The organism is Streptomyces sp. NPDC012474, from assembly GCF_042955185.1.
Classification (GTDB): Bacteria; Actinomycetota; Actinomycetes; order Streptomycetales; family Streptomycetaceae; genus Streptomyces; species Streptomyces cahuitamycinicus.
Genome location: NZ_JBIBEP010000001.1, coordinates 20410 through 135752, shown reverse-complemented (window position 1 = coordinate 135752; position 115343 = coordinate 20410). Strand labels below are relative to the sequence as shown.

At 72.1% G+C, this 115343-nt stretch carries 87 protein-coding genes and 1 other RNA gene (1 of these 88 running past the window's edge); 34 read left to right on the top strand and 54 right to left on the bottom strand.

The genetic code is table 11. From position 1 onward, the window contains the following. Nucleotides 1–1204 carry the 3' portion of a nicotinate phosphoribosyltransferase gene (locus ACFY9S_RS00525; protein WP_391120837.1) on the top strand. It extends 143 nt beyond the left edge of the window, so only the last 1204 of its 1347 coding nucleotides appear in the window; the start codon falls outside the window, past its left edge; it ends in the stop codon at nucleotides 1202–1204. Nucleotides 1205–1317: 113 nt separating this feature from the next. Then, the gene (locus ACFY9S_RS00520; RefSeq protein WP_391120834.1) at nucleotides 1318–1908 is read left to right on the top strand and encodes an isochorismatase family protein; all 591 of its coding nucleotides are present in this window, start codon (nucleotides 1318–1320) and stop codon (nucleotides 1906–1908) included. An 18-nt stretch (nucleotides 1909–1926) separates the two neighbouring features. Here the strand turns inward: ACFY9S_RS00520 and ACFY9S_RS00515 are convergent, their stop codons facing one another. Together ACFY9S_RS00515 and ACFY9S_RS00510 are read right to left on the bottom strand one after the other, a co-directional pair. Further along, complete coding sequence (locus ACFY9S_RS00515) at nucleotides 1927–2271, bottom strand: hypothetical protein (RefSeq protein WP_391120831.1); 345 nt, start codon at nucleotides 2269–2271, stop codon at nucleotides 1927–1929. A gap of 122 nt (nucleotides 2272–2393) precedes the next feature. Beyond that, a complete protein-coding gene (locus ACFY9S_RS00510; RefSeq protein ID WP_391120828.1) occupies nucleotides 2394–4742 on the bottom strand; it encodes an immune inhibitor A domain-containing protein in 2349 nt (782 codons plus the stop codon). Nucleotides 4743–5164: 422 nt separating this feature from the next. On the opposite strand from ACFY9S_RS00510, the gene ACFY9S_RS00505 reads away from it, so the two are divergent. Beyond that, nucleotides 5165–5437, top strand: a complete 273-nt coding sequence (locus ACFY9S_RS00505) for a hypothetical protein (protein WP_180989570.1) — start codon at nucleotides 5165–5167, stop codon at nucleotides 5435–5437. A 34-nt stretch (nucleotides 5438–5471) separates the two neighbouring features. Here the strand turns inward: ACFY9S_RS00505 and ACFY9S_RS00500 are convergent, their stop codons facing one another. Both ACFY9S_RS00500 and ACFY9S_RS00495 read right to left on the bottom strand, forming a co-directional pair. After that, a complete protein-coding gene (locus ACFY9S_RS00500) occupies nucleotides 5472–6176 on the bottom strand; it encodes an RDD family protein (protein WP_391120825.1) in 705 nt (234 codons plus the stop codon). A gap of 60 nt (nucleotides 6177–6236) precedes the next feature. Continuing rightward, nucleotides 6237–8093: an RDD family protein gene (locus ACFY9S_RS00495; RefSeq protein ID WP_391120822.1), complete on the bottom strand. Its 1857-nt coding sequence runs from the start codon at nucleotides 8091–8093 to the stop codon at nucleotides 6237–6239. Nucleotides 8094–8334: 241 nt separating this feature from the next. Here ACFY9S_RS00495 and ACFY9S_RS00490 point away from each other — a divergent pair, with 241 nt between their 5' ends. Continuing rightward, the gene (locus tag ACFY9S_RS00490) at nucleotides 8335–8745 is read left to right on the top strand and encodes an SsgA family sporulation/cell division regulator (RefSeq protein ID WP_391120819.1); all 411 of its coding nucleotides are present in this window, start codon (nucleotides 8335–8337) and stop codon (nucleotides 8743–8745) included. An 11-nt stretch (nucleotides 8746–8756) separates the two neighbouring features. Here the strand turns inward: ACFY9S_RS00490 and ACFY9S_RS00485 are convergent, their stop codons facing one another. Together ACFY9S_RS00485 and hppD are read right to left on the bottom strand one after the other, a co-directional pair. After that, nucleotides 8757–10178: an FAD-linked oxidase C-terminal domain-containing protein gene (locus tag ACFY9S_RS00485; protein ID WP_391120816.1), complete on the bottom strand. Its 1422-nt coding sequence runs from the start codon at nucleotides 10176–10178 to the stop codon at nucleotides 8757–8759. Nucleotides 10179–10347: 169 nt separating this feature from the next. Continuing rightward, a complete protein-coding gene (gene hppD / locus ACFY9S_RS00480; RefSeq protein ID WP_102911185.1) occupies nucleotides 10348–11493 on the bottom strand; it encodes a 4-hydroxyphenylpyruvate dioxygenase in 1146 nt (381 codons plus the stop codon). Between the two features lie 123 nt (nucleotides 11494–11616). Between hppD and ACFY9S_RS00475 the strand changes: the two genes are divergently transcribed. Genes ACFY9S_RS00475 through ACFY9S_RS00450 form a run of 6 tightly spaced genes read left to right on the top strand, consistent with a single transcriptional unit; the run spans nucleotide 11617 to nucleotide 16397 of the window. Next, nucleotides 11617–12087, top strand: coding sequence for an Lrp/AsnC family transcriptional regulator (locus tag ACFY9S_RS00475; protein WP_053669862.1), 471 nt, complete (start codon nucleotides 11617–11619; stop codon nucleotides 12085–12087). 18 nt (nucleotides 12088–12105) lie between these two features. Next, entirely contained in the window at nucleotides 12106–12753 is a 648-nt protein-coding gene (locus ACFY9S_RS00470) for an ABC transporter permease (protein WP_102911187.1), read from the top strand. Continuing rightward, the gene (locus tag ACFY9S_RS00465) at nucleotides 12746–14005 is read left to right on the top strand and encodes a betaine/proline/choline family ABC transporter ATP-binding protein (RefSeq protein ID WP_391120811.1); all 1260 of its coding nucleotides are present in this window, start codon (nucleotides 12746–12748) and stop codon (nucleotides 14003–14005) included. The genes ACFY9S_RS00470 and ACFY9S_RS00465 overlap by 8 nt, the downstream gene beginning before the upstream one ends. Next, on the top strand, nucleotides 14002–14808 hold the full coding sequence (locus tag ACFY9S_RS00460) for an ABC transporter permease subunit (protein WP_391120808.1): 807 nt from the start codon (nucleotides 14002–14004) through the stop codon (nucleotides 14806–14808). The genes ACFY9S_RS00465 and ACFY9S_RS00460 overlap by 4 nt, the downstream gene beginning before the upstream one ends. Next, the gene (locus tag ACFY9S_RS00455; protein WP_391120805.1) at nucleotides 14805–15770 is read left to right on the top strand and encodes a glycine betaine ABC transporter substrate-binding protein; all 966 of its coding nucleotides are present in this window, start codon (nucleotides 14805–14807) and stop codon (nucleotides 15768–15770) included. Before ACFY9S_RS00460 ends, ACFY9S_RS00455 begins: the two co-directional genes overlap by 4 nt. A 51-nt stretch (nucleotides 15771–15821) precedes the next feature. Further along, nucleotides 15822–16397 (top strand): helix-turn-helix domain-containing protein, encoded by a 576-nt coding sequence (locus tag ACFY9S_RS00450; protein WP_391120802.1) that lies wholly within the window; start codon nucleotides 15822–15824, stop codon nucleotides 16395–16397. A gap of 180 nt (nucleotides 16398–16577) precedes the next feature. Here ACFY9S_RS00450 and ACFY9S_RS00445 read toward each other — a convergent pair whose 3' ends face one another. The 4 genes from ACFY9S_RS00445 to ACFY9S_RS00430 form a co-directional block, all read right to left on the bottom strand. Beyond that, complete coding sequence (locus ACFY9S_RS00445; protein ID WP_391120799.1) at nucleotides 16578–17369, bottom strand: S16 family serine protease; 792 nt, start codon at nucleotides 17367–17369, stop codon at nucleotides 16578–16580. Nucleotides 17370–17446: 77 nt separating this feature from the next. Then, on the bottom strand, nucleotides 17447–18088 hold the full coding sequence (locus tag ACFY9S_RS00440) for a helix-turn-helix domain-containing protein (protein WP_391120796.1): 642 nt from the start codon (nucleotides 18086–18088) through the stop codon (nucleotides 17447–17449). Nucleotides 18089–18445: 357 nt separating this feature from the next. Next, a complete protein-coding gene (locus tag ACFY9S_RS00435) occupies nucleotides 18446–20245 on the bottom strand; it encodes a DEAD/DEAH box helicase family protein (RefSeq protein WP_391120793.1) in 1800 nt (599 codons plus the stop codon). 224 nt (nucleotides 20246–20469) lie between these two features. After that, nucleotides 20470–22083 carry an MFS transporter gene (locus ACFY9S_RS00430; RefSeq protein ID WP_391120790.1) on the bottom strand — a complete coding sequence of 538 codons (1614 nt, stop codon included), beginning with the start codon at nucleotides 22081–22083 and terminating at the stop codon, nucleotides 20470–20472. 258 nt (nucleotides 22084–22341) lie between these two features. Between ACFY9S_RS00430 and ACFY9S_RS00425 the strand changes: the two genes are divergently transcribed. Further along, entirely contained in the window at nucleotides 22342–23562 is a 1221-nt protein-coding gene (locus ACFY9S_RS00425; protein ID WP_391120787.1) for an LPXTG cell wall anchor domain-containing protein, read from the top strand. A gap of 186 nt (nucleotides 23563–23748) precedes the next feature. Here the strand turns inward: ACFY9S_RS00425 and ACFY9S_RS00420 are convergent, their stop codons facing one another. The 10 genes from ACFY9S_RS00420 to ACFY9S_RS00375 all read right to left on the bottom strand — a co-directional run bounded on the left by ACFY9S_RS00420 (nucleotide 23749) and on the right by ACFY9S_RS00375 (nucleotide 37152). Next, a complete protein-coding gene (locus tag ACFY9S_RS00420; protein WP_391120785.1) occupies nucleotides 23749–24915 on the bottom strand; it encodes an SUKH-4 family immunity protein in 1167 nt (388 codons plus the stop codon). A gap of 318 nt (nucleotides 24916–25233) precedes the next feature. After that, nucleotides 25234–27552 carry a molybdopterin cofactor-binding domain-containing protein gene (locus tag ACFY9S_RS00415; protein WP_391120782.1) on the bottom strand — a complete coding sequence of 773 codons (2319 nt, stop codon included), beginning with the start codon at nucleotides 27550–27552 and terminating at the stop codon, nucleotides 25234–25236. Beyond that, nucleotides 27549–29867 (bottom strand): 2Fe-2S iron-sulfur cluster-binding protein, encoded by a 2319-nt coding sequence (locus ACFY9S_RS00410; protein WP_391120779.1) that lies wholly within the window; start codon nucleotides 29865–29867, stop codon nucleotides 27549–27551. The genes ACFY9S_RS00415 and ACFY9S_RS00410 overlap by 4 nt, the downstream gene beginning before the upstream one ends. After that, on the bottom strand, nucleotides 29864–30757 hold the full coding sequence (locus tag ACFY9S_RS00405) for an FAD binding domain-containing protein (protein WP_391120776.1): 894 nt from the start codon (nucleotides 30755–30757) through the stop codon (nucleotides 29864–29866). Before ACFY9S_RS00405 ends, ACFY9S_RS00410 begins: the two co-directional genes overlap by 4 nt. A 369-nt stretch (nucleotides 30758–31126) precedes the next feature. Continuing rightward, nucleotides 31127–32749, bottom strand: coding sequence for a family 20 glycosylhydrolase (locus ACFY9S_RS00400; RefSeq protein WP_391120773.1), 1623 nt, complete (start codon nucleotides 32747–32749; stop codon nucleotides 31127–31129). Nucleotide 32750: 1 nt separating this feature from the next. Continuing rightward, on the bottom strand, nucleotides 32751–33596 hold the full coding sequence (locus ACFY9S_RS00395) for an ABC transporter permease subunit (RefSeq protein WP_391120770.1): 846 nt from the start codon (nucleotides 33594–33596) through the stop codon (nucleotides 32751–32753). Further along, nucleotides 33593–34468: an ABC transporter permease subunit gene (locus tag ACFY9S_RS00390; protein ID WP_391122867.1), complete on the bottom strand. Its 876-nt coding sequence runs from the start codon at nucleotides 34466–34468 to the stop codon at nucleotides 33593–33595. The genes ACFY9S_RS00395 and ACFY9S_RS00390 overlap by 4 nt, the downstream gene beginning before the upstream one ends. A gap of 296 nt (nucleotides 34469–34764) precedes the next feature. Further along, the gene (locus ACFY9S_RS00385; protein WP_391120767.1) at nucleotides 34765–36063 is read right to left on the bottom strand and encodes an extracellular solute-binding protein; all 1299 of its coding nucleotides are present in this window, start codon (nucleotides 36061–36063) and stop codon (nucleotides 34765–34767) included. Between the two features lie 211 nt (nucleotides 36064–36274). After that, nucleotides 36275–36550, bottom strand: coding sequence for a DUF3039 domain-containing protein (locus ACFY9S_RS00380; RefSeq protein ID WP_033308193.1), 276 nt, complete (start codon nucleotides 36548–36550; stop codon nucleotides 36275–36277). A gap of 29 nt (nucleotides 36551–36579) precedes the next feature. Beyond that, nucleotides 36580–37152, bottom strand: a complete 573-nt coding sequence (locus ACFY9S_RS00375) for a YqgE/AlgH family protein (protein ID WP_391122864.1) — start codon at nucleotides 37150–37152, stop codon at nucleotides 36580–36582. A 253-nt stretch (nucleotides 37153–37405) separates the two neighbouring features. Between ACFY9S_RS00375 and murA the strand changes: the two genes are divergently transcribed. Continuing rightward, on the top strand, nucleotides 37406–38746 hold the full coding sequence (gene murA / locus ACFY9S_RS00370; protein WP_102911658.1) for a UDP-N-acetylglucosamine 1-carboxyvinyltransferase: 1341 nt from the start codon (nucleotides 37406–37408) through the stop codon (nucleotides 38744–38746). Nucleotides 38747–39045: 299 nt separating this feature from the next. Here the strand turns inward: murA and ACFY9S_RS00365 are convergent, their stop codons facing one another. The 9 genes from ACFY9S_RS00365 to ACFY9S_RS00325 form a co-directional block, all read right to left on the bottom strand. Next, nucleotides 39046–39327 carry an HU family DNA-binding protein gene (locus tag ACFY9S_RS00365; RefSeq protein WP_003990598.1) on the bottom strand — a complete coding sequence of 94 codons (282 nt, stop codon included), beginning with the start codon at nucleotides 39325–39327 and terminating at the stop codon, nucleotides 39046–39048. A gap of 330 nt (nucleotides 39328–39657) precedes the next feature. Continuing rightward, a complete protein-coding gene (locus ACFY9S_RS00360; protein WP_102911659.1) occupies nucleotides 39658–41091 on the bottom strand; it encodes an NAD-dependent malic enzyme in 1434 nt (477 codons plus the stop codon). A 330-nt stretch (nucleotides 41092–41421) separates the two neighbouring features. Beyond that, nucleotides 41422–43719, bottom strand: coding sequence for a UvrD-helicase domain-containing protein (locus tag ACFY9S_RS00355; RefSeq protein WP_391120762.1), 2298 nt, complete (start codon nucleotides 43717–43719; stop codon nucleotides 41422–41424). Between the two features lie 137 nt (nucleotides 43720–43856). Beyond that, entirely contained in the window at nucleotides 43857–44684 is an 828-nt protein-coding gene (locus tag ACFY9S_RS00350) for a zf-HC2 domain-containing protein (RefSeq protein ID WP_391120759.1), read from the bottom strand. Beyond that, entirely contained in the window at nucleotides 44684–45205 is a 522-nt protein-coding gene (locus tag ACFY9S_RS00345) for a sigma-70 family RNA polymerase sigma factor (protein ID WP_010039908.1), read from the bottom strand. The genes ACFY9S_RS00350 and ACFY9S_RS00345 overlap by 1 nt, the downstream gene beginning before the upstream one ends. Nucleotides 45206–45557: 352 nt before the next feature. Beyond that, complete coding sequence (locus ACFY9S_RS00340) at nucleotides 45558–46151, bottom strand: ABATE domain-containing protein (RefSeq protein WP_391120756.1); 594 nt, start codon at nucleotides 46149–46151, stop codon at nucleotides 45558–45560. 322 nt (nucleotides 46152–46473) lie between these two features. Continuing rightward, complete coding sequence (locus ACFY9S_RS00335) at nucleotides 46474–47625, bottom strand: uroporphyrinogen-III synthase (protein ID WP_391120754.1); 1152 nt, start codon at nucleotides 47623–47625, stop codon at nucleotides 46474–46476. A gap of 117 nt (nucleotides 47626–47742) precedes the next feature. Then, nucleotides 47743–49128: a NarK family nitrate/nitrite MFS transporter gene (locus ACFY9S_RS00330; RefSeq protein WP_391120751.1), complete on the bottom strand. Its 1386-nt coding sequence runs from the start codon at nucleotides 49126–49128 to the stop codon at nucleotides 47743–47745. Nucleotides 49129–49287: 159 nt separating this feature from the next. After that, entirely contained in the window at nucleotides 49288–50196 is a 909-nt protein-coding gene (locus tag ACFY9S_RS00325; RefSeq protein ID WP_391120748.1) for a hypothetical protein, read from the bottom strand. 124 nt (nucleotides 50197–50320) lie between these two features. Here ACFY9S_RS00325 and ACFY9S_RS00320 point away from each other — a divergent pair, with 124 nt between their 5' ends. Then, nucleotides 50321–50854 carry a hypothetical protein gene (locus ACFY9S_RS00320; protein ID WP_391120745.1) on the top strand — a complete coding sequence of 178 codons (534 nt, stop codon included), beginning with the start codon at nucleotides 50321–50323 and terminating at the stop codon, nucleotides 50852–50854. Here ACFY9S_RS00320 and ACFY9S_RS00315 read toward each other — a convergent pair. The 10 genes from ACFY9S_RS00315 to ACFY9S_RS00270 form a co-directional block, all read right to left on the bottom strand. Next, entirely contained in the window at nucleotides 50837–51427 is a 591-nt protein-coding gene (locus tag ACFY9S_RS00315; RefSeq protein WP_391120741.1) for a hypothetical protein, read from the bottom strand. The genes ACFY9S_RS00320 and ACFY9S_RS00315 overlap by 18 nt on opposite strands. 8 nt (nucleotides 51428–51435) lie before the next feature. Further along, entirely contained in the window at nucleotides 51436–52827 is a 1392-nt protein-coding gene (locus tag ACFY9S_RS00310) for a WXG100 family type VII secretion target (RefSeq protein WP_391120738.1), read from the bottom strand. Then, the gene (locus ACFY9S_RS00305; RefSeq protein ID WP_391120735.1) at nucleotides 52824–53129 is read right to left on the bottom strand and encodes a hypothetical protein; all 306 of its coding nucleotides are present in this window, start codon (nucleotides 53127–53129) and stop codon (nucleotides 52824–52826) included. Before ACFY9S_RS00305 ends, ACFY9S_RS00310 begins: the two co-directional genes overlap by 4 nt. Then, nucleotides 53126–53755 (bottom strand): hypothetical protein, encoded by a 630-nt coding sequence (locus ACFY9S_RS00300; protein WP_391120732.1) that lies wholly within the window; start codon nucleotides 53753–53755, stop codon nucleotides 53126–53128. The genes ACFY9S_RS00305 and ACFY9S_RS00300 overlap by 4 nt, the downstream gene beginning before the upstream one ends. 79 nt (nucleotides 53756–53834) lie before the next feature. Further along, nucleotides 53835–55040, bottom strand: a complete 1206-nt coding sequence (locus ACFY9S_RS00295) for an acyltransferase family protein (RefSeq protein WP_391120729.1) — start codon at nucleotides 55038–55040, stop codon at nucleotides 53835–53837. Then, nucleotides 55037–57226 (bottom strand): glycosyltransferase, encoded by a 2190-nt coding sequence (locus ACFY9S_RS00290; protein WP_391120726.1) that lies wholly within the window; start codon nucleotides 57224–57226, stop codon nucleotides 55037–55039. Before ACFY9S_RS00290 ends, ACFY9S_RS00295 begins: the two co-directional genes overlap by 4 nt. Before the next feature lie 270 nt (nucleotides 57227–57496). Further along, nucleotides 57497–58492 carry a hypothetical protein gene (locus ACFY9S_RS00285; RefSeq protein WP_391120723.1) on the bottom strand — a complete coding sequence of 332 codons (996 nt, stop codon included), beginning with the start codon at nucleotides 58490–58492 and terminating at the stop codon, nucleotides 57497–57499. Between the two features lie 166 nt (nucleotides 58493–58658). Further along, entirely contained in the window at nucleotides 58659–59624 is a 966-nt protein-coding gene (locus ACFY9S_RS00280; protein ID WP_391120720.1) for a LysR family transcriptional regulator, read from the bottom strand. A gap of 173 nt (nucleotides 59625–59797) precedes the next feature. Then, complete coding sequence (locus ACFY9S_RS00275) at nucleotides 59798–60637, bottom strand: hypothetical protein (protein WP_391120717.1); 840 nt, start codon at nucleotides 60635–60637, stop codon at nucleotides 59798–59800. 12 nt (nucleotides 60638–60649) lie between these two features. Next, nucleotides 60650–60895, bottom strand: a complete 246-nt coding sequence (locus tag ACFY9S_RS00270; protein ID WP_062927163.1) for a hypothetical protein — start codon at nucleotides 60893–60895, stop codon at nucleotides 60650–60652. A gap of 249 nt (nucleotides 60896–61144) precedes the next feature. Here ACFY9S_RS00270 and ACFY9S_RS00265 point away from each other — a divergent pair, with 249 nt between their 5' ends. From ACFY9S_RS00265 to ACFY9S_RS00255, 3 genes are all read left to right on the top strand, one after another. Then, on the top strand, nucleotides 61145–62353 hold the full coding sequence (locus ACFY9S_RS00265) for an MFS transporter (protein ID WP_391120714.1): 1209 nt from the start codon (nucleotides 61145–61147) through the stop codon (nucleotides 62351–62353). Between the two features lie 76 nt (nucleotides 62354–62429). Continuing rightward, a complete protein-coding gene (gene yicI / locus ACFY9S_RS00260) occupies nucleotides 62430–64679 on the top strand; it encodes an alpha-xylosidase (RefSeq protein WP_391120711.1) in 2250 nt (749 codons plus the stop codon). Further along, complete coding sequence (locus tag ACFY9S_RS00255; protein ID WP_391120708.1) at nucleotides 64679–65680, top strand: substrate-binding domain-containing protein; 1002 nt, start codon at nucleotides 64679–64681, stop codon at nucleotides 65678–65680. The genes yicI and ACFY9S_RS00255 overlap by 1 nt, the downstream gene beginning before the upstream one ends. Nucleotides 65681–65728: 48 nt before the next feature. Here the strand turns inward: ACFY9S_RS00255 and ssrA are convergent. The 5 genes from ssrA to ftsE form a co-directional block, all read right to left on the bottom strand. Further along, nucleotides 65729–66117: a transfer-messenger RNA gene (gene ssrA / locus ACFY9S_RS00250) on the bottom strand. Nucleotides 66118–66215: 98 nt separating this feature from the next. Continuing rightward, nucleotides 66216–66698: an SsrA-binding protein SmpB gene (gene smpB, locus ACFY9S_RS00245; protein ID WP_391120705.1), complete on the bottom strand. Its 483-nt coding sequence runs from the start codon at nucleotides 66696–66698 to the stop codon at nucleotides 66216–66218. 46 nt (nucleotides 66699–66744) lie between these two features. Beyond that, on the bottom strand, nucleotides 66745–67914 hold the full coding sequence (locus tag ACFY9S_RS00240) for a S41 family peptidase (RefSeq protein WP_391120702.1): 1170 nt from the start codon (nucleotides 67912–67914) through the stop codon (nucleotides 66745–66747). A gap of 68 nt (nucleotides 67915–67982) precedes the next feature. Next, entirely contained in the window at nucleotides 67983–68900 is a 918-nt protein-coding gene (gene ftsX / locus ACFY9S_RS00235) for a permease-like cell division protein FtsX (protein WP_391120699.1), read from the bottom strand. 40 nt (nucleotides 68901–68940) lie between these two features. Beyond that, nucleotides 68941–69630, bottom strand: a complete 690-nt coding sequence (gene ftsE, locus ACFY9S_RS00230) for a cell division ATP-binding protein FtsE (protein ID WP_102910196.1) — start codon at nucleotides 69628–69630, stop codon at nucleotides 68941–68943. A 255-nt stretch (nucleotides 69631–69885) separates the two neighbouring features. On the opposite strand from ftsE, the gene ACFY9S_RS00225 reads away from it, so the two are divergent. Next, nucleotides 69886–70077: a hypothetical protein gene (locus ACFY9S_RS00225; RefSeq protein WP_102910197.1), complete on the top strand. Its 192-nt coding sequence runs from the start codon at nucleotides 69886–69888 to the stop codon at nucleotides 70075–70077. A gap of 95 nt (nucleotides 70078–70172) precedes the next feature. On the opposite strand, the gene ACFY9S_RS00220 is transcribed toward ACFY9S_RS00225, so the two are convergent. The 4 genes from ACFY9S_RS00220 to ACFY9S_RS00205 form a co-directional block, all read right to left on the bottom strand. Further along, the gene (locus tag ACFY9S_RS00220) at nucleotides 70173–70808 is read right to left on the bottom strand and encodes an LPXTG cell wall anchor domain-containing protein (protein WP_391120694.1); all 636 of its coding nucleotides are present in this window, start codon (nucleotides 70806–70808) and stop codon (nucleotides 70173–70175) included. Nucleotides 70809–71099: 291 nt separating this feature from the next. Further along, nucleotides 71100–72203: a peptide chain release factor 2 gene (gene prfB / locus ACFY9S_RS00215; RefSeq protein WP_102910199.1), complete on the bottom strand. Its 1104-nt coding sequence runs from the start codon at nucleotides 72201–72203 to the stop codon at nucleotides 71100–71102. Nucleotides 72204–72261: 58 nt separating this feature from the next. Further along, complete coding sequence (locus tag ACFY9S_RS00210; protein WP_391120691.1) at nucleotides 72262–73509, bottom strand: protein kinase; 1248 nt, start codon at nucleotides 73507–73509, stop codon at nucleotides 72262–72264. Nucleotides 73510–73631: 122 nt separating this feature from the next. Continuing rightward, entirely contained in the window at nucleotides 73632–75356 is a 1725-nt protein-coding gene (locus ACFY9S_RS00205) for a protein kinase (protein WP_391120688.1), read from the bottom strand. A gap of 362 nt (nucleotides 75357–75718) precedes the next feature. On the opposite strand from ACFY9S_RS00205, the gene ACFY9S_RS00200 reads away from it, so the two are divergent. The 9 genes from ACFY9S_RS00200 to ACFY9S_RS00160 all read left to right on the top strand — a co-directional run bounded on the left by ACFY9S_RS00200 (nucleotide 75719) and on the right by ACFY9S_RS00160 (nucleotide 94341). Then, nucleotides 75719–79942, top strand: a complete 4224-nt coding sequence (locus tag ACFY9S_RS00200) for an FHA domain-containing protein (RefSeq protein WP_391120685.1) — start codon at nucleotides 75719–75721, stop codon at nucleotides 79940–79942. 175 nt (nucleotides 79943–80117) lie between these two features. Then, nucleotides 80118–81530, top strand: a complete 1413-nt coding sequence (locus ACFY9S_RS00195) for an extracellular solute-binding protein (RefSeq protein ID WP_391120682.1) — start codon at nucleotides 80118–80120, stop codon at nucleotides 81528–81530. A gap of 4 nt (nucleotides 81531–81534) precedes the next feature. Continuing rightward, entirely contained in the window at nucleotides 81535–82881 is a 1347-nt protein-coding gene (locus tag ACFY9S_RS00190) for an ABC transporter permease subunit (protein WP_391120679.1), read from the top strand. 115 nt (nucleotides 82882–82996) lie between these two features. Beyond that, nucleotides 82997–83857: a carbohydrate ABC transporter permease gene (locus ACFY9S_RS00185; RefSeq protein WP_102910669.1), complete on the top strand. Its 861-nt coding sequence runs from the start codon at nucleotides 82997–82999 to the stop codon at nucleotides 83855–83857. Between the two features lie 142 nt (nucleotides 83858–83999). Continuing rightward, the gene (locus ACFY9S_RS00180; protein WP_391120675.1) at nucleotides 84000–86261 is read left to right on the top strand and encodes a CDP-glycerol glycerophosphotransferase family protein; all 2262 of its coding nucleotides are present in this window, start codon (nucleotides 84000–84002) and stop codon (nucleotides 86259–86261) included. A 166-nt stretch (nucleotides 86262–86427) separates the two neighbouring features. After that, nucleotides 86428–88626 carry a CDP-glycerol glycerophosphotransferase family protein gene (locus tag ACFY9S_RS00175; protein ID WP_391120672.1) on the top strand — a complete coding sequence of 733 codons (2199 nt, stop codon included), beginning with the start codon at nucleotides 86428–86430 and terminating at the stop codon, nucleotides 88624–88626. Between the two features lie 8 nt (nucleotides 88627–88634). Beyond that, on the top strand, nucleotides 88635–90875 hold the full coding sequence (locus tag ACFY9S_RS00170) for a CDP-glycerol glycerophosphotransferase family protein (RefSeq protein ID WP_391120669.1): 2241 nt from the start codon (nucleotides 88635–88637) through the stop codon (nucleotides 90873–90875). Further along, on the top strand, nucleotides 90872–92710 hold the full coding sequence (locus ACFY9S_RS00165; RefSeq protein ID WP_391120666.1) for a hypothetical protein: 1839 nt from the start codon (nucleotides 90872–90874) through the stop codon (nucleotides 92708–92710). The genes ACFY9S_RS00170 and ACFY9S_RS00165 overlap by 4 nt, the downstream gene beginning before the upstream one ends. Before the next feature lie 71 nt (nucleotides 92711–92781). Then, nucleotides 92782–94341, top strand: a complete 1560-nt coding sequence (locus ACFY9S_RS00160; protein ID WP_391120663.1) for a hypothetical protein — start codon at nucleotides 92782–92784, stop codon at nucleotides 94339–94341. Nucleotides 94342–94360: 19 nt separating this feature from the next. Here ACFY9S_RS00160 and ACFY9S_RS00155 read toward each other — a convergent pair whose 3' ends face one another. Continuing rightward, nucleotides 94361–94774 (bottom strand): Ohr family peroxiredoxin, encoded by a 414-nt coding sequence (locus ACFY9S_RS00155; protein ID WP_391120660.1) that lies wholly within the window; start codon nucleotides 94772–94774, stop codon nucleotides 94361–94363. Nucleotides 94775–94896: 122 nt separating this feature from the next. Between ACFY9S_RS00155 and ACFY9S_RS00150 the strand changes: the two genes are divergently transcribed. Beyond that, nucleotides 94897–95382: a MarR family transcriptional regulator gene (locus ACFY9S_RS00150; RefSeq protein ID WP_391120657.1), complete on the top strand. Its 486-nt coding sequence runs from the start codon at nucleotides 94897–94899 to the stop codon at nucleotides 95380–95382. Nucleotides 95383–95481: 99 nt separating this feature from the next. On the opposite strand, the gene ACFY9S_RS00145 is transcribed toward ACFY9S_RS00150, so the two are convergent. Then, complete coding sequence (locus tag ACFY9S_RS00145; protein ID WP_391122861.1) at nucleotides 95482–97230, bottom strand: hypothetical protein; 1749 nt, start codon at nucleotides 97228–97230, stop codon at nucleotides 95482–95484. A 157-nt stretch (nucleotides 97231–97387) separates the two neighbouring features. Here ACFY9S_RS00145 and ACFY9S_RS00140 point away from each other — a divergent pair, with 157 nt between their 5' ends. Together ACFY9S_RS00140 and galE are read left to right on the top strand one after the other, a co-directional pair. Continuing rightward, nucleotides 97388–99238 carry a glycosyltransferase gene (locus tag ACFY9S_RS00140; protein ID WP_391120654.1) on the top strand — a complete coding sequence of 617 codons (1851 nt, stop codon included), beginning with the start codon at nucleotides 97388–97390 and terminating at the stop codon, nucleotides 99236–99238. A gap of 71 nt (nucleotides 99239–99309) precedes the next feature. Continuing rightward, nucleotides 99310–100290 (top strand): UDP-glucose 4-epimerase GalE, encoded by a 981-nt coding sequence (gene galE / locus ACFY9S_RS00135; RefSeq protein ID WP_391120652.1) that lies wholly within the window; start codon nucleotides 99310–99312, stop codon nucleotides 100288–100290. 109 nt (nucleotides 100291–100399) lie between these two features. On the opposite strand, the gene ACFY9S_RS00130 is transcribed toward galE, so the two are convergent. After that, a complete protein-coding gene (locus tag ACFY9S_RS00130) occupies nucleotides 100400–101026 on the bottom strand; it encodes a TetR/AcrR family transcriptional regulator C-terminal ligand-binding domain-containing protein (RefSeq protein WP_391120649.1) in 627 nt (208 codons plus the stop codon). 179 nt (nucleotides 101027–101205) lie between these two features. Between ACFY9S_RS00130 and ACFY9S_RS00125 the strand changes: the two genes are divergently transcribed. From ACFY9S_RS00125 to ACFY9S_RS00110, 4 genes are all read left to right on the top strand, one after another. After that, nucleotides 101206–102123, top strand: a complete 918-nt coding sequence (locus ACFY9S_RS00125; protein ID WP_391120646.1) for an ABC transporter permease — start codon at nucleotides 101206–101208, stop codon at nucleotides 102121–102123. Continuing rightward, nucleotides 102116–102955 (top strand): ATP-binding cassette domain-containing protein, encoded by an 840-nt coding sequence (locus ACFY9S_RS00120; protein ID WP_391120643.1) that lies wholly within the window; start codon nucleotides 102116–102118, stop codon nucleotides 102953–102955. The genes ACFY9S_RS00125 and ACFY9S_RS00120 overlap by 8 nt, the downstream gene beginning before the upstream one ends. Before the next feature lie 78 nt (nucleotides 102956–103033). Then, nucleotides 103034–105229 carry a CDP-glycerol glycerophosphotransferase family protein gene (locus tag ACFY9S_RS00115; RefSeq protein ID WP_391120640.1) on the top strand — a complete coding sequence of 732 codons (2196 nt, stop codon included), beginning with the start codon at nucleotides 103034–103036 and terminating at the stop codon, nucleotides 105227–105229. Further along, a complete protein-coding gene (locus ACFY9S_RS00110; RefSeq protein WP_391120637.1) occupies nucleotides 105226–106872 on the top strand; it encodes a glycosyltransferase in 1647 nt (548 codons plus the stop codon). Before ACFY9S_RS00115 ends, ACFY9S_RS00110 begins: the two co-directional genes overlap by 4 nt. Before the next feature lie 388 nt (nucleotides 106873–107260). On the opposite strand, the gene ACFY9S_RS00105 is transcribed toward ACFY9S_RS00110, so the two are convergent. From ACFY9S_RS00105 to ACFY9S_RS00095, 3 genes are all read right to left on the bottom strand, one after another. Next, nucleotides 107261–112210: an NAD-glutamate dehydrogenase domain-containing protein gene (locus ACFY9S_RS00105; RefSeq protein ID WP_391120634.1), complete on the bottom strand. Its 4950-nt coding sequence runs from the start codon at nucleotides 112208–112210 to the stop codon at nucleotides 107261–107263. A gap of 458 nt (nucleotides 112211–112668) precedes the next feature. Beyond that, on the bottom strand, nucleotides 112669–113334 hold the full coding sequence (locus ACFY9S_RS00100; protein ID WP_391120631.1) for an HAD hydrolase-like protein: 666 nt from the start codon (nucleotides 113332–113334) through the stop codon (nucleotides 112669–112671). Between the two features lie 81 nt (nucleotides 113335–113415). Further along, nucleotides 113416–113931, bottom strand: a complete 516-nt coding sequence (locus ACFY9S_RS00095; RefSeq protein WP_391120627.1) for a DUF6912 family protein — start codon at nucleotides 113929–113931, stop codon at nucleotides 113416–113418. 832 nt (nucleotides 113932–114763) lie between these two features. On the opposite strand from ACFY9S_RS00095, the gene ACFY9S_RS00090 reads away from it, so the two are divergent. Beyond that, nucleotides 114764–115114, top strand: a complete 351-nt coding sequence (locus ACFY9S_RS00090) for an Rv3235 family protein (protein WP_391120624.1) — start codon at nucleotides 114764–114766, stop codon at nucleotides 115112–115114. The last annotated feature ends 229 nt before the right edge of the window (nucleotides 115115–115343 follow it).

The following is a 115343-nucleotide window of genomic DNA, read 5'->3' as shown; positions in this document are numbered from 1 at the left end:
GCTGCCGAACGGGCGGCGCTACGGCGTCGTGGGCGGCACCGGCCGGGTGCTGGACGCGGTGGAGAACTTCCACTTCGACACGGCCGTGCTGGACTTCCTGCGGGAGCGGGAGATCGTCGACGAGCAGACCCTGGAGTGGCTCGCCGGCTACCGGTTCCGCGGCGACATCTGGGGCTACCCCGAGGGCGAGGTGTACTTCCCGGGCTCGCCGATCATGCGGGTCGAGGGCACCTTCGCCGAGTGCGTGCTGCTGGAGACCGTGATCCTGTCGATCCTCAACCACGACTCGGCGATCGCCGCGGCCGCCTCGCGCATGGCGGCGGCCGCGGGTGACCGGCCGCTGATCGAGATGGGCGCCCGGCGCACGCACGAGCTGGCGGCCGTGGCGGCCTCCCGGGCCGCGTACGTCGGCGGCTTCGCGACCACCTCCGACCTGGCGGCCGGCTTCCGGTACGGCATCCCGACCGTGGGCACGTCCGCGCACGCCTTCACCCTGCTGCACGACAGCGAACGGGACGCCTTCCGCGCCCAGGTGGACACCCTGGGCGGGGGCACCACGCTGCTGGTGGACACCTACGACGTCGCCGAGGCGGTCCGCACGGCCGTCGAGGTCGCCGGGACCGAGCTGGGCGCGGTCCGCATCGACTCCGGCGACCTGCTGCTGGTCGCGCACCGGGTGCGCCAGCAGCTGGACGAGCTGGGCGCGACCGGTACGAAGATCGTGGTGACCTCGGACCTGGACGAGTACGCGATCGCCTCGCTGGCGGCGGCCCCGGTGGACGCCTACGGCGTCGGGACGCAGCTGGTGACCGGCTCCGGCCACCCCACCTCCTCGATGGTCTACAAGCTGGTCGCGCGGGCCGAGTCCGCGGACCCGAAGGCACCGCTGGTGCCGGTGGCGAAGAAGTCCAGCGGAGGCAAGACGTCGATCGGCGGACGCAAGTGGGCCGCGCGGCGACCGGACTCCTACGGGGTCGCCGAGGCGGAGGTGATCGGCACCGGGCCGGTGCCGGCCGCACTCGCGGACCGACAGCTGCTGGTGGAGCTGGTCAAGGGCGGCGAGGTGGTGGCGCGCGAGCCGCTGGACGCGGCGCGCGAGCGGCACACGAGGGCGCGCGCGGGACTCCCGATGTCGGCCACGCAGCTCTCGCGCGGGGAGCCCGTCCTTCCCACGGAGTACCTGCACGAGACCCCGGGTAGCTAGGGGGTGTGCCGTGACGCGCCGAACCGTGCCCCCTCCCGTCCGCTCCCCTCTGTCAATAGGCTCGGTGGTTCACCGGCCGGGCTTGCCGACCTCATAGCCGAAGGACACCGACCATGCGCCGCGCCTTGATCGTCGTCGATGTGCAGAACGACTTCTGCGAGGGGGGCAGCCTCGCGGTGTCCGGTGGTGCCGATGTGGCCGCCGCCGTCACGGAGCTGATCGGGCAGGCGGCCGGGTCCGGCTACCAGCACGTCGTGGCCACCCGCGACCACCACATCGCCCCCGGCGGCCACTTCTCCGCCAACCCGGACTACGCGCGCTCCTGGCCCGCGCACTGCGTCGCCGGCACGGAGGGCGTCGGTTTCCACCCGAACTTCGCCCCCGCCGTCGCCTCCGGCTCGGTCGACGCCGTGTTCGACAAGGGGGCGTACTCGGCGGCGTACAGCGGTTTCGAGGGCGCGGACGAGAACGGCACGCCCTTGGCCGACTGGCTGCGCTCGCGCGAGGTCACCGAGGTCGACGTGGTCGGCATCGCCACGGACCACTGTGTACGCGCCACGGCCCTCGACGCCGCCCGGGAGGGCTTCCGTACGCAGGTCCTGCTGGATCTGACGGCCGGGGTGGCCCCGGAGAGCACCGAGCGGGCCCTGGAGGAGCTTCGCGAGGCGGGCGTGGAGCTGTCGGGCAAGCCGGTCGTGCATTAGCCCGTAGGGGTCCGCCGGTCAGGTCTGGGCCGTCGGGTGCCTGAGGAGAGCTCTGATCGGGCGCCACAGCTCCTGGACCAGGTCCGGGCTCGACGCGACACCGTTGTCGGGGGCCGTGCGCCATATGAGGCCGTCCGGGTGGTGCAGGACGGCCGTGATCTCGTCGGGGGTCGGCGGGGCGGCGTTGCCGCGCAGGTAGACCGACCGCAGACCGAGGTTGCGGAGCCTGGTCAGGGCCCGGGCACGGTTCACGGAGTGGACGAGCACGCGGACGGCGCCGGGGCCGTCGGCGGCGGGGCTGGGCAGGTTCAGTGCCACCACCACCGTGCCGTTCGGCAGCTTGCAGAAGCCTCCTGCGGCCATGCGCTCATCCCCCTGTGCCGGTCGGTGTCAATAAGAGAGCCACAGGACGCACCTAAACACGGATCGGCGGTGACCCGCCAGTGGGTCACCGCCGATCATGCTCTGACCTGCAAGGATGCGGATTACCTACCCGCGGCACCGACCTCCAGCTCGATCGTCGAGCCGTCCTTGGCCTCCTTGAGGATCTTGATCTTCGTGTTGGTGTCAGTGATCTTGACACCCCCGGTGGGGTTCGACTCGTCGTAGTACGTGTTCTTCCGGTCGTTGAAGACCGAGACGCCCTTCGACCCCGGGATGTACTTCGCCACGTCCGCCTTGTGCAGCGTCATGCCGTCGGTGCGGTAGAGGCTGAACGGCGAGTCGTAGGCCTGGATGCGGTTGCGCATCAGCGTGCCGTCGGCCCACTTCAGGGCGGCCGGGTGCGAGTCGACCGGCAGGACCAGACCGGTGCCCTGGTGCTGGCTGGTGTTGTTGTCGACCTGGGAGGTGTCCCACTTCCAGATCAGCAGGCCGTTCTGGTACGCGTAGTGCTCCACCCAGTCCGGGCGCGCCGTGAAGCCGAAGTTGTACGGGCCGGTCTTCAGCGTCTTGTCGTACGACACGTACTGCCGGTTCTCGGCGATGTAGTACTGCGCGTAGTCCTTGGTGAAGGACGCGCCGATGCGGGAGAAGCCGGTGGCCTTCCACGCGGCGTCCGCGCTCTCGGCGTTGTCGGAGAAGACGGGCGCGCCGTCGGCCGTCACCGTGATCGCGTCGGCCGCGAAGCCCTTCTGGGCCACGCCCCCGTCGGTCTGGTAGCGGAAGCGGAGGTCGATCTTCTTGCCGGCGTAGGCGTCGAGCGGGAAGGCGAGCTTCTTGTAGCCGTCGACCGTGCCGGTCAGGACCGGCTTGTCGCTGGCGTCACGCTGGATCGGCTGGCCGTCCACCGTGCCGTCGACAGCGGTCCAGTTGGCGCCGCCGTCGGTCGAGACCTCGGTGTAGAGGAAGTCGTAGTTGGCCTCGATGTCGTACCAGCCGTCGAGGGTCAGCTGCGCCTTCGACTTGCCGGTCAGGTCGACGGCACGCGTCAGGGAGTTCTTGAGGTTGTCACCGCTGCCGCTCCACCACTGGGTCTTGCCCTCGGCGGGGGTGACGACCTCGGTGGTGACCGCCTTCTTGGGGAGGTCGACGACCAGGGCCTGCTTGTGCTTGGTGTTGTACTCGGCGACGCCCAGCTTGTGCCAGGAGTTGACGCCGGCCTTGGCCTTGTCGAAGTTCAGCCAGCCCAGCTGCAGCTTGTCCCAGGCGGTCATGTCGCCGGGCAGGTCACCGATCTCCTTCTTGCCGGCGCCGAGCCAGGAACCGGACGACATCAGCGTCCAGAAGCCGGTGGAGTTCTCGCCGCCCGCGGTGTCGTAGTGGTCGGGCAGGCCGAGGTCGTGGCCGTACTCGTGGGCGTAGACGCCGAGTCCGCCGTTCTCCGGCTGGACGGTGTAGTCGCCGACCCAGATGCCGGTGTCGCCGATCTTCGCACCGCCGAGCTTGTTGTTCTCGGGTCCGGTGGCGCCGGCGTCGGTGCCGAAGGCGTACCAGCGGTGGGCCCAGATGGCGTCGGTGCCCTGGGCGCCGCCGCCCGCGGACTCGTCCTCGCCGGCGTGCACGATCTGGAAGTGGTCGATGTAGCCGTCGGGCTCGTTGAAGTCGCCGTCGCCGTCGAAGTCGTAGCGGTCCCACTCGTCGAACCGCGCGACGTCCGCCTTGATCTGGGCGTCGGTCCTCCCCGCTGCCTTCTGCTGGGAGACCCAGGCGTTCAGACCGTCGCTGACGACGTTCCACACGCTGGAGCAGTTGGTGTCACCGCAGGCGTTGTTGCCGTAGCGCGCCTCGTTGTAGGGGACCTTGACCCAGTCGGAGACCTCGCCGTCGACCGAGTAGCGGCCCGAGGACTGCTTCTCGTAGTAGGTCTTGACGGAGTCGACGCCCTTGCCGGAACCGAAGTACAGGTCCTGGAAGTACTGCTGGTCGTAGTCGGCCCGCCAGGCCGTGGAGTTGTCCTTCTTGCGGTCGGGCTTGGCTATCGAGTTGTGCAGCGGGCCCGGGGTGCCGCCGTAGCGGCTGTCGACCTTGTCCCCGAACTCGACCAGGATCGTGAAGATCTTGTCGGTCTTCTCGCGGCCGAGCTCGACGTACTTGGCGTCGCCCTTCTTGCTCTTGAGCTGGACGACCTTCGAACCCTCGCGGTTCTTGACCTTGCTCTTGCCCGACAGGACCTGGTTCAGGGCCTCCTGGCGCTGAGCGTCCTGCGTCTTGCTCAGCGGGCCTTCGAGGTCGTGCTCGTCGTGGTGACGTTCCGCCGGGTCGTGCCGGTCCACGGTGGTGGGCCGGGGGGCCGGGGCGTCGTCGGCCACCGCGTAGGTGGAGGCGGTGGTGGTGGCCGCCGCGAGCGCCACGCTGATGGCGGCCGCTCGGAACGTCCAGGGTCTACTGGTCACTTGAGATCCTCCCCCGCGTTCGGGCGCGCGGCAGGCAGGGTCCCGGTCGTGGAAGTCCGCGCGCGCGTGATCAACGCGTGTAGTCAAGTGACGACATTTGACTAGAGGTTTAGAAGAAAAGACAGACCTTGACTTGGACAAGTCAAGTGCACTATGCGGAGGTGGCGTTCGTTTTACGGACAACCGAACGGTTGCCCCGAGGCACTGCCCACCGGGCCCTGCGGGCGCGTGCATATGTCCACTCCGTGGACGCCATGACTCCGTGCGCCCCCCGTGCACCGCCCTTGTTGATTAGGTCACGCTTACCGCCGGTTCCGGTCGGGCACCCTGCCGGTGAGAATGTCGGATGGCCGAACGCCCGGAAACCGGCGCAATGCCAGGCCGACACCGCCGTGGACCCCCACTTCGAGGACATGATGGCCATGCCCCGTCCGACTGCCGCACAGCTCGCCTACGGTTCGTGCACCGTGATCTTCTCGACCTTCGCCATGCTGCTGCTGTCTCAGACGAGTTCGAGTGCGGGGATCGCGGTCATCGCCGTCGCGGCGCTCGCCCTCGGGCTGCTGGTCGCCACGGCGGTGCCGCTGTCCGGCAAGCGCCCTGCCGCGGCGGAACAGCCCGCGCCCCGGGAACCGGTACGGGCCTCGATCCCGGCGCCGGCCCCGGAGCCGGTACGCGAGCGGGCGGCCTCCTGACCGCCCGCTGCACCCCGGTTGATCCCTCCGCGTCTCAGTCGGTGCTGACCACGACCGTCTTGGCCGCCTTGTCGTGCAAGCCCTGCTTGTAGGGCCGGTCGAAGAAGCTCCAGCCGCCCGAGATCGCGGTCCAGACGCACGCGCAGCAGAAGGCGAACGGGATCCACAGCACCGCGGCGCGCGCCAGCGCGTTCTGCACGGAGGGCGTCGCACCGTTGTCCAGGTTGGCCACCCGCATGTGCAGCAGCTTCTTGCCGAGGGTCTGACCGGTCCTCGCGGTCAGGACGGTGTCGTAGGCGATGTAGAGGACGGCGGCGACCCCCGACTGCCAGAACGACTTGCCGACCTCGATGCGGTCACTGTCCACGTCGTACTCGTTGACGCCGAAGCCCCACGTGATCAGCCAGACGACGGCGCCCACCAGGATCATGTCGATGATGCGGGCGAGCGTGCGCTTGCCGCTGTCGGCGAGCGGGGGCATGCCGGCGAGGGGGTCGGTGGGGTAGGAACCACCGCCGTACGGATCGCCGCCGTAGGGGCCGCCTCCGAAGCCGTCACCGGGGCCTCCGGGGCCGCTCGGACCGCCCGGGCCGCCGGGACCGCCGCCTCCGTACGGCGGGGGTTCGCCGCCGTAGGGCGAGCCCGTGCCCTCGCCGGGCGGCTCGTTCGGGGGGCGCTTGCGGAACGGGTCGTCTTCCGGGGGCTGCTGACCGGAGCCGGGAGGCGGTTCACTGCTCATGGCCCGAGTCGACCGCGAACGCCCGGGCTCCGCATCCGACGGACGGCCGTCCGGGGGAGGTCAGCCCGCCACGAACGTGTGCGCGGCCTTGTCGTGCCAGCACTGGCGCCAGGGCCGGTCGAAGAGGCCCCAGGCCACACCGACGACCCCGACGACGAGGAGCCCGGGCACGCTGTAGACCAGCCAGCGGCGCAGGGCCGCGCCGAAGTCGGGCGAGCCATGGCCCTCGATGTCGCGGACTTCGAGGCCCATCAGCTTCTTGCCGAGGGTGCGGCCCCACTTGGCGGTGGGCAGCACCTCGGAGAGCACGCCGGCGAGCAGCAGCACGGCCAGGATGATGCCGAGGTAGACCGAGGTGGTGCCGTCGAGCAGCCAGACCGTGACGGTCTCGCCGGAGAGTTTGGCCGCGTCGATCTTCGCGTTGACGTGGTCGATCGCCTTGGTGCCGAGCGGGACGGCGGCCGCGGCGGTGAGCGCGGCGAGCACGACGGTGTCCAGCAGCCGGGCCACCAGCCGCTTGCCGAGCCCGGCCGGGCGAGCCTCCGCCTGGCGCCGGGCGGCCGCCTGGAACACGTCCTCGACCGGCGGCTTCCAGGGTGCGACGGGCTGCTCGTCACCGCCGCCGGCTCCGGCGAGCCGGTGCACCTGCTGTGCCCAGGAGGACTGGCCGCCGCCGTGCCCCGCGCTGAGGGCCGTACCGGAGGAGCCCGCGGCACCGGGCTGGGCGCTGCCGGGCCCGCCGGACTGCGCGGGGACGGTGGGCGCAGCCTGGGGTCCGGGCAGCGCCGTAGGGGCCGCGGAGGAGGCCTGGGCCGCCGCGCTCCCGGCACCGGACTGCGCGGCGGTGGCGCGGGCGGCGGCCGCCTTGCCCGCGCCGAAGCCGGGCCCGGCGGAACCATTCCCGGAACCGGTCGCCCCGGCGTGCGCGCCGAACGCCGGTCCCGACGGGCCCGCGCCCGAGTCCGCCGCGCCGAACGCGGGTCCCGAGAGGCCCGCGCCGGAGTCCGCGGCGCCGGTCCGGCCGCCGAAGGCGGACGCCGCCGCGCCACTGCCCGAACCGGCCGGCCCGAAGCCCGAACCGGCCGCTGCGCCTTGCCCGCCGGAACCGGAGGCCGCCGGGTCGCCACCCGGCGCGGCCGGCCCGAAGCCGGAGCCCGCGGCCCCGCCCTGCCCCGCGAAGCCGGACGCCGCCGCGCCGCCGCCCGGTCCCGCCGGTCCGAAGCCGGCGCCACCGGAGTCGGCACCGGAACCCGCCGCTCCGCGGTCCGAACCCCCCGGCCCCCCGGCCGGTTTCGCGGCGCCGTCGGCCGGACCCGTGCGCGGGGACAACGCGCGGAACGTCATCGTGCCGTCGTCGGGGGCATCGGCCGGGGCCGCTCCCCCGGGCTGCCCCGTCTGCGCCGTCGGGCGGCGGAACACGAACGTGCCGCCCCCCGCCGCCGCGTTCGCCTCCTGGTCGGACGGCGGGTTGTTCGCCGTGCCGTCGGTGCGGGCGGCCTCCTCGTCGGGCCGCCGGCCGGTGGGCGACACCCTCGGGTCGGCGCCCTGCGCGCCCTGCGGCGCGCCCCACGAGACGCGGCGGTCCTGGTCGCCGCCGAAGCCGGACTGACGCGAGCGGTCGGCGCCCCAGGCGGAGGCCGGTTCGGGACGGCTGCCGTGCTGGGCGTCGGCGGCGGACGGCCCCTCGACCGGGTCCTCGTCGAAGAAGTGCGGGCCGGTCTCCTCGACCGAGGCGGGCTGGGGCGCTCCCGCTCCGGGCGGCGGCGCGAGCGACTCGCCGTCCCTGGGTGCCGGACGGCTGGTGCCCGGCACCCAGGAGGCGCCGTTCCAGTACCGGACATATCCAGGAATGGACGGGTCCGGGTAATACCCTTCGCGGGGCCTGTCGTCACCGGGGGCCGGGGTTGGGGCGCTCATGTCCGTCGTCCCGTATCTGCTCGGGGGTCAAATGGGGGCCTCCACATCTATCAGACGTGCGCAAGCCCCACCGCCGCTCCCACCGGACCCGCCCCTTTCGAGCACCGATGTGCTACGGACCGCTCGGTCGGATCCCCCTGCGAAAAAAAACTTCCGGCAAGGCGCGTAATGCCGTGGCCCCCGCCCGCTCTCTCCTCCCGACCGGCCCTCACGGGCAGCCGTCAGGAGAAGGGAGACCGCCGTGCACACCGTGGTGGAGCGGGAACTGGAGCTGAAACTCGTCCTGTCGCCGGAGCGCAGGATCCCCGTGCCGGCCCGGCTCGGGTACCTCACGGACGACCCCTACGCCGTCCACGTCACCTTCCACATCGACACCGAGCACCCGGTGTACTGGACGTTCGCCCGGGAGCTGCTGGTGGAGGGCGTGTTCCGGCCGTGCGGGCAGGGGGACGTGCGGGTGTGGCCCACGAAGACCGAGGGGCGCGGCGTCGTTCTGATGGCGCTGAGTTCACCCGACGGGAACGCCCTGCTGGAGGCCCCCGCGGCGGCGGTGTCGGCCTGGCTGGAGCGCACGCTGCGGGCGGTCCCGCCGGGGTCGGAGGGTGAGCAGCTCGGGCTGGACGACGAGCTGGCCCAGCTGCTCGCCCGGTGACGACAGGGGCCTCAGAAGAGCTTGCCCGGGTTCAGGATGTCCAGCGGGTCGAAGGCCTGCTTGACGGCCCGCTGCATCTCCATGCCCACGGGGCCGATCTCGCGCGCGAGCCATTCCTTCTTCAGGACGCCGACGCCGTGTTCGCCGGTGATGGTGCCGCCGAGCTCCAGGCCGAGGGCCATGATCTCGTCGAAGGAGTCGCGGGCGCGCCGGGACTCGTCGGGGTCCGCCGGGTCGAAGCAGACCGTCGGATGGGTGTTGCCGTCCCCCGCATGGGCGACGACACCGATGGTGAGCTGGTACTTTCCGGCGATCCTGTCGACGCCTTCGAGCATCTCGGCGAGCCGGGAGCGCGGCACGCACACGTCGTCGATCATGGTCACGCCCTTGACCGCCTCCAGCGCGGTGAGCGACAAGCGCCGCGCCTGGAGGAGCAGTTCGGACTCGGCAGCATCGTCGGCGGGGACGACCTGGGTGGCACCGGCCGCCTCGCACAGGGCGCCGACGGCGGCGAGGTCGGCGGCCGGGGCGGTGGTGTCGAACGCGGCCAGGAGCAGCGCCTCGGTGCTCTCGGGCAGGCCCATCTGCGCCATGTCGTTGACGGCCTTGACCGTCGTACGGTCCATGAGTTCGAGGAGTGACGGGACGTGGCCGCCCTCCATGATGCGGCACACGGCGTCGCAGGCCGCGGCGGCGGAGGCGAACTCGGCGGCCAGCACCAGCTGCTCGGGCGGCTTGGGGCGCAGCCCGAGGACGGCCCGCACGACGATGCCGAGGGAGCCCTCGGAGCCGACGAACAGGCGGGTCAGGTCGTAGCCGGCGACGCCCTTGGCGGTGCGGCGGCCGGTGGACATCAGGCGGCCGTCGGCGAGGACGACGTCGAGACCGAGGACGTACTCGGCGGTCACCCCGTACTTGACGCAGCACAGGCCGCCGGAGGCGGTGCCGATGTTGCCGCCGATGGTGCACATCTCCCAGCTGGAGGGGTCCGGCGGGTAGTACAGGCCGTGCTCGCCGACGGCCCGGGACAGGGCGGCGTTGATCACGCCGGGCTCGACGACGGCGATGCGGTCGACCGGGTTGATCTCCAGGATCCGGTCCATCTTCGTCAGGGAGAGCACGATGCAGCCGTCGGAGGCGTTGGCGGCGCCGGACAGCCCGGTGCGGGCGCCCTGCGGGACGACGGGGACGCGCAGGGCGGTGGCGGTGCGCATCACGTGCTGCACCTGCTCGGTCGTGCGGGGCAGCACGACCACGGCCGGGGTGCCGGCCGGGCAGAAGCTCGCCATGTCGTTGGCGTAGGAGGCCGTGACGTCGGGGTCGGTGAGGACCGCTTCGGCGGGGAGGCCGCCGAGCAGGGAGTCGACGAGACCGCCGGTCGCTGCGGCGTCTGCGTCTTCGGAGCGGGGCGCTTCGCTACGGCTCATGATCACAGGGTCGCACCGGGGGCCACCGGTGTGAACCGTTCCCGGAGACCGAGCGGGAGTGGGTCATTTCCCGCACCCAGCTCGGAGGTGCAGGCCGGGTCGGCGGCCACGCCTGTCTGCCAGGGACTCACGTGCGGGTGCCCCGTGACACCCGCACGACCCGGGGCACCGGCGGCTAAAGGTTGCCGCGGCGGTCCTGCTCGCGCTCGATCGCCTCGAACAGGGCCTTGAAGTTGCCCTTGCCGAAGCCCATCGAGCCGTGGCGTTCGATGATCTCGAAGAAGACGGTCGGCCGGTCCTGGACCGGCTTGGTGAAGATCTGCAGCAGGTAGCCGTCCTCGTCACGGTCGGCGAGGATCTTCAGTTCGCGCAGGGTGTCGATCGGGACCCGGGTCTCGCCGACCCACTCCCCCAGCGTGTCGTAGTAGGAGTCGGGCGTGTTGAGGAACTCGACGCCGGCCGCCCGCATCGTACGGACCGTCTGCACGATGTCGCCCGTGTTGAGGGCGATGTGCTGCACGCCCGCGCCGCCGTAGAACTCCAGGTACTCGTCGATCTGGGACTTCTTCTTGGCGATGGCCGGCTCGTTGATCGGGAACTTGACCTTGAGCGTGCCGTCGGCGACGACCTTCGACATCAGCGCGCTGTACTCGGTGGCGATGTCGTCGCCCACGAACTCCTTCATGTTCGTGAAGCCCATGACCTTGTTGTAGAAGCCGACCCACTCGTTCATCCGGCCGAGCTCGACGTTGCCGACGCAGTGGTCGATCGCCTGGAAGGTGCGCTGCGCGGGCGGCTCGACCATCGGCTTCGCGGCGACGTAGCCCGGCAGGTAGGGGCCGTCGTAGCCGGAGCGCTCGACGAGGGTGTGGCGGGTCTCGCCGTAGGTGGCGATGGCCGCCAGGACGACCGTGCCGTGCTCGTCCTTGATCTCGTACGGCTCGGCGACGGAGCGGGCGCCGTGCTCCAGGGCGTAGGCGTAGGCGGCGCGGGCGTCCGGGACCTCGATGGCGAGGTCGACGACACCGTCGCCGTGCTCGGCCACGTGCCGCGCGAGGAAGCGGCCCCAGTCGGTCGTGGGCTTGATGACCGAGGTGAGGACGAAACGGGCGGAGCCGTTCTCCATCACGTAGGCCGCGGTCTCGCGGCTGCCGTTCTCCGGCCCGGAGTAGGCGACCAGCTTCATACCGAAGGCGGTGGAGTAGTAGTGCGCCGCCTGCTTGGCGTTGCCCACGGCGAAGACGACCGCGTCCATTCCCTTGACCGGGAAGGGGTCGGCCTGCCGGGCGGTGTCGGGAGTGTGGTGAGTGGTCTGCGTCATAGCCGCAGGGTCTCCCCGCCCGGCAAGGTGCGCAATAGTTTGTGTTTTCACTGGGCAATCTGTTTAGCAATACGGCCGTATCAACGGCCCTTCTGTACAGGATGACCATGCCGGGAGGCTGCTGTGGCGATCGATCATCTGGACGGCCGGATCATCCTGCTGCTCGCCCGTGAGCCGCGGATCGGGGTGCTGGAGATGTCCCGGCGGCTGGGGGTGGCCCGGGGCACCGCGCAGGCCCGGCTGGACCGGCTTCAGTCGAACGGAGTGATCCGGGGATTCGGTCCGCAGGTGGATCCGGCGGCGCTCGGCTACCCGGTCACGGCGTTCGCCACGCTGCAGATCCGGCAGGGGCAAGGGCCGGACGTACGCGCCCACTTGGCGACCGTGCCGGAGGTGCTGGAACTGCACACGACCACCGGCACCGGGGACATGCTGTGCCGGCTCGTGGCCCGCTCCAACGCCGATCTCCAGCGTGTGATCGACCGGGTCGTCGGTTTTGATGGCATCGTCCGGGCCTCCACGGCGATCGTCATGGAGAACCCCGTTCCGCTGCGGATCATCCCGCTCGTGGAGCAGGCCGCGGAGGAGACCTGAGTCGTGGGGTGAGCGCGTGTGAACTTCTGGGAATACCTGGTCAACCGGCACCAGCAGCTGCTCACGGACGCCTACCAGCACGCGAGCGCCGTCTTCCAGTGCATGGTCGTCGCGACCCTGCTCGGGGTGCTGATCGGCGTCGCCACCTACCGCAGCGAGTGGGCCGGGAACCTCGCGACCACGACCACCGCCACCATCCTGACCGTGCCGGCGCTCGCCCTGATCGGTCTGCTCATCCCCCTCGTGGGGCTCGGCGTGCCGCCCACGGTGATCGCACTGACGCTGTACGGGCTGCTGCCGGTCGTACGCAACGCGATCGTCGGGCTGCGCGGGGTCGACCCGACACTGGTGGACGCGGCCACGGGCATCGGGATGTCCCGGCCTGCCCGGCTGCTGCGGGTCGAGCTGCCGCTGGCCTGGCCGCCGATCCTGACCGGGATCAGGGTCTCCACCCAGATGCTGATGGGCATCGCCGCCATCGCCGCGTACGCCTCCGGCCCCGGTCTCGGCAACGTCATCTTCCGCGGCCTGGCCTCGCTGGGCAGCGCCAACGCGCTCAACCAGGTCCTCGCGGGCACGCTCGGCATCATCGTCCTGGCCCTGCTGTTCGACGCCGCGTACGTCCTGATCGGACGGCTGACCATTCCCAGGGGGATCCGTGCCTGAGACCGGCGACCACGGCGCGTCCATCGAGCTGGAGAGCCTGACCAAGCGCTACCCCGGCAGTGCGCAGCCGGCCGTGGACAACGTGAACATGCAGATCAACGCGGGCGAGGTCGTCGTCTTCGTCGGCCCCTCGGGGTGCGGGAAGTCGACCACGCTCAAGATGATCAACCGGCTGATCGAGCCGACCGGCGGCCGCATCCGCATCGGCGGCGAGGACGTCACCGACATGGACCCGGTCAAGCTGCGCCGCAAGGTCGGCTACGCCATCCAGTCCGCCGGGCTCTTCCCGCACATGACGGTCGCGCAGAACATCGGGATCGTCCCGAGGATGATCGGCTGGCCGAAGACGCGGATCAAGGAGCGGACCGAGGAGCTGCTCGACCTCGTGGGCCTGGACGCCGGGGAGTTCCGGGGCCGCTACCCGCGTCAGCTGTCCGGCGGGCAGCAGCAGCGCGTGGGCGTGGCCCGGGCACTGGCCGCCGATCCGCCGGTGCTGCTGATGGACGAGCCGTTCGGCGCGGTGGACCCGATCACCCGGGACCACCTCCAGGACGAGCTGATCCGCCTCCAGCACGAGCTGCACAAGACGATCGTCTTCGTCACCCACGACTTCGACGAGGCGATCAAGATCGGCGATCGGATCGCCGTGCTGCGCGAGCGGTCGCACATCGCGCAGTTCGACACCCCCGAGGCGATCCTGACCAACCCGGCCGACGACTTCGTGTCCGGGTTCGTGGGCGCCGGCGCGGCCCTGAAGCGGCTGAACCTGACCCGCGTACGAGATGTGGAGATCACCGAATATCCGACGGTCACGGTCGACGACCCGTTGCAGCAGATCTTCAACCGGCTGCGGACCAGCGGCAGCAACGAGATCCTGCTGCTCGACCGGCGCGGCCGCCCCTACAAGTGGCTGCGGCGCGGCGATCTGATGCGGGCCCGGGGCTCGCTGGCCCGCGCCGGGACCCTGGTGCACGACACGGTCACCCGGGACGCGACGCTCCGGGACGCGCTGGAGGCGGTGCTCACCGACAACGCCGGGCGGGTGGCAGTGACCGGGCGGCGCGGCGAGTACACGGGCGTCGTCGACATGGAGACGCTCATCAACTCCGTGCACGAGATGCTGGAGGCCGACCGGCTCGACGCGATGGAACACCAGCACGAACTGGAGTCGCTGCGGGCCGCGCAGACGCACGCGGAGCAGGAGGGGGCCGCGGGTCCGGCGGGCGTGAGCGGCCCCGGAGGGGAACGGTGACCGCCACGAAGGCCGAGGTGACCTCCGAGTCTCTCGATGAGGTCGAGGCGCCCCCGTCCGAGCGTCGGCCGTCCCGCCTCACCTGGCAGAAGCTGACGTTCCTGCCGGTCGCCCTGATCGCCGTGCTGCTCGCCACCTGGCTGTGGTTCCAGCAGGCCGACCTGGACGCGCTCACCCGCAACGCCCTGTCGGGCGGCCAGGTGACCAAGGCGCTGTGGCAGCACATCCAGCTGACGGTGATCTCCACGTTCTTCGTGCTGATCATCGCGATCCCGCTGGGCATCCTGCTGACCCGCGGGCCGATGCGCAGGGCCACCCCGGTGGCGATGGCGTTCGCCAACACGGGCCAGGCGACCCCGGCGATCGGCCTGCTGGCCCTCCTGGTGATCTGGCTGGGCATCGGCCGCCGGGCCGCCCTGATCGGCATCATCGTCTACGCCATCCTGCCCGTGCTCGCCAACACGATCGCGGGCCTGAAGGCGAACGACCCGACCCTGCTGGAGGCGGCCCGCGGCATCGGCATGTCCCCCATGGGGGTGCTGACCCGGGTCGAACTCCCGCTCGCGGTCCCGCTGATCCTGGCGGGCGTGCGCACGGCCCTCGTTCTGAACGTCGGTACGGCGACCCTGGCGGTCTTCGGCGGTGGCGGCGGCCTCGGTGTGCTGATCACGACCGGGATCACCAACCAGCGGATGCCGGTGCTGGTGCTCGGCTCGATCCTCACGGTGGTGCTGGCGCTGCTGGTGGACTGGCTGGCGTCGATCGCCGAACTGCTGTTGCGGCCGCGGGGGTTGCAGCCATGAGGCGGCGTACGTGCCTGTCGGCGGCGGGCCTGCTGCTCGCGGCGGCCGGCTGCGGCCTGACCAGCGGCTCTCCGCTGACCGACGACGTGGAGCCGGGGTCGATCGGCCGGGGTGAGCCGCTGAAGGGCGCGCATCTGACGGTGACGTCGAAGTCGTTCACCGAGCAGTTGATCCTGGGCGCGATCATGGGCATCGCGTTCGAGGCGGCCGGCGCGGACGTGATCGACCGCACCGGCATCCAGGGGTCCATCGGCAGCCGCGAGGCGGTCCGCAAGGGCGACGCGGACGCCGGGTACGAGTACACGGGCACGGCCTGGATCACCTACCTCGGGCACAGCAAGCCGATCACCGATCCGCAGCGGCAGTGGGAGGCGGTGAAGAAGGAGGACGCGGGGAAGGGCCTGGTCTGGCTGCCGCCGTCGAAGCTCGACAACACGTACGCGCTGGCCATGAACCAGGAGAACGCGAAGAAATACGGCACGAAGACCATGTCGGACGTGGCGAAGCTGGCGAAGTCCGATCCGGGCGCCGTGAAGCTGTGCGTGGAGGTCGAGTTCGCGAACCGGGCGGACGGGTTGCCGGGCATGCAGAAGGCCTACGGCATGAACGTCCCGGCGCGGAGCATCACGCAGATGGACACCGGGATCATCTACACGCAGACGCAGCAGGGCAACTGCACGTACGGGGAGGTGTTCACCACCGACGGGCGCATCAAGTCGATGAACCTGGCGGTGATGGACGACGACAGGAAGTTCTTCCCCAACTACAACGCCGCCCCGATGATCAACGCGAAGTCCCTGAAGGAGTGGCCGGCGATCGCTGAGGTCCTGAACCCGGTGACGGCGAGGCTGAACAACTCCGTGGCGCAGACGCTGAACGCGAAGGTGGATGTGGACGGGGAGGATCCGCACCAGGTGGCGCTGGACTGGATGGTGGAGGAGGGGTTCGTCAGGGAGGGGTGAGTTACAAAGAAGTCGTTGCAAAGGAGGCTTTGCAACGCTACCTTTGCATGCATGCCCGACGAACCGGCACCCCGCCTTCTCGACGCCCGCTCCCTGCGCGGCCTGGCCCATCCCCTGCGGATGCAGCTGCTGATCGCCCTGCGCCGCGGCGGACCCGCGACCGCCTCCCGACTGGCGGAGAAACTGGGCGAGTCGAGCGGTGCGACCAGCTACCACCTACGGCAACTGGCGGCGCACGGCTTCGTCGCCGACGACCCGGAGCGCGGCAAGGGGCGGGAGCGCTGGTGGAAGGCGGTGGACCAGGGCGTGCAACTCGACGAGACCCTGATCAAGGACCCGGACCCGGCCGTGCGGGGAGCCGTCGCCCTGTTCCGGTACGAGCTCGCCAACGTGCACACCCGGGAAGTCGCGACCTGGCTCGGCAACAGGAGTGAGTGGGGCGAGGAATGGGACGGCGCCACGGACCTCAGCGACTTCACCCTGCGGCTCACTCCCGAACTCGCCCGTGAGCTGGTCGGAAAGATGCACGAGCTCATCCAGAGCTACCGCCCCCTGCCCGAGGGCACGCCGGACGCCGAGACCGTACGCGTCCACACGCACGTCTTCCCCAGCCAGACGACGCCGTGAAAGGCCATCACCCATGCACCCGGACATCCACCTCACCCTGCACCACGCCCGCGCCGCGGACCTGCGCGATGAGGCCGACCCCCGCCCGGCGCGCCGCCATGGCCTCCGTACGCGTTTGGGCTGGACCCTCGTGGAAGTGGGATTAAGACTCGCCGCCCGGCCCGGAACGGCAACGGCCCACTAACAACTGGGCACGGACCCCTTGCCCGTCTCCAGGGCCACCAGGGAACTCACCGTGCTCTTCAGCGTGGTGACCGGAATCAGCCGGAGGCCCTTCGGCAGGTCGGCTCGCGCGTCCCCGCACTCCGCCTCGGGGACCAGGAACACCGTCGCCCCGTCCCGCTTCGCGGCCTGGGTCTTGAGGGCGACGCCCCCGACCGCACCGACGCGGCCGGTCGCGTCGATCGTGCCCGTGCCGGCGATGACCCGGCCGCCGGTCAGATCCCCGCCGGTGCCGTCGCCGTCGAGCTTGTCGACGATCCCCAGGGAGAAGAGCAGCCCCGCACTGGGCCCGCCCACGTCCGCGAGCTTCAGGCTGACCTTCACGTCCTTGTCGTCGAGGCCGAGGTACCCCAGTGCGGCCTGTGTCGCCGCGTCCTGGGAGTCCCTCATCTGCTTCTCGTTGTGCCGCTCGATCTCCTTGACGCTGTCCCCGCTCGGGTAGACGGAGTCGCGCGGCATGACCGCCTGGTCGGTGCGGAACCAGCCGTCGATGACGTCGGGGAGCGAGACCCGGGTGTCCGGGGAGGTCGCCTCGATGGTGGTCATCCGCAGCTGACCCCGGGTGTCCCGGACCGGCGCACCCGAGATGGTGATCACCTGCGCGCCCTTGTTCTCGCCCAGCACGTTCGCCGTCAGCCCCGGCTGCGCCACCGAGAACGGCAACGGCGCCAGCGCCGCCGTCGCGAGCAGGGCCACGACGGGCAGGGCGCAGACGGCGATGGCCTGGGGACGCGTGAGGCGAGAGAACACGGGATCAATCTAACGCGGGAGGGCGAGGCCGCCGGGACCAGGGCGTCCGGGGGCCCTCTCCCGCGACCCGGCGTAGGTCAGCGCAGCGCCTCCGCGACCTCCCGGGCCGCGTCGACGACCCGTGGCCCCACGCGTTCCGGCACCGCCTCGGCCAGCATCACCACACCCACGCTGCCCTCGACGCCCGTCACGCCCAGCAGCGGCGCAGCCGCGCCGCAGGCGCCCGCCTCCAGCTCGCCGTGGGTCAGCATGTAGCCGGGGTCGGTCATCGGGTGCCGGCGGGCCGCGAGGATCGCCTTGCCGGCGGCGCCGCGGCCCAAGGGGTGCCGGAATCCGGCCCGGTAGGCCACGTGGTAGTCCGTCCAGGTCGGCTCCACCACGGCCACGGCCAGCGCGTCCGCCCCGTCGACCAGGGTCAGGTGCGCCGTCGCGCCGATGTCCTCGGCCAGTGATCGCAGCGCCGGCATCGCGGCCTCCCGCACCAGCGGGTGGACCTGCCGCCCCAGACGCAGCACCCCGAGCCCGACCCGGGCGCGTCCGCCGAGGTCACGGCGTATGAGGGCGTGCTGCTCCAGGGTGGCGAGCAACCGGTACACGACGGTCCGGTTCACACCGAGCCGGAGGGACAGCTCGGTCACGGTCAGCCCGTGGTCCGTGTCGGCGAGCAGTTTGAGGACACGTAGCCCTCGGTCGAGCGTCTGGGAGGTCTCCGCGGTCACGACGCCCACTCCTTAGTGGTGAGGTCGGCGGCCCCCCGGTCGGCGGATGCGTCACCGAGTCCCGTCGGCAACGCGCTTCAGAGGCCGCCGATCGGCCGGCGGCCCGGCCTGTCCGGGCCGCGTCGCTTCACGGCTGCGCTCCGCGGCGGCGCTGCCACGGGGCGTGTGCGTAGCGGGACAGTAGCGAAGCAGGTTCGCTGAGCGGAAGGCTCCGTCCAGAATCCGGGCACGAGACGGGGCGTAGTGCTGGATTTTGCGGCGGTATGGGCGCCCCCGGGGGGCGCGGGGCTGTGCCGATGTGCGCTCCGCCGCGCGGACGCGAGCAACCACCCACACCCCGCGACGACACCACGGATGTCACTTCATCCGCGTAGCCCACTCCTGCACCTTGGTGATCCGCTGCCGCAACTGCCCCGCCGTCGCCTCCGCCGCCGGAGGCCCCCCGCACACGCGCCGCAGCTCGGTGTGGATCACCCCGTGCGGCTTGCCGCTCTGGTGGACGTAGGCGCCGACCATCGTGTTGAGCTGCCGCCGCAGCTCCATCATCTCCTTGTGGGAGACCACCGGCCGCCGCTCGGCGGGCATCTCGAGCAGGTCGGCCTCCTCGTCCGGCTTCTTGCGGCTGTGCGCGATCTGCCGGGCCTGCCGCTTCTGCAGCAGCAGCTGCACCTGGTCGGGCTCCAGCAGCCCGGGGATGCCGAGGTAGTCCTGCTCCTCCTCGCTGCCCGGGTGGGCCTGCATGCCGAACTCGGCGCCGTTGTACATGACCCGGTCGAAGACGGCCTCGGACTCCAGCGCCTCGAAGGAGAACTGCTCTTGCTCGCCGGTGTCCTCGTCCTGCTCCCGGTTCGCCTCGTCCATCTCCTTCTCGGACTCGGCGTACGGGTCCTCCTCGCCCTGCTTCTTCGGCTTGTCGAGGACGTGGTCGCGCTCGCGCTCCATCTCGTTGGCGAAGGAGAGCAGGTCGGGCACGGTCGGCAGGAACACCGAGGCGGTCTCGCCGCGTCGCCGGGACCGCACGAAACGGCCGACGGCCTGGGCGAAGAAGAGCGGGGTGGAGATGGTGGTGGCGTACACGCCCACCGCAAGCCGCGGCACGTCGACGCCCTCGGACACCATCCGCACGGCGACCATCCACCGGTCGTTGTTCGCGCTGAACTCGTCGATCCGCTCGGAGGCGCCGGAGTCGTCGGACAGCACGAGGGTCGCCTTGCTGCCGGTGATCTCCCGGATGAGCTTGGCGTACGCACGCGCCGAGTCCTGGTCGGAGGCGATGACGAGGGCGCCCGCGTCCGGGATGGCCTTCCTGACCTCGGTCAGCCGCTGGTCGGCGGCCCGCAGCACGGACGGCATCCACTCGCCGCGCGGGTCGAGCGCGGTCCGCCAGGCCTGGCTGACGGCGTCCTTGGTCATGGGCTCGCCGAGCCGGGCGGCGATCTCGTCACCGGCCTTGGTCCGCCAGCGCATGTTGCCGCTGTAGGAGAGGAAGATGACGGGCCGCACGACGTTGTCGGCGAGGGCGTTGCCGTAGCCGTAGGTGTAGTCGGCCGCCGACCGCCGGATGCCGTCGTTGCCCTCCTCGTACGTCACGAAGGGGATGGGGTTGGTGTCGGACCGGAAGGGCGTGCCGGTCAGGGCGAGCCGTCGGGTCGCGGGCTCGAAGGCCTCGAGGCAGGCCTCGCCCCAGGACTTGCTGTCACCGGCGTGGTGGATCTCGTCGAGGATGACGAGCGTCTTGCGCTGCTCCACGCGGTTGCGGTGCAGCATGGGTCGCACACCGACACCGGCGTACGTCACGGCGACGCCGTGGTACTCCCGGCCGAGCGGCCCGGCGCTGTACTCCGGATCGAGCTTGATCCCTATGCGGGCCGCGGCCTCGGCCCACTGCTTCTTCAGGTGCTCGGTCGGGGCCACCACGGTCACCTGCTGCACCACGTGGTGGTGCAGCATCCAGGAGGCCAGCGTCAGCGCGAAGGTCGTCTTGCCGGCGCCGGGGGTGGCGACCGCCAGGAAGTCCCGGGGCTGCTCCTGGATGTACTTCTCCATCGCGCCCTGCTGCCAGGCGCGCAGCTTGCTGGCGGTACCCCAGGGGGCGCGGCCGGGGAACGCCGGGGACAGGTGGTGCGAGGCAGAACTGGTGCCGGCGGTGGTAGTCACGGTCTCCGTTGGGGGTCGGGCGGCTCGTTCGAGGGAGCCTGACGGCTCGGCTACGTATGACAACCGGGCCACCCTACCGGCGCCCCGAGCCGGTCAATACGCGGACCGGGCCGGGTCACCTGTGGGTGGGACCGACGTCACAACTCCTCGGCGACGGAGACGGCGACGTCGGCGAGGGCGGTGGAAGCAGCCCGCCGCTCCGCCGGGGCCCGCGGTCCGCCGGTCTACGGCCGTCGCTCCCGCAGCCGTGTCGACACCCAGGCCCCGGCCAGTGCCACCCCTGCCATCGGCAGGAACACCGCGGTGAAGGCGGCCGGGTGGGTGCCGGAGGTGTGGGTGGCCGAGTGGGTGACGGTGCCGCCGCCCAGCGCCGCGAAGGCGGCGCCGCCGGCGGACAGCAGGACGACGTTGGAGAGGCCGTCGGAGATCTGGAGGGCGGCGGAGTTGGTGCCGGCCTCCTCGGGGGCGGAGAGCTTGAGCAGGAGGACGCTCGTGGAGGAGATCACGAGCCCCATCCCGAAGCAGCCGAACGCCCAGGCGACGGCGACGGTCCATACGGGCACGGAGTCGATCAGCACACTCGGCGCGGCGGCGACGGCGGCCGCCACCAGCAGCATCCCGACGGTGGTCAGCCGCTCCCGGTACGGCTCCACCCGCGACCGCGACTGCACCCACGAGCCCAGCGCCCACGTCCCGCCGCCCGCGGCGAGCGAGAGCCCGGCCAGCGTCGGACTGAGCCCGCGCTGCGTGACCAGCATCAGCGGCACGAACGACTCGGCGGCGATGAAGGACCCGGCGGCGACGCCCCGCAGCAGCACGACGGACGGCAGGCCGCGCGCGGCCCGGTACGTACCGCGCGGGAGCAGCCCGAGCACGGCCGGCACGAGCAGGGCCACGCCCACGGCACCGGGCAGGAGCGAGAGTGGGCGCAGGTCCTGGGCGGCGTACTGGAGCAGTCCGGCACCCAGGGAGATGGCCAGGGCGAGCCGGATGCGCCGGCGGTCGAAGGAGGCGGGCGGGTCCTCCGGCGGGGCGGGCCGGTCGGTCGTCCGCGCCGCGTTCCGTGCGACGGGCCGGTCGGTCATCCGCGCCACGTCCCGTGCGACGGGCCGGTCGGTGAGGGCGGTCCGTTCCGCGGGGACGGGCACGTTCGGACTCTCCGCCGCGGCGGACCCGGCAGCGCTGTGCCCCGCGGGTCCGGACGCCCGACGCCGTATCTGCGGCAGGGCGAGCGCGAGCGGGAAGACGACGAGCAGCGGTATCCCGACGAACACCCACCGCCACCCCAGCTGTTCGGTCACCGTGCCGGCGGCGAGCGGGCCGACGATCGACGGCAGGACCCAGCTCGCGGCGAACGCGGCCATGATGGCCGGCCGCAGCCGCTCCGGATAGGCCCTCCCGACGACGACGTACAGCGCGACGATCACCAGCCCGCCGCCGAACCCCTGCACGGCCCGGCCCAGGATGAACACCCACATCGACCCGGCGGTGCCGGACAGCAGCAGCCCGGCGCCGAAGGAGGCGATGCCCGTCGTCAACGGCCCGAGGGGGCCACGCCGGTCCGACCACTGCCCGGAGAGCACCATCCCGAACAGGCTGGTCGTGAAGTACCCGGAGAACGCGAACGCGTACAGCGACACCCCGTCCAGCTCCCGAGCAGCGACGGGCATCGCCGTCCCCACGGCGGTCGCCTCGAAGGCGATGAGCAGCACGACGGAGACGATCCCGACACTCAACGCCCGGTACGCCGCCCCCAGCACACCTTCATCCCGCTCGGCCACGAAGGGCGGATCAACGGCTTCCTCGACATCGGCACCACGCGGCTTCGGGACGGTCATGCCCGCCAGCGTAAGGTCCACACCCCGCTTTGACCCCTGTCCCAAGACGGTCCGGCCCTGAGACCTTGGTCGTACATCCCCGCTGTCTCGGACGCCCCCGGCCGGCTATCACCCCCACGTCGGCCAGATCTTCGCGGCCTGCCCGAAAACCTGTGCACAACCCCAAGCCCCTCTCGCGTGTCCAGGACATGACCGGTAGCCGACGCTCCGGTCGTCGTGCCTTCCGGGCCCGACGAGGAATCGACGAGGAGAACCACCGTGCACCTCCGCCCCCCGGCAGCCGTCCTGGCCGCCGCCGTGATCGCCGTCGCCGGTCCTGTTGTCGCCGCGCCCCTGGCGCACGCCGAGGACGGCGCGCCCGAGCTCGTCGTGTCGGCCCTGCCGTCCGCGGCTCCCAAGCCGGGTGAGGTGTACGACAAATCCGTCACTTTCACCAACCAGGGCACGGCCGCCGTGGACGGTGTCACCTTCCGGGTGCGTCTGACGCGCGGGCTGGACTTCCCCGAGCAGGTGAAGGGCTGCACCTACTCGACCGTCAAGGACCAGGTCAGGCAGGCAATCTGTGAACTCGACACGGTCGTCGAGCCGGGTGCCTCCGTCACCACGCCCGTCCGGTTCAAGGCGCTGGACAGCGCCCTGATGGAGGCCGTCGAGTACGGCACGAGCGCGAGCGGTGAGGCGCCGGGCGAGGGGTACGACGACAGTTACCGGCGGCTCACCCTGACCGCGGACAACACCGCCGATCTCGTCGCGGTCGGTGAGGACACCGAGGCGCTGGCCGGCGAGGAGCAGTCGGTCACGGCGACCCTGCGCAACGACGGCCCGGGCTGGGTGCAGAACCAGGAGAGCGACGACCTTCCGGGCCTGCTGGTGCAGATCCCGCCGGGCACCGTCGCCGTGAAGGTGCCGAAGGACTGCGCGCCGTTCGGGATCGACGGGCCGAGCGGGCCGCAGGGGACCACGGGCAAGCCCAAGTACGTGTGCTGGCCGAAGGACGGGACGCTCGACGTGGGCCAGTCCCTGGCGTACACCTTCACGCTGAAGGTCAAGGAGTCCGCGCAGGACACCAAGGGTGAGGTCAAGGCGTCGTCCGTCTACGACATCGCCCCGAAGTACGACACGAACCGGGCCAACAACACCGCCGTGATCAGCATCGACCTGCCGAGTGACTACGAGCCGGAGCCGAGCCCCTCGGACGGCGCGAACGGCGGCTCCGGCGACGGCGGGAACGGCAACGCCCCCGAGGGCCAGGCCGCCGGCGGCACGGGCGCCACGGCATCCCCCTCGGCCACGGCCTCGACCGGCACCACGACCGGTGGCTCCACGGGCACCACGACCGGCAGCACCACCGGCGGCAATCTCGCCACCACCGGCTCCGACGGCACCCCGCTCCTCGCCGGTGCCGCTGCCGCCGCCGCGGTGATCGGCGGCGGTCTGGTGTTCGCCGTACGCCGCCGCAACGCCGCCAAGTCCGCCTGACGGCAGCGCTGCCAAGCGCGCTCGGCGGCAGCGCCGTCAGGTCCGCCCGACGGCATCACCGCCGAGTCCGCCTGACCGCAGCGCCGTCAGGTCCGCCCGACGGCATCACCGCCGAGTCCGCCTGACCGCAGCGCAGCCAAGTCCGCCTGACCGCAGCGCAGCCGAGTCCGCCTGACGGTCGTGCCGTCAGAGCACCCCGCCCGTCTCGTCCTGGAACGCGTCCGTCCAGTAGTGACGGACCGTTCCGCCCGCCGTCACGCCCGTCGGGTCCACCGTCGACAGGACCTGGAGCAACGTCATGGCCAGCTGGTCGTAGGTGTCGGTGGTCAGCTCGTGGGACGACTGGGCGTCTATCGCGCGCTCGCGGTGCAGCAGCCAGAACGTGAAGGCGAGGGTCGAGACGTCCGTGTTGAGCGGGTACAGCGTCGCCTCGGTCTCGCTCCAGTTCAGGACCGCGCCCGTCGCGCCGTCGACGACCAGGCTGTTGTCCTCGACCAGGTGGCCGAGGCGGATCAGGCGGTGGGCTCCGGCGGGGAGTTCCGCCGGGGCGCCGGTGTCGGCGTAGTACTCGGCGAGCGTCGCCAGGGGGACGTCCGTGTCCAGGGAGAAGACGTGGGCGTCCTCCGGCAGGCCCACCTCGCGCAGGAAGCGGCGGGTCGGTTCGTGCGTGAGGGTCGCGGGGAAGTCGACGTCCTCGAAGCGCGCGACCTTGCCGGGGCCGAACTCCTGGTCCAGCAGGCGGTGCGGGAGGTCCAGGGAGAGGCCGGACACGCCGCCCCGGCCCGCCACCAGGGACAGGGGGCGGATCAGTGCCGCCATCTTCCAGAACGGGGCCGGTTCGCCGTCCGCGCCGTCACGGAACACCGCCAGCAGGTGCTGCGACGCCTGCGCCACCGCCTTGGGGCCGTAGCGGCCTGCGTAGGAGGCGAACTGGCCCCGCAGGCCCGCCAGTTCGTCCGTGGCCTCCGCGAAGCGGACCAGCGTCCGCAGGGAGGGGGCCAGGGGGCGGCGGTCCATCAGGTCGGGGCGGTCGTGCAGGACGTACGTCGTCGAGATCTCGCCCGTCGAGCCGTCGAGCAGGACCGACTCCGTCTCCAGGCCGCCAGGGCCCAGCAGTCCGCCTATCACCAGCTGCTCGCGCAGTTCCGCCGAGAGGCGGTCGTCCGGGTCGCCCGTCGAGTCGGCGACCGTGCGCAGGCCCTGGCGGCTCAGCTCCGCGAAGCTCAGCACGCCGCTGAGGCCGGGCAGTCCGGGGCCGGTCAGCCAGTGCCGCGTGGACGCGTGCGTCACCCACGGGTCCAGCTCGGACTCCGTCAGGGTGATCACCGCGGAACCGGCGTCGGTCGTACTCATGGGCTCCCCCGCATGTGCTTGCTCACCGTCCCCTGGCGGAGCACGGCAGACCACCCGGCCCAGCCCGGCAGCCGTTCCCCACTGCCCAGAACAGTACGCCCCACCACTGACAACGCCCCGGAACAGCGACGCGCGCCCGACGGCCACGCCGCGTCACCTCACAAGACGCTCGGAGCACCCCCGCACGTTCCCTTTCCGCCGAAATCGCTTTCATTCCCTGGCGGTCCCCTGGCGTCCCCTGGCGTCGCGTCAGTTTCGCGCGAGCGGAGCGGAGTCCGGTGCGCGGGTCCGGGCGGGGCCCCGCGGGCGGCAGCGGCCTCAGCCCCGTTCGGTGACCACCGCGGCCTGGGGGCGGATCGGGAGCCGGTTCACGGGGCGGCCCGTCGCGGCCCGTACGGCGGACGCGACGGCCGCCGGGGACGTCACCACCGGCACCGCGCTGACGGCCTTGGCCCCGAAGGGGGCGACGACGTCCCGCTCCTCCACCAGCCGGACGATACGGACGTCGGGCGCGTCGAGGGCGGTCGGGAGGGCGTAACCGGTCAGGTCGGGATGGCGGACGATGCCGCGCGGCGTGCGGAGGTTCTCCGTGAGGGCGATGCCCACGCCCTGCGTCACACCCGCCTCGATCCTGGCCGTCAGCTGGGCGGGGTTCAGGACCCGGCCCACGTCCTGGGCGACGGCCAGTTCCACGACCCGCACGGAACCGATCTCGATGTCGACGTCGACCACCGCACGGATCGCGCAGAAGGCCATGCCCACGAAGGCGTCGCCCTGCCCGGCCTCGTTCAGCGGCTCGGTCGGGTGCGGGCGGCACTGGGCGGTGGCCCACAGTTCCTTGCCGTCCAGCGCCTCGGTCACGGTCGTCGAGAGGACCCCGTCGTACGACGTGATCTTGCCGTCGGTGATCTGGAGCAGCTCCGTCGACATGCCGAACTTGTGGGCGAGCGGCTGGAGGAGCTGGGTGCGGACCATCTTGGCCGCGCGCTCCACCGCCCCGCCCGACACCCAGGTGTGCCGGCCACGGCAGCCCGCGCCCGCCGGGGGCTGGTCGGTGTCGACCGGCGCCACGTGCACCTCGTCGACGCCGAGCGTCTCCTGGACGATCTGCCGGGCCAGCGTCGTGAAGCCCTGGCCGGTCTCGACGGCCGCGCACAGGACCGTCGCGACGCCGTCGTGGACCTTCACGGTCGCCGTGGAGACCTCGTCCGCGCCCTCCGCGCCGAGCATGTGGACCATGCCCACGCCGTAGCCGACGCCCCGGCGCACCGCGCCCGGTTCGCCCGCGCCCTCGGGGCCGCCGGGCAGGAGCCACTCGTCCTCGGGCGTGTCCTTGGGCAGCGGCGGCAGCGGGAAGTCCCGTACGGCCTGGAGGAGTTCGGCGACCGGGGCCGGGCAGGTCACGGTCTGGCCGGTCGGCAGCACGTCGCCGGTGGCCAGGGCGTTGCGCAGCCGCACTTCCGCCGGGTCGAGGCCGAGCTTCTTGGCGATCTTGTCCATCTGCGCCTCGTAGGCGGCGCAGACCTGCATGGCACCCTCGCCGCGTACGTGACCGGACGGGGGGTTGTTGGTGCGTACGGCCCAGCCCTCGATGAAGGCGTTCGGGACGACGTAGGGGCCGCAGGCGAACGCGACGGCTGCGGCCAGGGCCTCGGAGGAGGTGTCGGCGTAGGCCCCCGCGTCGAGCAGGATCTGCGCCTCCACCTTGACGAGTCTGCCCTCGGCGTCGGCGTGGTGGCGGTAGCGCAGCAGGGTGGGGTGCCGGTGGACGTGGCCGAGGAAGGACTCCTCGCGCGTGGCGGTGAGTTTCACCGGGCAGCCGGTGCGCAGCGCGAGCATGCCGAGCGGCAGCTGGAAGCCCTGGTCCTCGCGGTCGGCCGTGGCGCCGGGGACTCCGGTCACGACGACCTTGACGCGCTCGGGTTCCAGGCCGAACGCGGCGGCGGCGGCGTCGCGGTCGGCGTGCGGGTCGGTGGAGGCGAGGTACAGCTCCACGCCGCCGTCCGGGCGCGGCACGGCCAGGCCCGCCTCGGCGCCGATGGGCGCGGGGTCCTGGCGGCCGATGCGGTACAGGCCCTCGACGACGATCTCGCCGGCCGCCTCCGGGTCGCCGTGATGCAGCGGGATGTGCCGGATCAGGTTGCCGTCGGGGTGCAGCGGCTCGGCCTCGAAGGCCTGCTCCGGGTCGGTCACCGGGTCGAGTACCTCGTACTCGACGATGACCGCGGCGGCGGCCATGCGCGCGGTGTCCGGGTGGTCGGCGGCGACGGCGGCGATGGGCTCGCCGTGGTGGCGCACGACCTCGGAGGCGAAGACCGGGCGGTCGGCCGTGCCGCGGCCGTGCAGCATGCTGCCGGGGACGTCCTCGTGGGTGACGACGGCGCGGACGCCGGGCATCTCGCGCGCGTGGGAGGTGTCGATCGACAGGATGCGCGCGTGCGGATGCGGAGAGCGCAGCACGGCCGCCCACAGCAGGCCCTCGGCCCACAGGTCGGCGGCGTACGGGAAGGTGCCCTCCGTCTTGGCGCGGGCGTCGGCGGGCGGCAGGGAGGCGCCGATGCCGTGCGGAAGCGGTTCGGGGGCGGGGGCGGCCTCCGCGGCCTGTGCGGCCTGGGCGGTGGCTGCTTCGTTGCTCACGCGGGGCCTCCGTCCTGGCCGTAGGGCTGCTCATGCGGTTCTGGGGAGTGCGGTCCGGGGGTGTGCGGTTCCGGGGGCGCTCCGAAGGCCGACGCGTTCACGCCACCGGCGCCCGGGCCCGCCTGGTGCGGGATGCGGGCCCCGTCGGTGTCGCCGTCGGCGGGCGCGGAGTGCGCCTCGCGTTCGGCGACGACCTCCTTGACGGCGTCCACCACGCCCCGGTAGCCGGAGCAGCGGCACAGGTTGCCGCACAGCGCCTGGCGGGTCTCCAGCTCGGTGGGCGCCGGGTTGCCCTCCAGGAGGTCGTGCACGGTCATCGCCATGCCGGGGACGCAGAAGCCGCACTGCACGGCGCCGCAGCGCGCGAGCGCCCGCTGCACGTCCGACGGCTGCCCGTCCTCGGCCAGGCCTTCCACGGTGCGGACCTCGCTGCCGGCGGCGGTCACGGCCGGGACCAGGCAGGACGCCACGAGCCGTCCGTCGACCTGGACGTTGCACGCGCCGCACTCGCCCTGCGAGCAGCCGTCCTTGGCACCCGCGAGTCCGAGCCGCTCACGCAGCACGTACAGCAGCGACTCGCCGATCCACGCGTCGCCGACGGGGCGTTCGGCGCCGTTGACGCGCAGGACGTAGGAGGCGAGGGGGTGTTCCTCATGGGGGGCGGCGGGGGGCGTGTCGTGAGGGGCGGCGGCCAAGGCGTCCGGGGCGGCGTCCGTGGTCTCGGCCGCCGGGGCCTCGTCCGGCGCGGGGTCGTCAGGGTTCTCGCCGTCGGCGGTCTCCGGGCCGGTGTCCGTGCCGGTGCCGGTGTCGGCGTCCGCGAAGGCCGGGAGGGGGCGGGCAGCGTGCCCGGAGGGCCCCTCGGCGGCCTCTGGGGCGCCGGAGGCGTCCTCGGAGGGCTCGCCGGGGTCGGAGGCCTCACCGGGGCCGGGAGCGGACTGTGAGGCTTCCTGGGCGTCCCGCGGAAGCGCGGCGGCTTCCGGGTGCACCTCTGGCCCGGGCTCCCCGTGGAACGCGCCAGGGGCCTCGGGGTACCGCTGCGCGAAGTCGTCGGGGGCGGACGCCTCCGGTCCCTGGCCGGTGAAGTCCGAGGGTTCGAAAACGTGGTCGGCCCCGTGGTCGGCCCGTTGGTCGGCGAAACGGGACGGCTCCGCCGTGCGACCTGCCGCCCCGGGCTCCTCCGGCGCGTACTCCGACGGCTGAGGCGCGTGATCCGTGCCGGACGCCTCCGGCGCATGGCCGAACTCCCCCGGCCGATGCGAGGCGCCGGTGTCCTCGTGGGCTCCAGGCGCGTAGGCGTCCCGCGGATGTCCGGGGCCGGCCTCACCCGGGCCCGCCTCCTGCGGCAGCGGCTCGGCGGCCTGCTGCTCCGGTGCGAATCCGGAGGCGGGTCCGGCGTCGCCCTGCTGCCCATGCGCGTGGTCCTGCTCGTACGCGCGGTCCGGCCCGTGACCGTGGCCGTGGTGCGGTCCGTGGTCGTGGTCCTGCTCGTGCGCGTGGTCCTGCTCGTGCGCGTGGTCCTGCTCGTGCGCGTGGTCCTGCTCGTGCGCGTGGTCCTGCTCGTGACCGGGCTCGTGGGGGTAGCCCGGGTGGGTCTCCTCCTGTCCGGCCGCGTCCTGCGCGTCCTGCCCCCACGGCCGGCCCGCGGCCTGGGTCGCCCAGGGGGCGGGCGCGCCGCCGGGCAGCGTGGCCGGCGGGGTGCCGCCCCACTGTTCGACCAGCGAGGACGTGGTGAACTCGCCCGACTCGTCAGGAAGGTCGCCCCCGGCGACGGGGATCGACCACTGGCCGGTCACGTCATGGCCGGGCGCGGCCCCGGCCGCCGCGGTCTCCTCGAAGTTCCACTGCCCGGTCGCCCCGGGGTTGTACGTGAACCGGTCGTCGCCGCCGTGCTGCGGAGCCGTCGCGTCGGAGCCGTAGGGCGTCCCGGAGTCGTACGGCGCGTCGGAGCCGCCGTACGGCTGCTCGGGCACGTCGTGGCCCTGCTGCTGGTGCCCGCCGTGCTCGTGTCCGTGCTGCGGGTGCCCGGCGTTGGGGTCGTGCCACTGCGTCCCGTCGACCGGCGCGCCCGGCACGGGCCACGCGCCCGTGGCCGCCGGGTCGGTGCCGGCCGTCGGGGCGGGGCTGACCGTTATCTGCGGCGGTACGTAGCCGTGGCCGGGCGCGGCCAGGGGGCTGTCGGCCGCCAGCAGGGCGTCGACGCCACCCTCGGGGAGTTCGACGAAGGCCGTGGCGCCGTCGTCGTACTCGCCCTGGGGCAGCGGGTCCCAGCGGCTGCCGCCCCGGGGCGTGCCCTCTCCGTGCTGGTCGTCGGTCACGACAGCGCCCTCCCCAGTGCTCGTCGGGCCAGCGCGGCGACGGTGCGCCGCAGGTGCAGTACGGCGGGCGGAAGCTGCGCGACCGAGCCGTCCTCGGCCGGCGCCGCGTCGGGGATGCAGGCCGCGGCGACGTACTCCCCGAAGGCGTTCAGCGCCTCCGGGACGAGCGCCCGGTTGTTGTCCCAGTCGATGAGGCCGGCGACCCACTGCTCGGCCTCCAGGGGCCGCAGCGCCATCGGCGCTATGGCGCCCACCGCGCAGCGCACACCCCGGCGCGCGGGGTCCAGGACCAGGGCCACGGATGCCACCGCACGCCCCGGGCCGGTCCGGCCGGTCGCCTTCAGGAAGACCTGTGGGGCGTGCAGCAGCGGCACGCGCACGTAGCCGATGAGTTCGCCGGCGCGCAGCATGTCCATCCCGGCCAGCAGGTGCGAGACCGGGATCTCCCGGCGGGCTCCGCCCGGGCCCGCGATGATCAGGGTCGCCTCCAGGGCCGCCAGCACCGGCAGTGCGTCCCCGGTGGGGGCGGCCGAGGCGATGTTGCCGCCCAGGGTGCCCGCGTTGCGGATGTGCGGCGGGCCGGCGGCGCGCGCGGCGGCGGCGAGCGCCGGGATCAGGGCCGCGAAGTCGGGGCGGCCCATGCGCGCGTGCGTGAGGCCCGCGCCGAGCAGCGCGTGACCGTCCATGTACTGCCAGCCGCGGATCTCGCTGATCCGGCCGAGCCCCACCAGCGCGGCGGGCCTGAGCTGCCCGGAGTTGACGGAGGCCATCAGATCGGTGCCGCCCGCCACGGGCACGGCGGCGGGCACGGCGGTGAGCGCCGCGACTGCCTCGTCCAGCGTCGTGGGCAGCGTGACGGCCTGCCCCGCCTGCGGTGCGTGCGTGGTCAACCCGGCTGCCCCTTCCCGCTGCCCCACCTGGTCCCACCTGTGCTGCCGTACGGTACGTGCTGACAGGGCGGACGTGGCAACTCTGGCACATCTTGGCGAGAGCCGAAGACACGGGTCCGCTAGGAGGCATTCGCCCACCTCACCGGCGAGATGGTCCGTTTTCGCACAGGTTCACCAGTGCATGCCGATTGGCACTTTCGGTGACCCTTGTGCGCTTTTTCCGTGGCCTGTTCGAGCTGTTCGGTCGGGCGGCGAGACGGGTCGCGACGGGCGCCAGGACCGCTCGCGACGAACGGCAGGACGGATCGCGACGAACGGCAGGACCGCTCGCCACGGCCGGCGGGACCGCCCGCGACAACAGGCCCGGCCCTACCGGGTGGGCGGCGGGCCGTCGATCGGGCGGCCCGGCACTCCCGGGCGCTGTTGCCAGGGCAGCGGGCCCGTGGGGGGCCGGTAGGCGACACCCAGGGCGTCCAGCCGCCGGTAGTGGGCGGCCATCCGGCGCTCGAAGCCGGCGAAGTCCCGTGCCGCAGAGGGCGGCAGGGTGCTCCAGGCGACCTCCGCGAAGGCCACGAGCCGGGGGAAGGCCTGGTAGTCCACGCGCGCGTGGTCCTCCATCACCTCGGTCCACAGGTTGGCCTGCGTGCCCAGCACGTGCCGGGCCTCCTCGGGCGTCAACTCCGGTGGAACGGGCTCGAACCGGTAGACGTCCTCCAGGGTGCGCACCCACCCGATCGGTACCGGCTCCTCGGGGCCAGGGTCCTGACGGTGGTCCAGGTACACCTGCTGCTCGGGGCACATGACGACGTCGTGCCCGGCCCGGGCGGCGGCGATCCCTCCGGCGTAGCCCCGCCAGGAGGAGACGGCGGCACCCCCGGCCGGCCCGCCTTCCAGGATCTCGTCCCAGCCGATGAGCCGGCGGCCGCGCTCGGCGAGCCAGGTGTCGAAGTGCCCGATGAACCAGGACTGGAGCCCGTCCTCGTCCGCGAGCCCCAGTTCCCTGATGCGTGCCTGGGCCGTCCCCGAGCGCCGCCACTGGTCCTTGGGGCATTCGTCGCCGCCGACGTGGACGAACTCCGAGGGGAACAGCCCGAGTACCTCCTCGAAGACGCCCTCGTAGAAGCGCAGGGTGTTGTCAGTGGGGGCGAGTACGTTCGGGTTGATTCCCCAGGTGTCCCAGACGGAGAGGGCGGTGGTGTCGATGACGTCGGTGTTGCCGAGTTCCGGGTACGCGGCGATAGCGGCCTGCGAGTGGCCCGGTACGTCGATTTCGGGGACGACGGTGATATGCCGCTCGGCGGCGTAGGCGACGATCTCCCGGATGTCGTCCTGGGTGTAGTAGCCGCCGTGCGGCTTGTCCTCCCACAACGGCGAGGCCCGGTGGCCGGTTTTGGTACGGGCGCGCCAGGATCCGGTCCCGGTCAGCCGCGGATGCCGTTTGATCTCGATGCGCCAGCCCTGGTCGTCCGTCAGATGGAAGTGGAAGACGTTGAGTTTGTGCGCCGCCATCAGATCGAGGTAACGCAGCACGCCTTCCTTGGACGTGAAGTGCCGGGCCACGTCGAGCATCAGGCCGCGCCAGCGGAACCGGGGGGCGTCCTCGATGGTGAGGTGCGGCACGGTCCAGGCGCGGTCGCGGTCCAGCGGGGCCCTGCGGTACGCCTCCGGGCCGAGGAGCTGGCGCAGCGTCTGGGCGCCCCAGAAGACACCGGCCGCGCTGCCGCCCTCGATGAGGACTCCGTTCCCGTCGCTGACGAGGCGGTACTCCTCCCGGCCGAGCCCGGGGCCGAGTCGCAGCCGGATGCCGCCCTCGGCGTCGTCGGGCTCCTGCCCCTCGCACAGCGGCAGACCGGTGGCCTGCCGGAGGGCGGCGCCCAGCCACTGGCCGACGTTCTCCGTCCCGGTGCCGGAGCAGAGCCGGGAGCGCCGCGTCAGCCGCACCTCGCCGGAACCGGCGACGGCGCTGCGGGGCGCCGGAATCAGTTCGGTCACGTCAGTCCTTCACCGCTCCGCCCAGTCCGGAGACCAGACGGCGCTGTACGAGTACGAAGAAGACCAGGACCGGGATCGTCATCACCGTGGAGGCGGCCATGACCCCGCCCCAGTCCGGGTCGTCGGGCTTGTAGAAGACGAGGAGCGCCATCGGCAGCGTCGACTGCGAGGTGTCGCTGATGATGAACGACTTGGCGAACAGGAAGTCGTTCCAGGCGGAGATGAACGAGAACACGCTGGTGGCCACGAGACCCGGCAGGACGAGCGGGAAAAGGATCTGCCAGAGGAATCGCGCCCGCGTCGCCCCGTCGATGTACGCGGCCTCCTCCAGGGCCTCCGGAACGGCTTTCACGAACCCCCGGAGCATCCAGATCGCGAAGGGCAGCGAGAACGCGACGTGGGGCAGGATCAGCGAACCCAGCGTGTTCAGCTGCCCGGCGTCCCGCATGAGGAAGAACAGGGGGATGGTGAGGGCTTCCACGGGCACCATCTGGGCCACCAGAAACATGATCAGAAGGGTGGTCCGGAGACGGAAGCGGAATCGTGTGACGGCGGTCGCGGCGAGAAACGCGATGAGCGCGGAGGCGATCACGACACAGCCGGCGACGAGAAGACTGTTGAGGAAGTAGCGGCCGAATTCCTGCTGCCCGAAGACGCGCCGGAAGGAATCCAGTGAGGGCGCGAGCGTCCACGGCCGGGGCTCGCTCGACTCGATCTCCCCGGCCGGTTTGAAGGCGCTGAGCACCATCCAGTAGAGGGGGAAGGCGACGACGACGGCGATCAACAGGGCGGAGGCCTCGGCGGCCGACCGGCCCGGGCGGCGCACACGGGCGCGGAGCGGGTTCACAGTTCCTCCCCCTGACGGCGCAGCAGCCGCAGATAGACCAGCGTCACGGCGAGCAGGATCAGCAGCATCACGACGCCGATCGCGGAGCCGAGGCCGTATTGCGAGGACGCGAAGGCCTGCTGGTAGGCGTAGACGTTCAGGACCAGGTTCTGGCCGGCGATGCCGCCGCCGTTCGTCATGACGTAGATCTGGGTGAAGACCTTGAAGTCCCAGATGACCGACTGGATGGTGACGACGACCAGGATCGGCCGGAGCATCGGGGCGAGTACGGAGCGCCAGATCCGCCACTGCGAGGCGCCGTCGAGGGAAGCGGCCTCCAGCACTTCGCCGGGCACGGCGCGGATCCCCGCGTACACGGTCACCATCACGAACGGGAAGGAGCACCAGACCACTTCGAGCAGGACGAGGAAGAAGGCGCTGAGGCGGCCGTACGTCCACGAGTGGTCGCCCAGGCCCAGCATCCGGTTCACCGGGCCGAAGTCCGGGTCGAACAGGAACAGCCAGACGGTCGAGCCGGTCACCGCCGGGGTCGCCCACGCGCCCAGCGCGGCCAGCATCAGCGCAAGCCTCGGCAGGGCCCGCACCCGGGTGAGGAGCACGGCCAGGGTGCAGCCGACCGCGAGCGTGGAGACGACACAGGCCGCCGCGAACAGCACGGTGGCGAGCAGCACCTGCCAGAACTGCGGGTCCCCGAACAGCCCGGCGTAGTTCCCGAACCCCTCGAAGGTGGCCGGCTCACCGCCGCTGACCTGTGCCTGGGTGTACTGGAAGAAGGAGATCAGCCCGAGCTGGTAGATCGGGTAGACGAGCAGCCCCCCGAGCACGACGAGCGCGGGCGCGAGGTACAGCCAGGGCGTCCAGCCGCCGGACACGAGCGGGGACGTGCCGGACGCGGCCCGGCGCGACCCCGTCCGGCCACTCCCTTTCCCCCGGGACTCCTTGGCCGGGGGCCGGCCGGGCGAGCCACCGCCCTGCCCGGCGCGGACGGCGACGGAACTCTCCCCGGGCGCTCCGGTCAGCACCGCCTCGGCTGCGCGGACGCCCCCCTCAGCGGAACCCTCCCGAGCCGCTCCCGCCGGAGCCGCTTCGGACGGGCCGCCCCGCGTCGGAGCACCCGCGGCTGCCGCACTGTCGGTGTCCGTCGTCTCCGTGTGGTCGTTCATCCGGTTCACCCCGCGGAGCCGAACGCGGCGTTCATCTTCTTCGCGGCGTCGTCGGAGGCCCGTGTGACGTCCTTCTTGCCGCTGATGACCTCCTGGAACATCGTCGGCAGGACGAGGGAGGAGTCGATCCGGGCCCACGCGGGTGACGCGGGAACGAACTTGGTTCCGGCGGAGAGGGTCTGCACGAAGGGCTTCACGAACGGCTCCTGCCGCGCGACCTGCTGGCGGACGTCCGTGAAGGTCGGCAGGAAGCCCATCGCCTCGAAGAGTTCACTCTGCGTCTGCTTCGAGGCGAGCTGCTCCATGAGCCGGACGGCGAGCGTGCGGTGCGAGGTGCTCTTCAGGACGCCGATGTTGTTGCCGCCCGCGAAGGCCGGGGCGATCGAGCCGGGCTTCACCCCGGGCAGTGGGACGACGGCGTACTTGCCCTTGACCTTCCCGGCCTCGACGGCGGTGTGGCTGAAGTCGCCGCCGATGGCCATGCCGGCCTTGCCCGCGGCGAACGCGGAGATCGTGTCGTTGCCGCCCATGCCGGCGCACTTGGCGGCCGGGCAGTTGTCGTCGCCGAACAGGGACGTGTAGGCCTTGATGCCCTTCCGGGCCTGCGGGCTGTCGATGCCGGAGGCGTACGAGCCGCCCTTGCCGCTCGCGAGTTCACCGCCGTTGGCCCACACGAACGGCATCGCGCCGTAGGTGTAGGCGCCGCCGACCACCAGTCCGTACAGCTCGGGCCTGGCGGCGCGTATCTCGCGGGCGGTGGAGGCGAGTTCGTCCATCGTCCTCGGGACGGACAGGCCGAGCTCCCTGAACACGTCCGTTCGGTAGTAGAGCGCACGGACGCCGACGTAGAGGGGGGCGCCGTAGAGCTTGCCGTCCACCGTCACCGACTGCTCGGCCGTCGGGTCGGTGTCCTTCGCCTCGCTCCAGTCGCCGAACTCCTTCGTGACGTCGAGGAGTCCGCCGTCCTTCACATAGCCGGCCGTGTCGGTGTTGCCGTACTCCATCAGGTCGGGCGCGGAGGCGGGGTCGTTGAAGGCGGCCTTGACGCGCTGGGCTCGGGTGTCGATGGGGATGTACTCGACGTCCACCTCGGTGCCGTTGTGGGCCTTCTCGAAGTCGGCGACGACCGAGTCGACGACCTTCTGCTTGGGGCCGTTGCCCACCTCCTGGAAGAGCCACACGCGCAGCGTGCCGGTCTTCTCGTCCTTGTCGGAGGAGGAGTTCGAAGAGGTCTGGGGTGCGCACCCGGTGGCCAGGAGAGCGGCGAGCGCGGTGAGCCCGGCAAAACGGACGGACAGCTTCATGGAGTGCTCCTCCGTGGGAGTGTTGCAACATGCGCAATGAAGGTTTCGCTGTGCACAACACACCGGAGGCTAGGGACTGCATGAACACGCCCACAAGAGGTCTCAACCACTCTGTGACCGGAAGACGCACCCCGTGCAACGCCCGGACAGCACAAAAGCCCCCAGGGCGCGCAAAACGCACCCTGGGGGCCTCACGCCCCGCGAGTCGGGCCTACTTGTCGCCCTTGTCGTCGTCCCCGGAGCTCATGGACTCGTAGATCTCCTTGCACATGGGACACACGGGGTACTTCTTCGGGTCGCGGCCCGGCACCCAGACCTTGCCGCACAGCGCCACGACGGGGGTGCCGTCGAGGGCGCTCGCCATGATCTTGTCCTTCTGGACGTAATGGGCGAAGCGCTCGTGGTCACCGTCACCGTGCGAGGTCTGCGGCGTCGGCTCAACGAGGGTCCCCGTACCAGTCCCGCGCTCGGGCTCGAGAGTGCTCATAGGGCCAAGGGTACTGAAGCTCACACGCATCAGTTGAGCGAAGGGTCGTCCGGGTACGTCGCGACCATCGCCAGCTCACTGCGCTGCCGGCGCAGCACCTCCCGCCAGAGCCGCTCGGGGGACGGGGACGAGACGTCGCCGGGCTCCGACTCGACGACGTACCACGCGCCGTCGACCAGCTCGTCCTCCAGCTGGCCCGGGCCCCAGCCGGCGTACCCGGCGAAGATCCGCAGGGAGCCGAGGGCGGAGGCCAGCAGCTCCGGCGGGGCCTCCAGGTCGACCAGACCGATCGCGCCGTGCACCCGGCGCCAGCCCAGCGGACTGGTCTCGCCGGACGCGCCGCCCGGAACGACCGCGACCCCGAGAGCCGAGTCCAGCGACACCGGGCCGCCCTGGAACACGACACCCGGTTCCACGGCGAGATCCCCCCAGCCCTCCAGGATGTCGCCCACGCCCACCGGCGTGGGGCGGTTCAGGACGACACCGAGGGAGCCCTCCTCGTCGTGGTCGAGGAGCAGCACCACCGCGCGGTCGAAGTTGGGGTCCGCCAGGGCGGGGGTGGCCACGAGCAACCGCCCTGTGAGCGAGGACACCTCGGTCATGGCAGACATGATCCCGCATTCTCCCTTCGCGTGGGGAGGCAATACGGCACAGGGAGGGAACGCAGCTCAGGGCGCACCGATGCGCCCCACGCGCACGAAAACCGGTCGTGACCCCACGTGCCCGGCACGGAACGGTTCGTGTTGTGACGAAGCCATGACGTGGCTGGGTCTGACTCAGGCTTACGGAAGGGGGGTGGTGGGCGATTACCCTTTCCCTCCTGGCCCCTGCCCGACTCCATGGAACGCGAGATTCATGACCGTCAACGACGATGTCCTGCTTGTCCACGGCGGAACCCCGCTGGAGGGCGAGATCCGTGTCCGCGGTGCGAAGAACCTCGTGCCGAAGGCCATGGTCGCAGCGCTGCTGGGCAGCGCTCCGAGCCGGCTGCGCAATGTTCCGGACATCCGCGACGTTAGGGTCGTACGGGGTCTGCTGCAGCTGCACGGTGTGACGGTCCGTCCGGGTGACGAGCCCGGCGAACTGGTGATGGATCCGACGCGCGTGGAGAGCGCCAACGTCGCTGACATCGATGCCCACGCCGGTTCGAGCCGTATCCCGATCCTGTTCTGCGGCCCGCTGCTGCACCGCCTCGGCCACGCGTTCATCCCCGGGCTCGGCGGCTGCGACATCGGCGGCCGTCCCATCGACTTCCACTTCGACGTGCTGCGCCAGTTCGGCGCGCGCATCGAGAAGCGGGACGACGGCCAGTACCTGGAGGCGCCGCAGCGGCTGCGCGGCACGAAGATCCGGCTGCCGTACCCGTCCGTCGGCGCGACCGAGCAGGTACTGCTGACGGCCGTCCTCGCGGAGGGCGTCACGGAGCTGTCCAACGCGGCCGTCGAGCCGGAGATCGAGGACCTCATCTGCGTGCTGCAGAAGATGGGCGCGATCATCGCGATGGACACCGACCGGACGATCCGCATCACCGGTGTCGACAAACTCGGCGGCTACAACCACCACGCCCTGTCGGACCGGCTGGAGGCCGCGTCCTGGGCGTCGGCGGCGCTGGCCACCGAGGGCAACATCTACGTCCGCGGCGCGCAGCAGCGCTCGATGATGACGTTCCTGAACACCTTCCGGAAGGTGGGCGGGGCCTTCGAGATCGACGACGAGGGCATCCGCTTCTGGCACCCCGGCGGCCTTCTGAAGTCCATCGCCCTGGAGACGGACGTCCACCCCGGCTTCCAGACCGACTGGCAGCAGCCGCTGGTCGTGGCCCTGACGCAGGCCACGGGCCTGTCCATCGTCCACGAGACGGTCTACGAGTCCCGCCTCGGCTTCACGTCCGCGCTGAACCAGATGGGCGCGCACATCCAGCTCTACCGCGAGTGCCTGGGCGGCTCGAACTGCCGCTTCGGCCAGCGCAACTTCCTCCACTCAGCGGTCGTCTCGGGCCCGACCCGGCTCCAGGGCGCGGACCTGGTCATCCCCGACCTGCGGGGCGGCTTCTCGTACCTCATCGCGGCGCTGGCGGCCCAGGGCACGTCCCGTGTCCACGGCATCGGCCTGATCAACCGCGGCTACGAGAACTTCATGGAGAAGCTCATGGAACTGGGCGCGAAGGTGGAACTGCCCGGCAAGGCGCTCGGGTAGCCCCCGGCCCCGGCCCGGAGCAACGCCCGCGCGGCTGGGGGTCCGGGGGTTACCCCCCGGGAAAGCACAGCATGGAGAAGCTCATGGAACTGGGCGCGAAGGTGGAACTGCCCGGCAAGGCGCTCGGGTAGCCCCCGGCCCCGGCCCGGAGCAACGCCGAGGGGCGGCCACCTGATTTTCAGGTGGCCGCCCCTCGGCATTTCATACGGCCCTGCGTGGCGCGCCCCAAAGGGGCGCGGGGAACTGCGCGACCAGCCACAGGCGGCCCGCAGTTGCCCACGGCGCACGCAACGGGCCGCTTACTTACCCTTGGCCGCTTCCTTGAGCTTCGAGCCCGCGGAGACCTTCACGCTGTAGCCGGCCGGGATCTGGATCGGCTCGCCGGTCTGCGGGTTGCGGGCGGTGCGAGCGGCACGGTGGGTGCGCTCGAAGGTCAGGAAGCCGGGGATGGTGACCTTCTCGTCGCCCTTGGAGACGATGTCGCCGACGACGTCGGCGAACGCGGCCAGCACGGCGTCGGCGTCCTTGCGGGTCACCTCGGCGCGGTCGGCCAGCGCGGCCACCAGCTCACTGCGGTTCATGTTGTTACTCCCGTGTTCATCTTGCCGTTGAGGCGTCAGATCGAAGCCGATGCTGCCAGGGTCCTCGATGAGTCCCCGGACCCGGGTCCGTCGTCAGACCCTCGCGCCCAGGGACGCATCCTGCCCCTACCTGCGGCGGGAAAGCCAATCCGGCACCCGCAGGAGTCGTGAGAACACCCTTGGGGAGTCACACGCAAAAAGGGCCCGAGCCTGGCGCCACGATAGCTGCGCTGCTGACAGGGTTCTTGCGACGCGCCGGGTTCCGGGCCGCCGTGGGGTTACTCACAGTCCGGTGCCGGGCCCCGCCGGGAGCCCGGTCCGGCGTCGTCCTCAGACTCCGGACGTACTGCCCGCCGTCGCGCCGCCGGCCTTGGCGGCCTCCCGGACGGCGCCCGCGACGGCGCCCGCGACCTTGTCGTTGAAGACGCTCGGGATGATGTAGTTCGGGTTCAGCTCGTCCTCGGTCACCACGTCCGCCAGGGCCTTCGCGGCGGCCAGCATCATCTCGGTGTTGACCGTACGGGACTGCGCGTCCAGCAGACCGCGGAAGACGCCCGGGAAGACCAGCACGTTGTTGATCTGGTTCGGGAAGTCCGAGCGGCCGGTGGCGACAACGGCCGCGGTCTCGCGGGCGATCGCCGGGTCGACCTCAGGGTCCGGGTTCGCGAGCGCGAACACGATCGCGCCGTCGGCCATGGCGGAGACGTCGTCGCCGTCGAGGACGTTCGGGGCGGAGACGCCGATGAAGACGTCGGCGCCGCGCACGGCCTCCTTGAGGGTGCCCGTGAGACCCTCGGGGTTGGTGTTGTCGGCGATCCAGCGCAGCGCCGAGTCCGGGGCGGCGTCCACGAGGTCCTCGCGGCCCGCGTGCACGACACCGTGGATGTCGGCGACGACGGCGTTCTTGACGCCCGCGGCGAGCAGCAGTTTGAGGATGGCCGTACCGGCGGCGCCGGCGCCGGACATGACGACCCGGATGTTCTCCATGGACTTGCCGGCGACGCGAAGTGCGTTGGTGAGCGCGGCGAGGACGACGATCGCGGTGCCGTGCTGGTCGTCGTGGAAGACGGGGATGTCGAGGGCCTCGCGCAGCCGGGCCTCGATCTCGAAGCAGCGGGGCGCGGAGATGTCCTCGAGGTTGATGCCGGCGAAGCCCGGGGCGATCGCCTTGACGATCTCGACGATCGCGTCGGTGTCCTGGGTGTCGAGGCAGATCGGCCAGGCGTCGATGCCGGCGAACCGCTTGAAGAGGGCGGCCTTGCCCTCCATCACGGGCAGGGCGGCTTTCGGGCCGATGTTGCCCAGACCCAGCACGGCCGAGCCGTCCGTCACGACCGCAACGGAGTTGCGCTTGATGGTGAGGCGGCGGGCGTCCTCGGGGTTCTCGGCGATCGCCATGCAGACGCGGGCCACGCCCGGCGTGTAGACCATGGACAGGTCGTCACGGTTGCGGATGGGGTGCTTGGACGCCATCTCGATCTTGCCGCCGAGGTGCATGAGGAAGGTCCGGTCCGAGACCTTGCCCAGGGTGACGCCCTCGATGCCGCGGAGTTCCTCGACGATCTCGTCCGCGTGCGAGGTCGACGACGCCGCGATGGTGACGTCGATGCGGAGCTTCTCGTGACCGGACGCGGTGACGTCGAGGCCGGTCACCGAGCCTCCGGAGGACTCCACGGCGGTGGTGAGCTGCGAGACGGCGGTTCCGCTCGCGGGCACCTCCAGCCGGACCGTCATCGAGTAGGAGACGCTGGGCGCCGTTGCCATGGCCGACTTCCTCTGCTTTCACCTGACGCTGAGTTGTGCCGTCCGATCGTCGCACCTACCGCTGAGTAGCAGGTAGCCGCCCTCGATTGCGAACGTTTTGTTCGCGGAATGGGCCGACAAAAGAGACCCACGTCACGTGGACGTGGGTCTCTTCTCAGTCGAGTGGCACCGGCCCGCCATGCTCGCCTCGCGGCAAGTGGTCGCTCGTAGCGACGAAGGTTGGGCCCGGGGGCTTGGATCGAGCCGGTGCCACATCCAGGCTAACAAACAGATCCCGTAAGGCCATTCCCGTACCGGGAGTTCATTTCGCCGGCAAGTGGGTAACCCCGCTCAGTCCCTGAGCAGGTCCGGGATTCCCGCCGCGTCGGGCTCGTCCCGGCCGGTCGAGACGACCGTCAGCTGCTGGGTGGCCCGGGTCAGCGCGACGTAGAGGACCCGCAGGCCGGCCGGGGACTCGTCGGCGATCTCCGCCGGGGAGACCACGACCGTCGCGTCGTACTCCAGGCCCTTCGCCTCCAGGCTGCCGAGCGCCACGACCCGGTCACCGAGCCCGGTGAGCCAGCGGCGGGCCTCCTCGCGACGCTGCATGGCGACGACCACGCCGACCGTGCCGTCGACGCGGTCCAGCAGCCGGGCCGCCTCGTCGCGGACGGTCGTGCCGAGCGTGTCCTCCACGACGGTGAAGCGGGGTTCCACACCGGTGGAGCGGACCGCCTTCGGTGACACGGAGCCGGGCATGGCGAGGGCGAGGACCTTCGAGGCCAGGTCGGCGATCTCGGCCGGGTTGCGGTAGTTCACCGTGAGTTCGAAGCGGCGGCGGGGGCGGGTGCCGAGGGCCTCGTCGCGGGCCTGGGCCGCCTCGTCCGGGTCGGACCAGGAGGACTGGGCCGGGTCCCCGACGACCGTCCAGGTGGCGTGCCGGCCGCGGCGGCCGACCATGCGCCACTGCATCGGGGTGAGGTCCTGCGCCTCGTCGACGATGACGTGGGCGTACTCGACGCGTTCCTGCGCGAGGCGTTCGGCGCGCTCGCGCTGCGACTCCTCGCGCACCGGCATCAGCTCGTCCAGGCCGGTGAGCTGGTCGAGCGGGTCGAGTTCGCGCCTCCTGCGGGGGCGGGCCGGGGCGCCGAGGACGGCCTGGAGCTCGTCCAGCAGGGCGATGTCGTGCACCGAGCGGCCCTCGCGCCTGAGCGAGCGGGCGACCTTGCGGACCTCGCCGGGGTTGAGGATCCGGCGGGCCCAGCGGCCGAGGCGCCGTTCGTCGGCCATGGCGTCCAGGACGGCCGCCGGGGTCAGCTCCGGCCACCAGGCGTCGAGGAAGGCGATGAAGGAGTCCTCGGAGGTGATGTCCTCGTCGAAGGAGGAGCGCAGCTCGGCCGCGAGCTCGGGGTCGGTGTGCCGTCCCGCCGCGCCGGACTGCTCCCACAGGGCGTCCAGGAGGAGCTTGCGGGCGCGGGGGCGCAGCAGGTTCACGGGGGCGGTGCCGCCCAGGGCGGAGCGGCGGACGCCGTCCAGCTCCCGGGCCTCCAGCTCCAGGCGGCGACCGAAGGCCACCACGCGGAGCCGGGCCGGCGGGTCGTTCAGCTCCAGGGCGCCGCGCGCGGCCTTCCGCAGCACCTTGAGCATGCGGGAGGAGCCCTTGGCGCGACCCACGGACGGGGAGTCGTAGAGCGTGGCCTCGCTGCCGTCGACCAGGGAGCCGATGGCGCGGATGGCGACCTGGCCCTCCTCACCGAGGGAGGGCAGCACGCCCTCGGTGTAGGCGACGAGCAGCGGGGTCGGCGAGACGATCAGGATGCCGCCCGCGTAGCGGCGCCGGTCCTGGTAGAGGAGGTACGCGGCGCGGTGCAGGGCGACGGCGGTCTTGCCGGTGCCCGGACCGCCCTCGACATAGGTCACGGAGGCGGCGGGGGCGCGGATGACCAGGTCCTGCTCGGCCTGGATGGAGGCGACGATGTCGCGCATGGTGTGGCTGCGGGCCTGGCCGAGCGCTGCCATCAGGGCGCCGTCGCCGATGACGGGCAGCTCGTCACCGTCGAGGTACGCCGTCAGCTCGGGGCGCATCAGGTCGTCTTCGACGCCCAGCACCCGGCGGCCCTTGGAGCGGATGACGCGGCGGCGGACGACACGGCCGGGGTCGACCGGGGTGGAGCGGTAGAAGGGGGCGGCGGCCGGGGCCCGCCAGTCGATGACCAGCGGTGTGTAGTCCTGGTCGAGGACACCGATGCGGCCGATGTGCAGGATCTCGGCGATGTCGGCGGTGTTGTCGGGGCGTACGGCCCCCTCCGCCGGCTCGATCGCGGTGTACGCCCCGTCGGGGCCCTTCTTGCCGTCCTTGCCGGTCAGCAGGTCGATCCGGCCGAAGAGGAAGTCCTCGAACTCGTTGTTCAGCCGGCTGAGGTGGATGCCCGCGCGGAAGACCTGCGCGTCCCGTTCGGCGAGTGCGCCGGGGGTGCCGACCTGCCCGCGCCGGGCCGCGTCCTGCATCAGGAACTCCGCCTCGTGGATCTTCTCCTCGAGGCGCCGGTACACCCGGTCGAGGTGTTCCTGTTCGACGTCGATCTCCCGGTCGCGAACCGAATCGCGCACCGAACCGACCGCGTCTTGTCTGTGAGCCTGAGCGGCCACCGGGCCCCCTTCTGACGTGCTGGGCAGCCGTCAACCGTACGCGAAGGGGACCCCTGGAAGCTACGGGCTGGCGGGCAGGCGCGGGACCTGTTGCCCCGATGCCTCCCGCCGGGCGGCCGGAAAGACCCGAAGGGTCCTTACGCGTCGACCTCGACCAGCCGCTTGCCGTCGAAGGTGACGACCTCGAAGTGGTCGATCTCGTTCGGTTCGAAGGCGGCGCCGCCCTGGACGTACAGGGGCTCCTTGGCCTTGTCGGACTTGGCGTCCGGCAGGCCGTAGCCCCACTCCGGGACGGACCAGGAGGAGAGGGTCTCGCGCTCGCCGTTCTTGCCGACCGCGACGAGGGCGCACTTCAGCGGGCCCTTGACGTTCTTCAGCTCCAGGACCATGCCCGTGCCCCAGTCCTTCTTCTGCAGGGCGACGGTGGCGGAGACCTTGGTGTTCGGGTCGGTGGCGGTGATCTTGTCGGAGATGCCGTCGAAGGCGGCCTTGGCGGGGCTCGCCGCGAGCGGGCGGTTCTCCGCGCCGCCGCCGTCGCCGCCGTTCGTCGCGACCGCGACGAACGGGCCGCCGATGATCAGCGCACCGGCCGCGGCCACCATGTAGAGGCTGCGGCGGCGCTTCTGGGCGCGGCGGTCGGCGACCTCGTCGACCAGCTTCTCCACCACGCGCGGCCGGGGCTTCGCGGACAGCGACTCGCCGATCGCGGGTGTACTGCCGGAGCCGGGGAGGTCGGCGAGGGCGGCGAGCATCGGCTCCATGCCGGCCAGTTCGTCGAGCTGCTGGGCGCACCATTCGCAGGTGGCGAGGTGGGCCTCGAAAGCGGTTGCTTCGGCGTCGTCGAGGATGCCGAGGGCGTAGGCGCCGACGGTCTCGTGCTCGTTCGGCACCGGAGATTCCTGCATGGGGCCAGACATACCCATGCCTCCCGTACCGAACCCTTGGTTACCCCCGTAAACACTCATCACGCCGTCACCCCCCGCTCCTCCAGTGCCAGCTTCATGGAACGCAGGGCGTAGAACACCCTGGAGCGGACGGTGCCGCTGGGTATGCCCAGGGTCTCGGCCGCCTCGTTGACGGTACGCCCCTTGAAATACGTCTCGACGAGCACCTCCCGGTGGGCGGGCGTCAGGTCGTCGAGTGCGTCCGAGAGAGTCATCAGCCACAGCGCCTTGTCGATCTCGTCCTCCGCGGGGATGACCTCCAGCGGCGACGGGTCGACCTCCTGCGGCCGGGCCTGCCGGCTGCGGTGGCCGTCGATGACGATGCGCCGGGCGACCGTCACCAGCCAGGGGCGTACCGATCCGGTCGCTCTGTTGAGCTGACCGGCGTTCTTCCAGGCACGGATGAGCGTCTCCTGGACGACGTCCTCGGCGCGCTGCCGGTCTCCGGCGACCAGGCGCAGGACATATGCGAGCAGGGGTCCGGCGTGTTCGCGATAGAGCGCACGCATCAGCTCCTCATCGGGTTCCGAGGGCTGGGACATGCGATGTCGGGCCCTCGGTGCACGTTCATTGGCCACGACGGAATCCTTGCGCACGCCCACCTCCGGTGTCCGGGGGTTCCCCCAGTCGGTCGCTCCACAAGCCGTACGGACGGGAGCCGTTGGGTGTTCAAAGAGACGTGACAGTTTTCTTCGAGATGACGTGACGAGCTGGACATGGGGTCACATTCCCACCCCGCGTTCTTTACATTTCCGCCACATCGGCAAGATCAAGCCAGGCCTTCCCTACGGTGGCGTAGGTAAACGGCATGTAATCGAAATCACTTCGACAGTGGGGTCGCAGAAGTCGCATTTAGGACAGGGGAATTGAGTGCACGGACCACTCAATTCCGTTTCACGCGCGGGCGAGTGCCGCGCGGCGACGGTGCCGGGCCACCCTTTCGCGGTTTCCGCAGACCTCACTTGAGCACCAGCGCCTCCTGCGTCCCCGGGAGGTGTCGAGGTACACAATGGGACAGTTGTCGCCTTCGCACTGGCGCAGGGCCGCGCGGGCGACGGGGTCCGTGAGCAGGTCCACGGCGTCCCTGGCGACGACGGCGAGCAGGGCGGCGCAGCCGGGCGGGCCGTCCAACCTCCGCAGGAGCTGGCCGTCTTCGCCGCGGACCGCGCGCGGGGCCGGGGGCGCGGTGCGGGCCAGGTCGTTGACGCGGGCGAGGGCGAGGTCGTACGTCGCGACGCCCGGTCTCGGCCGGCAGCGCACCAACCGGTCGATCTGGGCGCGCAGTTCACGGAAGGCGAGCAGCCAGCCGGTGTCCACGTGGGTCAGGGCGGTGTCCGCCGGGACGAGTCCGGAGCCGGTGATCCAGGCGCGCAGCACCTCCACGGAGTCGAGCCGCTCCTCCGGGTGCGTGGTGGAGAGCAGGTCCAGGCAGGTTCGCCCGGCGTCGAAGCGCAGCTCGTAGGGGGCCGTGGCCGTTCCCAGTGCCATGTGCCTGTCACCGCCTAGGGGTTCACCCCGGTCGCGAGGGCCTCGGTGAGACCCCAGTGAGAGGGCCGGTAAACCGCTCCCTCTTACAGTGCCTGCCCGCTACGACGCCGGAAACCCCTCGCACACACCTCGACGCGACGGCCGCCCGGAGGACACGCGTTCAGGCCATGACGGAGGCGGACGCCTCGCCCCGACGGGCCCGGCGCCAGGGGCTTGTGATGGATCTCCGTGACGCCGCGAAGATCCATCACAAGCCCCTTGGGCGTCCCGCTCGGGCCGGGTGGCCGGGTCCGGCGCGTTCCGGCTCAACCCCCGGACGGGCTCACGCGTCCGCGTACTTCGTTTCCGCGCTCGGGTCGAGGGCGAGGCGGTAGCCCCGCTTGACCACCGTCTGGATCAGCTTCGGGGTGCCGAGGGCCGTGCGGAGGCGGGCCATGGCCGTTTCGACCGCGTGTTCGTCGCGGCCGGAGCCGGGGAGGGCGCGCAGGAGGTCCGCGCGGGCCACGACCCAGCCGGGGCGCCGGGAGAGGGCGCGCAGGAGGGACATGCCGGCGGGCGGGACCGGTTTGAGATGGCCGTCGACCAGGACGGCGTGGCCCCGGATCTCCACGCGGTGCCCGGCGACGGGGAGGGAGCGGGCCCGCGCGGGCAGTTCCTGGCAGAGGAGCTGCACCAGGGGGCCGAGCCGGAAGCGCTCCGGCTGGATCGTGTCGATGCCACGGGACTGCAGGGGCAGGGCGGTGACCGGGCCCACGCAGGCCGGCAGGACATCGTGGCTCAGCGCCGCCAGGACCTCGTCGAGCAGTCCGCGCTCCTCCGCCCGGGAGAGGAGGGAGGCCGCTGCCGGGGCGCTGGTGAAGGTGACCGCGTCCAGCGCCCGGGCGACCGTCGCGTCCAGCAGGCGGTCGACCGGGGTGATGTCCTCCGGCGGCATCCAGCGGTAGACGGGCACGCCGACCACGTCGGCCCCGCCCTCCCGCAGCGCCTCCACGAACCCGGGCAGCGGCTCACCGTGCAGCTGGATCGCGATCCGCAGACCGTCGACGCCCTCCTCCAGCAGCCTGTCCAGCACCTCAGCCATGGACTCCGACGACGGCGACCACTCCTCCGTCAGCCCGGCGGCCCGGACCGCGCCCTTGACCTTCGGCCCGCGCGCCATGATCCGCACGCCGCCCAGCCGCGCGAGCAGTTCCTCTCCCAGCCCCCAGCCGTCGGCGGCCTCGACCCAGCCCCGGAAGCCGATCGCGGTGGTGGCCACGGCGATGTCCGGCCCCTGCTCGATGATCTCCTTCGTCGCCGCCAGCAGTTCGCTGTCGTCGGCGAGCGGCACGATCCTGAGGGCGGGGGCGTGCAGGACGGCGGCACCACGTCGCTGCAGCAGCACCCCGAGCTCGTCGGCCCGGCGCGCGGCCGTCACACCCACGGTGAAACCCGCGATGGGCCCGTGGTCCGGTCGCTGTTCTTGCTCGTCCATGGCTCTCGTCCCGCACTCGAGTCGTCGTACTGCGTGGGTACGGCGTACCTACATGCCGATCGAGCCTGTCAACGGCTCGTGACAGGCTCGGATCGGCATGATGTCGCCGGTGTTACGTCACACCCTGGCGTAGCTGAGCTGCGGCTCCGTCTCCGAGGTCGCCGTCGTGGCGGGTACCCGGGGAGCCGTACGGCGAAGGTATACGGCCCAGGTGACCGCGAAGCAGACCGCGTAGAAGGCGAGGAATGCGACGAAGGCGCCGGTGCCGGACCCGTAGGAGAGGAAGGACTGGCGGAAGGCGAGGTTGATGCCGACTCCGCCGAGCGCGCCCACCGCGCCGATGAGGCCCATGGAGGCTCCGGAGAGGCGACGACCGTGGGCAGCGGCCGCCTCACCCTTGAGCCCCTTGGCGAGGGCCTTGTTCTGGAAGATGCCCGGGATCATCTTGAACGTCGAGCCGTTGCCGATACCGGTGAGCACGAAGAGCACCACGAACGCGACGGTGAACAGCGCCAGCGACTTCTCCATGCTGGCGGAGATGAGGACGGCGGTCGCCGCGCCCATGCCGACGTAGTTCCACAGCGTGATCTTCGCACCGCCGTACTTGTCGGCCATCCAGCCGCCCAGGGGCCGGATCAGCGAGCCGAGGAGCGGACCGATGAAGGTGACGTACGCCGCCTCCAGCGGGGTGCGTCCGAACTGGTTCGTCAGGACCTGCCCGAAGGCGAAGCTGTATCCGATGAACGACCCGAAGGTGCCGATGTAGAGGAACGACATGATCCAGGTGTCCGGGTCCCGCGCGGCGTCCTTGGCGGCGCCGGTGTCGTTCTTCACGTTCTCGATGTTGTCCATGAAGAGCGCGGCGAAGACGGCGGCGACGAGGATCAGCGGGATGTAGATCCCGAGCAGCACGCGAGGGCCGCCGCCGGCACCGATGATCGCGAGCGCGGCCAGCTGGATCACCGGTACGCCGATGTTGCCGCCGCCCGCGTTCAGGCCGAGGGCCCAGCCCTTCTTCCGCAGCGGGAAGAAGGCGTTGATGTTGGTCATGGAGGAGGCGAAGTTACCGCCGCCGATGCCGGCGAGCAGGCCGACGAGCAGGAACGTGGAGAAGGAGGTGCCCGGCTCCATCACGGTGAACGCGGCGACGGTCGGGACCAGCAGGAGACCAGCGGAGATGATCGTCCAGTTCCGGCCGCCGAAGATCGCGACGGCGAAGGTGTAGGGGACGCGGACGACGGCACCGACCAGCGTGACCATCGAGGTCAGCATGAATTTGTCGGCCGGGGTCAGTCCGTACTCCGGGCCCATGAAGAGGACCAGTACGGACCACAGGGTCCAGATCGAGAAGCCGATGTGCTCCGAGAGGACGGAGAAGAAGAGGTTCCGGCGGGCGACCTTCTCCCCGGTCTCCTTCCAGAAAGTCTCGTTCTCCGGATCCCAGTGCTGGATCCAGCGTCCGCCCCTGCTCGGGGGTACGGGTGCCGTGCCAGGGCCTGTCATGACGCCTCCACTGTGCTCCGGGGCTCGGTCGTGCTTCGAGTGACTGGTCCTGAAGGTAGGGAGGACGCGTTTCCTGTCTGTGGCACCGCGGGTGTCCGCGAGGGAACTTTGCTCTCACCCCGTGCTCGGGCGGGATGAGAGGTCCCGGCAGGTTTCCGTTCAGTGCTGAGGGGGCTGCCAGTGCGGGTGCTGCTGGGGGTGGGGCTGGTGGTGAGGCCGAGCATACGGGCCCGGGGGCTGCGCTCCGTAGGGACCGGGGGCGGGCTGGCCGGGGTAGGGGCCCGGGGCGGGCTGACCGCCGTAGGGGCCCGGGGCGGGCTGGCCGGGGTACTGCGACGGTGCCGGTGCCGGCGCCTGCTGGGCATACGGGCCCGGCGCCTGCTGCGGGTACGGTCCCGGCGCCTGCTGCGGGTACGGTCCGGGCGTCTGCTGCGGGTACGGTCCGGGCGCGAACGGATTGACCTGCCCGGGCAGCTGCGCACCCGGCGGCAGATAGCGCGTCCGGCCGTTCTCGTCCGTCACCGGCAGGAAGCCGGCCGCCCGCAACCGGGCCGCGAACTTGGCGTTGCGCCCCCGCGTGACCACGAGGCCGATCCCGAAGACCGCCATGAGCAGCAGCCACACCACACCGGCCACGACGAAGTCGGAGGACTCGCCCCCGAAGCGGAAGCCGAGGAACGCACAGCCGACGGTGACGCCCAGGGCCCCGTACCCCATGCGCTTCTCGGCGTGCTTGCCGGTGAGGTCGAAGTTGATACGGGCCTTGAGGAGTTCGAAGGCGTCGGGCACGAGCGGCGGGAGGGAGGCGCCGTCGGCGGCATCGGGGTACTGCGCCCAGTTCTGCATGGCGCGGGCCCGGGCCTGCGGGCCGGGGTCGGGCAGGAGCAGCATGGTGAGCGCGCCGTTGCGGCCGTTGCTCTGGCGGACGTCGGCGTACTCGTAGCCGAACTGCTGGGCGACGAAGGCCAGCCGGGCGAGCTTCTTCACGGACGCCATCGGGCTGGTGAGTTCGACCGGTTCCCCGCTCGCCATCAGCCGCAGCATCTTCTGTGTCTGCCGCTTACTCATCCCCACCGCTCCCCCGCGTCATGTGTTCACAAGCGCAACTCACGCAGTTTTCCACACCGGAAAACCCCCGGGGAACCGGGTCCCGTTATCCTCTAGCGGACCCCACACGGGAAGGGGAGAGTCCATGTCCGCTGAGTCGGAAGCCGGGCGGCCCGAGGCGCGGCGCTCAGCCGCCGGAAACATCGCCTTCGGAGCGGGCGCCCTCCTCGTGCTGGCGACGGCGGTACTCGGCGCCTTCGCGGCCGTCGCCCTGCTGGGCCGGACCGTGGACCCGGGCCCCCTGTCGGGCGTGGTGCCCGACAACGGGAACAACGCCCTGGTGGTGGGGGGCATCGCGGTCGGCGGTCTGACCGGACTGATGCTGCCGGTGATCCTCTTCGGCATGGTGCGCGGCAACGAGAACACGCCCCGGGTCGGTCCGGGGGCCGCGGCCCGCAAGGTGCTGACCGTGCTGGTGTTCGACGTCTGGCTGCTGCTCGTGGCGTTCCTCGTCGCCCAGCTGGGATGGTTCCTCCCGGCCCGGCTCACCACGGTCGTCGCGGTCTTCGTGGTCGGGTTCGGCTGGATGCCGCTGGCGATGGTGCCCTGGGAGCGGTTCGGGCTGGGCGAGGGTTTCGGGAAGCTCCGCGGGCGGTCCGCGTCACGCCAGGCGAAGTGAGCCCGCCAGCTCATCGGCGACCTCGACCAGCTCCGCGCCGAGGCCGAGGGACGTCCACAGCAGCCTGGCCTCCAGTGCCGTGGGGTGCCGGCGCGGCAGGACGTAGTGGGCGACGCCTTCCACGACCGTTCCGCTGTCCGCCGCAGGGTCCGTCGGCTCCTGGCGGTGCACGCGCAGGGCCGGGCCCAGTGGCAGTTCGGTCTCGGTGAGGACCGGGCCGTCACCGAAGTACGGGCCCTGCGCGCGCTCCAGTTCGGCCCGGAAGGCCGCCACGGTGAGGGACTCCCGCGGGACGTCGAGCTCCCGCACCGTGTAGCCGGCGACGACGGGCCCGTCCTGGGGTGCCAGGACCGCCGCGCACAGGGCTCCCTGCCGTGCCGCCGCGCCCCGGTACCAGAGCAGGTCCGCCGCGAACGCCTCGCGCCACGGCTCGGGCACCTCGTCGCCCAGGTGCTGCCCGGCGAGGGCGCGCGCCCAGGGTTCGGGGTCCTCGCCGTACAGGTCCAGCACCAGCCAGTTGTGGTGGGCGGGCAGCGCGACCCGGCACTCCCGCCACGACCCCGTATCCGTCATGGCCGCGCTCACACTCCGGCCAGCGACGCGTCGGGCCCGGTGACGTCGATCTCCGGGTCGCCGCCGAACAGGCCGGCGAAGCTGTTGGTGTCGGAGGCCGCGCCCGTCCCGGTGCCGCCGAGGCCCACCGCGTTGTACGCCATGGCCTGCTTGAACGCGTCGGGGGTGCCGATGAAGCTCAGGTCCGCCGGGTCGATGTTCTTGATGCGGGAGAGTTCGTCGACCATGCCCGGCCCGGCGTACATGCTGGCCAGGCCGCGCGGGCCGGCGGCGGTGTAGGCGTCACGGGCCGCGGAGAGGTTGTCGCCGACCTTGAACAGGTCCCGCCAGTTGCCCCGGATGCTCGCCAGGTCGTCCGCGAAGGAGCTCGGCAGTCCGCGGAAGGCCGCCCGCAGGCCCACATCGGGCAGGGCCGCCCCCGGGCGTGCTCCGGCCCGGGCCCCGACCATCGACTCGACGAGCGCGCGACGGGCGGCGGAGTTCATGCCCGGGTTCCAGCCGCGCACGTACTGCGTGGCGGCCGTCCAGACGCGGCTGCGGCCGACGGTCGCGGCGGCCTTGGCACCCGCGGAGAAGACGCGTCCGATGCCGAAGGTGGCGAGGCCGAGCACGTCGATCGCCACATCGCCCCAGGAGCCGTCGCCGTTGATGGCGAGCAGTACGTGGCAGACCAGTGAGATCGCCGTCATCACCAGGGCGATGGTGCCGAGCACACCGGCCAGGGCCTGCCCGATGACGGGGATCCAGCCGACGAGCAGCGACAGCACCCCGCAGACGGCGGCGATGGCTCCCGTGATCTCGCTGACGATCTTCAGGGTGTCGCGCAGGTCGTCCAGCCAGCCGTCGTTGAGGCCGTCGCCCTCGGTGGTGTCGTGGATGCGCTTGGCCGCCTTGTCGCCGGCCTCCTTGTGACGGGTCTTCAGTTCGCCGAGCCGACCGCGCAGCCCGTCCAGGCCCTCCTGGAGGTCGGTGACGGCCTTGTCGAGCTTGTCCTGCCCGGCGTCGTCGGTGCCCTTGGGCGGGCTGTCGGCCTTGGACCTGGCCGTGGACAGGGTGGAGTGCTTCGTCTCGGCCTGGGTGAGGAGCTTGTCCGCCTCGCCCTGGATGGTCTCCAGGTCGGTGGAGTAGTCCTTGAGGGCGACTCCGGCATCGGCGTAGCGGTCGTGGGCCCGGCTCACCGACTTGGCCGTCTCGGTGGCCTTCTCGGCGAAGGCGCGTCCGGCCTCGGAGTCCCAGCTCTCCAGGGTGCCGATGCGGCGCAGGGCGTCGGCGGTCTTCGTGATGGTGTTCGCGGTGGCGGTGAAGCGGCGGGCGAGGGCCTTCATGTCGTGGACGTCACCGGGCACGGGGTCGCCGCTCTCCCCCAGCACCTCCCACCGGTGCTCGGCGGGGCGGGTCACTTCTTCTTCCCCTTCTTGCCCACGAGCGCGTCGTACAGCGCGGTGTCGAGCTCGGTGTAGGCCTTCCCGGCCTCCTGGGCGATCGTGCCGAGTCCCTTGATCTCCTCGATCATCTTCTTGCGGTTGTCGTCCCAGCCGTCGGAGAACTCCTGGAGCCGGTCGTGCAGCGTCTGGTGGCCGACGGTGCGGCGGTCGTAGGCGTCCATGAGCTTGTCGAGCCCTTCCAGCTCGGTCGCCACCGTCCGCAGACCGGTTCCGGCCGTGTCCAGATCCTGCGTCGAGACCCTGAGTTTCTTGCTCACGCGTCTTCCTCCCCCGTCGGCTCCTCGTCGCGGTGCTGCCAGCGCAAGGTCCCGGCCACCGCGTCGAACAGTTCCGCCATGGCGTCCGCGATCGGCTCCAGTGGTGTGCTGAACGTCAGCATCAGCACCTCGTCGCGGCCCGGGACCGGGACGAAGTACTCGACGACGGTGTCCTCGAACTCGGAGCCCAGCTTCCGGGACTGCCTCGTCCGTTCCTGCCGCCGCACCCGGGCCACGCGCCCGACGGCGGGCAGCGTCTCCAGGGTGACCTCGCCGGTGCCGGCCAGGGCGGCCACGGCGTCGAGGCCGTCGAACCTCTCGTACAGGCGGGAGATCAGCAGGGAGGCCGACAGCGGGATGCCGCCCGCCTCCAGGAACGACAGGTAGAGCACCACGCCGCCCTGCCCGACCGCCGCCTCGGCCGTGCCGAGCAGCTGTTCCTCGGCCCTGCGGCGCAGCACGGGCTGGTCGTCGACGCCCGCGAACTGCCGTTTGACGAGCGCGCTCACGGACGTCTCGCGGCGGTCGGCGGGCAGCAGCGGAATGCGGTACCAGTCCTCGGGTGTGATCAGCCCGAAGACCGGCGCGCGCGGCCCGGCCGGCTCTGTCGTCGGAGCTTGTGTCACTGTCGTTCTCTCACGTGCGGCCGAAAAGGGACCTCGCCGAGGGCCGCTCGTCGTCCGCCCCCGCCGATGCCGGGCCAGCTTAGCCGCCGTGGGCCGCGTGCCTCCGGCTCCCGTGAATCCTCACCTTGGGCTCACTTTTCGGCCACAACCGAGGCCTCTGCTTGGCCGCCAGGTCCTCCGCCCAGCCGAACGCCAGGACGCAGCAGCCGATCAGCACCCACGCCAGGACCAGCACCGGCCAGACGCTCTCCAGCAGCCCGGGCACGTTCTGCTCCAGCAGCGGGAAGCCCCACAGCCGGTCCCACAGGGTCGCGGCGATCAGGATGCAGGTGTTGTGCCACAGGTAGATGGTCACGGCCCGGGAGTTGAGCAGCGTGATCGTCCCCGCGAAGGGGCGCAGCCGGCGCGGCCACTCGGACCAGGACGGGCTGAGGTGCAGCAGCAGGAACACCGTGCCGAACGACCACAGGGCCTGGGCCAGCGGCATGCTGTCCAGGTCGTTCCCGGTGCCGAAGCCGTGGTGCAGGGCGTACCAGAGACCGGCCAGGGCGATGACGGGTCCGACGGACGGCACGATGTAGCGCGGCAGCCGCCGCAGGATGCCCTCCTGGTGGGCCATGCCGAGGATCCAGCAGGCGCCGAAGGTGGAGAGGTCCGTGAGCGCCGAGGGGATCCGCTCGCCGGGCAGCGTGACCCAGCCCTGCTCGAAGGCGACGGCCAGGGCGATCGGCGCGAGGATCGTGACGACCGGCAGGGCGCGCAGGGCCTTCAGCAGCACCGGGGACAGCAGGACGTACCAGAGGTAGGCGCGGATGTACCACAGCGGGCCCGCGAGGTCCGCGGCCCAGTTCTCGCCGATGAAGCCGTGGACGCCGGGCAGCCCCTCCGCGTACGGCGGGTCGCTGAGCGGGACGATCCAGAAGGTGAGGTGGAGCAGCCACCAGCCGGGGTGCCCGTCCGCGTCCGGGCCCCAGCCCTGGAGGACCATGCCGGTGACGCCGACGACGCCCAGCAGCCACAGCGGGGGCAGCAGCCGGCGCATCCGGCCGCGGATCACCTGCACGGCCGGGCGCTTCAGCGAGCGGGCCATGAGGCTCCCGGCGAGCGCGAACATCACGCCCATGGACGGGAACAGCAGCGGCAGCCAGGCCCAGCCCGTCAGGTGGTACAGCACGACACGGAACAGCGCGAGGGCGCGCAGCAGGTCGAAGTACCGGTCGCGGCCGGGCTTGCGGACGGCGGCCGACTCCTGCCGGGAAGTCTCGGCGACGGGAGCCGTGGTCATCCGACCGGCCTCCCGTCCATCGCCTGGGGCGCGGCCGTTCCGCCCCCGGGCAGGCCCACCGCGCCCGTGCGCCGCAGCTTCTGCCAGCGCAGCCGGCCGCCGGTGAGGGCGGTGATCCAGGACTGGAGCAGGACGACGTACATGAGCTGGCGGTAGAGGAGTTGCTGGAGCGGGAGAGAGAGCAGGTGGGTCATGCGCTCCTTGTCCAGGTGGAACGCGTAGGCCGCGCACACGCCCTGCACCGCGAGGACGCCGAGCCAGGCGCCGATGGTCTTCTCCGTGGGCCCGAACACCAGCCCGTACAGCAGGAACACGTCGATGAGCGGGGCCAGCAGCGGCGCCACGACCATGAACATCGACACCAGCGGCATGCCCACCCGGCCGAAGCGGCCCGAGGGCCCCCGTTCGAAGACGGACCGGCGGTGCTTCCAGATGGCCTGCATGGTGCCGTACGACCAGCGGTAGCGCTGGGACCACAGTTGCTGGACGGACTCCGGGGCCTCGGTCCAGGCGACGGCCTTCTCGGCGTACACCACGTGCCAGCCGTCGCGGTGCATGGCCATGGTGATGTCGGTGTCCTCGGCGAGCGTGTCGTCGCTCATGCCTCCGACGCGTTCCAGCGCGCTGCGCCGGAACGCCCCGACGGCGCCGGGGATGGTGGGCATGCAGCGCAGCACGTCGTACATGCGGCGGTCGAGGTTGAAGCCCATCACGTACTCGATGTGCTGCCACGCGCCGATGAGCGAGTCCCGGTTGCCGACCTTGGCGTTGCCCGCGACGGCGCCGACGCGCGGGTCGCCGAAGGGCTGGACGAGTTCGCGGACGGTGGTCGGTTCGAAGACGGTGTCGCCGTCCATCATCACGATCAGGTCGTACTTGGCGTTGGCGATGCCCCGGTTGAGGGCGGCGGGCTTGCCGGCGTTGAGCTGGCGGACGACCCGCACACCGGGCAGGCCCAGGTTCTCGACGATACGGGCGGTGCCGTCGCTGGAGCCGTCGTCGACGACCAGCACCTCGATGGGGTGGTCGCTGGCGACCAGGGAGCGGACCGTCTGCTCGATGCACTTGGCCTCGTTGTAGGCGGGCACGAGGACGGACACCGGTTCCGTGACGGGCTCGCCCCAGCTGAAACCGCGGCGCCGGACCCGGCGGGCGTGCGCCACGGAGAGGATCAGCATCAGCCCCAGACGCCCGAAGACCAGCACACCGACGACGGCGAGGCCGCCGACGAGGACCCCGGTCACCTTCTCGGACGCCTGCACCAGGAAGACCCACGCCTCGCCCTTCAGCGACTCAAGCCCGGCCACGCGGGTGTGCGCGCTCGGTGCGTCCAGGGCGCCGGTGAGGGTGTGGAAGCGGTAGCCCTTGGCCTGCAGCCCCGAGATGTACTCGTCGAGCGCGGCCACGGTCTGGGAGCGGTCACCGCCGGAGTCGTGCATCAGCACGATGGCGCCCTTGCCGTTCTTCGGCGTGGCGTTGCTGATGATCTTCTGGACCCCGGGCCGACGCCAGTCCTCGCTGTCGGTGTTGTTGACGATGGTGATGTAGCCCTTGCTGCCGATGTACTCGGTGACCGGCCACGTGTTGTTGTCCATGTTGTGGGCGAACGACGAGTAGGGCGGGCGGAACAGCGAGGTGCGGATACCGGCCGCCCCGGCCAGCGCCATCTGGTTCTGGGACAGCTCCCAGTCGACGCGGCTCTTGGTCTGCAGCGACAGGTCCGGGTGGTTGAAGCTGTGCAGGCCGATCTCGTGGCCCTCGTCGACCATGCGCTGGACGAGGTCCGGGTGGCGGGAGGCCATGGTGCCGGTGATGAAGAAGACGGCCCGGGCGTCGCGCTTCTTCAGGATGTCGAGGACCTTGGGCGTCCACATCGGGTCCGGGCCGTCGTCGAAGGTCAGGACCAGTTCGCCGTCCGGGAGATCCAGAGCGGCGGGCTTCCCGTTTCGGGTGTCGATGACGGGCCCGCCCTCAAGGATGTCCTTCGGGACGCGGTCGTTCGCCGCGGGCGGGCCGACGCGGTGGTCGGCGAGGATCTCGCTGTGCACGTAGCCGCGCAGCATGAGCATCGCGCCGAGCGCGACGAGCACGAACAGGGGCAGCAACAGACGCATGGGCAGGCGCCGGCGCCTGAAGCCACCACGGGCTCGTGACGCGGGCCCGGAACGGCGAGTACGGGATGCCATGGGTGGTGGTACTCCGGGTGGTGCGGGATGGGGTGGTACGGGGACGGAGGCGGGCGGACGGCGCGGTGGGGCGCACTCCGCGATGTCGTGTGGTCCCGCTTCCACCTCGGGAGCGGGGCAGGCGGCCGGAGCGGGTGATCGGGAAGTGACCCCGCTCCGCTCGGAGAGCTCGGCGTTCCCGGCCGACTGGACCGGTGCCGCAGAGAGGCGCGCCTCCGGAAGGACGGTGGAACGGCGCCCGGAGCGGTGGGCGCCGCCTTCCGAACGGTGTTAAGCGGCGGCGGGTGTCTCCGCGACCGGCTCCGGCTCGGCCGGGCCCTCGGCGACGGTGCCGCCGTCGCCACCGGTGCCCGTCGTCTCGGTGGGCGTGGCCGTGGGCTCGGTCGACGGGGTCGGGTCGGTGACCGGCGGGGCCGGCGGGTCCGCCGGCTCGGTCGGGGCCGGGGCTGTGGCCTTGCCGCCCGGTGCCGGGACGGTCCGGGTCGCGCTCGGCGAGGGCTTGGCGGACGGGCTGGAACGGCCGGTGCCCGCGGTGGCATCGGGTGTGGCGGCGCTGGGGCCGGGTGCGGGTGCCGTGACCTGGCCGGTCGCCGGCGTGCTGCCCGGCGCGGTGGCGCCGGTGCCGGTGGCGGGTGCCGACTCGGCGGGCAGCGACGGGGTGTCGACCTGCCCGGCCGGCGGGTTGTCCTCCTTGGTCGGCACGGGCAGCCACGGGGCGTTGGAGTTGCCCGACATCAGCGTGGCGACGATGACGACGGCGTAGGCCCCGCAGGCCAGGGCGACGGCCATGCCGATCCGGCGGTAGCGGCGGCTGCGGCGGCCGGACTCGTCGACGAAGACGGGCCGGTCGGCGGCGGCCTCGGCGCCCGGGCCTTCCGTGACCTGCCGCAGGAAGCCGTCTCCGAGCTGCAGGGCGTCGAGCTGGACGGTGACCTCGTGCGGATCGTGGGCCTGCCCGTCGGCGTCGGGGGTGTCCCCCGACGGTTCGGCTCCGGCTTCCTCCTGTTCCTGCCAGGGGTCGCGGACCGAGGTGCGGGGGTCCCCCGCCTTCGCCGCGAGCGAGTCGCCCTCGCCCTCGCTCTGGCGGGGAATGCCGCGCAGTATCTCCGTCCCGGCGGGCAGCCGGTGGCCGGTCGTGCGGACATCACGGTCGGGGAAGACCTGAATGGCTCTCCCGTCCCGGGCTCCGCTGTCCGACGGGAGTCCCCCGGTAGCCGTAGCGGCTTCGGGCCACTCGGGTTGGGCGTCTTCTCGCCACTGTTTCACACGCACGCACTTCCCCCCACGGGATGGTTCAGGTGCGCTTGACGACCTGAGCACCCGCCGTCGGATCGGGCCCCCACCCGTCCGAGCGCCCCCTCTTACCACACCGTGCTCAGGGGTCGAATGTAGCGCACGCGCAGGTTTTGTGTGCGCATCGTGTCGAATCGTGTCAACCGTGAGACGCCATGAGGACATCGTCTCCGGCCGGCAGCCAGGCACCCGCGGGCCTGCGCAACCAGCCCGTTTCCGCAGCCAGCCGGGTCGCCGCCCGGCGCAGCGCGTCGAACGCGGGGTGGGTCAGACCCCTGCGCCAGACCAGGGAGACGGGGGCCAGCGGAACCGGGTCGACCAGGGGCCGCACCACCATCGACGGGAGCGCCGGGAACTCCACGACGGCCAGGACCGGGTTGCGCGTTCTGGCCATGATTCGCCGGAATTCCTCCTCTCCCACGGCCAGCGGTGCGGGTGGCGCGATTTCGATGCCCCGCCCCTCGAAGAGCAGCCGTGCGAGTCCGGTCCACTCCGGTGTGCGCGGGTTGCCCGCGCCCGCGTAGACGCTCTCGCCGGCCAGCTCGGCGAGCGGCACGGCGTCCCACGCGGCCAGCCGGTGATCGTCCGGCAGCACGACCGCCATCGGCTCCAGCCGCACGGGCTGGTGGTCGAGCCCGGCCCGCAGCACCGGGTCCAGCCCGGCGAACCGTCCGAACGACGCGTCCAGCCGGCCGGCGAGCAGTTCTCCGGCGGCTCCGGTCAGGCCGCTCTCGTAGCGGGCCATCAGTTCGTGGCGGGGGGCGAGTTCACGCGCCTCGTGCAGCACCCGGCGGGGTGTGACCAGGCCCGGGGAGTTGAGGTCGACCAGCAGCGGCCGGGCCTGGCCGAAGGCGGCGAGCAACTCGTCCTGCGCCTGGAGCACCCGGCGGGCGTACGGCAGCAGCCGCTCCCCGTCGGGCGTGAGCGTCACCTGCCGGGTGGTCCGCACGAACAGTTCGGCACCCAGCTCCCGCTCCAGCCTCCGCACGTCCCGGCTGAGCGCCTGCTGGGCCACGTGCAACCGCACCGCGGCACGCGTGAAGTGCAACTCATCGGCGACAGCGACGAAGCCACGCAGCAGACGGTGATCGAGGTGCACGGACATGCGGCGAACCTACAGCGGCCGGGGGCGGGGGCCGCCGGAGGCAGGGGCGCCGGAGCAGGGGGCCGCCGGAGGCAGGGGCGCCGGAGCGGGGGGCCGCCGGAGGCAGGGGCGCCGGAGGCAGGGAAGACCGGCGGCCGGGAAGACCGTTGGCAGGGGCGCGCAGCCCCCCGGGCTCACGGGCCGCTGTCCCGCGGGGACGTCCCGGCCTCTCCCGTTCGGGCATCCGGGTCCTTCGGGCCCTCCGCGGTCTGCTGGCCCTCCGCGCCCGTCGCCGGCGGAGCCTGCCCCACCCGGTGACGGGGTGCCGACCGCATCGGCGGCCTGGTCAGGGTGATCTGGCGGACGACCTGCTGGAAGCACGCCAGGGCGGCCAGGCCGGGCAGGGCGGCCGCCGCGGTGCCGAGGATCGTCCGGGGCGCCTGGACGACGCACAGCAGCACGGCGATACAGGAGAAGACCAGGACCACGCACCAGGAGTGCACGGCACGGCGCTGGTGCAGGGCGGCCCGCAGGACGGACAGGGAGCCCACCAGCCAGGGCCCGTACACCAGCAGCGGCCACCAGGCGCGCAGACCGCGCGCCGCGGGGGACACGGCGACCAGCCGCAGGGGGTCGTAGGCGACGATGCCGCTCAGGAGGCTCACCGCGGAGGCGATGACGGCCGCGAGGGCCGCGACGAGGAAGCTGGTGGTGCGGAGCACTCCCGGGGCCTTGCGGGTCCGGACCTTGCGATGCCGCCGGGGCACCTCCCGTACGGGGGGCAGTTCCTCGGTGATGTCCTGGAGCCGCCGCATATGGGTGCCCGGGGCGGCGGCCGGTGCCGGATCCGCGGCGGGGACCGGGTCCTCGTCCCGGGGGGCCGGAATCCTCGCGGCCTGCTCCCCCAGGGCCTCCTGAAGGATGAACGCCAGCTCCTCAGCGGGGTCCCAGGTCGGGTCCGGCGGCGTGAGGGGAGTGATGAAGTCCCGGGCCGGAGCCCGATGCCGACCGGTGCCCTCTACTTTGTCGTACATGACGTAACCCGACTATTCCGCAAGGGCAAAAGCGGGCCAATCCGTGGCACTGATCCACCGTCGGGCGAGATCCTTTTCCAGTGCGCTCATGCGGTCGATGAAATCGCGCAGAACCGGCTCGGTCACCTGCAGCGCGACCGGGCAACCTCCCTTGGTGAGCGTACCGTTGACGGTCGCCGACGAGTGCGCTGGAGCGGGAATGTAGGTGTACGGGCCGAGCGTTACCGCCCAGCCGTCTTTCCTGGTCGCCTCGGTCATGTACCGACTAACCGTCGGCCCACTTCGGCGGATGCGCGGCAAACGAGTGAAGGAATTTCCCGAATGAGCATCTTTTCCATGCGTCATGAGGAGCATTAGGAATCTCCATATCTCTGTATGAAGAACAAGGAGCGAACGTTTTCCGCCATGCACTTCCGGCCTGCCCGTCACCGATTCACAACCCAGGTGCGTGACTGCGCACGGAACAGGTGTTGGACCGCTTGATCGTCCCCGGGCGACGGTGGACGCATGCCGCGACTCTCCCCGTACCGCCGCCTGTTCCGCCTGCCGGGCGCCCGCACGTTCACCGCCGGGAACCTCATCGCCCGGCTGCCGATGGGCATGTTCAGCATCAGCGCGGTCGTGATGATCGCCGGGAGCCGGGGCTCGTACGCCCTCGCCGGTGCCGTCACGGCGACGGGGCTCGCGACGACCGCCCTGGTCGCTCCGTGGATCGCCCGGCTCGTCGACCGGCACGGCCAGGCCCGGGTGGCCCTGCCGGCCACGGCGATCGCCGTCCTCGGCTCCCTCTCGCTGCTGCTGTGTGTGCGCCAGGACGCCCCCGACTGGACCCTGTTCGCCTCCTACGCCGCCACCGCCACCACCCCCAACACTGGCGGCATGTCCCGGGCCCGCTGGGCGCATCTGCTGGCCGGCGACCCGAAGGCGCTGCACACCGCCAACTCCTTCGAGCAGGCGGCGGACGAGCTGTGCTTCATGCTGGGCCCGGTGCTCGCGGCCTTCCTGTGCGGGACGTTCTTCCCCGAGGCGGGCACCCTGGTGGGCGCGGTGCTGCTGCTGACCGGCATGACCCTGTTCACGACCCGGCGTGCGACGGAGCCCCCGGTCCGGGCGCACATACCCGGCAAGGCGCCGCTGCGCGCCCCCGGCATCCCCCCGCTGCTCGCGGTCTGCCTGGCGATGGGCGCCGTCTTCGGCGCGACGGAGGTCGTCACGCTGGCGTTCGCCGACGCGCAGGAGCGTCAGTCGGCGGCCGGTGTCGTGCTCGCGCTCCAGGCCGCGGGCTCCTGCGGGGCGGGCCTGCTGTACGGCACCCTGAAGCCGGCCGGTCCGGCCGCGGCGCGCCTGCCCTGGTGCGTGGCGGCGATGGCCACGCTGCTGGCCCTGCCGCTGCTGGCCGCGACCCTCACCGGTTCCCTCCTCGCCCTGGCGGTCGCGCTGCTGGTCGCCGGGATGGCGACGGCCCCGACGATGGTCACCACCATGACGCTGGTCCAGGAGCGCACCCCCGAAGGCCGGCTGAACGAGGGCATGACCCTCGCGGTGACCGGACTGCTCGGCGGCATCGCCTGCGGCAGCGCGATCGGCGGCTGGACGGTGGAGCACCTCTCGCCGGAGGCGGGTTACGTGGTCCCGGTGACGGCGGCGTCCGTGGCCCTGATGCTGTCCCTGCCACGCGTTTCGAATCGCTTCACCAATGCGCTGACGCACCATTGACGCCCTCCAGTCCCCCGCATACGTTCGCTCGTCGAAGCGCTTCGACGTCATGCGCCGGGAGAGTAGGGACCCCCACATGAAGTTCACCGACGGCTACTGGCTCCTGCGCGAGGGCGTCGCCGCGGCCCACCCGGCCCAGGTCCTCGACGTCACCGAGACGGACGGCGCCTTGGAGATCCACGCCCCGACCCGGCCCGTCCGCTCCCGCGGCGACCTGATGACCGGCCCGGTCCTCAAGGTCAGGGCGCACTCCCCCATGCCCGGCGTCATCGGCCTGACCCTGACGCACTTCACCGGCGGCGAGCCCCGTGGCCCCGAGTTCGAGCTCACGGCGTCGGACACCACCGCGCGGATCTCGTACGACGACGAGCAGGCGACCCTGACCTCCGGGGACCTGTCGGTCCGGCTGACCCGCGGCGGCCCGTGGCACGTGGAGTTCCTCGCGCACGGCCGTACGCTCACCAGCAGCGGCCACAAGAACGCGGGCATCATGCGGGACGCCTCGGGCGCCCACCACCTGCGCGAGCAGCTGGTCCTGAACGTCGGCACGTCCGTCTACGGCCTCGGGGAGCGCTTCGGTCCGCTGGTGAAGAACGGCCAGGTCGTCGACATCTGGCAGGCCGACGGCGGCACATGCAGCGAACAGGCCTACAAGAACGTGCCGTTCTACCTCACGAACGCGGGCTACGGCGTCTTCGTCGACCACCCGGGCAAGGTGTCCTTCGAGGTCGCCTCGGAGGTGGTCTCCCGGGTGCAGTTCAGCGCGGAGACGCAGGAGCTGACGTACTACGTCGTCCACGGCCCCACCCCGAAGGAGATCCTGCGCAGGTACACGGCCCTGACCGGCCGACCCGCCCTGCCGCCCGCCTGGTCGTTCGGCCTGTGGCTGTCCACGTCCTTCACCACCTCGTACGACGAGGAGACGGTGACGTCCTTCGTCGAGGGCATGCGGGAGCGCGAACTGCCCGTGTCCGTCTTCCACTTCGACTGCTTCTGGATGCGGGAGTTCCACTGGTGCGACTTCCGGTGGGACCCGCGGGTGTTTCCCGACCCGGAGGGCATGCTGGCCCGGCTGAAGGCCCGTGACCTGCGTGTCTCCGTATGGATCAATCCGTACATCGCCCAGCGCTCCCCGCTGTTCGCCGAGGGGAAGGCGCTCGGGCATCTGCTGAGGCGGCCGGACGGCAGCGTCTGGCAGTGGGACATGTGGCAGCCCGGCATGGCCCTGGTCGACTTCACCTCCCCGGCCGCCCGCGACTGGTACGCCGCCAAGCTGGAGGCGCTGCTCGCGCAGGGCGTCGACTGCTTCAAGACCGACTTCGGCGAACGGGTGCCGCTCGACGTGGTCTGGTCCGACGGCTCGGACCCGGAGCGGATGCACAACTACTACGCGTACCTGTACAACCGCACGGTCTTCGAGGTGCTGCGCAAGCACCGCGGCGAGCAGGAGGCCGTCCTCTTCGCACGGTCGGCGACGACGGGGAGCCAGCAGTTCCCCGTGCACTGGGGCGGTGACTGCGAGGCGACGTACGAGTCGATGGCGGAGTCGCTGCGCGGCGGCCTGTCGCTCGGCCTGTCGGGTTTCGGCTTCTGGAGCCACGACATCGGCGGCTTCGAGGGCACCCCCACCCCGGCCCTGTTCAAGCGCTGGCTGGCCTTCGGGCTGCTCTCCTCACACAGCCGTCTGCACGGCAGCGACTCCTACCGGGTCCCCTGGCAGTTCGACGAGGAGTCGGTGGACGTGGCCCGCCACTTCACCCGGTTGAAACTCCGCCTCATGCCCTACCTGTACGAGGCGGCCCGCGCGGCCCACACCGAGGGCGTTCCCATGATGCGGGCCATGGTGCTGGAGTTCCCGGACGACCCGGGGTGCGCGCACCTGGAACGGCAGTACATGCTCGGCCCGGACCTGCTGGTCGCCCCGGTGTTCAGCGACGAGGGCGACGTCACCTACTACGTGCCCGAGGGCACCTGGACCCACTTCCTGACCGGCGAGACGGTGACCGGACCCCGCTGGGTGCGCGAGCGCCACGGCTTCCTGAGCGCGCCGCTGCTGGTGCGGCCCGGCGCGGTGATCCCGGTCGGCGCGCGGGAGGATCGCCCGGACTACGACCACGCCGACGGGGTGACGCTGCGGGCGTACGGTCTGCGGCCCGGCGACGGGGTGACCGTGCCGGTCGGGGACGTGACCTTCACGGTCGTCCGCGAGGGGAACACCCTGCGGGCGACGTGCGGCGCCCCGGCAGCCGCCTGGAGCCTCGCGGCCGGCGACCGCGAGGTCCAGGCCCCGCCCGGCACCGGGCGTGTCGCGCTGGAGCTCGGCTGATGGTCAAGATCACGGACGTGGCACGACGGGCCGGGGTCTCTCCCAGCACCGTCTCCTACGCGCTGAGCGGCAAGCGCCCGATCTCCGACGCGACCCGGCGGCGCGTCGAGGCGGCCGTCCGCGACCTGGGCTACCGCCCCCACGGGGGCGCCCGCACCCCGGCCGGCGTCAGGCCGAACGTCCTGGCCCTGGCGGCGCCGCTGCGCCCCGGCGTGCACGTCCCGGTGGTGATGCGGCTGGCGGAGTCGGTGGTGACGACGGCCCGCGCGCACGACCACGACGTCCTGCTCCTCACCCGGGCGGAGGCCGAGGAGGGCCTGAGCCGTGCCCTGGCCACGGCGTCGGTGGACGGGCTGCTGCTGACGGACGTCGGACTTCACGACCCCCGCCTCCCCCGGCTCCGCTTCCCGGGCAGCCCGTCGGTCCTGATCGGTGTCCCGGCGAACCCGCAGGGTCTGACCTGCGTGGACCTCGACTTCAGGGCGGCCGGCGAGGCGTGTGTGAACCACCTGGCGGGGCTGGGTCACCACACGGTCGCCCTCGTCGGTTCACCGCCGGAGGTCTACCTCCGCGAAACGGCCTACGCCCACCACCTGATGCAGGGCTTCGCCACGGCAGCCGCCCGGCACGGCCTCACCACGTCCGTCCACCCGGGCGACCCCGACCCCGCCACGGCCCCCCGGCTCGCCGAGCGGCTGCTCCGCGAGCATCCCGCCCTCACCGCCGTGGTGATCCACAACGAACCTCTTCTGGGCCCCCTGATCACCGCCTTCGAGCACCTCGGCCTGCGGATCCCCGCCGACCTCTCCGTCACGGCCCTCTGCCCCGACGACCTGGCGGTGACGCCCCGTGTCCCGGTCACATCGGTGTCCCTGCCCGCCGACGAACTGGGAACCCGCGCGGTGGAACTCCTGATGCGGAAACTGCACGGCGCCCCCGTACCGGAGACGACCCTCCTGCCACCCCGGCTGACGGAACGGTCGAGTACGCGACGCGCATGACAAAGGCCCCGCCGCGGATAAGCGACGGGGCCTTTGCCCACATGGGATGAGTGGAGATGGCGGGAATCGAACCCGCGTCCAACGGTGCAGAATCAGGGCTTCTCCGTGTGCAGTTCGCTGCGCTTTTCTCGGCCCCGGCGATCACGCGAACAAGTCGCCGACAGGCCCAGTCACTGTTTGATTTCCCATCGAACCCCGTGACCGGGCTCGATGGTTTAGTTCCCTAGCTTATGCCAGGATCCGGGTCGGGAACACTCCCGGGCTGACACCCATTAAGGGTCCTTCACTCACTGCTTATCAGGCAGCGAGGGCGAAGGACTGGGAATCGCGCTTGGTATTGGCGATTATTTTTTGCGACATATGGTTTACGAGATCATTGCCGCTTCCTCGACACGCTTCCCCTGCTTCGACAGCCGCTGTCGAAACCGATCATCCCCATGTTGTGTTGACAATCCCTCCGGAGAGGGGCGCGCACCCGCTGTGGGGTGCAGTCACCATCGTACGTGACCAACGCGGGTCGGTGCCAGCGTATTCCCTACGCCCCGCGCTGCCTCCGCTTCACCGCCGCGATCGCGCGGTCGGTCTCCCTGCGGTCCTGCTTCTCCCGCAGCGCCTGACGCTTGTCGTACTCCTTCTTGCCCCTCGCCAGCGCGATCTCGACCTTGGCCCGGCCGTCCTTGAAGTACAGCGCGAGCGGGACGATGGTGTGACCCGTCTCCCCCGACTTCGACTCCAGCTTGTCGATCTCGGCGCGGTGCAGCAGCAGCTTCCGCTTGCGCCGGGCGCTGTGGTTGGTCCACGTGCCCTGGCTGTACTCCGGCACGTGCACGTTGTGCAGCCACGCTTCGTTCCCGTCCAGCTGGACGAAGCCGTCGACCAGCGACGCCCGTCCCTGGCGCAGGGACTTCACCTCGGTCCCGGTGAGGACCAGGCCGGCCTCGTAGGTGTCGATGATGAGGTAGTCGTGCCGCGCCTTCTTGTTCTGCGCGATCAGCTTGCGCCCTTTTTCCTTAGCCATAGTGCCGACCATTTTCGCACTACTGGGGGGCCCTGCGGAAAGTCGATTACGAGGGGCTCGCGAGGCCGCGCAGCACGGTCCCGGCCCGCCGGAGGGCGTCCTCGTCGGTCTCCAGGTCGGGCGTGATGCCGCGGCCGTCGACCGCACGGCCGGAAGGGGTGCGGTAGTGCCCGACGGTCAGCTCCGCGACGGAGCCGTCGGGCAGCCGGCTCGGCATCTGGACCGAGCCCTTGCCGAAGGTGCGGGAGCCGACCACGAGCGCCCGTCCGCGGTCCTGTACGGCGCCGGTGAGGAGCTCGGCCGCGCTCATCGTCCCGCCGTCGACGAGGGCGACCAGGGGTCTCGTGGTGTCCCCGCCGGGCTCGGCGTGCAGGGCGCGCTGCTCGCTGTCGACGTCGTAGGTGGCGACCAGGCCGCCGTCGAGGAAGGCGGAGGCGGCGGTCACGGCCTCGCTGACCAGGCCCCCGGAGTTGCCGCGCAGGTCGAGGACGATTCCGGCGCCGGGCGGGGACCGCCGGACGGCTTCGCGGACCTGGTGGCCGGAGTGCTTGGTGAAGGTGGCGACCTTGATCACGGTCACCCGGCCGTCGAGTTCCCGGACGGTCACCGGGTCCGTGGACAGCTGGGCCCGGCGCAGGGTTTCGGTCCACGCGCGGGTGCCGCGCTCCAGGCCGAGGCGGACGGCGGTGCCGGCGGGGGCGTCGGTGGCGTCCCCGCGCAGTAAGGAGACGACCTCCGTGACGGCCCGGCCGTCGGTCTTCTCGCCGTCGACGCTGCGCAGCAGGTCACCGGGGCGGATCCCGGCGGTGGCGGCGGGCGAGCCGGTGCGCACCTTCGTCACCTCGATACGGCCGTCCCGTTCGCTGCGGGCCCACAGGCCGACGCCGGTGTACTGGCCGTCGAGGGACTCCTCGAACTCCTCGTACTCTCCTGGGGAGTAGACGGCGCCCCAGCGGTCCCCGCTGCGGCTGACGGCGCGCTTCGCGGCCTGGATCGGGGACTTGCCGTCGGCCATGGCCTCCTCGGCGGCCCGGGCGACCTCCGCGTGGTGCCCGGCCGTTCCGGCCGAACGGGCCTCGTCCGGGGCCGATTTCCCCTGGCTCTGCGGCAACGCCCCCGTGGCCGCTCCGGCGACGAGCACGCTCGCGAACACCAAGGTCAGGGCGGCCCCACGACGGATGCGGCGGGGCTGACAGAACGGGTCACGACCTGACATGCCGGTGAGTCTAGGACAAGCGGAAGGGCCGTACGGCCGGTTGACCGCACGGCCCCTCTTGGCATGTGTCACACCTTCAAGTACTTGCGCAGCGCGAAGAACGCGGCCAACGCGGGCATCAGAAGGCTCGTCGCGAGGATGAGCGGGAGCTTGGTGAGGACGGCGTCCCAGCCGATGAAGTTGATCAGTGTGAGCTGGTCGGCCAGGGCGAGTCCGTGGTCGATGAGGAAGTACCGGGCGAGCAGCAGGAAGCCGCACGCGAGGGTGCCGCCGATGAGTCCGGCGACCGCGGCCTCCATGATGAACGGCGCCTGGATGTAGAAGCCGGAGGCGCCGACCAGCCGCATGATGCCCGTCTCACGCCGGCGGCTGAACGCCGAGACGCGCACGGTGTTGACGATCAGCATCAGCGCGACGACCAGCATCAGCGCCATCACGGCGCGGGCGGCCCAGTTCATGCCGTTCAGCAGCTTGAAGAGGTTGTCCAGGATGCCCTTCTGGTCCTGAACGGACTGCACGCCGTCCCGGCCGTTGAAGGCGGTGGCGATGACCTGGTACTTCTCCGGGTCCTTCAGCTTGATGCGGTACGACTCCTGCATCTGGTCCGGCGTGAGGGAGCTGGCGAGCGGGGAGTCGCCGAACTGCTCCTTGTAGTGCTTGTAGGCCTGGTCCTGCGTCTCGTACGTGACCGCCTGGACGACGTCCATCTCGCCGAGGTCGGCCTTGATCTGCTTCTTCTGGTCGTCGGTCACCGCGCCCTTGGCGCAGTTGGGGTCGGACTCGGCGTCGCTCTTGTTGCAGAGGAAGATCGAGACGTTGACCTTGTCGTACCAGTAGCCCTTCATGGTGCTGACCTGGTCGCTCATCAGGAGCGACCCGCCGAACAGGGCGAGCGAGAGGGCGACGGAGACGACGACGGCGAAGGTCATCGTCAGGTTGCGGCGGAGACCGACACCGATCTCCGACAGGACGAACTGGGCGCGCATGGCGACTGGTTATGCCTTTCCGTGGATCTCGGGTGCGGTATCAGTGCTGGTAGCCGTAGACACCGCGGGCCTGGTCGCGGACGAGGCGGCCCTTCTCCAGTTCGATGACGCGCTTGCGCATCTGGTCCACGATGTTCTGGTCGTGCGTGGCCATCACCACGGTCGTGCCCGTCCGGTTGATGCGGTCGAGCAGCTTCATGATGCCGACGGAGGTCTGCGGGTCGAGGTTGCCGGTGGGCTCGTCGGCGATGAGCAGCTTGGGCCGGTTGACGAAGGCCCGCGCGATGGCGACGCGCTGCTGCTCACCACCGGACAGCTCGCCGGGCATCCGGTCCTCCTTGCCGCCGAGGCCGACGAGGTCGAGCACCTGGGGCACGGACTTGCGGATCTCGCCGCGCGACTTGCCGATGACCTCCTGCGCGAAGGCGACGTTCTCGCCGACCGTCTTGTTCGGCAGCAGGCGGAAGTCCTGGAACACCGTCCCCAGCTGGCGCCGCATCTGCGGCACCTTCCAGTTGGAGAGGCGGGCGAGGTCCTTGCCCAGAATGTGCACCTGTCCGTGGCTGCACCGCTCCTCGCGGAGGATCAGCCGCAGGAAGGTGGACTTTCCGGAGCCGGAGGACCCCACGAGGAAGACGAACTCGCCCTTCTCGACCTCCAGGGACACATCCCTGAGGGCGGGGCGGGTCTGCTTGGGGTAGACCTTGGAGACATTGTCGAATCGGATCACGGATGCACCACGGGTCGCCGGGGGTAGATGAGCGTGACCATACGCGAACCGGGTGGGGCACCGCAGTCACCGACCGTGGTTGCGCCATGGATGTGCCGTTTTATACCGAGCCCCGGGGGCGCGGGGAGAGTGTGCGAGCAACCACATAAGATGCGCAGCCGCGCGACGGCCGACGGAACCTGGCAAAGTGGAGGGGGAACATTCCCACCCCCACGGACGTTGGACACGTGGAACCGGCGCAAGGAGGGCAAGCGCATGACGTACGACCGGCTGGTGTGCGCGAACTGCGCGTCCCCCGTGAACGAGGGCCGCTGCGCCGTGTGCCGCGCGAACCGTGAGCGGCTGCAGCAGGAGAACTTCCTCGCGGGCATGAATCCGATGGCTCTGATCGCACTGCTGACGGTGCTGATCGCCGCGGTGGCCCTGCTGGCGCACCAGACCGCGTAAGGCGGCAGGCAGCCTCCAGACATGACCGAGGGCCCGGAGCGTTTCGCTCCGGGCCCTCGGTGGTGCGCTGTGCGTACGTCCGTACGGCCCTACCGTCAGGCGGCAGCCCCGCCGCGGCCGCCCACGAGGCGCGGCAGCAGCCGGAAGCCGACACCGCCGGCGATCATCGTGGCGGCGCCGATCACCAGGAAGGTGGTCTGCGCGGCACCCGTCTCGGCGAGTTCCTTGCCGTTGCCCTGAGCCTGGGCCTGCGGGGCCGCCGGGGTGGCGTCCGAGCCGATCTCGGTGAGGGAGGAGGAACCCTCCTCCTGCGGGGAGGTGCCACCGTCGGGGTCGGCGTTGTTGCCGCCGCCGTTGCCGGTGTCGCCACCGTTGCCGTTGCCACCGCCGTTGCCGTTGCCACCACCGTTGCCGTTCCCGTTGCCCGGGTCGGTCGGGTCCTCGGTCGGCTCGGTGGGCTCGTCCGTGGGCTCGGTCGGCTCGTCGGTGGGCTCCTCGGTCGACGGCGGCGGGTCGGTCGGCTCGCCCGTCGGGATGACGGTCGGCTCACCGGTCGGCTCACCCGTCGGCGGCGGAGTCGGAGTGGGCGACTCCTCGGCGCACAGGATGCCGAGCAGGCAGTCCTCGGCCTCCGCGGCGGATGCCGCACCGGCGGCGGTCAGCGAGGCGCCGGCGGCGATCACGGCACCGGCCGCTATCCGCGCGACACGGATCCGCGTCTTCTTCGTCATGTGCTTGCTACCCCCAGTAGCTCATCGTCATTAGGCAGCGTCGGGGCTGTGCTCGACGGGGAAAGCCGCGGTGAGAGAGGCCCCCCGGTTCACATGCGCCCCAGAGACACGCATGCCGCGCTTTACCCTTCCCATTTTTCAAGAACACGTCAAGGCCGTTTGCGGCCGCCATGTCCAACTGCGGGGGTTATGCCGGGAGTCTGAGGCTGTGAGTGTGATGTAAAACCCAGACATGAGGGCACAGAAAAGGCAACTGCCGCTCCGACCGCGGCAGTTGCCTTATCGACAAACTTACTTCTCCTGCTGCTTGCGCCAGCGAATTCCGGCCTCGATGAAGCCGTCGATCTCGCCGTTGAACACCGCCTCGGGGTTGCCGACCTCGAAGTCGGTGCGCAGGTCCTTGACCATCTGGTACGGGTGCAGGACGTAGGAACGCATCTGGTTGCCCCAGGAGCTGCCACCGTCCTTGAGGGCGTCCATCTTGGCCCGCTCCTCCTGGCGCTGGCGCTCCAGCAGCTTGGCCTGGAGCACGTTCATGGCCGTCGCCTTGTTCTGGATCTGCGAGCGCTCGTTCTGGCAGGAGACGACGATGCCGGTGGGGAGGTGGGTGAGGCGCACCGCGGAGTCGGTGGTGTTGACGCCCTGGCCGCCGGGGCCGGACGAGCGGTACACGTCCACGCGCAGTTCGGACTCGTCGATCTCGATGTGGTCGGTCTGCTCGACCACGGGCAGGATCTCGACGCCCGCGAAGGACGTCTGCCGCCTGCCCTGGTTGTCGAAGGGCGAGATGCGCACGAGCCGGTGCGTGCCCTGCTCGACGGAGAGCGTGCCGTACGCGTAGGGCGCCTGGACGGCGAAGGTGGTCGACTTGATGCCTGCCTCTTCCGCGTACGAGGTCTCGTAGATCTCGGTCTTGAAGCCGCGCTGCTCGGCCCACCGCAGGTACATGCGCTGGAGCTTCTCGGCGAAGTCGGCGGCGTCGACGCCACCGGCCTCGGCGCGGATGTTCACCAGAGCCTCACGGGAGTCGTACTCACCGGAGAGGAGGGTGCGGACCTCCATCTCGTCCAGCGCCTTCTTCACGGCGGTGAGCTCGGACTCGGCCTCGGCGCGGGTGTCCGGGTCGTCCTCCTCCTCCGCCATCTCGAAGAGGACGCCCAGGTCGTCGATGCGACCGCGCAGGGCCTCGGCCTTGCGCACCTCGGCCTGGAGGTGGGACAGCTTGCTGGTGATCTTCTGCGCCTCATCGGGGTTGTCCCAGAGGGACGGCGCGGCCGCCTGCTCCTCGAGCACGGCGATGTCTGCCCTCAGCTTCTCGAGGTCCAGAACGGCCTCGATCGACTCCATGGTCGAGGAGAGGGACTTGAGCTCTTCGGATACGTCGACGACTGCCACGCCCTCCAGCGTAACGGCTCCGCCCGGCGGCCATCGCCGGACGGCCGGAGCCGGCGGCTCAGGGGGACTGCGGGGCCGAGTTCCTCGTGTCCTGGGGCGGTGCGCTGCTGTCGTCGCCCGAGGTGGACAGCCAGGTGCCGACGCCGATCGCCGCCGCGAGTACGACCGCGCCCGCTCCCACGGCCAGGCGGCGGCGCCGGGTGGCGGCACGGTTGCGGGCCGAGCCCGGCCGGGGAGCGCCGGCGGGGCGCGGGGCCCGGGCCGTGCCGTGGGCGCCGCCGGCCAGCTCGTCGGGGGCGGGGACGCGCATCGAAGTGTGGGTGTCGCGGTTGGAGTCGGCCGGCTTCGCGCCCGGCACCAGGGGGACCGCGCCCCGCCGCCGGACCCGCTCCCCGGCCGGTGCCGGTCCGGCGGGCTGCTCCTCGCGGTCGGCCTCTTCCGCGGACTCGGTGTCCGGCTCGTCCACCTCCAGCGGCGGCATGCCCGCCAGCATCGGCAGCAGCTCGCGCAGCCGGGCTCCGAGCTCCGAGGCCCGCAGCCGCGAGGCCGGGGCCTTGGCCAGGCACTGCACCAGCAGCTGCCACAACTCGTCCGGGATACCGGGCAGCGGGACGACCGTCTCCGTGACGTGGCGGCGCAGGACGGCGCCGGGGTGGCCGCCGCCGAAGGGGGTGAAGCCCGCCAGCAGCTCGTAGAGGACCGTGGCGAGCGCGTAGATGTCGACGGACGCGCGCGGTGGGAGGCCCTCGACGATCTCCGGGGCGAGGTAGTCCGGAGTGCCGATGATCTTCGTGGCCTTGGTCCGGCGCGGGGTGTCGATGAGTTTGGCCACGCCGAAGTCGGTCAGCAGCGCGCGGTGCGAGCCGCCGGGGCCGAGCGGGCCCTGCATGTCCAGGAGGACGTTCTCCGGCTTGACGTCCCGGTGCACGACGCCCGCGGCGTGCGCTGCCGCCAGTCCGTCGGCGATGTCGGCCGCGATGGCGACGGCCGCCTCGGGGGACAGGCGCCGGTCCCGGTCGAGCCGGGTGCGCAGGTCCGTGCCGCGGACGAGGTCCATGACGAGCGCCAGGTCGTTGCCGTCGACGACCAGGTCGCGCACCGACACCACGTGCGGGTGCTCCAGGCCGAGCAGGGCGGTGCGCTCCTGGACGAAGCGCCCGACGAGCTCCTGGTCGGACGCCAGGTCCTCGCGCAGCAGCTTGATGGCGACGGGACCTTCCGGCCCCTCGCCCAGCCACACCGTGCCGGCGCTGCCCCGCCCCAGGATCTGGTGGGCGGTGTACCGGCTGCCGATCTTCCGTGCCAAGGCTGCTCCTACCGACGCGTGTTGTCGCTAAAACTACGCGTCCGGAGAGCCAACCTTCACCGTGGAAGCCGAAATCAGCCGCCGGGTGTCGACAAATCACCAACCCCGCAGGGCGGTTCCGGTCAGTTCGTGCCGGAACCGCTCCCGCCGAGCTTCTCGAACCAGCCGGTGACGGTGCTGAACCAGTCGGTGAGCTGGTCCCAGTAGCCCTTGGTGGTGCCGATCCACTCCTGGAGCGGGCTCAGTTCCCAGATCAGCCAGCCCGCGACGAACAGGATGACGATCGTGAAGAGGCAGCCCTTCAGGCAGCCGAGCCCGGGGATCCGCATCGGGTTGGCGCTGCGCTGCCGCGGCTGCCGGGGCTCGCGCTGCGGCGGCTGGGGCTGCTGCGGCTGGGGCGGCGGCGCGGGCGGGGCATAGCGCTGCGGCGGCTGGGGCCGCTGCGGCTGCGGGGCGTACTGCTGGGGCTGGGGCTGCTGGGCGTACTGCTGGGGCTGCTGCTGCGGGTGGCCGTAGCCGGGGCCGGGTGGGGGCGCCTGGCGCTGCGGGGGCTGCTGCTGCTGCGGGCGGGCCACCTGGCGCTGGGGGCGGCGGCGCAGCGGGTCCTGGCCGGGGTCGAGGTACTGCACCTGCGTCTGTTCGTTGCGGTCGCGGGCCGCCCGCAGCTGGTTCTGCCAGGGGTGCGGGTCCTCGGGGCCGCCCTGCTGGTTCTGCTGGCCGGGGTGACCGGGCGAGCCCGGCGGGACCGGCGGCATGACGGCCGTCGGGTCGGCCGCGCCCCGGTGGGGCATGACGGCGGTGGGGTCGGCGGCGCCGGCCGGGCCGCCGGTGTGCGGCATGACGCTGGTCGCGGCGTTCGGGTCGTACGATCCGGCGCCCTGCGGGAGGACCTGGGTCGGGTCGGCCTCGCCGGACATGTCCGGCACCGGCGCGGGGGCCGGGTCGGGCACGAGGAGCATGCCGACGCCCTCCGCGGCGGCGATCTGCGCGGAGTTCGCGTGCACCCCGATGCCCTCGGCGACGACGCGCAGGCCGCGGGCGAGGTTCTCGGCGCTGGGCCGTTCGTCGGGGTTCTTGCGCAGGCAGCGCTCGATGACCGTCCACAGCGGGTCGGGGACGGTGGAGGGGCGGCGCGGCTCGGCGCTCAGATGCTGGTGCAGCACCTCCAGGGCGGAGCCGCCGGAGAACGGCGGGCGGCCGGTGACCAGCTCGTACAGCAGGATGCCGGCGCCGTAGATGTCGACGGCGGAGGTCTGCGGACGGCCCTCGGCGGACTCCGGGGCGACGTACGCGGGCGTGCCGACGAACTCCTGGGTGCGGGTCAGTCCCGGGGAGTCGGCCAGACGGGCGATGCCGAAGTCGGTCAGCAGCGGGTGCATCCGCCCGTCGTACTGCTGGAGCAGGACGTTGGCCGGCTTGAGGTCGCGGTGGACCACGCCGTCGGCGTGGCTGGCGGCGAGCGCGTCGGCGATCTGTGCGGTGAGCAGGGCGGCGGCGACCGGGGTGAACGGCCCGTTCTCGCGCAGATAGCGGTGCAGGTCGGGGCCCTCGACGAGGTCCATGACCAGCGCCAGCAGCTCGCCCTCGACCACCAGGTCGCGGACCCGGACGATGTTCGGGTGAGTCAGCCGGAGCAGGACGGAGCGCTCGCGCAGGAACCGCATGACGATGTCCGCGTCGCTGGCCAGCTCCTCCTTGAGGACCTTGATCGCGACGGTCTCGCCGGGCTGCCCCGGCACGGCCGCCTCGGCGCCCGCGGTCTCGCGCTGGCGGGCTCGCCAGACGGTGCCCGTGGCGCCGCGTCCGAGCGGCTCCTCGAGCAAGTACTTGCTGCCTACCGGCCGCACGTCATGCGCTCCCTGGTGCTTGCCTTGCCTGCTGGCCTGTCCGACCCACTGTAAGGCCGGGGGGCCGAGGACCGGGGTGTCGTCTTTCTGTGGGTCTTACGTAGCGCCCCTCACACCCGTTCGAAGGAAAGACGCTCACCTCGGTCTTGTGGTTGCCGGTAACGGACGTGACTGATCTCAAGACGTCGCCTGTGGGTCATCTCTCAGGCACTTTTGCGGGCAGAGCCGACCAATCAAGATCACCTTTTCCCGAGCGAGGGGCGCGCTGTCAGTGGCAGGTGCGAGGATGCTGGCAGTACTGGCCGACGTGCTGGGGCGGGGTGGGGGACTCCGCGCCCGGGCAGAAGGGACCGCTGACGGCGATGCAGATCCGGCTGACCGTCGTAGATCCGCTGGGCCCGTCGGCGCCGGCGCGGGACCGCGCCCCGCGCAGCGACGTACTGGTCACGGCCCCCGCCGGTACGGCGCTCGCCGCGGTGGCGTCGGCGCTCGTCCAGGTGGTCTCCGGGGGTGACGTCTCGGGCGCGCCCGTGCTGTACGCCGGTGAGCAGCGGCTGGACACACAGCGCTGCACCCTGGGCGAGCCCCCGCTGACCGACGGTGCCGTGCTGTCCGTGGGCGCGCCCGGGGAGCCGGAGCCGCATCCCGAGCTGGAGGACGCCCCGGCCCAGCTCCAGGTCGTGGCCGGTCCCGACGCCGGCGGCGTCCATCTGCTGCACGGCGGCGAGATCCGCATCGGCCGCTCCGCCGACGCCGACGTACCCCTCGACGACCCGGACGTCTCCCGGCTGCACTGCGCTGTGACGGTGAGCGCGGACGGCAGCGTCGCGGTCGCCGACCTGGACTCCACGAACGGCACGACGGTGAACGGCACGCGGGTCGGCGCCCGGGTGGTGCCTTTCGCGCCGGGTGCGCTGCTGCGGATCGGCGAGTCGGCCCTGCGGCTGGTCCCCGCCGGGGGGCCGGGGGGCCGGGTGGAGACGACACCGGACGGGGAGGGGCACGTCCGCGTGGCCGGCCCCGCCTGGGACGGGGCGCTCCCGCCTTCTCCCGCGCGCGTGGGGGATCCGGTACCGGCCGGGCCTTCGGGTCCCACGCACCACGCCCACGGCTCGGCGCCCTGGGGCACGCCGGCTGCCACGGGACCCGGCTCCGCTGATCCGGCCGTGGTGCCGGGGCAGGGCGGGGCGCCGCGGATCGAGAGCGGGGGTGCGGGGGCGGGATACCAAGCGCCGCGGACCGACGGCGCGGATGCGGGGGCGGGATCTCAGGCGCCGCGGACCGACGGCGCGGATGCGGGGGCGGGATCTCAGGCGCCGCAGACCGACGGCGGGGATGCGGGGGCGGGATCTCAGGCGCCGCGGACCCACAGTGGAGGTGCGCGGGCGGGACACCAAACGCCACGGCTCGGCAGCGGCGGTGCGGGCGCGGGGCCGGAAGCGCCGCGGAAGTGGCGGCAGGGCAGCGATGCCCGCCCTGCCGGCAGCGGGGGCGAAGCCCTCTCGGTGGACGGCTGGAGTGACGTGCCGTCCCCGGGCAGCCGGGGCGAAGCACCCTCCGGGGGCCACCGGAATGACGTGCCGCCGCCAGGCGCGGCCCACGCGGGGGACCGCCGGAGCGCTGTGCCCACCCCGGGCAGCCGGGCCGAAGCACCCCCCGGCAGCCGCCGAAGCACCGCGCCACCCCCGGGCAACCAGGGCGAAGCCCCCTCCGCGAGCCGCCGGAGTGAGGTGCCGCCCCCGGGTGCGGGGGGCGCGGCCCATGCGGGGGACGGCTGGAGTGAGGTGCCGCCCGGAGGCACCGGGAGCGATGCCCCTCGGCAGACGGCCGGCGGTGGATCGCGGCCCGGGGCCGCCCAGACCCCCTCCGGGACGCACAGCACGCGTACCCGGCAGCACGACGCCGCTCACGGTTCGCCGCCCCTGACCTCTCCCGGAGCCCCGGCCGACGCCGTGCGGCAACGCGATGCGGGAAGGCCGTCGGGCGGCACCGGTGACACGCACGCGGGAGGTTCCGGGATCGCGGCGTTCGGCCACGCGGGCCCGGACGGCGCCGCAGCGGCGTACGACACCGGTCCCGCATACAACACCGGCCCCGCGGACGGAACCGGTGCGCGCCGTCGGCCCCAGGACGGGCCGGCTGCTCCCAGCGGTACCGACGACCCCGCCCTCGCGGACCAGCGCGCCGGGCGCGGGCGCAAAGGCACTCCCCTGCGCGGCACCGACGTGCCCCCGGGGAGCCGCAGGCGTGGCGGGCTCGGGGCGTGGGCCCGGCGGCTGGCCGGAGGAGGGCGTGGCGAGCAGGCGGCGGAGCCCCGTGAGGCATATGAGGACGGCCCGGCCGCGGTGGTGGCGGAGCAGCACCCGGTCGTCGTGCCGGCCGCGCCGGAGACGTGGCCGGACCCGGCCACGCTGCTGCTCACGGCCCTGGGGCCCGGGCCGCGGCTGTGGGAGCGCGGCCCCGGCCACCCGGAGGCACTCGCCGTGCGCCTCGGTACGGCCGACCGGGCGGCGCCGGACGGCTCGGGACTGCTGCCCGCCGTCCCCGTGACCGCCGGGCTGCGCGAGGTCGGCGCACTGGGCCTGGCCGGGCCGCGCGCGCGGCTGGCCGGGCTGGCGCGGACCGTGCTGGCCCAGCTCACCGCGTTGCACTCCCCGGACATGCTGGAGATCGTCCTGATCGCCGCCGACCGCTCCCGCCCTCTTGAGGAGCGCACCGCCGAGTGGTCCTGGCTGGGCTGGCTGCCGCACGTGCGGCCGGCGCACGGGCAGGACTGCCGGCTGCTGCTGGCCCTCGACCGCGAGCAGGCCGCGGCCCGCACCGACGAACTCACCCGCCGCCTGGAGGACCAGCTGGCGGACGTGGCCGCGGGTGACGGCGCACAGCCCACCGGTACCGCCTCGTCCCCCGCCGCGGTCGTCCCGGCCCCCCGCCGCCCCTCCTGGGCGCAGAACGACGACTCCGGCACCGACGCGACAGCCGGTTTCCCCGGCCCGTACACGGTCGTGGTCGTCGACGGCGACCCCGGCGGCGCCGACCTGCGCGCAGCGGTCGCGCGGCTGGCGCTGGAGGGCCCCCAGGCCGGGATCCATGTCGTCTGCCTGGCCGAGACGGCCGCCGCCTCCCCGGCCTCGCCGGTGACGGAGACGTACGACGCGGCCTGCTCGGTGGCGCCGACGTTCCGCCAGTGCGGCGCGGTCGCGCTGCTCAGCGGGGACGTGGCGACGGCCCTGCGGCTGGTGCGGGTGGCCCGGGTCGGCGGTGACGGCGCACCGGCCGGGCCGGTCGGGCACGGCACCATCGCCGCCGTCGACGCCGTCTCCCCGGCCTGGGCCGAGCGGTTCGCGCGGGCGCTGGCGCCGCTGCGGACGGACGGCCCGGCGGGCGAGGGCCAGCCGCGCGTCTCCGCACCGCTGCCACAGACGGCCCGTCTGCTGGACGAGCTGGGCCTGGCCAGGGCCACGCCGGCGTCCCTGATGGCGCGCTGGGCGGACGCGGCCGACGACGCCGACGCGCTGGGCGGACGCGTGCGCGCGGTGCTGGGCGCCGGTCCGCGCGGGCCGGTCTGCGCGGACCTCGCGGCCCAGGGCCCGCATCTGCTGATCGAGGGTCCGCCGGGCAGCGGCCGTACGGAGCTGCTGCGGGCGATCGTCGCGTCGCTGGCCGCCGCCGAGCGGCCGGACCGCCTCGGCATCGTGCTGGTCGACGGCCGGGGCGGCCCGGGTGCGGGCGGCGGGCACGGCGAGGGCCTGCGGGTGTGTACGGACGTACCGCACGTCACCACGCTGCTCATGGCCCACGACCCGGTCCGGATGCGGGAGTTCGCGCAGTCCCTGAGCGCCGAGCTGAAGCGGCGTGCCGAGCTGCTCGGTCGGTCCGACTTCGCCGAGTGGCACACCGGGCGCGAGCTGTCGGGCCGTATGGTCGCCCAGCGCACGGCGACGGGCCGGGGCGGTGCCCAGGCCGAGGCGGGAGGGGCCGGCGACATCGACTCCCCGTCCAGTTCCACCATTCGGCTGCGGCCCGGAGCGGCCCGGCGGCACACGGAGGCGGCCGCGCCCCCGCTCCCCCGGCTCGTCGTGGTCGTCGACGACCTGGACGCGCTGGTCTCCCCGGCGCTCGGCTCGACCGGCCGGCCCGCGGCCGGGTCGGTGATGCGCGCGCTGGAGGCCGTGGCCAAGGAGGGCGAGCGGCTCGGCGTCCATCTGGTGGCGGCCACCGGCCCGTGCGCCCGAACGGCGGAGACGGAACCGGCGCGCCGGGCGACCCTGCGCGTCGCGCTCGACGCCCCGGGTCCGGGCCCCGGCTCCGGCCCGGACGAACCCGCCCCCGGCCGGGGCAGGCTGACCGGCGCGGCCGGGCGGGCCACCCCGTTCCAGGGCGGTCGGGTCACCGGCCGGATCCCCCGGACGGCGACGCTGCGCCCCACGGTCGTCCCCCTGGAATGGCACCGCATGGGTGACCCTCCGGCCCGGCGTCCGGTGCGGGAGCTCGGAAACGGCCCGACCGACCTGGCACTGTTGGCCAGCGCGCTGGAAAGGGCGGCGCGGGAGGTCGCGGCGGCGAAGGTGCCGTCGCTCCTGTAGCCGGGGACGGCCGCCGGCCCCACCCGGCGTCATGGGCCACGGCCCTGGTCACGAGGGAGTCACGATCCCCCGCTTGACAGCCGACGCCATCTTGCCGCCCCCGCACACCCGGGCGTAGACCAGATCGCACGGGAGCGCGCTCGACGTTCGACGAGGAACGAAGAACGGGGCAGTCATGCGCATGACGAGCAGCACCATCCGGAAACGCTGGTCGCCCGAGCAGGACACGGCGACCCCCCAGCACCGCAGAGCCGCAAAGGCCGCGGCAGCCGTCGCCGCGGGAGCGCTCGCGCTCTCGCTCACCGCCTGCGGAGGCGACGACAAGAGCAGCAACGGAAGCACGGGCGACAGCGAGGAGACCGCCAACAGCGTCACTCTTCCCAAGCTGGACGGCACGAGCCTGGAGATCGCCGCCGTGTGGAGCGGTACGGAACAGGCCAACTTCAAGAAGGTCCTGGCGGAGTTCGAGAAGCGCACGGGCGCCAAGGTGACGTTCGTGCCCGCCCAGGACCCCATCATCAACTTCATCGGCTCGAAGGTGGCCGGCGGGCAGCCGCCGGACATCGCGATGCTGCCGCAGCCGGGCGCCATCAAGCAGGCCGTCGACCGCGGCTGGGCCAAGCCCCTCGGCGCCGAGGCCCTCAAGGAGCTCGGCGAGAACTACTCGCAGGGCTGGCAGGACATCGGCAAGGTGGGCGGCAAGCAGTACGGCGTCTACTACAAGGCCGCCAACAAGTCCCTGATCTGGTACAACAACCAGGTCTTCGAGAACGCCGGGGCGAGTGAGCCCGAGACCTGGCCGGACCTGCTCAGCACCGCGCAGACGGTCTACGACTCCGGCGTCACCCCGTTCTCCGTCGGCGGCGCCGAGGGCTGGACGCTGACCGACTGGTTCGAGAACGTGTACCTCTCCCAGGCCGGGCCGGAGAAGTACGACCAGCTGGCCAAGCACGAGATCAAGTGGACGGACCCGTCCGTGAAGGACGCGCTGACCACGCTCGCGCAGGTCTGGGGCAAGGCGGACTACATCGCGGGCGGGGCGAACGGGGCGTTGCAGACCGACTTCCCGGCGTCCGTCACCCAGGTCTTCACCGGCGGGGACCAGCCCAAGGCCGCCATGGTCGCCGCGGGCGACTTCGCGCAGGTCAACATCCCCTCCGCCATGAAGATCGGCACGGACGCGAAGGTGTTCCCGTTCCCGGCCGTCGGTGACAACGGGCCGGTGGTCTCGGCCGGTGACGCGGCCGTGATCCTGGAGGACTCGAAGGGGTCGCAGGCCCTGGCCACCTGGCTGGCCTCGCCCGACGCGGCGCAGATCCAGGCCAAGCTGGGCGGCTATCTCTCGCCGAACAAGAACGTGCCGAACTCCGCGTACCCCAACGCGGTGCAGCAGAAGATCGCCAAGGCGCTCATCGACGCCGGTGACGACTTCCGCTTCGACATGTCCGACCAAGCCCCGCAGGCCTTCGGCGGTACGCCCGGCAAGGGCGAGTGGAAGATCCTGCAGGACTTCCTGAAGAACCCGAAGGACATCGCGGGGACTCAGCAGAAGCTGGAGGCCGAAGCGGCCGCGGCGTACGGGAACTGACGTCATGACGTCGGTTCCGGCGGCAGGGGGCACCAAGCCCCCTGCCGCTCCCAAGTCGCGCAAGAGTGTGACCGGCACCCGCAGGACCGTCGCGGCGCTGTTCCTGCTGCCCGCGCTCGTCCTGCTCGGCGCGCTCGTGGTGTACCCGATCGGGTACTCGGTCGTACGCAGTTTCTACGACCAGTCCGGTGACGGCTTCGCCGGAATAGACAATTACAAGGCCCTCTTCACCGACGAGGGCATCCGCACCGCGCTGAAGAACAACATCATCTGGGTGGTGTTCGCGCCGACGGTCGCGACGGCGCTCGGCCTGATCTTCGCGGTGCTGACCGAACGGGTGCGCTGGGGTACGGCGTTCAAGCTGGTCGTCTTCATGCCGATGGCGATCTCGATGCTGGCGGCGGGCATCATCTTCCGCCTGGTGTACGACCAGAACCCGGACAAGGGCTTCGCGAACGCGGTGTGGGTGGGCGTGCACGACACGTTCTCCCAGGCGTCGGCGTTCCCGAAGGCACACCCGGGCCGGGACTCGCCGCTGGAGCCGGCCGGCGGCGGCGCGTTCATCACCACGTCGCCCGTCCGCGCGGGCGAGGCGGTCTCGCTGCCCCTGGTGGGTGTGGCGCCCGACCTGATGCCCGACGGCGCCGAGGCCGCGGCGGCGCCGAAGCCCGAGCCGGACAAGGTCACGGGCACGACCTGGCAGGACTTCACACGCGGCAAGGGCGTCGGCACGCTCAACCGTGTCGACTCCGCCGAACTGGGCTATGCCGGCATGAAGATCGAGGCCGTGAAGGACGGCAGGGTGGTGGCGTCGGCGACGGCCGCCGACGACGGCACCTTCACGCTGCCCGCCTCGGCCGACGGGGCCCAACTCCAGCTCCCGGCAAGCAACTTCAAGGAGCCCTACAACGGCCTGGACTGGCTCGGCCCGTCCCTGGTCACCCCGGCCATCATCGGCTCGTACATCTGGATGTGGGCGGGCTTCGCGATGGTGCTGATCGCCGCCGGGCTCGCGAGCGTGCCGAGGGAGCTGCTGGAGGCGGCACGCGTGGACGGCGCGAGTGAGTGGCAGGTGTTCAGACGGGTCACGGTGCCGCTGCTGGCGCCCGTGCTGGCGGTCGTCGCCGTCACCCTGATGATCAACGTGCTGAAGATCTTCGACCTGGTCTTCATCATCGCCCCCGGCTCCTCCCAGGACGACGCGAACGTCCTCGCCCTGGAGCTGTACCGCAAGGGCTTCTCCGAGGACCAGCCGGGCATCGCCAGCGCCATCTCGGTGTTCCTGCTGCTGCTCGTGATCCCGGTGATGTGGTTCAACGTGCGTCGGCTGCGGCGGGAGGTCAGGCGATGAAAACGTCTCGACCTCTCCCCGGCTGGGGGCCCGGGGGCCTCCGGCGGCAGCCGCTGATGTCCGCGTCCCCGGGAAGGCACAGTAACGTGCGTCGGCTGCGGCGGGAGGTGCGGCGGTGAAAGCCAAACAGTCGCTGGGATCGCGGCTCGCCGAGAAGGTCAGCGGTGGGCTGCTGCGGGTGTTCCTCATCGTCGTCGGGCTGTTCTGGCTGGTGCCGACGATCGGGCTGCTGCTGTCCAGCCTCCGCGCGCCGGAGGACATCTCGGCCAGCGGCTGGTGGAAGGTGTTCACCGAGCCCTCGCAGATCACCTTCGACAGCTACGCGAAGCTGCTGGAGAACGAGGACATCACCGGCTCCCTGCTGAACACGGTATGGATCACCGTGCCGGCGACCCTGCTGGTCGTGATCATCGGCTCGCTGGCCGGCTACGCCTTCGCCTGGATGGAGTTCCCCGGCCGGGACTGGTGGTTCCTGGGCGTGGTCGGTCTGCTGGTCGTGCCCGTGCAGGTGGCGCTGATCCCGATCGCCGAACTCTTCGGCGGCATCGGCATCTTCGGCTCCGTGATCGGCGTGGTGCTCTTCCACGTCGGCTTCGGTCTGCCGTTCGCGGTGTTCCTGCTGCGCAACTTCTTCGCGGAGATCCCGCGCGAGCTGCTGGAGGCGGCGCGGCTGGACGGGGCGGGTGAACTGCGCCTGTTCTTCCGTGTCGTGATGCCTCTGGGCGGTCCGGCGATCGCCGCGCTCGGCATCTTCCAGTTCCTGTGGGTGTGGAACGACATGCTGGTCGCGCTGATCTTCTCGGACTCCGGGAGCCAGCCGATCACGGTCGCGCTCCAGACGCAGGTACGGCAGTTCGGCAACAACATCGACGTGCTGGCACCCGGCGCGTTCATCTCGATGGTCGTCCCGCTGGCCGTCTTCTTCGCGTTCCAGCGGCAGTTCGTGTCCGGCGTGATGGCGGGCGCGGTCAAGTAGCAGGCAAAGCACGGTAGTTGAAGGGGCGGGCCGGGGGCGGGCCGCCCCTTCGGCGTTCCCCCGGATGCCGTAGCCACCGTAACCAAGTCGGCCCACCGGCCGTTCCCGGGCCGAACGCCCGCGCCGACCGATGGATGGCCTCTTGCCCAGGTTCAGTGTCATTGTCCCCGCGTACCAGGTTCAGGCGTACCTGCACGAGTGCCTCGAATCGGTGCTCTCCCAGTCCTGTCCCGATCTGGAACTGATCGTCGTCGACGACTGCTCGCCGGACGCGTGCGGCGCGATCATCGACGAGTTCGCCGCCCGCGACACGCGCGTACGCCCCGTCCACCTGCCGCAGAACGTGGGCCTGGGCCGCGCGAGAAACGCCGGGGTGGCGCACGCGAGCGGCGACTACCTGCTGTTCCTCGACAGCGACGACACCCTCACGCCCGACGCGCTGCGGTCGATCGCCGACCGGCTGAAGGAGACCGGCGAGCCGGACGTGCTGGTCTTCGACTACGCCCGCACCTACTGGACGGGTGAGGCGATCCGCAACCAGGCGGCCCTGCAGCTCACCGAGCAGGGACCGGCGCCGTTCCGCCTGGAGGACCGGCCGGGGCTGCTGCGGCTGCTGATGGTCGCCTGGAACAAGGCCTACCGGCGGGAGTTCGTCGAGCGGGAGGGGTTCGTCTTCCCGCCCGGCGTCTACGAGGACACGCCGTGGACGTACCCGGTGCTGATGACCGCCGAGTCGATCGCGACCCTGGACCGGGTCTGCGTGCACTACCGGCAGCGGCGCCAGGGCAGCATCCTGCGCACCACCAGCGAGCGGCACTTCGACGTCTTCGAGCAGTACGACCGGGTCTTCGCGTTCCTGGACGAGCGCCCCGGACTGGCCCGGTGGCGGCCGGTGCTGTTCCGCCGCATGGTGCACCACCTGGCCATCGTGTACTCCCGGCGGGACCGGCTGCCCCAGGGCTCGCGCGCGGACTTCCTGCGCAGGGCCCGCGCTCACTACCGCCGCTACCGCACACCCGGCGCCCCCGTGCCCCTGCGCTGCCGGATCCACCACGTCCTGATCCGCTTCGGTCTGCACCGCACCTACCGCACCCTCCAGCTGGCCTCCGCCCTGAACCGCTCCGCCGCCAGGGCCACCGGGACGCTGCTGCGGGGCCTGCGGTCGGCCGCCCTCAGGACCCACTACCGCGTGCAGCGCTGTCTGCCGCTGCGCGCCGACCGAGCCGTCTTCGCCGCCTACGACGGCCGCGGCCACGGCTGCAACCCGGGCGCGCTGGAGGCCGCGTTCCGCGAGCTCGCCCCGCACATCCGCACGGCGTGGGCCGCCCGCCGCGAGCACCACCACACGATCCCGCCCGGCCCGCGCCGCCTCGTCCCCGGGACGGCCGCCTACTGGACGGCTCTCGCCCGCTCCCGCTACCTGGTCAGCAACACCGGCTTCGACGACCGCCTGGCCAAGCGCCGGGGCCAGGTCCTGATCCAGACGGGGCACGGCACCCCGCTGGGTCACATCGGCCTCGACCTCCAGGAGCGTCCCGCGGCGGCCCGCGGCCGGGACTTCGCGCGGCTGCTGAAGGACGTCGACCGGTGGGACTACGTGCTGTCCGCCAACCGCCACACCACACTGACGAACCAGCGGGTCCATCCCGGCCGCTACACCACGCTGGAGTACGGCTACCCGCGCAACGACGTGTTCCGGACGGCGACCCCGGCGGACGTGGCCCGGCTGCGCGCCTCTCTGGGCATTCCGCGGGGCTCGGTGGCGATCCTGTACGCGCCGACCCACCGCGACTACCGCCGCTCCCAGCGCCACACCCTCGACCTCCAGCGGATCGTGCGCCGCCTCGGCCCGCGCTTCGTCGTCCTGGCCCGCGCCCACCACGCCTACGACGCCCCGCTGACCAGCACCGGCGGCCGGGTCGTCGACGTCTCCGGCCACCCGAGCGTCGAGTCGCTCTGCCTGGCGTCGGACGCCCTGGTCACGGACTACTCGTCGCTGATGTTCGACTACGCCAACCTGGACCGGCCGATCGTGATCCACGCCGATGACTGGGAGGCGTACGACGCGGCCCGCGGCACCTACTTCGACCTGCGCGACTCCCCGCCGGGCGCGGTCGCCCGGGGTGAGGACGAGCTGATCGACATCTTCGCCACCGGCCACTGGCGCGGTTCCCGCTCGGCCCAGCTGCGGGCGGCGTTCCGCGAGCGGTTCTGCGCCTACGACGACGGCCGGGCCGCGGAGCGGGTGGTGCGCCGGGTCGTCCTCGGGGAGTCGGAGCTGCCGCCGGTCGTGCCGCTCGGCGAGCGCCGTCCGGTGCCCGCGGCGGCGGCCTCGATGACGCGCGAACCGCTCACCACGGTGCCGCTGCCGGCCGGCCCCCACGCCGTCACCGACAGCCTCTGACCACGGTTCTCACCCCGGGGAGTCCGCATGCCGTCCAGCCCGTCCCGGCCGACACCCAGCCGCCCGTCCTCCTGGCGCCCGTCCGGGCGGCCGGGACGCCCGCGTGCCGCGTGAGACGGCCCGCCTCCACCACCTTGTGAACACCGCCCTCGACGGAAAGAGCAGAATGCCCCGCTTCAGCATCGTCGTCCCGTCCCATGGGGTCGCGGGCCGGCTGTCCCTGGCACTGGACTCGGTCCTCGCCCAGTCGTTCGGCGACTTCGAGCTGATCCCGGTGTGCGACGCACCCGACGCGCCGGCGGCGGACGTCGTCACCGGCTACGCCGAGCGGGACTCCCGGGTGACGCCGGTGTACTCGCCTCCGGCGGACGGACTGGCCGGGGCGCGCACCACCGGGCTGCGGGCGGCGGTCGGCGGCCATGTGCTGTTCCTCGACGGCGACGACGTCCTGGTCCCGGGGGCGCTCGCGGCGCTGGACGCCCGGCTGGGCGAGACCGGCGACGTGGACGTCCTGTACTTCGAGTACGAGCGCACCCCCTGGTGGGAGGGCGAGCCGACCAACCCGGCCGCTCCCCTGCTGGCCAGGGCACCGGACGGGGCCTTCGCCCCCGGCCGCGCCCCGCAGCTGACGGGCGTGACGCTCCCGGCGTGGAGCGCGGCCTACCGCCGCGCCTTCCTCACCGGGCAGGGCCTCGCCTTCCCCGGGGGCCACTTCACCGATGTCGGCTTCGGCGGGCTGGTCGCCCTGCGGGCGGAGCGGATGGCGGCCCTGCGCACGGTCGTCGTCCGGCATCTGCGGCGCCGGCAGGGCGACCGGCTGGGCCTGCCCGGCGCGCACCACGCCGAGCTGCTCGACCAGGCCGAGCTGGTGCTGACACGGGCCGTTGAGCAGGGGCTTCCGGCGGACCGGCTGACACCGCTGTTCGAGCAGCTCTTCGCCGCCGTACTGAAGACGGCCGCCCATCCACGGCGGCTGACGTCCGGACGCCGGGCCTTCTTCCGGCGGGCGGGCGCGCTCTACCGGCGGCACCGCCCCGCCGGCTACCGGCCCCCCGGGGGCAGCCTCGGCGTCCAGCACCGGCTGCTCGCCTGCGGGTCGTACCCGGCGTTCCGGGCCCTGCGCGCCGTCAACCGGGGGGCGCTGCGGGCCGCCGCGCTGCTCCCCCGCCCGCGGGGGCTGCGCACCCGGCTGCGCTACGCGGTGGCCCTGCGCCTGCCGCTCGACAGGAACCTCGTCGTGTACTGCGCGTACTGGGGCCGCGGCTACGTCTGCAACCCGGCCGCGATCCACGCCAAGGCCCGCGAACTGGCGCCACACCTGCGCGCGGTGTTCCTGGTGGAGCCGGACGCGGTGGGCAGCGTGCCGCCGGGCGTGGAGTACGCGGTGATCGGCAGCCGGAGGTACTGGCAGGTGCTGGCCCGCGCCAAGTACCTGGTCAACAACGCCAACTTCGCGGACGCCGTGGTCAAGCGCCCCGGCAGCGTCCACCTCCAGACCCAGCACGGCACCCCGCTGAAGACGATGGGCGCCGACCAGGCGACGTACCCCGTGGTGGCCGCGGCCACCGGCAGCTTCGCCAAGCTGCTGGCCCGGGTGGACCGCTGGGACTACAACCTCACCTCCAACCGGCACTCCACCGAGATGTGGGAGCGGGCGTTCCCGAGCACGCACGAGACCCTCGAGTACGGCTATCCGCGCAACGACGTCTACTGCACGGCGTCCGCCGAGGACGTCGCCCGCGTCCGCAAGGAACTGGGCGTCCCCGACGGAAAGAAGGCCCTCCTCTACGCGCCCACGCACCGTGACTACGCCACCGGCTTCGAGACCGGCCTGGACCTGGCGGAGTTCTGCGAGGCGATCGGCGACGAGTACGTGGTGCTGCTGCGCGCCCACTACTTCTACGACCAGGGGCCGGGCAGGGGCGGCGGCCGGATCATCGACGTCACGGGGCACCGCTCCTCTGAGGACGTGTGCCTGGCCGCGGACGCGCTGATCACGGACTACTCCTCGATCATGTTCGACTACGCCAACCTGGACCGGCCGATCGTCGTGTACGCGGACGACTGGGACGTCTACCGGGAGACGCGGGGCGTCTACTTCGACCTGATGGAGCTCCCGCCGGGCCGGGTCGCCCGGACTCCCGGGGAGCTGGCGGCCGTCTTCCGTGACGGCTCCTGGGCGGACGAGTCCGCCGCCGCCCTGCGGGCCGCGTTCCGGGAGCGCTTCTGCCAGTGCGACGACGGGCGCGCCGCCGAGCGCGTCGTGCGCCGTGTGCTGCTCGGGGAGCCGCCCGAGTCGATCCCGCCCGTGATCCCGCTCGCGGAGCGCGTCCCGGCCCCCGCCGCCACCCTCGTGAGGAGCTGACCGAAGAAGTGCCCCGCTTCAGCATCATCGTCCCCGTCTACCAGGTGCAGGGCTTCCTGCGCGAGTGTCTCGACTCGGTGCTCGGCCAGTCCTACGGCGACTTCGAGGTGATCGCCGTGGACGACCGCTCGCCCGACGGCAGCGGCGCGATCCTCGACGAATACGCCGCCCGCGACGCCCGGGTGCGGGTGCTGCACCTGCCCGAGAACGTCGGTCTGGGCCGGGCCCGCAACGCCGGCCTCGCTCAGGCCGCCGGCGACTACGTCCTGTTCCTGGACAGCGACGACCACTACACACCGGGCCTGCTGGCCGCCGTCGCCGCCCGCCTGGCGGTGACCGGCGACCCGGACATCCTGGTCTTCGACCATGTGCGTACCCACTGGTGGGGCCGCGGCGGACGCAGCGAGGCGGCGGACCTGCTGGCGGCTGCGGGCCTGGAGACGTTCGGTATCCGGCAGAGCCCGCAGTACCTGAACCTGTTCCTGGTCGCCTGGAACAAGGCCTACCGCCGCTCCTTCCTCCAGGAGCACGGGCTGGAGTACGCGCCGGGGCTGTACGAGGACGCGCCGGTCACCTACCGGTCGATGGTGCTGGCCGACCGGATCGCCTGCCTGGACCGGATCGGCGTGGAGTACCGGCAGCGCCGCCAGGGCGCGATCACCAAGACGCCCGGGCGCCGGCACTTCGAGATCTTCCCCCAGTACGAGGGCCTGTTCGCCTTTCTGGAGCAGCGCCCCGACCTGGACTGGGCGCGGCCGCTGCTGCTGGAGCGGGCGCTGGACCACATGCTGTTCGTGCTGGCCCGCGAGGACCGGGTGCGGCCCGCGGACCGGGGCGACTTCTACCGCGAGATCCGCTCCTTCCACCGCCGTCACCTCCCCGAGGGCGGCTTCCCGCGGCCGGACGGCTGGCGCGGGGCCGAGATGCGGCTGCTCGCCTCTGCGCCCTACGCGGCGTACGCGACCGCCCGCGGGCTGCGGGATCTGCGCGCCTCCGCCCTGGGCGGGCGGCGACGGGTGGCGAAGAAGGCGTCGGAGGGCGCTCTGCGCGGCTGGTACACGGCTCAGTCGAAGCGCCCGCTGGATCCGCGTCTCGCCGTCTACTCGGCGACCCACCACCAGGGTGTGACCGGTGACCCGGCCGCGATCTACGAGAAGGCCCGCGAGATCGCCCCGCACATCCGGGGCGTGTGGGTGGTCCGGGAGGACGCGGTGGACGCGCTGCCGCCCGGCATCGACCATGTGACGCCGGGCTCGCGGCGCTACCACGAGGTCATGGCGCGGGCCACGTACTGGGTGAACAACGTCAACTGGCCCGGCACCCTGGCCAAGCGGCCCGGCAGCGTACACATCCACACCCACCAGGGCACGCCGCTCAAGTACATGGGCGCCGACCTGCTGACCAAGCCGGGTGCCCGGCACGGCTTCGACGTGCCGCAGATGCTGCGCCGCGCCGACCGCTGGGACTACAGCCTGGTCGCGGGGCGGCACGCGGAACGGGCCTGGGAGCGGGCCTATCCGTGCCACTTCACCTCGCTGCGGACCGGCAGCCCCCGCAACGACGTACTGGTCGGAGCCGGTCCGGACCGGGGCCGGGAGGTGCGCGAGCGGCTCGGCGTCCCGGCCGGTGACACGGTCGTGCTGTACGCGCCGACCCGACGGGACTACCGGCGGGGCGGGCATGTCGACCGGTTCGACCTGGCCCGGTTCGCCGCGGACCTGGGCCCCGGGCACACCCTGCTCGTCCGGTTGCACCCGTCGCTGGCGGCGGGCGTCGCGCGGGGCCTCGGCGTGGCCGACCTGAACCGGCGGGGCGTCCTGGTGGACGTCACGGACGAGCCGCACGTCGAGGACGTGATGCTCGCCTCCGACGTGCTGGTCACCGACTACTCCGCCCTGATGTTCGACTACGCGCTCCTGGACCGGCCGATCGTCGTCCACGCCGACGACTGGGGGGCGTTCGCGGCGAGCCGGGGCGCCTACTTCGACATCACGGCCGACGCGCCGGGCCATGTGTCGCGCTCGTACCGGGAGCTGGCCTGGCTGTTCGCGTCCGGCACCTGGCAGGACGCGGAGGCGGCGCGGCTGCGCTCCGGCTTCCGGGAGCGGTACTGCGAGTTCGAGGACGGCCGGGCCGCCGAGCGGGTCGTCCGGCTGCTGATGCTGGGCGAGCGGGGCGGGACGCTGCTGCCCGCGGCGCGCCGGACCGAGGGGGCCCGCACACGACCAGAGGCGCTGATCGAGAGATGAGAATCCCCGCGACCCCCGAGGCCGCCCCGTCCCTGCCCGGCCAGCGGGCTCCCTCGGCCCGGCCGCCCGTCGCCGCCGATCGGCCGCGCTGGGTGCCCGGGTGGCACGCGTCCCTGGTCGCCGTGCCCACCGCGGCCCTGTTCGCGCTGGGCTACCGGCGCCGCTGGATCTGCGACGACGGGCTCATCTACCTGCGCCCGGTCCGGCAGATCCTGGCGGGCAACGGGCCCGTGTTCAACGTCGGCGAGCGGGCCGAGAGTTCGACCGGCACCCTGTGGCAGTGGCTGCTCGCCCTCGCCACCTGGGTCACCGGCGAGGACCCGGCGTTCATCGCGGTCGGGCTCGGCCTGGTGCTGAGCACCGCGGGGTTCGCGTTCGCCCTGCTCGCCACATGCAGGCTGCACCGGGGGGCGGGGCTGCTGCTCCCGGCGGGTGTGCTCGTACTCCTGGCCGTGCCGCCGTTCTGGTCGTACATGACCTCGGGTCTGGAGAGCGGTCTGGGCACCTTCTGGACCGGCCTGTCGTGGTGGCTGCTGACGCGGACCCGGCGCGGGCAGGAGGCCCGGCTGACGTACCAGGCCGCCTTCGTGTTCGGGCTGGGCCCGCTGGTCCGGCCCGATCTCGCGGTGGTCACGGCCTGCTTCCTGGCCGCGCAGTGGTGGGTGCTGCGTCCCTCACGGCGGGGCACGGCGGCGATGCTGGCCTCGGCGGGAGCGGTGCCACTGGCGTACGAGGTCTTCCGGGCGGGGTACTACGGGGTCCTGGTGCCGCTGCCCGCCATCGCCAAGGAGGCGAGCGCCAGCGACTGGAGCCGGGGCGCCGGGTACGTGCAGGAGACCCTCGGGCCGTACTGGCTGTGGCCGGCTCTGCCGGTGCTCGGGGCGCTGGCCGTCCTGCTGGTGCGGCGCAACCGCCGGGAGCAACGGGACCGCGCCCCGGGACGGGCCCCGCTCGCGGTGCTGCTGGCGCCGCTCGCGGCGGGCCTGCTGCTGGCCGGGTACGTCGTCCGCGTCGGCGGCGACTACATGCACGCCCGCATGATCCTGCCCGCCCTTCTGTTGCTGCTCCTGCCGGTGCTGGTCGTGCCCGCGACCAGGGTCACCGGCGTGGCGGGTGCGCTGCTGGTGGTGTGGCTGTGCGCGGCGGTCAGTCCGCTGCGGGCTCCGTTCGACGTGCGCAGCACGCCCGGCTCGTTCAACGTGCGCAGCTCCGATGTGGAGGGCCTCGGCGACCACAACCCGGTGCGCACCGCCACCTGGGTGGACAACTGGCCCGCCCTGCCGGAGGGGCGCGCCATGCTGGCCCGGGCCGAGCGGGCGCCCGGGCCGACGCTGCTCTACTTCGACGCCGGGCGGCGGCTGCACGCGACGCCGATGCGCGCGGACTCGCCGTACCAGGTGGTGATCGTGGGCCGCCATCTCGGCGTGACGGGGGCGGCGGCGCCGCTGGACGCCTACGTCAACGACGCCTGGGGGCTGGCCAGTCCGATCGGCGCGCACCTGACGCTGGAGCGGTGGAGCTGGCCCGGGCACGAGAAGTTCCTGCGCAACCACTGGGTCTTCGCCGAGTGGGCGGTGAAGCGTCCGCCGCAGCGCGACCTGCTGCGCGCCGGGGCCACACGGGAGGCGGTCGAGGCGGCCCGGGCCGCGCTGGGCTGCGGCGATCTCGCCGAGCTGAGGGAGTCGGTGCGCGCGCCGCTCACCGCCGAGCGGTTCTGGCGGAACCTCACCGGAGCGGTCGAGCGGACGCGGTTCCGCTTCGCGCGCTGGCCGGCGGCGGCACAGCAGGCGCTGTGCGACCGACCGGCAGGTGGGCGCAGCGGCCTCACCCGATGAAGTGATCCGGGGTCAGGGCATGCGTGGGGCGGGAACATTCGGCGCATGCCCCAGACCCCTTCCACCCTCCTGTGAGCGCCCCGGTCCTGATCCGGCGGGCCGTGCGCGGTGCGACGGCGCTGCGCGGCGGCCGTGCCGGCAGGCTCACCCCGTACCAGTTCTACGGCGCCCTGTTCTGGCTGGTGATGACGCTGGCGTACTGGCGGATCCCGCTGTGCTGTGACGCCGGACAGCACGCGGCGGTCGTCGAGCGTCTCAAGGCCGACCTGCTCCACCCGGCCCACACCATGGCGGACCTGCCGGGCGCGGGCAGCCCATACTACGGGCCGTACGCGGTCGCCCAGGGCGTTCTGGCGCGGCTGACGGGGCTGACGGGCTGGGAGGTCGTGAAGCTCGCCGGGCCGGTGCATCTGCTGGTGCTGCTGACGGGGCTCGGCCGTTTCGTCCGGACACTCACCTCGCGCCCGTGGGCGCCGGTGTGGGCCCTGCTGTCCATGACGCTGCTCTGGGGCACCGCGCGGATCCTGTGGAGCGGCTACCTCGGGCTGATGTCGATGACGACGAACCTGGGCTACCCGTCCGCGCTCGCCATCGGGCTGACGTTCTGGGCGTGGGCCTGGACGGGCACGCGCGCCCGGGAGGACGCCCCCGCGGTGCGGTTCGTCGGTCCGAGCGGGCTCGGCGGCTGGTGGGGGTACGCGGGGATCGGCGCCCTGTACGGGCTGATCCTGCTCACCCATCCCGTCACGGCGGCCTCGGCGCTCACCGGGGCGGTGGCGATCGTGGCGTCCCGGCAGCGCGGCTGGCGGCGGCCGGTCGCGGCACGCTGGGCACTCACCGCGGCGGCCTGCGCGACGGTCGCCCTGACCTGGCCCTACTACGACGTCCTGACGCTGGTGGGCGACACCGGCATGGACGCGATGCACCGGCAGCTGTACGAGAGGATGCCCGCCAACTCCTGGCTGGCGCTGCTCGGGCTGCCCGCGCTGTGGCTGCGGGCACGCCGGTCGGCGCGGGATCCGCTGGTGCTGATGTTCCTGCTGGAGTGCCTGCTGGTGGCATACGGCTGGGTGAGCGGGCACTACACGTACGCCAGGGCCCTGTGGGCCGCGCTGGTCCCGCTGCAGTTCGCCCTGGCGGTGGAGCTGGCGGCGCCCCGGCCCTGGCACCGGGCCAGGCGCGCGCTGGGCGGGGCGGCGGCGGCCGGGGTGTGCGTCGGGTTCGTCGTCGTGCACGCCGGGGCGGTCGTGCCGCGCTCGGTCGACCCGGTGGGCTTCACGCAGCCGACGCGCTGGCCGTCGTACGACTGGGCGGCGCGGCACATCGGGGCCGGCGAGGTGGTGATCACCGACGGGTACTTCGCCTCTCACGCCATCGCCGGGTACGGGCCGAACCTCGCCGCGCCCATCTGGCCCGACCCCGCCCTGAACGAGCGGGAGCGGAAGCGCCGGGCGGCCGATGTCCGCGCCTATCTCGCCCCCGGCTCGACCCGCGCCGAGCGGTCCGCCGTCGTCCGCCGCTACCACGTGCGCTGGCTGTTGCTGACGCGCTGGCACCCGGTGCCCGAGGAGGCCGTGGTGGTGGCGTGGAGCAGACGGACGGGGGAGGTGCTGGCGCGGGTCGGGGGGTGACCTTCGCGGGCTTCGGGGACTACTCGACGACGAGGTCGACCTCGATGTTGCCGCGGGTGGCGTTGGAGTACGGGCAGACCTGGTGGGCCTGCTCGACCAGCTTGCGGCCGGTCGCCTCGTCCACGCTGTCGGGCAGCTCCACGCGGAGGGTGACGGCGAGCCCGAAGCCCTCGCCCTGCTTGCCTATGGAGACCTCGGCGGTCACGGCGGCGTCGCTGACGTCGACCTTGGCCCCTCGGCCGACCAGGCCGAGGGCGCTGCCGAAGCAGGCGGCGTAACCGGCGGCGAAGAGCTGCTCGGGGTTGGTGCCCTGGCCGTTGCCGCCCAGCGCCTGGGGCATGCCCAGGGCGAGGTCCAGCACGCCGTCGGAGCTGACGGTCCGGCCCTCGCGGCCGTGGGTGGCGGTGGCGACAGCGGTGTAGAGCGCGTCCATGGAAAACCTTCCCTCTCACGTCATCGTTCGGCGGCCCGCTTCCGGGCCGCCCGACATCCAGAAGTAGAGCACACAATTCAATTGTGTGCAATTGAATGACGGACGCGAGCTACCCTGGAGGCATGAACACGCCCGACGACGACTGGCTCCGTTTGGACCAGCAGATCTGCTTCTCCCTGCACGCGGCCTCCCGGGCCTTCAACGGGGTCTACCGCGGGATCCTCAAGGACCTCGGGCTCACCTACCCGCAGTACCTGGTGATGCTGGTGCTGTGGGAGCACGACGAGCTGCCCGTGAAGAAGCTCGGCGAGCACCTGCGTCTCGACTCCGGCACGCTGTCGCCGCTGCTCAAGCGGCTGGAGGCGGCCGGTCTGGTGCGCCGGGAGCGCAGCTCCCGCGACGAGCGGTCGGTGGAGGTGCGGCTGACCGAGGAGGGCGTGGCGCTGCGCGGGCGGGCGCTGCAGGTGCCGCGCCGGATCGCCGCCTCGACCGGCTTCGGCCCCGAGGAGGTCCGCGTGCTGCGCGCCCGTCTCGACGACCTCACCACCGCGCTGGACGCGGCCGCGCTCGCGGAGCCGGACGGCTCGTCCGCCGACGAGCGGCCGTAACGGCACCGGGCGGCGCTACGGCAGAACCGGGGCGCCGAGGGCCGGGGCTCCGAGGGCCGCGGCGCACTCCGGAACCGGGGCGCCGAGGGCCGGGCGGGGCTACCCGGGAGCCGGGGCGCCGCGTGCCGGGGCGCCTGCGGGTACGCCGGGTGACCGGCCGTCGGCCGGTTCGCGGGGCGGCTCGTCGGGCGGGGTGTCTTCGGCCGGGGTGTCTCCCGGCGAGCTGTCTCCCGGCGGGCGCCGGACGTAGAGGCGCAGGAGCACGTCGTCGCGAACGTGCTCCTCGCGGACGTGCTCCTCGCGGACGTGCTCCTCGCGGACGTGCTCCTCGCGGACGTGCTCCTCGCGGACGTGCTCCTCACGGACGTGCTCCTCACGGACGTGCTCCTCACGGACGGTGAATCCCTCGGCCAGGACGGCGAGCTTGGCGCGCTCGACCGGGTCGGGCGGGCTCCGGCGCGGGTCCAGGGCGGAACGCTCGGCGACGACCCAGACGCGGTCCACCGAGGCGAGGCGCCGCCGCAGCTCCCCGGGGGTCGCCTCCCGGCCCCACAGCGTCCCGGAGCGGGGCGCGGACTCCCGCAGCGCGATGTCCCGCGCCCGCCGGAACCCCTTCGGGTAGGCCAGCGCGGCGAGTCTGCCGACCGACGGCACGAACAGCACCGGGTCGCCGGGGCGCATCCGGCTGACGGCGAGCGCGGAGACCACGGCGAGGTTGTCCGGGCGGTGGGCGGCGGACCGGTCCTGGCGGTACACGGGGAGCTGGTGCAGGAAGGTGACGGTGAGGGCCAGGGCGCCGGTGACGCCCACGAAGGCCTGCGCCCGGCGACGCGCCGCCCGCGTCCGCTGCCCGCCGAACCGCACCTGCCATCCCTCGAACCACATCCGCCGCCCCTCGAACCGCACCCGCCGCCCCTCGAACCGCATCGGCCGCCCCAGCGCTCCTGCCACCCGCCCGGCGCCGGCCGCGACCAGCAGGGACGCGCCCGCCAGCGCGTAGAGCACGTACCGGTCGTGGTAGAGCGGCCGGACCTGCGACACGGTCATCAGGATCCCCGGCGGCACCAGCAGCAGCGGAAGCGCGACCGCGGCCGTGCGCCGCTCGCGCAGTCCCAGGGCCATCAGCAGCAGCGACCCCCAGAACACCGGCCCCGCCGGGCCGGGAGAGAAGTGACGGGCCAGCCTCTCCACCCGGTCCCACCCCGGCGGCACCAGCCACGCCACCTGCCCGGACTGCCCCTGCGAGACCCACACCAGCGGCAGCAGGAGCAGCACCACCGCCACCGCCGCACGCCCCCAGCCGGACCAGACCCGACGCGGCACCCGCAGCAGGGCCAGCGTCAGCGCGTGCGCGCCCAGCACCGGCACCGCCAGCTCGTGCAGCACACAGGTCAGGGCGACGACCGTCCCGTAGGGCCACCAGGCCCGGCCCCCCGCCCCGTCCACCGCCCTCAGCAGCAGCAGCGTCGCCCCCGCCACGCCCGCCGCGACGAGCGCGTACGACCGGCCCTCCTGGGCGTAGTGGCCGGTCATCGGCGTGATCGCGTACAGGAGCCCGGCCCACAGCCCGACGCGGGGCCCGGCCAGCCGGACGCCGAGGGCCGCGACCAGGCCGGCGGTCGCCGTCGCCGCGCACACCGACGGCAGGCGCAGCACGACCTCGCCGGGGTGGACGGTGAGGACGGCGTGCATGATCAGGTAGTAGAGGCCGTGGACGGCGTCCACGTCGTGCAGCAGCCGCCAGATCTGCGGGACCGTGCGCTGCGCGACCTGGAAGGTGACACTCTCGTCGCCCCACATACCGCCGCGGTCCAAGCCCCACAGCCCGGTCGCCAGCATCACCGCCATGGGCACCGCCACGGGCGCCCGCCCCACGCCGAACCGGCCGCTCCCCCTCGACTGTCCGCTCTCCACGGCACGATTCTGCGCTGAATCAGAGGCATCAATACGATTTGATGGTGTGTTATCACTTTCATGTCATTCGCCCGGCTTACCATCCGCCGTGATGAATGCCGAGAGTGAGACCGAGAGGGACACCCGGAGGCCGCTTGCCCGGGTCGCCGTCGTGGTGATCGGCTACGACGACGCCGCGCATGTGACGGACGCCGTGCGGTCGGCGCTCGCCCAGGGCCCGGCCGTGCGCGAGGTGGTGGCCGTCGACGACTGCTCGACGGACGGCAGCGCCGCCTTGCTCGACCGGCTCGCCGTTTCGGAGCCCCGCCTGAAGGTGATCCGCCGCCGGGCCAACAGCGGCGGCTGCGGCACCCCGCGCAACACCGGGCTCGACGCGGTGACCTCGCCGTACGTGATGTTCCTGGACAGCGACGACGTCCTGCCGCCCGGCGCGGTCGAGGCGCTGCTCGAAGCGGCCGAGGGTGCGCACGCCGAGGTCACGGGCGGTCTGTGCGTACGCCGCGAGCTGCCGTCGGGGCGCGAAGTCCCCTGGCAGGCGCGTCTCTACGCACTGCACGCCGTGGTGCCGCACCCCGCTCGGCGACCGCGCCTGGTCCACGACACGCTCTGCGTCAACAAGCTCTACCGCACCGGCTTCCTGCGGGCGCACGGCATCCGCTTCCCCGAGGGGCGCTTCCCGTACGAGGACGTCGTCTTCACCGCGCGCGTCCTGGCCGCGGCTCCGCGCATCGCCCTGGTCCCGGACCGGGTGTACGTCTGGCACGTGCGCCGGTCGGCCGGGCGGCTGTCCATCTCCCTCGACCGGTCCGGCGTCGAGAACTGGAGGGCCCGTACTGAGGCGTGCCGGCAGGCGTACGAGGTGCTGCTGGGCGCCGGGCAGAAGGAACTCGCGCGGGCCGTGCGCGGCAAGTTCCTCGACCACGACCTGCGGATGTACCTGCGTGAACTGGGGTTGCGCGACGCCGCCTACCGGCGCGCGTGGTGGGAGCTCACGCGGGCGCACCTCGCGGAGTACGACGCCGACGACTGGGCGCGCAACCCGGCCGCTCCCGGCCGGCTGGCCGGAAAGATCGTCCTGGCCTCCCCGGAGCCGTGCGACCTGCCCCGGCTGCGGGAGCTCGCGGCCCGCCCGGCCCGCCTGCGCCCGCCGTACGCCCGCTCCGCGGACGGCACGCCGGTCTGGTCGGACGTCCTCCCGGTCTCGTTGGAGCCGCTGCGGGCGCGGCCGGTTCGCGCGCTGCCCCTCGCCGTCGACGCGGAGCTGCGGCCGTGCGCGCGCGGCACCCGGCTGCGGCTGCGCCTGCACGAGCTGTACGGGCGGGTGGCACAGGCGGGGCCGGAGACGGTGGAGGTGGAGTGGCTGCACCGGGACGACGGGGACCTGGTGGTCCGGGACACGGCCGTGCCGCTGACGCCGTGCGCAAGCGGTTCCGGGCCTGCCAGGACCGCCGGCTCCGGGCCTGCCGGGACCGCCGGTTGCGGAGCCGTGCCGCTCGCCCACGGCCCTCAGTCGGCCGGGACCACCGACTCCGGGGCCGTAGCGCTCGCTCAGGGCTCCGACCCTGCCGGGGTCGCCGGGGCCGTGGCACTCGGACCCTGCGCGCAAGGCTTCGAGCCCGCCGAAACCGCCGGTTCCGTCCGCGGCGGCGCCTGGTCGGCGGAGGTGGCCGTCGACCTCGCCGCGCTGTCCGCGCTCGGCGCGGGCACCTGGGACCTGCGCCTTCGTATCCGCTTTCGCGGCGGCGTGAGCCGCGACGTCTCGGCGCACGCGCTCACGGGCTCCGGTCTGCTGCGCCGCAGCGCTGTCCCCAGCGCCCGGCACGGCGTGGTACTCGTACAGCCGTACGCCACCCACTCCGGCGCGCTGGCACTGCGGGTGGCCCCCGGCGTACGCGGCGTGCTGTCGGTCGCCCGCGCACGGCTGCGCCGCCTGCTTCACTGAGAGCACCGGACCACGACGGAGCAGCGCACCGCACCACCACCACGGGCCAACTGACGAGGGGACGGCCGCACATGACCTGGTTGATCACCGGCGGCGCCGGTTACATCGGCGCGCACGTCGTACGGGCGATGACCGCGGCGGGCGAGCAGGCGGTGGTGTACGACGACCTGTCGACCGGCATCGCCGAGCGGGTGCCCTACGGGGTGCCGCTGGTGGTGGGCTCGACCCTGGACGCCGAGCGGCTCGCCCGCACCCTCGAGGACCACGCGGTCACCGGCGTCGTCCACCTCGCGGCGAAGAAGCAGGTGGGCGAGTCGGTGGAACGGCCGCTGCACTACTACCGGGAGAACGTCGAGGGTCTGCGGATCCTGCTGGATGCCGTGACGGCGGCGAAGGTGCCGTCCTTCGTCTTCTCCTCGTCGGCGGCGGTGTACGGCATGCCGGACGTGGACCTGGTCACGGAGGAGACGCCGTGCCTGCCCATGTCGCCGTACGGCGAGACCAAGCTGGCCGGTGAGTGGCTGGTCCGCGCGACCGGCCGGGCGACCGGGCTGTCGGCGGCGTGCCTGCGCTACTTCAACGTGGCGGGCGCCGCGGGCCCGGAACTCGCGGACACCGGGGTGTTCAACCTCGTGCCGATGGTCTTCGAGAAGCTCACCGAGGACGCGCCGCCGCGCGTCTTCGGCGACGACTACCCGACCCCGGACGGCACCTGCGTGCGCGACTACATCCACGTGGTCGACCTGGCCGAGGCCCATGTCGCGGCGGCCCGGGCCCTGCGCTCCTCCCCCGGCCGCGACCTCACGCTCAACATCGGCCGGGGTGAAGGCGTCTCCGTCCGCGAGATGATCGACCACATCAACGCCGTCACCGGGTACGACCGCCCGCCGGCCGTCACCCCCCGCCGCCCGGGCGACCCGGCCCGGGTCGTGGCCTCCGCCGACCGCGCCGCCGCGGAACTGGGCTGGAAGGCCCGGCTCGGCGTGCAGGACATGATCACGTCGGCCTGGGAGGGGTGGCTGCGGCTGCATCCGGAGGCGGGACGGGGCTGATCCGCCCACGCACCAGGACGAGCCCCGGCGCGCCTGCCGGGGCTCAACGCGTGGGCTCAAACCCGACGGCGCCCGCTTGGGGCACGGACTTTGACGGCCCCGTGCCGGTCTACAACGCCTTCAGCCCCTCCGACGTGGCGCGGGCCAGCGCGCCGAGATACCCCTTCGGCAGCTTCGGGCTGCGGATGACCACCGAGCGCCAGTAGAGCGGGCCGGAGATCAGGTCGAGCGCGAGGTCGTGGTCGATGCCCGCGCGGAGTTCGCCGCGGCGTTCCGCCGCCGTCACGATGCCGGTGGCGACGCCGTCCTGGCCCTCGCGCAGGGCCTTCTGCAGGGCCTCGGCGATGTCGGGGTTGCGGGCCGCCTCGGCCTGGAGGTCGGGGATGACCTGCGAGGCGACGGGGTGGCGCAGGGCGCGGGACGTCACCTCGTAGAGGAGCCGCAGGTCGCCCTCCAGGGAGCCGGTGTCCGGCGCGGGCAGGCCCTGTACGGCGAGCGCCGAGACGATGTCGAGGACCAGGTGCAGTTTCGACCGCCAGCGGCGGTACACCGCCGTCTTCCCGACCCCCGCCTGGCGCGCGATCCCCTCGATGGACATCCGTGCGTAGCCGACGGCCGCGAGTTCCTCGAAGACGGCAGCCCGGATCGCTTGCGTCACGTCCTCCCGCAGTACGGCCGCCCCCGCGGGGGCCCGGCGGCGCGGGGGCTGCTGGGGCTCGTCGGGCTTCGTCGTCATGACGACAGCATAGGGCGTGACGACGAAACGGTTGCGTTCCGACGCTTGCCCGACGTACGCTCCCGTTACGACGATACGGTCCCGTCCCGACGTAAGAAGTCGTGAAGAGTCCGGTAAGGACAGCTCCCCCTCGCTCTTCACCCCCCAGGCCCCACACCCCCCGAGCGAAAGCAGCGGATGTGAGTACGGTCCTCCACACACCGCCCCAGACCCCGGCCCCGGCCCCGGCCGACGACCTCACGGCCCTCGCCGCCCGCCACGGCCTCTCGGTCAGCGGCGCCCGGCCCGCCCTGCCCGAGTACGTCCGGCAACTGTGGGCCCGCCGCCACTTCATCACCGCGTTCGCCACCGCCAAGCTCACCGCCCAGTACAGCCAGGCGAAGCTCGGCCAGGTCTGGCAGGTGATGACCCCGCTGCTGAACGCGGCGGTCTACTACTTCATCTTCGGCGTACTGCTCGGCACCAAGCACGGAGTGCCCGACTACATCCCGTTCCTGGTCACGGGCGTGTTCATCTGGACGTTCACGCAGAGCTCGATCATGGCGGGCACCCGCGCCATCTCCGGCAACCTCGGCCTGGTGCGCGCCCTGCACTTCCCGCGCGCCGCCCTGCCGATCTCCTTCTGCCTCCAGCAGCTCCAGCAGCTGATGTTCTCGATGGGCGCCCTGGTCGTCATCCTGCTCTGCTTCGGCGTGCCCGTCGGCGCGTCCTGGCTGCTGGCGCTGCCGGCACTGTTCCTGCAGTTCACGTTCAACGCTGGCGTCTCCATGGTCATGGCCCGGATGGGCGCCAAGACCCCCGACATCGCCCAGCTCATGCCGTTCGTGCTGCGCACCTGGATGTATGTCTCGGGCGTCATGTGGAGCATCGACAAGCTGGCGGACAAGGACAGCCTGCCGCGCGCTGTGACGATCCTGCTGGAGACCAACCCGGCTGCGATCTACATCGACCTGATGCGCTTCGCCCTGATCGACAGCTTCCAGGCGAGCCAGCTCCCGGCCCACGTGTGGGCGCTCGCCGTCGGATGGGCGCTGATCGCCGGTGTCGGCGGCTTCATCTACTTCTGGAAGGCTGAGGAGACGTACGGCCGTGGCTGACAACACCAACAACAAGGTCCCCACCGTCGTCGCCGACGGCGTCGACATCGTCTACCGCGTCAACGGCACCGGCGCCGGACGCGGCTCCGCGACCGCCGCCCTCAACCGCATCGTGCGCCGCAAGCAGACCGAGAAGGTCTCGGGCGTGCGCCGGGTGCACGCCGTGCGGAACGTGTCCTTCGTCGCGTACAAGGGCGAGGCGATCGGCCTGATCGGCACCAACGGCTCCGGCAAGTCGACCCTGCTGAAGGCCGTCGCCGGACTCCTCCCCGTGGAGAACGGCCGCATCTACACCCATGGCCAGCCCTCCCTGCTCGGCGTCAACGCGGCCCTGATGAACGACCTGACCGGCGAACGCAACGTGCACCTCGGCGGCCTGGCGATGGGCATGTCCCGCGAGCAGATCAGGGAACGCTACGAGGAGATCGTCGACTTCTCCGGCATCAACGAGAAGGGCGACTTCATCACGCTGCCGATGCGGACGTACTCCTCCGGCATGGCCGCGCGGCTGCGGTTCTCCATCGCCGCCGCCAAGGACCACGACGTACTGCTCATCGACGAGGCCCTGGCCACCGGCGACCGTTCCTTCCAGAAGCGCTCGGAGCAGCGCATCCGCGAGCTGCGCAAGCACGCGGGCACGGTGTTCCTGGTCAGCCACAACAACAAGTCGATCCGCGACACCTGCGACCGGGTGCTGTGGCTGGAGCGCGGCGAGCTGCGCATGGACGGGCCGACGGAGGACGTCCTCAAGGAGTACGAGGCGTTCACCGGAGACAAGGCGGACAAGCCGAAGGCGGACAAGCCGAAAGCGAAGACCGCCGTTCCCTCGTGAGGCTCACCCGGTCGGCCCTTTTGTCTCATTGATGGCAGCATGACCGCATACCGTGCAGCCGCGAGAGGGGACCCCGTGATGGCCGAGCTCAGCGTCGTCGTCCACGGGCCGAACGTTCAGGACCATCTGACGGAACTCCTCGACTCCCTCGCCGCCCACCCCCTCCCGGACGCCGAGGTGATCGTGGCCGCGGTCGGCGACTGGGCCCGGGAGACCGCCGAGCGGCACACCCCGGAAGTCCAGGTCGTGCCGCTGCCGGACGGCACGGGGGACGCGGCGGCCCGGGCGGCGGGCGCGGCCCGGGCCTCCGGCCGCTGGCTGCACTTCGTCCACGCCAAGGACGGCCTCCCCGCCGGCACCCCGCGCATGGTCGCCGAGCGGGTGGCCGAGCTCCCCGGCGAGGTCGACGTCCTGCTTCTGGACCACGTCCGCAGCACCTGGCACGCCACCGGCCTGCCCTCACCGGACGGCCCGCTCCTCGCCCGGGCGGGCCGCGCCGACGTCCCCCTCGACGACTGTTCGCCCCTGCTGCGGCTGACCCCGCTGCTCGGCACCCGCGTCCTGCGTGCGGACTTCTGGAGGGCGCACGAACAGCGACTCACCACCGACGACGAGCCGTACGCCGCCCTGGCCGCCCTGCTGCTCGCCGACCGGGTCGCCTGCCTGCCGCACATCGCCTACGAGGACCGCCGGCTACGCCCCGCGAGCCTGCCCCCGGTCACCCCGGAGCAGCGCTACGGCCTCGTCGAGCGCTACGAGTCCCTCCTCGACCTCACCCGCGACCGGCGCGGCGCCCACACCGTGCTCTACGACCTCATGGTCCGCGACTGCCTGCGCACCTTCGCGCGCGGCGGCATGGAGGAGGAGGTCGCGCGGGAGTTCTTCCGCCGGGCGTCCCTGGCCGCCCTGCGCCGCCGCCCCGAGGGCCACCGCCGCCCGGCCGGACTCGAAGGCGTCCGCCGCTCCCTGCTGGAGGAGGGCGCCTACGCGAAGTACCGGGCCTTCCAGGCCGTCAACCGCACCCGCCGCTCCGCCAGATCGGCCGTGCGGACCCGCAGGCGCCAGGTGAGGGCCAGGCTCCGCGACCGCCAGTACCGCAGGGCGCTCGGCCGTCCCGTGAATCCGCACCTCGCGGTGTTCGCGGCGTACTGGAACCGCGGCGTCGCCTGCAACCCCGCCGCGATCGCCGCCAAGCTCGCCGAACTGGCCCCGCAGATCCACGCGGTGTGGGTGGTCACCGAGGAGAACGCGGCCCTGCTGCCCACCGGCACCGACCACGTCGTGCCCGGAAGCCGCCGCTACTGGGAGGTGCTGGCGACCGCCAAGTACCTCGTCAACAACGTCAACTTCGAGAACGCCGTGGTCAAACGCCCGGACGCGATCCATGTCCAGACCCACCACGGCACGCCCCTGAAGCGCATGGGCATCGACCAGATGGCGTTCCCGGCCGCCGCGCAGGGCCTGGACTTCAAGGCGCTGCTGGCACGCGTCGACAAGTGGGACTTCAGCGTCTCGGCCAACAGCCACACCACCCGTATGTGGGAGCGTGCCTACCCGTCGCGCTACGTCTCCCTGGACCACGGCTATCCGCGTAACGACGTCTACTACACGGCCGGCGCCGACGACATCCGCACCGTCCGCGACCGCCTCGGCATCGCCCCGGGCCGCCGTGCCGTCCTCTACGCGCCCACCCACCGCGACTACGAGGCCGGCTGGACCCCGCGCCTGGACCTCGCCACCCTCGCCGACCGCCTGGGCGAGGACACGGTCCTGCTCGTGCGCGGCCACTACTTCTACGGCGGCACCGCCTCCCCGCTCACCGGCCTGCGCCGCACGGGCCGGATCATCGACGTCTCCTCCTACGACCCCGTCGAGGAGCTGTGCCTGGCCGCGGACGCCCTGGTCACGGACTACTCCTCGATCATGTTCGACTACGCCAACCTCGACCGGCCGATCGTGATCTACGCCGACGACTGGGAGACGTACCGCACCACCCGGGGCGTCTGCTTCGACCTGATGGCGGACGCCCCGGGTCCGGTCGCCCGCACCCAGCAGGAGCTGACGGAGATCCTCACCACCGATGCCTGGCGCGACGAGAGCGCGGCGAAGACCAGGGCCGTCTTCCGGCGCCGGTTCTGCGAGTACGACGACGGGCGCGCCGCCGAACGCGTCGTCCGGCGGGTCTTCCTCGGCCAGGACGACCGGGATCTGCCGCCCGTGCTGCCGATCGAGGAACGCACGCCGGCCCCGACCCCACAGGAGGCGACCGCATGAGCACCCCCGACGTCACCGTGACGGTCATCGTCCACAACGACGCCGAGCGGCTCCCCCGCGCCGTCGAGTCGGTCCGCCGTCAGACCCACGCGAACCTCGACATCATCATCAGCGACGACCACTCCACCGACGCGACCCCCGCGGTGGCACAGCGGCTCGCGGCCGAGGACCCCCGTATCCGGCACCTCCGCCTGGAGCGGAACAGCGGCGGCTGCAGCGCCCCGCGCAACCGCGCCCTGCGGATCGCGCGAGCGCCGTTCCTGATGTTCCTCGACAGCGACGACGAACTCCCCGACAACGCCGTCGAACTGCTGCTCGCCGCACACCGCGAGCGTGAGATCGACTTCGCGATGGGCGCGGTGCAGCGGGTCAGGGTGGACAACGGCCGCCGCTCGACGTGGATGCCGCACCTGGTCGCCGAGCGCCGCACCCTCGACGGCATCCAGGCCGACCCGCGCCTGCTCTTCGAGCACCTGGCCACCAGCAAGATGTACGCCCGCGCCTTCCTCGACCGGCACGAGCTGCGCTTCCCCGAGGGCATCCACTACGAGGACCAGCTGTTCTCGGCGCAGGCGTACTGCCTGGCCAAGAGCTTCACGATCATCCCGGAACCGGTCTACCGCTGGTACGTGGCGCCCTTCGCGGCGTCCGAGGCCGCCTCGATATCCAACCAGCGGCACAAGCTCGCCAACGTCCGGGACCGGGTCCACGTCCAGCACCTCATCGACGCGTTCCTGGCCGAGAGCGGGCACGAGTCGCTGCGCGAGGACAAGGACCACAAGTTCCTCAAGCACGACTTCCGGATGTACGCCGGTGACCTGCCCTACCGGGACGACGCCTGGCTGACGTCCTTCGCGGACCTCGTCGCCCCCTACCTGGACACGCTCACGCCGGGTGCGTTCGCCCGGCTCCCACGCGCCGAACGCGTCGTCATCCAGCTGATCCGCGACCGGCGCCTGCCGGAGGCCCGGCTGGCGGCCCGGGGCCTGGGGCACGGGGTGGCGCCGAGGCGAGTGGCGGCCGACGCGGAGGGCCGCACCTACTGGGGGGACAGGATCCCCGAGTCGGAGTGGTCCCGCCGCGAACTGGACATCTCCGACCTGGAGCTGGAGACGCGCCCCTTCCCGAGCGCCCAGTTCCGCCACGAGATCAAGGAGATCACCCGAGGGCCGGGCGCTTCGATCGACCTGGTGATCCGCACGTACGACCCGGGGCTGCGCCTCCCCGTCGGCCCCCGGCGCGCGACGCTCCTCATCGCCCCGGGCGGCCACCGGCTCCACGTCCACTTCCGCCTCTCCCCCGTCCGCCCCGGCATCTTCGAGGGCCACGCCCACCTCGACCTCGGGACGGCCCGGCTCCCCCTCCATGGCTTCGCGGGAATCCGCCACCCGTTGCTCCGCCTCCAGCACCAGGGCCTGTCCCACACGGGCCTGCTGCTGGCGCCCCTGACCTTCCCGACGCTGACGACACGCGTCCCGTCCCACCACCTGACGGTCGAACCGGAGGGCCACGGACCGGGCCGCCTCCAGGTCCGCTGGGAACCGGTGGGAGTGACGGCGAAGCTGATCCGCCCGACGGTACGCAGGATGGCCCGCCCGAGAGTGAAGAGAGCGGCACGCCTGGTGGCGAGCGCCCTGAACTAGAACCCACCGGACTGCGCACCGCGGCCCGTGCAGCCGCCCGCCGTAGCCCGTGAAGCCGCGCACCGCGGCCCGTGCAGCTGCGGGCCGTGATCCGTGCAGCCGCCCGCCTTAGCCCTTGCGGCTGCGCACCGCGGCCCGCCCAGCCGCGCACCGCGGCCTTTGCGGCTGCGGGCAATCGTGCCTCCCCCAGTGCCTTAAGGGCCTGGGAGGTACCCCCAGGGCGGCACGGGTGGCCGCAGCGGCACCCCGCTCCGCCGGGCTGCGGACCCACCCGGCCTGAGCAACAACGCCGGGTGCGAGTCACCCCACCTCGCATCCAGGCGCGCGCATCCCCGAGCACGGGCGCCCCGGGCCGATCCGGCCCGGGGCGCCCGTCACGCCGTACGCGCTATGAGTGCGTGCGCAGCAGCGTCCTCATCGTGCGCATCGCCACCGACAGGTTGGCGAGGTCGAACGCGTCGGAGCTCTGGATGTCCTCCAGCGTGGTGCGGGCCCGGCCGAGGATCGCCGCGTTCTTCTGCTCCCACGCCTTGAACCGCTGCTCGGGCGTCGCTCCGCCGTCGCCCACCGCCAGGACGTCGGCGGTCAGCGCCGCGTGCGCCGCGTACAGGTCCTCGCGGATCGCCGCGCGGGCCATGGACTGCCAGCGGTCGGCGCGGGGCAGCTCGATGATGCGGTCCATGAGCTGGGTGATGCGCAGCCGGTCGGCGAGGTCGTAGTACACCTCGGCGACGTCCAGCGGCTCCCGGCCCATGCGGTCGGCGATCGAGACGATGTCGAGCGTCGGGAAGGCCGAGGAGAAGCCCGCCACACGCGTGGCGAGTTCGTCCGGGACACCGGCGCCGGTCAGCTCGTCGTGGATCTTCTGGTACCACTCCAGGTCGGCGCCGCGCAGGAGCTTCGGCAGCTGTCCCCAGACCTGCTCGACCCCGTCGGCGAAGAATTCCACCGTCCCGGCGAGCTCCAGCGGCTGCGGCCGGTTGTTGAGCAGCCAGCGCGTGCCGCGCTCCACCAGGCGGCGCGCATGCAGCCGGATGCGGGTCTGGACCTCGGCCTCGACCGTGTTGTCGAGCGCCTCGACCCCGTCCCACACCGGGGACTGGCGGAAGATCGCCCGGGCCGCGGTCTGCGCCCGCACGATCTCCTCCAGCGACGCGCCGGTCTCCTCGCGCAGCCGGTGCAGATACGTCGTACCGCCCGTGTTGACCGTGTCGTTGACCAGGACGGTCGTGGTGATCTCGCGGCGCAGCGGGTGGCCGTCGAGCCGCTCGGGGAACTGCTCGCGCAGCTCGGTCGGGAAGTACGCGTGCAGCAGACCCTTCAGGTACGGGTCGTCCGGCAGGGAGGTGTGCAGCAGCTCCTCGGCGACCGTGATCTTCGTGTACGCCAGCAGTACGGCCGTCTCCGGGCCGGTCAGGCCCTGGCCCTGGGCGAGGCGCTCGCGGATCTGCCGGTCGGTGGGCAGGAACTCCAGCGCCCGGTCGAGGTGACCCTCCCTGACCAGGTGCTTCATGAAGCGCTGCTGGGCGTGGAGCATGGCGCTGGACTGGGCGAGGGCGTTGCCGATCGCCGTGTTCTGCGCGTAGTTGTTGCGCAGCACCAGGCGGCCGACCTCGTCGGTCATCTCGGCGAGCAGCTTGTTGCGCTGCTTGACGGTCATGTCGCCGTCCGTCACCAGGCCGTTGAGCAGGATCTTGATGTTCACCTCGTGGTCGGAGGTGTCCACGCCCGCGCTGTTGTCGATGGCGTCGGTGTTGATCCGGCCGCCGTGCAGCGCGAACTCGATCCGGCCGAGCTGCGTCAGGCCGAGGTTGCCGCCCTCGCCGACGACCTTGACGCGCAGGTCCTTGCCGTCGACGCGGATGGCGTCGTTGGCCTTGTCGCCGACGTCCGCGTTGGACTCGGCCGAGGACTTGACGTACGTGCCGATGCCGCCGTTCCACAGCAGGTCCACCGGCGCGTGCAGAATCGCCTTCATCAGGTCGGCGGGGGTCAGCTTGGCGACCTTGGCCTCGATGCCGAGGGCCTCGCGGATGTGCGCGTTGACCGGGATCGCCTTGGCCGTGCGCGGGAAGATGCCGCCGCCGGCCGACAGCAGCCCCTTGTCGTACTCCTCCCAGCTGGAGCGGGGCAGCTCGAACAGGCGGCGTCGCTCGGCGTAGGAGGTGGCCGCGTCCGGGTTGGGGTCGATGAAGATGTGCCGGTGGTCGAAGGCGGCGACCAGGCGGATGTGCTCGGAGAGCAGCATGCCGTTGCCGAACACGTCACCGGACATGTCGCCGATGCCGACGACCGTGAAGTCCTCGCTCTGGCTGTCCACACCCATGTCGCGGAAGTGCCGCTTGACGGACTCCCAGGCGCCGCGGGCGGTGATGCCCATGCCCTTGTGGTCGTAGCCGGCGGAGCCGCCGGAGGCGAAGGCGTCTCCGAGCCAGAAGTTGTACTGCTCGGCGACCCCGTTGGCGATGTCGGAGAAGGTCGCCGTGCCCTTGTCGGCGGCGACGACGAGGTAGGTGTCGTCCTCGTCGTGGCGGACGACGTCCGCCGGGGGCACGACCTCGCCCGCGACCATGTTGTCGGTGATGTCGAGCAGCGCCGAGATGAACGTCTTGTAGCTGGCGACGCCCTCGGCCAGCCATGCGTCCCGGTCCACGGACGGGTCCGGCAGCTGCTTGGCGACGAACCCGCCCTTGGCGCCGACCGGCACGATGACGGTGTTCTTCACCATCTGCGCCTTGACCAGGCCGAGGATCTCGGTGCGGAAGTCCTCACGCCGGTCCGACCAGCGCAGACCACCGCGTGCGACCTTGCCGAAGCGCAGGTGCACGCCCTCGACGCGCGGCGAGTACACCCAGATCTCGAACGCCGGGCGCGGTGCCGGCAGGTCGGGGATGGCCTGCGGGTCGAACTTCATGGAGACGTAGTCGTGCGGCTTGCCGCCGGCGGCCTCCTGGAAGAAGTTCGTCCGCAGCGTCGCCTTGATGACGGTCAGGAAGGACCTGAGGATCCGGTCCTCGTCGAGCGAGGCCACCTGGTCGAGGGCCGCGTCGACCTCCTCCAGCAGCGCGTCCACGATCTCGTGCCCCGCGCGCTGCCGGTCCGGCGACATCCGCGCCTCGAACAGGGAGACGAGCAGCCGGGTGGTGTGGACGTTGTTGCGGAGGGTGTCCTCCATGTAGTCCTGGCTGAACGTCGACGCCGCCTGGCGCAGGTACTTGGCGTACGCCCGCAGCACCGTCGCCTGCCGCCAGGTCAGCCCGGCGCTCAGCACGAGGGCGTTGAAGCCGTCGTTCTCCGCCTTGCCGGTCCAGGTGGCGGCGAAGGCGTCCTGGAAGCGCTCGCGGGCGTCGTCGCCGAAGTGGTCCCCGCCGCTCGGGCGGGGCATGCGCAGACCGAAGTCGTAGATCCAGACCGCGCTGCGGTCCGAGCAGCGCAGCTCGTAGGGCCGCTCGTCGACGACCTCGACGCCGAGCCGGTTGAGGACCGGCAGGACGGCCGAGAGGGAGATCGCGTCGCCCGTGCGGTAGATCTTGAAGCGGCGCTCCTCGGGGGCGGCGCCCACCGGCTCGTAGAGGCTGAGCGAGAAGTCCTTGTCCGCCTCGGCGTTCAGCTGCTCGAGGTGGACGAGGTCGGCGACCGCGGCACGCGGGTTGTGGTCGGCCTTGTAGCCCTCGGGGAAGGCGTGCGCGTAGCGGCGCATCGCTTCCGCCGCGTGCTCCTCGCCGAGCTCGGCGTTGAGCGCCTCGGCGAAGGCGTCCTCCCAGGAGCGGGCGGCCTCCACCAGGCGGGCCTCGATGCGCTCCTTGTCGGAGTCGGACAGCTCCGGCAGCTCGGTGCCCTGCGGGACCCGCACCACGAAGTGCAGCCGGGACAGGATCGACTCGGTGTTCCAGGCCGTGAAGTCGACGCTGATGCCGCCGAGCTCTTCCTTGAGGATCTCGATGATCCTCAGGCGCACGGCCGTGGTGTAGCGGTCGCGCGGGAGGTAGACGAGGGCGGAGTAGTAGCGCCCGTACTCGTCCTGGCGCAGGTACAGCCTGAGGCGCCTGCGCTCCTGGAGGTAGAGGACGGAGGTGACGATGGCCCGCAGCTCGTCGACCGGGGTCTGGAACAGCTCGTCGCGCGGGTACGTCTCCAGGATCTGTGTCAGGTCGCGGCCGTCGTGGCTGTTGGGCGAGAACCCGGCGCGCTGCAGGACCTCTTCGACCTTGCGCCGGATGACCGGGACCCGGCGCACGGACTCGGTGTAGGCGGCGGAGGAGAACAGCCCGAGGAAGCGCCGCTCGCCGACGACGTTGCCGTCCGCGTCGAACTTCTTGACGCCGATGTAGTCGAGGTACGACGGCCGGTGCACGGTCGCCCGGCTGTTGGCCTTGGTCAGTACGAGCAGCTTGTGCTCGCGCGCCTTGGCCCGGGCGTCGGCGGGCAGTCGCTCGAACGAGGGGCTGACCGGGTGGCTCTCCTCGGCCGCGTGGTGCGGGTCCGCGCGCAGTATGCCGAGCCCGGTGCCGGGCACGGCGGCCAGCGAGTCGTCGTCGCGCAGCTGGTACTCGCGGTAGCCGAGGAAGGTGAAGTGGTCGTCGGCGAGCCAGCGCAGCAGCTCGCGGGCCTCCTCGACCTGAGGTCCGGGCAGGTCGCCGGGGATGGGCTCGTCCGGCAGCCCCTCCGCCAGCCGGATGGCCGCCTCCCGCATCTTGCCCCAGTCCTCGACGGCCTCGCGGGCGTCGGACAGGACGCGCAGCAGGTCGGCGGTGATCTGCTTCAGGTCGGCCCGGTCGGTCTCGCGGTCGGTCTCGACATGGATCCAGGACTCGACGTGCGCGTCGTGCGGAAGGTCGCCGGTGGCCGGGGTCGACAGGACCTCGATGAGCTTGCCGGTGACATCACGCCGCACGACGAACTGGGGGTGGATGACGACATGGATTCCACGCCCCTGGCGCGTCAGCTCATTGGTGACGGAGTCGACGAGGAAGGGCATGTCGTCGGTGACGACCTCGACCACGGAGTGGCTGCAGGTCCACCCGTTCTCTTCCACCGTGGGGGTGTGCACCCGCACGTTCGCCGTGCCCTGGGGGCGGTTCTCGGCCAGCCTGTAGTGCGATACGGCAGCTCCGAAGACGTCGACCGGGTCGCGGTCGGTGAGGTCCTCCGGGGCCGTGTGCAGGTAGTAACGCTGGAGGAACGTGAGGAGGGTCTCGCGGTCCGGGGCCTTCTGGGCGTCTGGGGTCTCCTCGCCCGTCGACCCGGTCGGTAGGTGCCCCCCGACCGGGCTGTTCTCAGCTACCCGGGCAGCCCTCTCGAGCAACTCGGCCTTGGCTTCGTCCAGCTTGGTCTGCATTGTCCTCTGGCTCCTGTCGCGCGCCGTTGCGTGACGTAGAAGGAAGTACGGCCTCTGCGCTTACGACCTCACGTCGTGACACGGGGTATCCGGTCTGTTCCGACGCTATGCCGCAAGGTGAGATGAGCGGGGGTGTCTGAGCCAATCTTGAGCTGCGCCACCGGTGTGACTCTGCTCTCTGCGACGCCCGGGTCCTGGTGATGTTCGGCGTCCCGGGAGTCCTGGATGGCACGTCCCGCCCGCGAGGACCAGCGACTGCCGCCCGGTCACGGATGTCGTCCGTGCTCTCCGGGCGCAGGGCAGGGACGACGACGTCCCCGCGAACTATCGCGCTGATCACGCCACCAAGGCTATCGCTCCTCACAGGGGCTCCGTCATGAGCCGTATGTGTACAAAACCAGCCCTGGAAGTTTGACGTTCTGCACAGTGCCGCTACGCATTCCGGTCTGGGAGGCGGGTCAGGCCGCGAGCCGCTCCGCCTCTTCGACCGCTTCTTCCAGCGTGTCCACGACAGGAACGCCGACCGCTTCCAGGCTCACCCGGCTGTGCGACCCGCCGGTGTACAGCACGGCCCGGGCCCCTACATGCAGAGCGGCCACGGCGTCGTCCGCCGCGTCCCCGATCACCACGGTGCGCTCCGGGGCCACCCCGCTCAGCGACGCCAGGTGCCGCACCATGTGCTCGGCCTTGCTGCCCCCCGACGGCCCGGTCCGCCCGTCCACCCGTATGAAGTGCGGCTCGATGCCGAACCCCCGCACCAGGGGAACGAGCTCCTCGTGCACATACATGCTCAGGATGGATTGGCTGCGGCCCGACGAACGCCACCCGTCCAGCAGCTCCACGGCCCCCACCGTCAGCCCGCACGCCGTGCGGTGCTCGGTGTAGTACCGGTGGAAGACGTCGTCCATCGCCTCCCATTCGGCCTCGGTCGGCAGCCGCCCCATCAGCCGCTCATAGAACTTCGGCACCGGCACGCAGTACAGCTCCCGGTACTTCTCCAGCGTCAGCGGCTCCAGCCCCAGCTCGGCGAAGGCCGCGTTCGTCGCGCCGATGATCGCGTCGATGTCGTGGAACAGCGTCCCGTTCCAGTCCCAGACAATGTGCGCGCCCGTCTTCATCCCCATGCCTGAAAACGTACCCGCCCCCACTGACAATCAAGAGGGCGGCGCCTCAACGCGCCCCCCGACCGGTCCCCCGGGACCGGTTCAGTCCCGGCGCCCGACCAGGTTCGCGATCTCCTGCGTGGCGAACCACAGCAGCTCGTGGTCCTCCGCCCCGTCCACGACGGACTGCGCGTCGTCGTCCCCGCCGTCCGCCGCCGGCAGCGCCTCGGCGGCCGCCGCCACATCGGCCTGGGCGTCCGCCGCGTCGACATGCACCGACGCCGCCTTGCCCAACGGCACCGCGCCCGCGACCCGCACCTCGCCCGGCGCCGCCGGATCGAGCCCCCGGCCGGGATCCGCGCTCACGGACCGGTCGGCCACATCGACGGCGATCACGACCCGGCGCCGCGGCGCCTCGGGCTCGGCCGCCAGCAGGCGCAGCGAGGCGAGCGCGGCCCGGCCGAGCGCCGCGTACTCCAGTTCCTCGGTGTCGTCGGAGCCGTACCACTCGCGCAGCCCGGGCGTCACGGCACAGGCGACGAACGGCCCGGCTCCCAGCTCGCCCGTCTTGTACGCCTCGGCGAGACCGGGGAGGGTCAGGGGGACGTAGACACGCATGGGCTGACCGCTTTCATGGTCGTGGTCGGGATCGTGGTCGGGCGCTCCGCAGGGCTCCGGAAGACTCCGGAAGGCCTTCAGGATACGTGCGGGGCGTCCCCTTTCGAGTCCCGCCCCATGACGCCCGATGCGTCCACCCCGGGCCCGGAATTCACCCGGCACGCCCCCGTGCTCACGGGCTCCGCGCCTCTGACATCACCCGGATAGGTGAACATTCCGGCGCCCGCGACCCGCATCGCGCTTCCTTGCCGCCGCCCCCCTGGGACCCGTACAAGATCACCACCCGAAGTTACTCTCCGGTACCCACCGGGCCCACGAAACGGGGACCCCCATGTACAAGGTCATGACCAGGACCCAGCACCGCCCCACCCGGAACCGACCCGCCGCCGACACCCCGACCCCGGCGACGGCGCCCGTCCCGCCGGCGAGCACGACGCTCGGCGTTCCCGGCGGCACGGGGCCGCGTACACCCGGCGACACCGCACTCCGCACCCCGGGCGGCCCAGCCCCACGCACACCTGCCGCCACCGCACCTCGCACCCCGGGCGGCCCAGCCCCACGCACGCCCGCCGGCGCAGCGCCTCCGCGTTCTCCCGGGAGCGGCCGGGCACGGCCTACGGCAGCGGGCGGCCGTCCACCGGCCTCCACCCGTGCCAGGGCCTCCCGCACCCGCCCGTCGGACACGCGCCCACCGACCCCGTCCGCGACCCGCACAGCACCCCGCAGGACCACGGGAACAGCCACCACGCCGGCGCACACGGACGCCACCGCTTCGGCCCCCGCCGGGACCGAAACGGCCCCCCGCGTCCCGGCCCGGGGTTCCCGCCCCGAGGTGATTCCCCAGCCCCTCCCCACCGACCTGTTCGCCGATCTCCTCGTCGCCGTGCTGAGCGGCCACCGCCCCGTGCACTCGATGCTCCGCCACACCCGCGGCCGCGCCTACGACGAGCTGGCCTGGCTGGCTGAACGCGGCCCTCTGCGCACGCGCGGTGCCCGTCCCGTCGTCCGCGACATCGGCTGGTTCGAACCCCGCCCGGGCGCCATCGAGGCCTTCGCCCGTGTCGGTGCCGGCGACCGGCTGCGCGCCCTGGCCTTCCGCCTGGAACTCGGGCAGGACCGCCGGTGGCGCTGCACGGCGGTCGAACTCGGCGGCCCCCGCCCGCCTCGCCCGGAAGCCGACTGAGGCCGTCAAGCCGAAGGGCCGGACACCTTCAGATGTCCGGCCCCTCAACCCACCACGGCCCCTCGGCGACCGCCACTCGTGCGGCGCCCCGGTCGACAGGGACCGTCGAAGCCGAAGGGCCGGACACCCTCGGATGTCCGGCCCCTCAACCCACCACGGCCCCTCGGCGACCGCCACTCGTGCGGCGCCCCGGTCGACAGGGACCGTCGAAGCCGAAGGGCCGGACACC

Coding starts and splice junctions, on each gene's coding strand:
- ACFY9S_RS00280 (WP_391120720.1), bottom strand. CDS start 59,624: ATGTCCGTGCACCTCGATCACCGTCTGCTGCGTGGCTTCGTCGCTGTC.
- ACFY9S_RS00315 (WP_391120741.1), bottom strand. CDS start 51,427: ATGACGGATACGGGGTCGTGGCGGGAGTGCCGGGTCGCGCTGCCCGCC.
- ACFY9S_RS00175 (WP_391120672.1), top strand. CDS start 86,428: ATGCCCCGCTTCAGCATCGTCGTCCCGTCCCATGGGGTCGCGGGCCGG.
- ACFY9S_RS00345 (WP_010039908.1), bottom strand. CDS start 45,205: ATGTCCCAGCCCTCGGAACCCGATGAGGAGCTGATGCGTGCGCTCTAT.
- ACFY9S_RS00335 (WP_391120754.1), bottom strand. CDS start 47,625: ATGGACGAGCAAGAACAGCGACCGGACCACGGGCCCATCGCGGGTTTC.
- ACFY9S_RS00495 (WP_391120822.1), bottom strand. CDS start 8,093: ATGAGCGCCCCAACCCCGGCCCCCGGTGACGACAGGCCCCGCGAAGGG.
- ACFY9S_RS00265 (WP_391120714.1), top strand. CDS start 61,145: ATGCCGCGACTCTCCCCGTACCGCCGCCTGTTCCGCCTGCCGGGCGCC.
- ACFY9S_RS00195 (WP_391120682.1), top strand. CDS start 80,118: ATGCGCATGACGAGCAGCACCATCCGGAAACGCTGGTCGCCCGAGCAG.
- ftsX (WP_391120699.1), bottom strand. CDS start 68,900: ATGCGCGCCCAGTTCGTCCTGTCGGAGATCGGTGTCGGTCTCCGCCGC.
- ACFY9S_RS00225 (WP_102910197.1), top strand. CDS start 69,886: ATGACGTACGACCGGCTGGTGTGCGCGAACTGCGCGTCCCCCGTGAAC.
- ACFY9S_RS00295 (WP_391120729.1), bottom strand. CDS start 55,040: ATGACCACGGCTCCCGTCGCCGAGACTTCCCGGCAGGAGTCGGCCGCC.
- ACFY9S_RS00505 (WP_180989570.1), top strand. CDS start 5,165: ATGCCCCGTCCGACTGCCGCACAGCTCGCCTACGGTTCGTGCACCGTG.
- galE (WP_391120652.1), top strand. CDS start 99,310: ATGACCTGGTTGATCACCGGCGGCGCCGGTTACATCGGCGCGCACGTC.
- ACFY9S_RS00360 (WP_102911659.1), bottom strand. CDS start 41,091: ATGGCAACGGCGCCCAGCGTCTCCTACTCGATGACGGTCCGGCTGGAG.
- ACFY9S_RS00190 (WP_391120679.1), top strand. CDS start 81,535: ATGACGTCGGTTCCGGCGGCAGGGGGCACCAAGCCCCCTGCCGCTCCC.
- ACFY9S_RS00275 (WP_391120717.1), bottom strand. CDS start 60,637: ATGTACGACAAAGTAGAGGGCACCGGTCGGCATCGGGCTCCGGCCCGG.
- ACFY9S_RS00450 (WP_391120802.1), top strand. CDS start 15,822: ATGCCCGACGAACCGGCACCCCGCCTTCTCGACGCCCGCTCCCTGCGC.
- ACFY9S_RS00115 (WP_391120640.1), top strand. CDS start 103,034: ATGGCCGAGCTCAGCGTCGTCGTCCACGGGCCGAACGTTCAGGACCAT.
- ACFY9S_RS00340 (WP_391120756.1), bottom strand. CDS start 46,151: ATGGCACTGGGAACGGCCACGGCCCCCTACGAGCTGCGCTTCGACGCC.
- ACFY9S_RS00365 (WP_003990598.1), bottom strand. CDS start 39,327: ATGAACCGCAGTGAGCTGGTGGCCGCGCTGGCCGACCGCGCCGAGGTG.
- ACFY9S_RS00150 (WP_391120657.1), top strand. CDS start 94,897: ATGAACACGCCCGACGACGACTGGCTCCGTTTGGACCAGCAGATCTGC.
- ACFY9S_RS00240 (WP_391120702.1), bottom strand. CDS start 67,914: ATGTCAGGTCGTGACCCGTTCTGTCAGCCCCGCCGCATCCGTCGTGGG.
- hppD (WP_102911185.1), bottom strand. CDS start 11,493: ATGACGCAGACCACTCACCACACTCCCGACACCGCCCGGCAGGCCGAC.
- ACFY9S_RS00110 (WP_391120637.1), top strand. CDS start 105,226: ATGAGCACCCCCGACGTCACCGTGACGGTCATCGTCCACAACGACGCC.
- ACFY9S_RS00385 (WP_391120767.1), bottom strand. CDS start 36,063: ATGAAGCTGTCCGTCCGTTTTGCCGGGCTCACCGCGCTCGCCGCTCTC.
- ACFY9S_RS00145 (WP_391122861.1), bottom strand. CDS start 97,230: ATGGCGGTGATGCTGGCGACCGGGCTGTGGGGCTTGGACCGCGGCGGT.
- ACFY9S_RS00420 (WP_391120785.1), bottom strand. CDS start 24,915: ATGAGTACGACCGACGCCGGTTCCGCGGTGATCACCCTGACGGAGTCC.
- ACFY9S_RS00130 (WP_391120649.1), bottom strand. CDS start 101,026: ATGACGACGAAGCCCGACGAGCCCCAGCAGCCCCCGCGCCGCCGGGCC.
- ACFY9S_RS00380 (WP_033308193.1), bottom strand. CDS start 36,550: ATGAGCACTCTCGAGCCCGAGCGCGGGACTGGTACGGGGACCCTCGTT.
- ACFY9S_RS00200 (WP_391120685.1), top strand. CDS start 75,719: ATGCAGATCCGGCTGACCGTCGTAGATCCGCTGGGCCCGTCGGCGCCG.
- ACFY9S_RS00515 (WP_391120831.1), bottom strand. CDS start 2,271: ATGGCCGCAGGAGGCTTCTGCAAGCTGCCGAACGGCACGGTGGTGGTG.
- ACFY9S_RS00155 (WP_391120660.1), bottom strand. CDS start 94,774: ATGGACGCGCTCTACACCGCTGTCGCCACCGCCACCCACGGCCGCGAG.
- ACFY9S_RS00100 (WP_391120631.1), bottom strand. CDS start 113,334: ATGGGGATGAAGACGGGCGCGCACATTGTCTGGGACTGGAACGGGACG.
- ACFY9S_RS00095 (WP_391120627.1), bottom strand. CDS start 113,931: ATGCGTGTCTACGTCCCCCTGACCCTCCCCGGTCTCGCCGAGGCGTAC.
- ACFY9S_RS00140 (WP_391120654.1), top strand. CDS start 97,388: ATGAATGCCGAGAGTGAGACCGAGAGGGACACCCGGAGGCCGCTTGCC.
- ACFY9S_RS00520 (WP_391120834.1), top strand. CDS start 1,318: ATGCGCCGCGCCTTGATCGTCGTCGATGTGCAGAACGACTTCTGCGAG.
- ACFY9S_RS00165 (WP_391120666.1), top strand. CDS start 90,872: ATGAGAATCCCCGCGACCCCCGAGGCCGCCCCGTCCCTGCCCGGCCAG.
- murA (WP_102911658.1), top strand. CDS start 37,406: ATGACCGTCAACGACGATGTCCTGCTTGTCCACGGCGGAACCCCGCTG.
- smpB (WP_391120705.1), bottom strand. CDS start 66,698: ATGGCTAAGGAAAAAGGGCGCAAGCTGATCGCGCAGAACAAGAAGGCG.
- ACFY9S_RS00330 (WP_391120751.1), bottom strand. CDS start 49,128: ATGACAGGCCCTGGCACGGCACCCGTACCCCCGAGCAGGGGCGGACGC.
- ACFY9S_RS00105 (WP_391120634.1), bottom strand. CDS start 112,210: ATGCAGACCAAGCTGGACGAAGCCAAGGCCGAGTTGCTCGAGAGGGCT.
- ACFY9S_RS00255 (WP_391120708.1), top strand. CDS start 64,679: ATGGTCAAGATCACGGACGTGGCACGACGGGCCGGGGTCTCTCCCAGC.
- ACFY9S_RS00430 (WP_391120790.1), bottom strand. CDS start 22,083: ATGACCGTCCCGAAGCCGCGTGGTGCCGATGTCGAGGAAGCCGTTGAT.
- ACFY9S_RS00375 (WP_391122864.1), bottom strand. CDS start 37,152: ATGACCGAGGTGTCCTCGCTCACAGGGCGGTTGCTCGTGGCCACCCCC.
- ACFY9S_RS00325 (WP_391120748.1), bottom strand. CDS start 50,196: ATGAGTAAGCGGCAGACACAGAAGATGCTGCGGCTGATGGCGAGCGGG.
- ACFY9S_RS00455 (WP_391120805.1), top strand. CDS start 14,805: ATGAGGCGGCGTACGTGCCTGTCGGCGGCGGGCCTGCTGCTCGCGGCG.
- ACFY9S_RS00220 (WP_391120694.1), bottom strand. CDS start 70,808: ATGACGAAGAAGACGCGGATCCGTGTCGCGCGGATAGCGGCCGGTGCC.
- ACFY9S_RS00290 (WP_391120726.1), bottom strand. CDS start 57,226: ATGGCATCCCGTACTCGCCGTTCCGGGCCCGCGTCACGAGCCCGTGGT.
- ACFY9S_RS00350 (WP_391120759.1), bottom strand. CDS start 44,684: ATGAGTGTTTACGGGGGTAACCAAGGGTTCGGTACGGGAGGCATGGGT.
- ACFY9S_RS00270 (WP_062927163.1), bottom strand. CDS start 60,895: ATGACCGAGGCGACCAGGAAAGACGGCTGGGCGGTAACGCTCGGCCCG.
- yicI (WP_391120711.1), top strand. CDS start 62,430: ATGAAGTTCACCGACGGCTACTGGCTCCTGCGCGAGGGCGTCGCCGCG.
- ACFY9S_RS00320 (WP_391120745.1), top strand. CDS start 50,321: ATGTCCGCTGAGTCGGAAGCCGGGCGGCCCGAGGCGCGGCGCTCAGCC.
- ACFY9S_RS00500 (WP_391120825.1), bottom strand. CDS start 6,176: ATGAGCAGTGAACCGCCTCCCGGCTCCGGTCAGCAGCCCCCGGAAGAC.